Origin of the sequence: Aureimonas sp. ME7 (assembly GCF_903970965.1) — a bacterium.
GTDB lineage: Bacteria > Pseudomonadota > Alphaproteobacteria > Rhizobiales > Rhizobiaceae > Aureimonas.
In genome coordinates, this window is sequence record NZ_CAJCKW010000003.1 from 162,478 (window position 1) to 273,895 (window position 111,418).

A 111,418-nucleotide genomic window follows, 5' to 3' on the forward strand; every position below is an offset into this window, starting at 1 on the left:
TTCTGTCGGCGGTGAAACGCGGAACGCTCTTCGACCAGATCGTCGTCGGCGTCACGATGATCGCGGCCAGCGTGCCGAGCTTCTGGCTGGGGCTTCTGCTCATCCAGACCTTCGCCGTTTCGCTCGGCTGGTTTCCCGCCTCGGGCTATGGCGGACCCGGAACGCCCTTTCTCGAAAGGCTCCATCATCTCGTCCTGCCGGCGGTGGCGCTCGGCATCGTGAACTCCGCCCTGATCACGCGCTTCACGCGCGCGGCGATGCTGGACGTCCTGAGCGAGGACTACGTTCGCACCGCCCGCGCCAAGGGCGCCGGAGCCGGACGCGTGATCCTGAAACATGCACTGAAGAACGCGCTCATCCCGATCATCACGGTGATCGGGCTTTCGATCGCGCTTCTTGTCGCCGGAGCGGTGGTCACGGAAACCGTGTTCGGTCTGCCGGGTGTCGGCAATCTCGTCGTGCAGGCGGTTCTGCGCCGCGACTATCCGGTGATCCAGGGAGCGCTTCTGGTGGTCGCCGGCATCTACGTCCTCATCAACTTCGCGGTGGACATGCTGTATCTCGCCGTCGACCCGCGGGTGCGCGCATGATGCTGCTGTCCCTTTCGTCGCCGGTCGCCAAGGGCTTCCGGCGCCTCGTCGGCAACCGCGCCATTCTTCTCGGCATCGTCATCCTGGCGGTGGTCGTGCTGGCGGCACTCCTGGCACCCCTCATCACGCCCTACTCCCCGGCCAAGCTCTCCATCGTCAACCGCCTCAAGCCGCCGTCGGGCGCGCATTTCTTCGGCACCGACGAGTTCGGGCGCGACATCTTCACGCGTGCGATCTTCGCCGGGCGCGTCTCGCTTCTGGTGAGCCTCGGCGTCGTTGTCATCGCAACGGTGCTCGGCGTCTTCCTCGGCCTTCTCGCCGGCTACTTCCGCCGGTTGGACGCGCCGATCTCCCGTCTCCTCGACGCCATGATGTCGTTTCCCGACATTCTCCTGGCCATCGCGCTCGTCGCCGCCCTCGGGCCCTCGCTCGTCAATGTGATCCTGGCACTTGGCATCACCTATGCGCCGCGCCTGGCACGCATCGTGCGCGGCTCGACGCTCGTTTTGCGGGAACTCCCCTATATCGAGGCCGCCGTCGCGCTCGGGCTGCCGACCTGGCAGATCCTTCTGCGCCACGTCCTTCTCAATCTGGCTTCGCCCATCCTCGTCCAGGCGACGTTCATCTTCGCCAGCGCGATGCTGGCGGAAGCCAGCCTGTCGTTCCTCGGCGTCGGCGTCTCGTCCGACATGCCGACCTGGGGAACGATGCTCGCCTCGGGACGCGAGTTCATGAACAACGCGCCCTGGCTGATGCTGTTTCCCGGCCTTGCCATCGTGTTCGCGGTTCTCTCGCTGCAACTGGTGGGCGATGGTCTGCGCGATCTCGTCGATCCGCGGCTTGCCAAGGAGGTTTGAGTCCATGAGCGAGACGCAGCCCGTTCTGTCGATCGAGAACCTCACGACTTCGTTTCGATCCGGCGGAGAATGGCGCCCGGTGATCCGGGACATCTCCTTCACCGTGGATGCCGGCGAGACGGTCGCGATCGTCGGGGAGTCGGGATCGGGCAAGAGCGTGACCGCGCTGTCGGCCATGCGCCTGCTGCCGCCCAAGACATCGCGCACGCAAGGGCGCATCCTCCTGGAAGGGCGCGATCTCCTGACGCTGTCCGACAAGGAGATGCGGGGTGTGCGCGGCGGGCGCATCGGCATGATCTTCCAGGAGCCGATGACCTCGCTGAACCCGGTCTTCACGATCGGCAACCAGTTGGCCGAGGCGCTGGTGCTCCATCGCGACATGTCCTGGAAGGAGGCCGAGGCCGAGGCGCTGCGGATGATGGAGCGGGTGCGCATTCCCGCCGCCCGCTCACGCCTGTCGGAATACCCTCACAAATTCTCGGGCGGCATGCGCCAGCGCGTGATGATCGCGATGGCGCTGGCGTGCCGGCCGAAACTCCTGATCGCCGACGAGCCGACCACCGCGCTCGACGTGACGATCCAGGCGGAAATCCTCCACATCGTGCGCGAACTGCAGCGCGAGGAGAACATGGCCGTTCTGTTCATCACGCACGACATGGGCGTGGTGGCCGAGGTCGCCGATCGCACGGTGGTGATGCTACGCGGCGATCTCGTGGAGACGGGCGCCACCGAGGCGATCTTCGCCCGGCCGCAGGAACCCTACACTAAGGCGCTCCTGGCCGCGATCCCGAAGCTCGGCACGATGGGGGACACGTCGGTACCCCGGCGCTTCCCCAAGGTCGATCCCCAGACGGGGGTCACGCAGGACGGCCCGGCGACGAGCGAGCCGAAGACCGACGTTGCGCCGATTCTCGAGGTTTCCGGTCTGTCCACTCGCTTCGAGGTGCCCGGTGGGCGCGTCCACGCGGTGGAAAACGTGTCGTTCGAGGTCAGGCCCGGCGAGACGCTGGCGCTGGTCGGAGAGTCCGGTTGCGGCAAGTCCACCACCGGGCGCACGATCCTCGGACTGGTGCAGCCCAGCGAAGGCGAGGTGCGCATCGGCGGGCAGAACGTCCTGTCGATGGGCCGGACCGGCCTCAAGACGATGCGCCGCACGGCGCAGATGATCTTCCAGGATCCCTTCGCGTCCCTCAATCCACGCATCACCGTTGGAAAGGCCATCGCCGAACCGATCCTGGCACACGGGTTGATGAACCGTCGCGCCGCGCAGGAGCGAGTCGCCGAGCTTCTGGATCAGGTCGGCCTGTTCCCCTCGGTCGCCTCGCGCTATCCACACGAGTTTTCCGGCGGCCAGCGCCAACGCATCTCGATTGCTCGGGCCCTTGCCTTGTCGCCCGAGCTCATCGTCGCCGACGAGGCCGTCTCCGCGCTCGACGTTTCGGTCAAGGCGCAGGTCGCCAACCTCCTGCTCGACCTGCAGGAGCGCATGGGCCTCGCCTATCTCTTCATCAGCCACGACATGGCCGTGGTGGAGCGCATCAGCCATCGTGTGGCGGTCATGTATCTCGGCGAGATCGTCGAGATCGGGCCGCGCCGTTCGGTGTTCGAAAATCCCCGTCACCCCTATACCCGGCGCCTCATCGAGGCAGTTCCGCTGCCCGATCCGTCGCGGCGCGGTTCGCTGCCCCCCAAGCTCGCCGAAGAGCTGCGCAGCCCGCTCCGCCCCTTCGACTACGTCGCGCCTAAGCGCGCCTACGAGGAGGTGAGCCCCGGCCATTTCGTGCAGATGGCAGCGTAGACGGCACGGGCTTTCGAGATCACCGTGTTGCCCGATCGATGACCGGTCGGAGTTTCCCGCCTGTCATCGCCCAAGCGGTTCGAGAACTGCCCTGAGGCGAGGGATGCCAACGACGCTTGCGGCTGTCTTCTCGTAGCGGGTGGCCAAGGTCCCCCAGTCCTTTCGGTCTTGCCCACAGGCGCTCGGCGCAGTTGCGGTTTGTTGTAGATCCGATCGGACGGGCAAGCTGTGCCCTGCGGCGCAGCCGTGGCCTGGCAGGCGGCGAGCCCACGCCTTGGGGCACCTCGAAGGGCAGGGCGAGTTTTAGGCGCGCTTTTGCGGCGGGTCTAGCCGGGGTGGCGCAGGGCGTCGATCACGAAGGATAGCGCGGACGAGTTCTCGCGCCTCGTGGGATAGTAGAGATGGTAGCCGGGGAAGAACGGCGACCATTCGTCGAGCACCTGAACGAGACGTCCGTCGCGCAGTTCGTCCGTTACCGTGCTTTCCGGAAGATAGGCAGTCCCATACCCTTTCGCGGCCGCGTCGATCTGAGCGTAGGCCGTGTTGAAGATCAGATTGCCGTGGACGCGAATACGCAGTTCCTCTTCGCCGCGTTCGAACTCCCACGCGTACAGATTGCCGGACCGAATCTGGCGCTGGTTGATGCAGTTGTGTTCCTGAAGGTCGCGAGGATGTCGCGGTGTCCCGCATCGCGCGAGGTAGGAGGGCGAGGCGACTGCCACCAGCCTCCAGTCCGGTCCGATCCTGACGGCGATCATATCGCGGTCGAGGCTCTCTCCGAGGCGCACGCCGGCATCGAACCGCTCCTTCACGATATCGCGAAACCCGTTGTCGCCGTTCAACTCCAGTTTGATGTCGGGATGGTTGGGCAGGACATCGCGCAGTTTGGGCCACACTACGGTTTCCAGAGCATGATCCGAAAGGCTGATGCGAACGCTTCCCGACGGCGTGCCCCGCATGGCCCGGATGGCGTCCAAGTCCTCTTCGAGCCCCCGCAGTCGTGGTGCGAGAGCCTGTAGGAGACGCTCTCCCGCCTGGGTGGGCGAAACGCTGCGCGTCGTGCGGGTGAATAGCCGCAGGTGGGGGCCGGATTGGTCGTGAAGCACTCCGGCGTGGCAGGGTCAGCCGTCCCTCAGAAGGCTCCGGCCGTCGCGGATGAGAAGGAGCGCGGCCACCCCAAGCGCAATACTGCCGATAAAGGTCGCCTGGATCGAAAAGCCGTCGAGCAGGAGGCCACCGAGCACCGCACCCAGAATGATCGCGGTCTGGATGGCGGCCACCATCAGGCTGCCCCAGGCCTCCGGCGCGTCGTCGACGTTCTGGGCCATCCAGGTCAAGAAGATCACCGACATCGCCGTGTTCATGACACCCCAAAGGGCAAGCATGATTCCCGTCGCGACCACCGACCGCCCGAAGGCGAGGAGAAGGAGGGTCACGCCACCCATCAGCAAGGTCGGAAGCTTCAGCAGCGGAACGACGCGGCCGTCGACGAAACGTCCCGCCGCCTAGGTGCCGACGAAGCCCCCGCAGCCGAGAACGAGAAGAAGGATCGACAAGGTCGTCACATCGGCCCGCGTCACCTGCTCGAGGAATGGGCGCAGATACGTGAACATCGTGAAGGCCGAGCCCCAGGAAAGCATCGAGGCGACGAGGCCGCGCAAGAAGTAGGGGCGTTGCAGGAGGGAGAGCAGTGAACGGACATCCTGGCGGTCCCGCGCCGGCAGGGACGGGAGCGCGATGAGGTGCCAGATCAGGTTCAAGGCGACGAGCGGCACGAGCACCGAGAACACTTCGCGCCAGCCGAACAGGCCGCCGAGATAGCTTCCGATCGGGGCTGCGAAGGCCGCGGCGATCGCTTGGCCGCCATACATGAGGGCCAGTGCGCGGGGGACGTCGGACTTCGGCACGAGGCGCATGATGACGGCCGTCGCCAGCGCCCAGAAACCGCCGATGCACAGGCCGAGAAGAGCTCGGCCGACCATCAGGGTCGCGAAGTTCGGGGCTGCGGCGACGAGGACGAGCGAAATCAGCATCATCGCCGTGATCGCGACCAGCACCCACTTGCGGTTCACCGTCCCCGCCGCCGTGGTGACGAGAAGGCTCGCGGCGACGGCGAAGAGACCGCTGATCGAGATCGCCTGTCCCGTTTGCCCCTCGGTGGCGCCGAGACCGACGGCCATCGGCGTCAGAAGGCTGACGGGCATGAATTCGGAGGCGATGAGAAGCGCCACGCAAAGCGCCATCGAAAACACGGCGCTCCACGCAGCGCCGGTCTGCACCTGCGGGCGGTCGATGGTCGTCATCAATGTATCCATTCTTTCCAGAGCCAATCGACTCCGAGCCGAGCAGACGGCCGCGAGGATCAGCTTCGAAGCCGAAGCTAGGAACTGATCGTCGATGGGATTAGACGCTGGGTCGCGCTAGCCATGATCGATCAGGTTTATCAATCGTGCCGAGGAACCCTCGATGATTGGGTCGCTTCCCACGGCTGTCGTCCGGGCCAGCGAGCCGCTTTGCGTATCGCAGCCGGCGTTGATCCGCATCACGAAGGATCGGGAGGTCCCGTTCGAGCCGAGGCTGCCGGCCGACATGAAAAGAAGGCGGCGGGAAGCGTCGGCGAAAGGAGAGCCGACGCCGGTCTTCTCCCGATGGTGCCGAAGCTCGCGTCGAACGATCGGGATTTCGATATCGCCCCCGAGGGCGTCGATGCCGGTGCCCGGCTCGGCCAGACGCTGACGGCACAGATCGAGCCGAGTATGCGCATGGCCATCGCCGCCTCGCCAACCAGCGGCCGGCCTAGTCGCCTCCGCCCTCCGTGCGGGTGCCACGCCGGTGGCGCGCCGCGTGGTCGACGAAGGCACGCAGCCTCGACGGCATGTTGCGGCGGCTGGGATAGTAGAGGAAGAAGCCTGGAAAGGGCGGGCAGAAGCGCTCGAGCAACGGCACGAGGGCTCCGGTGGCGAGGTCGTCTCGGAACGTTTCCTCCATGCCGAAGGAGACCCCGGCGCCGGCCCGCGCCAGCTTCACCATCAGTTCCATGTCGTTGGTGGTGATCTCCGGTTCGACGTCGACTGCGAAATCGCGTCCATCCTCGGTGAACTCCCAACGGTAGGGAGCCGTGCGGGGGCCCGGTCGCCACCCGATGCATCGATGCTTGACCAGTTCGCGCGGGTGCGAGGGCGCACCGATCCGCGCGAGATAGGCGGGCGCGCAGACGGCGACCTGGCGCTGATCTCCGGAAACCGGCACCGCGATCATGTCGTCCTCGATCACCTCGCCAAGGCGCACGCCCGCATCGAAGCCGGCGGCCACGATATCGAACTCCTCGTCCGTCACGAGCACGTCGAGCTGCACCGCCGGATGCGCCGCGCAGAAGTCGGCGAGAAGCGCGCCCGACAGAACGCTTTCCGCGATCGAGGATACGGCAAGCCGAAGCTGGCCTCGCACGATGCCTTGATGGGTTCGCACATCTTCCATCGCCGCACGCATCTCGGCGATCGAGGGGGCGATCTCGTCGCGCAGGCGCATACCTTCCTCGGTCAGGCTCATGCTGCGCGTCGTGCGCCGAACCAGCGCGACGCCGAGTTCGGCCTCGAGACGCCGGAGCGACTGGCTGACGGCCGAGCGCGTGATGCCAAGGCGGTCGGCCGCGGCCCGCAAGCTCGCTTCCTCGGCGATCACCGTAAACAAGGCAAGGGCGTTCAGATCGTTGCGCATTGGTTAGCCATTCTTGCCAAAGCGTAAAGGAAAAGGCGGCTTCTGGCGACAATGGAGGAGGTCTAAATCCCCGGCAACCGTCACCGCTCTTTGATGATCGCGGTTTGGACGGGATCGAACCAATCGGGAAAGGAGGGCATCATGGCTCTCGACAAAATCGTTCTCGTCACCGGCGCCTCGTCTGGAATCGGCGAAGGCATCGCACGCGAACTGGCCTCGGCGGGAGCGACGCTCGTTCTCGGCGCCCGCCGGACCGACCGCCTCGACACGCTCGCGAGCGAGCTCCGCGATCAAGGTGCCGACGTCGCCACCCGCCGGCTCGACGTGACGGACTGCGTCGATGTGGCCGCATTCGTGGAAGCCGCGCGTGCCGAGTTCGGTCGGGTCGATGCGATCGTCAACAATGCCGGCGTCATGCCCTTGTCCCCCTTGGCCGCGGGGAAGGTCGAGGAGTGGGACCGCATGATCGACGTCAATGTGAAGGGCGTTCTCTACGGCATCGCGGCCGTCCTGCCGGAGATGACGGCTCGCGGCTCCGGCCACGTCGTCAACATCGCCTCCATCGGTGCGCTTGCCGTCTCGCCCACGGCCACCGTCTATTGCGCAACGAAGTTCGCGGTGCGCGCGATCTCGGACGGGCTGCGACAGGAAAGGCAGGATATCCGCGTCACGTGCATTCATCCCGGCGTCGTCGAGAGCGAGCTGGCCTCGACCATCACCGACGGGGATGCCGCCGCTTTGATGGAGACTTATCGCTCCATCGCACTGACGCCCGACGCGATCGGCCGGGCCGTGCGCTTCGCGCTGGAGCAGCCGGAGGATGTCGATGTCAGCGAGATCGTGGTGCGTCCCCTGCGGTCCGCCCATTGATGCACCGCACCGCGCTCGCCGTCGCGGCCCTTGTGGCCGCGTCGATTCTTTCCGCCAACGCCGAGGAGACCACTATGCCCGACCATCCTTATGTCGGTCTTTGGGTAACGGACGACAGCCAGGTGCGTCATGAGCTTCTGCCGAACGGGCGCTACGACGAGGCGCGCGGCACCGTGGAAAGTGCCTACCGAGGGCGTTACGAGGTGGCCGGCACCCACATCGAGTACTGGGACGACACCGGGTTCACCGCCGACGGCGACTTCGTCGATGTCGACACGCTCCATCACGGCGGCATGATCCTGCGGCGGCGTCCGCCCGTCCATCCATAGGCTTGAACTCGCACTCATCGGCGCGGCCGTCCTGCTCGGCGTCGTGCCCGGGCTCATCGCAGCCGAGCGGGGCCTGCACCGAACCGTCGCCGCTTCGGGTCGGCGGTCCGGGAAGGGCGCCGACGAAACGGGACATGTGACCCGGCGGCTCTTGCGCTGCGAGGGGCGGGATGGTTTGAGGCGGCTCCCCGTTTCGTATCCCCCTGGAATGTCCCGCATGATCCGCTTTGAGAACATCGGCAAGCAGAACGGCAAGCAGATCGTCTTCATCGAGGCGTCGGCGGCGCTTCAGCGCGGCGAGAAGATCGGCCTCGTCGGGCCCAACGGCGCGGGCAAGACCACGCTGTTTCGCATGATCACCGGCGAGGAACTGCCGGACGAGGGCCAGGTCTCGGTGGATCGCGGTGTCAGGGTCGGCTATTTCAGCCAGGATGTCGGCGACATGGCGGGCCGCAGCGCGGTGGCCGAGGTGATGGACGGCGTCGGCCCGGTCAGCGCGTTGGCGGCCGAGATGGCGGAGCTGGAAGCGGCCATGGCCGATCCGGATCGCACTGACGAGATGGACGAGATCATCGCGCGCTACGGCGAGGTGCAGGGCCGCTTCGACGAGCTCGACGGCTATGCTCTGGACGGGCGCGCCCGCGAGGTTCTGGACGGCCTCGGCTTCAGCCAGTCGATGATGGACGGCGACGTCGCCAAGCTGTCGGGCGGCTGGAAGATGCGCGTGGCGCTGGCCAAGATCCTCCTGATGCGCCCCGACATCATGCTTCTCGACGAGCCCTCGAACCATCTCGATCTCGAAAGCCTGATCTGGCTGGAAGGCTTTCTCAAGGGCTTCGACGGGGCCGTCCTGATGACCTCGCACGACCGCGAGTTCATGAACCGGATCGTGGCCAAGATCATCGAGATCGACGGCGGCGCGCTGACCTCGTATTCGGGCGACTACGAGTTCTACCGGCAGCAGCGGGCGATCGCGGAAGTGCAGCAGCAGGCGCAGTTCGAGCGCCAGCAGGCGATGCTGGCCAAGGAAGTCGCCTTCATCGAGCGCTTCAAGGCGCGCGCCAGCCATGCTGCGCAGGTGCAGAGCCGCGTCAAGAAGCTCGACAAGATCGAGCGCGTCGAGCCCCCGAAGCGCCAGCAGACGGTACGCTTCGAGTTCCAGCCGGCGCCCCGCTCGGGCGAGGACGTCGCCACCGTCAAGGGCGTCCACAAGCGCTACGGGACCCGCACCATCTACGACGCGCTCGACTTCCAGGTGCGCCGGCGCGAGCGCTGGTGCGTCATGGGCGTGAACGGGGCGGGCAAGTCGACGCTTCTGAAGCTGATCGCCGGCGCCTCGGAGCCCGATGCCGGGACGGTGACGCGGGGGCCGAGCGTCAAGATGGGCTACTTCGCGCAGCACGCGATGGAACTGCTCGACGGCGAGCGCACGGTGCTGCAGGCGCTGGAGGACAGTTTTCCGCAGGCGGGCCAAGCGCCGCTTCGCGCGCTTGCCGGCTGCTTCGGCTTTCATGGCGACGACATCGAAAAGAAGTGCCGCGTCCTGTCGGGCGGCGAGAAGGCGCGCCTCGTCATGGCCCGGATGCTGTTCGACCCACCGAACTTCCTCGTCCTCGACGAACCGACCAACCATCTCGACATCGCCACCAAGCAGATGCTGGTGGAGGCGCTGTCGCGCTTCGAGGGCGCCATGCTCTTCGTCAGCCACGACCGCCACTTCCTGGCGGCGCTGTCCAATCGCGTCCTGGAGCTGACGCCGGAGGGCCCTCATCTCTATGGCGGCGGCTATAGCGAATATGTCGAGCGCACCGGACAGGAGGCGCCGGGGCTTCGGAGCTAGGCCGCCTTCGCGCGGCGCGTTTCGAAGCGGGGATGTCGCGCCGCGCCCGAGCTAGTCGCCGCGCTCCCTCGACCCCAGCCTCGACAGGACAGCGACGGGCAGGATGCCGATCGCGACGATCAGAAGGGCCGCGATCGAGGCTTCCTCGTAGGTTCCGCGCGCGGCCTCGCCGTAGAGATGCGTCGCCAGGGTTTCGAAGTTGAGGGGCCGCAGGAGCAGTGTCGCCGGCAGTTCCTTCATGCAGTCCACGAAGACCAGAAGCCCCGCCGATGCGATCGCGCTTCGCGTCAGGGGCAGGTGGACATGTCGGAAGACCCCCCAGGAGCCTTGTCCGAGCGTGCGCGCCGCCCCGTCGAGCGAGGGCGAGACGCGCCCGAGCCCGGCCTCGATGCCGCCGAGCGCGATCGCGGCGAAGCGCGCGGTATAGGCCAGCACCAGCGCGGCGCCCGAGCCGATGAGGATCAGGCCGGGCGACACTCCCGTCAGTCCTTCGACGAGATCGGCGGCGAACCGGTCGAAGGCGCCCGCCGGAACGAGGAGGCCGATCGCCAGAACCGTCCCGGGGACGGCATAGCCGAGCGTGGCGGCGCGGCCGGCGAGCGCCACCATGCGCCCGGGATGGGCGCGGCCGACATGGGCGAGGAGGAGGCCGCAACCCAGCGTCGCGAGCGTCGCCGCGATCGACACCGAGACGGTGTTGACGATTTCGCCGAGGAGACGCGGAGAAAGGCCGGCGAACTGGACTCTCTTGGTGGCCTCCAAGGCGAGGTAGATCGCGGGAGCGGCGAAGCCGAGAAGGATCGGCAGCGCGCAGGCCGCCGTGGCACCGAGCGCGGCGAGGCCGCCGAGCCGGGTCGGCGCGAGGCTGCGCGGCTTCTGGGCGGCCACCGCGTAGCGCTGGCGGCGTCGTGCCCAGCGCTCGGCCAGCACCAGGAGGGTGACGATCCCCAGCATGGCAAGCGAGAGCTGCGCCGCGCCCGCCAGATCGTTTCCGTTGACCCATGTCGCATAGACCGAAACGGTCAGGGTGCGCACGCCGAGGAATTGCGAGGCGCCGATGTCGTTCAGCGTTTCCATCAGCGCCAGGCTGACGCCGACCGCGATCGCCGGCCGCGCGAGCGGCACGGCCACCCGGGCGAAGACCTCTCGCCGCCGCAATCCCAGCGTGCGCGACGCCTCGACGAGGCTGGCGGCCTGGGTCAGGAACATCGCCCGCGTCGTGAGATAGACATAGGGGTAGAGCACGAGGCCCAGAAGCAGCGTCGCGCCCCAGAGGGACCGAATATCGGGCAGGCGGAACTCGCGCGGGCTGGAAAAGCCGAGAGCCTCGCGCAGGAGGCGCTGCACTCCGCCCACGGGGTGGAGGATGTCGAGATAGGCGTAGGCGACCACATAGGTCGGAACCGCGAGCGGCAGAAGCAGGGCCCAGGCGAAGACGCCCCGCCCGGGGAAGCGGTAGGCCGTCACCAGCCAGGCCGTTCCGGTGCCGATCACCGTCGTCAGGAGGCCGACCCCGGCCAGAAGCAGAAGCGTGTCAACCGCCACGCCCGGCAACACGGCCCCCAGGAGATGCTCCCATAGCGCCGTGCCGCCGCCGAGCGCGATCAGCCCCAGCGAAACGACGGGAAGGCAGACGAGCGCGGCGACCCCGAACGCGGCCAGGCGCCATCCCAGCCCTTTCGGGAACGGCGACGGCATGGGGAAACGGGATCGCATGGAAGCCGAGCCAAATCCGGCGAGGAGCGTGGCGCGCCCCGCCGGCCGGTCCTGTTCGTCAGCCGTCGAAGCCGACCTTCTCGGTCAATTCGCTGGCCTCCTTGCGGAACTTCACCCCTTCCACGATGTCGATCGTGTCGGGCTTCAGCGTGCCGAACTCGGCGATCAGGGGATCGACCGTGGCCTTCGTGCTGACCGGGTACTCGAAGTTGGCCTTGGCATAGATGCCCTGCGCCTCGTCGGAGACGAGATATTCGAGGAAGCGAACGGCCTCCGCGCGGTTGGGCGCGTGGCGGGCCACCGCGCCGCCCGTGATGTTGACCTGCGTGCCCCCGCCCTCGAAGGTCGGCAGGATCATCTTGATGCCCTCCGCCCATTGCTGCTGCTCGGGGCCGCCCTTGCCGCTGCGCATGAGGCCGACATAGTAGGAGTTGGCGACGCCGATGTCGCACAGGCCCCCGGTGATGTCGCGCGCGACGTCGCGGTCGCCGCCGCCTGCCGGCCGGGCGAGATTGGCCTTGAGGCCCGTGAGCCAGGTTTCGGCCTCGGCTGCGCCGTGATGGGCGATGAAGGAGCCGGTCAGCGCCACGTTGTAGGGGTGGAGGCCGGAGCGGATGCAGATGCGCTCCTTCCACTTCGGGTCGGCGAGATTCTCGTAGGTGATGGCCGTCAGATCGAGGTCCTTGGCGGCGTAGAGGGCGCGGGCGCGCATCGACAGGGCGAACCAGTGCCCCTCGTCGTCGCGCAGGGTGGCCGGGATCGCGGCATCGAGCGTCGGCGACGTGACGCTCTGCGTCAGCCCGCGGTCGACGAGGTCCACCAGGACGCCGGCATCCACCGTCATCAGGACGTCGGCAGGCGAGCGCTCGCCCTCGGCGGTAACGCGCTCGGCAAGGCCGTCCTTCAGGAAGATCGTGTTGACCTTGGTGCCGGTGCTGGCGGTGAAGGCGTCGATCAGCGGCTGCACGAGGCCGGGTTCGCGCGTCGTGTAGAGGTTGAGTTCGGCCGCCGCCGCGTTCGCCGTCGCGCCGGTCGCCCAAGCCAGCGCGAAGAGCCCCGCTCCGTATCCCTGCATGTTCATCGCCATCCGCCTTTCCCACTCACCGATCGCTTGTCCGATCGATGAGCGCCATGCGCATAGGTGATCGCTTTGGTCAACTTACAGCCTTTGAGGATGAAAAGACGTATCGATGGATGCGCAAAGCTCTGGAGGCGCTTGCGCCCACGTCGTCACTTCCTTCGACTGCGGATGATATTCGATTTTCAAGGATTTAGCAGACGATCGCTGAAAGGGAGACACTCTCGTCTGGAATGCTTCTAAGAGCGGTCCGAGGTTTCGAACACGAAGACTTGTTCCTGGGAAGCTTCCACTGTGACGACGGTCCCCACTTCGGGCCGCATCCTTTGCGTGGAGCGGGCGCGCAGTTCGGTCGCGAGACCGGGCACCGCGACCTGAACCTCCTCGATCTCGCCCAGAAGCGTGCAGCGCGTCACGCGCCCTTCGACGCCGCCGCCCGGCCCGCTGAGGCGAAGGGCATGCGGTCGCACATAGGCGGTCGCCGCGGTGCCGTCCGGCAGGCCGGGGGCCTCGAAGCGGCCGAGCGGGGTCGGAAGATAGCCGTCGCGGCAGGTCCCCTCGATCCGGTTGCAGCTTGCGAAGAACTCCGCCGCATGCGCATCGACCGGGCGGTCGAAGAGGTCGCTCGGCGTCCCCTCCTGGACGATGCGGCCGGCGCGCAGGAGAACCACCCGGTCGCCCGAGGACATCGCTTCCTCCGGGTCGTGCGTCACCATCACCACCGTCGTGCCGAGGTCGCCGAGAATGGCGAGCGTCTCGGTGCGCAGGCGCTCGCGAAGGCCCCGATCAAGATTGGAGAAGGGCTCGTCGAGCAGCATGATGCCCGGTCGCGGGGCGAGCGCGCGCGCCAGCGCCACGCGCTGCTGTTCGCCGCCCGACAGCATATGGGGGAAACGCTCCGCCAGATGCCCGATCCCGAGGCGCGAGATCACCTCCGCGCCGAGCCGCCGCGCCGCCTCGGGCGGCTTGCGCCGCAGGCCGAAGCCGACATTGTCGGCAACGCTGAGATGGGGAAACAGGGCGTAGTCCTGAAACAGGTAGCCGATGCCGCGCTCTTCCGGCTCGACGAAGGTGCCCGGGCCGGTGAGAAGGCGCCCGCCCGCCTCGACCCGCCCGCCCTTGGGCCGCTCGATGCCCGCCAGGATGCGCAGGAGCGTAGTCTTTCCGCAGCCCGAGGATCCGACGAGGCACGCGGTGCCCCCGGCCGGAACCTGGAACGACACCTCGTCGAGGACCCGCACCCCGCCGAATGCGTGGCTGATGGCGGCGACGTCGAGCGGCAGGCTGGGGCGATCCATGGGGCGTCTCGTCGAGTTCGGGAACGCCGGGCCTAACCGGAGAGGCGGACCATGCGCAACCCCGCCCAACTCCCCCGGTCCCGCCCGCGGGCCCGTTCGTCATCCATGCCGACCGATGCCGACCTCTCGTCAGATCGCGGGGAGGGATCGCGGGCGATAGCGTCCGTCGCCGGGCCTGCCGCGCAACTGGCCGTCTTCGATCATCGTCCGGCCGCCGAGCACCACCGTGGTCGGCCAGCCCTGGATCTCGAGTCCCTCGTAGGGGCTGTAGTCGGCGCCGTCGTGGAGATCGGCGTGGCGGATGGTTCGACGCTCCTCCGGATCCCAGACCGCGATGTCGGCATCCATGCCGACCGCGATGCGGCCCTTTCTCTCCAGGCCATAGGTCTTGGCATGGTTGGTGGCGGTCAGCGCCACGAAACGCGGCAGGTCGATGCGCCCCTTCATCACCCCTTCCGAGAAGAGGATCGGCAGGCGCGTCTCGACGCCGGGAATGCCGTTCGGGATGTGGCGGAAGCTCGCTTTGCCCTTCGGGTTCAGCTTGCCCTTCGGATCGTCGTATCGGAACGGGCAGTGGTCGGAGGAGAAGAGGTCGAAGACGCCGGTCTCGAGGCCCATCCAGCACGCGTCCTGGGCGGTGCGGTCGCGCGGGGGCGGCGAGCACACGAACTTGGCGCCTTCCCAGTCCATGCCGTCGAGATCGTCGGCCGTCAGCACGAGGTATTGCGGGCAGGTTTCCCCGATCACCTTGCGCCCGCGGGCCCGCGCCGACCGGATCTCCTCCATCGCCGCCCCGTTGGACACGTGGACGATGACGACCGGCACATCCACCACCTCGGCCAGCGACAGGGCGCGATGCGTCGCCTCGCGCTCCACCGCGACGGGCCGCGTCGTGGCATGGGCGCGCGGCGCGACATCGCCCGATGCCTCGTGCCGGCCGATCAGATAGCGGATCGCGTCCTCGTTCTCGCAATGGACCATGACCAGCGCCCCGGTCCGACGGGCGACATCCATCGTGTCCAGAATTTCCGCGTCGTTCAGCCGAAGGCCCTCGTAGGTCATGAAGACCTTGAACGAGGTGTAGCCGTCCGCCACCAGCGCCGGCAGTTCCTGGCCGAGGACCGAGGCCGTCGGATCGGACACGATGAGATGGAAGGAATGGTCGGTGTAGCAGCGCCCTTCGGCCAGCGCGTGATAGTTCGTGAGAGCGTCGCGCAGCGTCTGGCCCTTCTCCTGCAGGCAGAAGGGAAGAACGGTCGTGTTGCCGCCGAAGAGCGCCGAGCGCGTGCCGCTTTCGAAATCGTCGGCCATCACGATCCCGTCGCCGGACGGTTGCGAGATGTGGACATGGCTGTCGATGCCGCCCGGCAGGACGTAGCGGCCGGTGGCGTCGATCTCCTGCGCCCCCGCCTCCAGCGCCTCGCCGATCTGGACGATGCGCCCGTCGCGGATGCCGATGTCGGCGGCGAAGACGTCCGACGCGGTGGCGAGCGTGCCGCCGCGGATCACGAGGTCGAAGCGCGCCGTCACAGAACGGGCTCCAGCGCCGCGATCAGCCGGTCCACCTCGGCTGGCGTGTTGTAGTGGACCATGGACACGCGCACGACGCCGTCGGTCTGCGTCAGCCCGTGCTCCTCGACGATGCGCTTGGCGTAGAAGTCGCCGTGACGGATGCCGACCTTGGCGCCGTCCACTGCTTCGACGACGGCGCGGGAGGAATCCTGCCGCACGGTGAAGGAGACGGTGGAGACCCGGTCGGCGATCGCGCACGACTTTCGCCCGATTACGCGCACCGAGTTGCGGCTCGCGAGGAAGTCCATCAGGCGCTCGGTCAGCGCCTGCTCCTGGTCCGCGATCCCGGCAAAGCCCGCCTCGATTGCCGCCCGGCCGGGCGCGGCGCCTACGCGCTGCCCCAGTTCCTCGACATAGTCCACCGCGCCGATCGACCCCCACGCGCATTCGTAGTTGATGTTACCCGGCTCCAGCTTGTGGGGCACCCGGCTCTTGTCGAAGAAGTAGTGGTAGATGTTGTCGAGCTCCAGGAGCTTGTCGCGCTTGCCGAACATGACCGCATGGTGCGGCCCGAACACCTTGTAGATGCTGAAGATGTAGTAGTCGGCACCCAGCGCCCTGACGTCGATCGCGCGGTGCGGCGCGTAGGCGACGGCGTCGACGCACAGTTCCGCCCCACCGGCATGCGCGATGTCGGCGATCTCGCGGATCGGGTTGATCGTGCCGAGGATGTTGGAGGCGTGGGTGACGCAGACGAGCTTCGTGCGCTCGTTCATCAGGCCCTTGAGGTCCTCGAGGTCGAGCTCGAAGGTTTCCGGGTCGCATCGCCACCAGCGGATCTTGACGCCGCGCGCCTCGTGTTTCAGCCAAGGGCCGATATTGGCTTCGTGGTCCACGTTGGTGAGGATGATCTCGTCGCCGGGCTGGAGCCGGCCCACCATCGCCTCCGACAGGAAACGGATCAGGATCGTGGTGGAGGCACCCTCGACGATCTCGCCGGGATCGCAGTTCATGAAGCGCGCGAAGGCCTCGCGCGACTGCGCGACGCGGGCGGTGGAGATGCGGCTCGGCTCGTAGCTCGCCCCGGTCTGGACGTTGCTGGTCAGGAGATAGTCGGACACGCGGGCCGCGACGCGCGCCAGCACCTGGGAGCCGCCGGCATTGTCCATGTAGGCCCACTCGCTTCGGAGCGCGGGGAACTGCGAACGGACGAAATCGAGATCGAGGGTCATGGGTTTCAGCCTTGCCGGCGCGTCTTGCCCCGCGCCTGTCTAGTGGAATCAGTGGTTGAGAACGGCGTCGAGAAAGGCGCGCGCGCGCTCGTTGCGGGTCGAGCTGAAGAAGGCGTCGGGCGTCGAGATCTCGCGGATCTCGCCTTCTTCCATGAAGACGATGCGATCGGCGACCTGCCGGGCGAAGCCCATCTCGTGGGTGACGAGAACGAGGGTGACGCCGGAATGAGCGAGGCCCTTGATGACGTCGAGCACCTCGCCGACCATTTCGGGATCGAGCGCCGAGGTCGGCTCGTCGAACAGAAGGATGCGCGGCTCCATCGCCAGCGCCCGGGCGATGCCGACGCGCTGCTGCTGCCCCCCGGACAGCTGCGTCGGAAACTTCTGCGCCTGCGCGCCGATGCCGACGCGCTCCAGGAGCAGCTTGGCCTTGGCCCGGCTGTCCTCCCAGGAGAGCTTCCTCACCCGCACGGGACCCAGCGCCACGTTGTCGATGACGGACAGGTTGGGAAACAGGTTGAAGGCCTGGAACACCATGCCGGTCTGCTGGCGGACGGCCAGAAGGTTGCGACCGCGCTCGACGCGCACGCCGCCGACGAACACGTCCCCTTCGTCGTATTCCTCGAGATGGTTGATGCAGCGGATGAGGGTGGACTTGCCCGAGCCCGACGGCCCGAGCAGCACCACGACCTCGCCGGCCGCGACATCGAGATCGACGCCCCGCAGCGCCTGGAACGTGCCGTAGCGCTTGGAAACGCCGCGCATGCGGATGATGGGTTCGGCGCTCATCTCAGCGGGCCTCCCGCGCCGAATAGCGCTTCTCGAAGCGCGCCACGAGGCGCACCAAGGGTAGGAGCAGCGCGAGATAAAGGAGCGCGGCGCCGATCAGCGGCGTCGGGTTGGCGGCGAGCGCCTGCGCCTGCGTCGCCTGCTTCAGAAGGTCGGGCAGCGCCACGACGGATGCGAGCGCGGTGTCCTTCATCACGTTGATCGAGTTGTTGGTGAGCGGGGGGATGACGATGCGAACGGCCTGCGGCAGAACCACGTCGCGCATCACGTCGATCGCGTTGAGGCCGATCGACTGGGCCGCCTCGAACTGGCCGCGCGGGATCGCCTCGATGCCGGCCCGGTAGATCTCGGCCGTGTAGGCCGAGGACACGGTGGTCAAGGCGAGGCAGGCCGAGGCGAAGGGCGACAGGCGGATACCGACGAAGGGAAAGGCGTAGTAGACGATCACCAGCCAGACCAGGACGGGCAACGCGCGGAACACGTCGATATAGGCGATCGCGAGCCAGCGGAGGGGGCCGGGCGCGTAGAGGCGCACCAGCGCCAAAGCGAGGCCCCCCACGAGCCCCAAGACGATCGACAGGCCACCCAGAAGGATGGTCCGCCACAGCCCCTGGAGAAGCTGGGGCATCGAGCGCCACAGGACGTCGACGTTGAAGAAGGTGGTGACGATGTCCATGCCGGGCCTTGCGAAGGGATCGGGAACCGGACGCGAGCGGCGCCCGCGTCCGGCCAAGCGTCGGGGTGGATCAGAGCTTGGGCGCGTCGGCGACCTTCACGGTCGAGGTCGAGGCGTCGGGCTTGGTGCCGAACCACTTCTCGTGGAGCTGCGCCAGGAACCCGTCCGTCTTCAGTTCGGTGATCGCCTTGGTAGCCTCGGCGACCAGCGGCGAATCCTTGGCGAACATGATCGAATACTGCTCGCCCGTCGGGATGCGCTCCACCACGGCATAGTCCGGCTTGTCCTTGATGTAGTAGGCGACGGCCGGAATGTCGGAGATGTAGCCGTCGATGCGTCCGGCCGCCAGATCCAGCATGGCGGGCGACAGGCCCTCGAAGCGGCGGATCTCGGACAGGCCGAGTTCCGTCTCGTGGGCCGTGGCGTAGATGTCGCCGGTGGAGCCGGTGTCGACGCCGACCACCTTGCCCTTCAGCCCGGACAGGCCCTGGATGCCGGACGCCTTCAGGACGGACAACGACTGGTCGCTGTCGTAGTAGGGCTGGGCGAAGGAGACCGATTCCAGCCGCTTTTTGGTGATGGTGATGGACGAGATCGCCGCGTCGATCCGCCCCGACTGGACGGCCGAGAACAGGCCGTTGAAGGGGATGTTCTCGACCTGGACGTCGTCATAGCCCATGCGCTTGGCGACTTCCCGGACGAGTTCGACCTCGAAGCCGACGATCTCGGACGAGGCGTCCTGGAACTCCCAGGGGACGTTGCCGACATTGGCGCCGACTGTCAGCGACTTGGCGAGAGCAGGGCTGGCGAAGGCGATCGCGGCGGCCGCCAGGGCGGCCAGTTTGATGCGGGTCATGTCGGCTCCTTCGTGAAAGCGGGGGAGGGTCGTTACGTCAGGGATGCACGATTGGTCAAAAATCAGGCATAAACGTCGTATGCACTCGGCCGGTCAATTTGTATGGGCCCTATCCGCCTTTGTGAAGAGGAAAAACAGAATGGATGTCAAATCGCATACAGTATCGCTTGCGAACGGTGCCGACGACGTGGAGATCGTGCGTGCCTATCTCGACGCATCCATGGTTCCCGACCCCGAGCGCGCCGCAACCTTCATGGCGCCGGGTTGCACCATCACCTTCACCGGCGGTCGCGTGTTCGACCATCCGCGCGGTCCCGCATCGGTCAACGCGGCGCGCTACAGGTGGGTGAAGAAGCGGATGGAGCGGTTCGACGTCGCGCCCTCGGATGACCGGACCGTGGTCTACTCGATCGGCTTCCTCTACGGGGAATGGCCCGATGGAACGCCTTTCGACGGCAATCGCTACGTCGATCGTTTCGAAGTGTCGGGCGGGCGCATCACGAAGATGGACGTCTGGAACGACAGTGCGGAGTGGATCCTGGATCCCGCCCTGCGCCGCTGAGGCGCATCAGTTCTCGACGGCCTGCCGGCGTCGGCGCGGGGTCACGGCTTCGGCTTCGGCGTAGGGCGCCAGAATGTCCATCAGGTCGCCCCGGGCCTCCGGCGCCTTCAGGAGCGCGCGCTGGGCCACCTGATCGAGGTGGTGGGCCATGAGTTCGCCCGCCCGCGCCTCGTCTCCCGCCTCCAGGGCGGCCAAGACGTCGCGATGCTCGGAAATGGCGCATTCGGGAGAATGGGGCCGCCCGAAGGTCGCCAGCGACAGGCAGGAACGATACGCCGTCTCGCGCACGTAGCGCGACAGCGTCGGGCGCCCCGTCATCTCGGCGAGGCGGACATGGAACTCGGTCGCCAGGCGCAGCGAGGTGGTTTCGGACCCGCCCCGTGCCGCTTCCTCGGCATCCACATGGGCGGCGAGCTCGGCGAGCTGGCGCGGCGACAGCCGCCCCGCCAGGCGCCGCACCACGAGGCGCTCGAGCTCGATGCGGATGTCGAATTCGTCCCGCGCGTCCTCGAAGGAAGGCGTGGCGACCACCGCGATCCGGTTGCGGCGCAGCTCCACCAATCCCTCGGATGCCAACTGTCCCAAGGCATGGCGCGCCAGGGTGCGGCTGACACCGAAGCGCTCGCCGAGCTGGTCCTCCGGCAGCTTGTCGCCCGGCGCCAGAGCGCGCTCCAGAATGGCGCGCCGGATGGCGCGGCAGATCACGGAAGCTCGGTCCATCGCATCCCCATGCCCGTTCGCAAGCAGTTCCTTCGTCACGCCCCGTCGTCCTTCAGCGTCCATCGCACCGGGCACCTAGCATCCGCGGCGGGTAGGAGCCAAACGCTTCCTGAAAGCTGGCTAAAATCCACAGACGCTGATTGCATGCACTTCGGTCGGAAGTTCGCATTTAGTCTTCATCGGTGGATTGGGCTTTCGCCACTTCGATACCGAGGGCGACCGAGAGGTTTGAAGGCGCGCGCGGCGGCGACAGGTCGAGCTGATCGAAGAGCGCTTCGACATGCTCGCGCATCAAGCGGGCGGACAGGGCGGGCTGGCCGCCGGAAATGGCCTCGATCAGCTGGAGATGGGCCGCGTTCGCGCATGGTTCCTGCGGCTGGCGCCAGTAGAGCGAGATCACCAGAGAGGACCGGGACAGCAGCTCGCCCACGATGTCCGACAGGACACCATGGCCGGCAATCCCGGCGATGCGTCGATGGAAGTCGGCGGAGTGGAAGACGGCCTCGCGCGGATTGTCGAGGTGCAGGGCGTGGTGCTCGGCGTCGATCGACGCGCGCAGCGCCTGCGTGTCGGCCGGCCGCATTCGGCGGGCGGCCCTTGCCGCGAGTTCGGGCTCGATCAACGCCCGTGCCTCGAAGATTTCGCGCGCTTCCTCGGGGCCGGGACACGCCACGCAGGCACCCTTGTTGCGCCGAAGGAGGACGACGCCCTGACGGGCGAGATCCTGGAGCGCGACACGCACCAGGGTCCGGCTGACCCCGTAGAGCGCCGCGATCTCCTCCTCCACCAGCTTGGCGCCCGGCGCGAGGCGATGCCGGATGATGGCGTCGAGGATGCCGTCGTGGATCGGACGCCACGATGCGTCGCTTCGCTTCCGTTCTGGCGAACCGTCCCGCAAATCCGTCGTTTCTCCGTCGCAAGCGGACTGGCCGCCCTTGAGTGATCGGCCACGGGCCAGCATGCCACCGGTTCACGGGGCAGCCAATCGCCGATCGCGCACAATCGTTGTGTACAATTTACGCAAGGCGCTGAATTCCTGAGCGCCGTTTCCCGTGCGCTGCGTGGTGCGAACTGCGCCCTTCGAGCGTGAAATCCCAAATCGTCCCGCCGCGGGAGCGGTTCTCTGGGGTTGGCATGGTTCCTGCTTGTCATCGTTCGAAGGAAACGATGAGGCGGGCATGGCGGCAGGCAATCTCGAACTGGTCAAGCTGACCAAGCGCTACGGCCAGACGGTCGCGGTGGACGCGATCGACCTGCGCATTCCCGCCGGGACCTATTGCTGTTTCCTCGGCCCGTCCGGTTGCGGCAAGTCCTCGACGCTCCGGATGATCGCCGGCCACGAAAGCGCCAGCGGGGGCGATATCATTCTGGGTGCCTCGAACGTCACCGACCTTCCGCCCGCCCGGCGCGGTACGGCGATGATGTTCCAGTCATATGCGCTGTTTCCCCATCTGACGGTGCGCGACAACATCGCCTTTTCCTTGAAGATGAAGGGTGTCGCCAAGGCGGAGCGATACGCCAAGGCGCGCGCCGTCATGGATCTCGTCGATCTCCACCGGTTCGAGGCGCGCATGCCCGCGCAGCTGTCCGGCGGCCAGCAGCAGCGCGTGGCGCTCGCCCGCGCGCTCGTCACCGATCCCAGCATCCTCCTCCTCGACGAGCCGCTTTCGGCGCTCGACCCGTTCCTGCGCCTCAAGGTGCGCACCGAGCTGAAGCGCCTCCAGCGCGAACTCGGCATCTCCTTCCTCCACGTCACCCACGGGCAGGACGAGGCGATGGCGCTCGCCGACCTCGTGGTCATCATGAAGGACGGGCGCATCGAGCAGTCCGGCACGCCGCAGGACGTCTTCCACCGGCCCGCCACCGCCTTCGTCGCCCGCTTCATGGGCGGGCACAACGTCCTGACCCTCGACGGACGCGCCGTCACCGTGCGCGCCGACCGGGTGCGCCTCGGGCAGGGCGGGGAGGCGGCTCGAACGCTCACCGGCGAGGTGCGCGGCGTCGAATACGGCGGCGCCACTGTCACCGTGGTGCTGGCGGCCGGCGAGGCCGGTGAGATCACCGCCGTGATCGCCGAGGAGGACTATGCCCGCACGCCCGCCGAGCTCGGCCAGACCCGGCCGATGCATTGGGCGCGCGCCGACGAATACGCCCTGGCGGCCTGAACAATCCATCCGTTCCTTGATCTTTCCCAGGAGATGCAGCCCATGACCGATACAAAGAAGCCCGCGATCCCCTCCGTCGGCATCGATCGCCGCACCTTCCTCAAGGGCGGCACGGCTGCGGCGGGCGCCGCCTTCGTGTCCGGCGCGGCCGTGACCGGCTTTCCCTTCGTGCGCTCGGCCCGCGCGCAGGAGGCCAAGACCCTGCGCTATCTCGGCACCGCCGTGAACCAGTCCACCGAGATCGCCGCCAAGGTGAAGGAGGATCTCGGCATCACGCTCGAATACATCCCCGTCACCACCGACGAGGTGACCAAGCGCATCATCACCCAGCCGAACACGTTCGACATCGTCGACACCGAATACTTCGCGCTCAAGAAGTTCGTGCCGACCGGCAACCTGATGGGCATGGACGCCAAGCGCATCACCGAATTCGACAACATCACCACCGTCTTCACCAAGGGCGAGATCGACGGAAAGAAGATCGGCGACCAGGGTACCGCCCCTTGGAAGGTGCTTTATCTTGAGGGCAACAAGTCCAAGAGCTTCGCCGCCTCGCCGACCGAGTGGATCTCGCTCATCCCCACAACCTACAACGCCGACACGCTCGGCATCCGGCCCGACCTCATCGGGCGCCCGATCGAAAGCTGGGCCGAGCTCCTGAACCCGGAGTTCAAGGGCAAGGCGTCGATCCTGAACATTCCCTCGATCGGCATCATGGACGCGGCCATGGTGATCGAGGCGACCGGCGCCTACAAGTATCCCGACAAGGGCAACATGACCCGCGACGAGATCGACATGACGATCGACAAGCTGATCGAGGCCAAGCAGGCCGGTCAGTTCCGCGCGCTCTGGTCCGACTTCAATGAAAGCGTCAACCTGATGTCGTCCGGCGAGACGGTGATCCAGTCCATGTGGTCGCCCGCCGTCACCGCCGTGCGGGCCAAGGGCATCGACTGCGTGTTCCAGCCGCTGAAGGAGGGCTACCGCGCCTGGGCCTCCGGCTTCGCCCTGCCGTCCACCCTGGAAGGCCCCAAGCTCGACGCCGCCTACGAGTTCGTCAATTGGTTCCTGTCCGGCTGGGCCGGCGCCTTCCTGAACCGTCAGGGCTATTATTCCGGCGTCCTGACGACGGCCCAGAAGTCCATGGAGCCCTACGAGTGGGCCTACTGGATGGAAGGCAAGCCGGCGGAGCAGGACATCAAGTCCCCGCAGGGGCAGACGATCGCCCTGAAGGGGGCGACCCGCGACGGCGGCTCCTTTGACCAGCGCATGGGCGCCGTCGCCTGCTGGAACGCGGTGATGGACGAGGACGCCTATATGATCCGCAAATGGAACGAGTTCGTCGCGGCTTGAGGCGCGAGGAAGGCAGGGGCGCTGCCCCTGCGACCCCGGCAGGGGAAATGATTTCCCCTGCACCCCTCTTCATTTGAGGAGGTTTCCCCGACCGGGGCGGGCCGCGGGCCCGCCCCGGTCGGGGACAGGTCATCCAACGAAAAGAAGGGTCCGGGAAGCCTTCCCGGGCGGGGACCGGGGTGGCAGCCCCGCACCTTGCGCGCCCGCCACGGAGCCTCATGACCGCATCCAATCGCACGGGGCTTGCGCCCTATCTGCAGGCCATGCCGCTCGGGCTGGTGTTTCTCGTGTTTCTCGTGGTGCCGCTCGTCTTCATCGTGATGGTGAGCTTCTGGACCTACGAGAACTACCAGATCCAGCCCGCCTTCACCCTGCAGAACTACGCGGACGTCTTCGACCGCTGCATCACGCGGCTGCCGACCCTGTGCACGACGTTCCGCACGTATGTCTCGACCTTGAGCTTCGCGCTGACGGTTTGGGCGCTGACGCTCGGCATCGGCTTCACCATCGCCTACTTCCTGGCCTTCGAGGTGCGCTCCAAGGCGATCCAGTCGGTTCTGTTCCTGGTCTGCACGATCCCGTTCTGGACCTCCAACGTCATCCGTATGATCTCGTGGATCCCCCTTCTGGGTCGCGAGGGGCTGGTGAACCGGACCCTCCTCGGCCTCGGGATGATCGACCGGCCGCTGGAATGGCTGCTCTACTCGTCCTTTTCGGTGACGCTGACGCTGGTCCACCTGTTCACCTTCTTCATGGTGGTGCCGATCTACAATTCGATGCTGCGCATCGACCGCTCGCTGATCGAGGCGGCGCGGGATGCGGGTGCCGGCGGCTGGCAGATCCTGTGGAACGTGATCGTGCCGCTGTCCAAGACCGGCATCGCCATCGGCTCGATCTTCGTTCTCACCATCGTCATGGGCGACTTCATCACGGTCGGCCTGATGGGCGGCCAGCAGATCGCCTCGGTCGGCAAGACGATCCAGACCGAGATCAGCTATCTCCAGTTCCCGGTCGCCGCGGCCAATGCCGTGGTGCTGCTGGCCACCGTGCTCCTGATCGTGTTCGCGCTTCTGCGCGTCGTCGACATCCGCAAGGAGCTGTAGAACCATGCACGAGAAACGCTCGCGCGCCTTCTGGCCCCTGTCAATCTTCTTCGCCCTGTTCGTCCTCTTCCTCTACGGGCCGACGCTCACCGTTCTGATCCTGTCCTTCCAGGGGCCGGCGGGCGGCCTGACCTTCCCGATGAACGGGGTGTCGACGCATTGGTTCGGCGTCCTGTGGGCGGGGCTCGGCGTCGTCGATGTCTGGGCGGCGTTTGCGCGGTCCCTTCGGCTCGGCCTCGTCGTCACCGCTTTGACGGTGGTGATCTCGGTGCTGGCGGGGCTCGCGTTCCGCCGGCGGTTCCGGGGGTCGACGCTCCTGTTCTACACGGCGATCGCCTCGCTGATCCTGCCCTCGATCGCCGTTTCGCTCGGCATCGCGCTGGAGTTCCGTCTCTTCGATGATTTCGTGAAGGCCTACGGGCTCGGCGGTTCCGGCTTCCAGTCGGCGATGGGCCTCTTCACCTCGGCGCTCGGCGCGCACCTAACCTGGACGTTGCCCTTCGGCATGCTGGTAATGTTCGCCGTGTTCAACCGCTTCGATCCGGCCTACGAGGAGGCCGCGCGCGACCTCGGCGCGACGCCCTGGCAGACGTTCCGCCACGTCGTCCTGCCGATCATCGCGCCTTACGTCGTCGGCGTCGCGCTCTTCGGCTTCACCCTGTCCTGGGACGAGATCGCGAGAACCTCCCAGGCGATCGGCGGACCCAACACGCTGCCGCTCGAACTCCAGGGCCTGACCACCACCGTCACGACGCCGGCGATCTACGCGCTGGGAACGCTGACGACGGCCGTGTCCTTCCTGGTCATCGGCCTGACGCTCGCCACCGCGCTCGTCCTGCGCGCTCGGCGCATGCGCGGCGCCTCCGACGCCGGCAAAGGGACGCTATGACATATCGACACCCAAACGCCGGATAGGCCGCTGCGCATAAAATAAGCAGGCCTCCAATCTCGGCAATTCCTGTTGACGCGCTGGAAAACCTGACGCAGGATCGCTCCCACATACCGGCCTTGATCGCCGGGCGGCAATCGAGCCCCGTGAGTCCGATACGACGCTTCGAAGCGTCGTGGCGCGACCTCGGGGCTTTTTCGTTTCAGGGCAGGACACTTGCGGCATCGCATCGACATCGGCGTGCTCTTCTCTCGGACCGGCAGCTACGACCGGCTCGGCGAGGCCTGCCGCAAGGGCGCCTTTGGGGCGATCGCAGCGATCAATGCCGATCCGGCGCGCCGCATCCGCTTCGAGGTCGCCGAGCGCGATCCCGAGGGGCGGATCGAGCGCTATGCCCCGCTCTGCGCCGATCTTCTGACGGGAAGCAGGGTTCGCCACGTCGTCGGCTGCATCACCTCCTGGAGCCGGAAGGACGTCATTCCTGTCCTCGAAAAGCACGGCGGCCTTCTTTGGTATCCCGCGCCCTACGAGGGCTTCGAGGCCAGCGATCACGTCGTCTACATGAACGCGGCCCCGAACCAGCATCTCGTGCCGCTCGTCGCCCATGTGGCGGCGCGCTACGGAAGCGATGCGTTTCTCCTCGGATCCAACTACATCTGGGACTGGGAGATGAACCGCATCGCCCGCGACCTCGTGGCCGATGCCGGCGGCGAGGTGCGGGGCGAGCGCTACCTGCCGCTCGGCGACACGGATGTCGCCCGGCTGATCGCCGAGATCCGCGCCACGGCGCCGGATTTCGTCCTCAACAACCTGATCGGCCCCTCGTCCTACGCCTTCTACGAAGCCTATGCGGCTCTCGGGCGCGAGGACGAGCGCTTCCATCCCGAGCGGCGGCCGATCCTGTCCTGCAACCTGACGGAGGCCGAACTTCCCTCGATCGCCCCCTATGGCGAAGGACACCTTTCGTCGCTGCCCTTCGTCCATGACGGTGCGCCGGGACCTACGTCTTCCTTCGAGGCGGCGGCCCACGCGGCGGTAACCGTCCTTGCCGACGCCATCGAGGCGGCGGGGAGCGACGAGCCGGATGCGGTGCGACACGCGATGGCCGCAAGCACGCATGTGACCGCGCTCGGGCCCATCCGCATCGATCCGCTCACCCAGCATGCGCAACTCCCCGTCCGGATCGCGAGCATTCGCGGCACGCGCTTCGAGGTGCTGGAGGAAAGCCCGAGGCTCGTCGCGGCGGACCCGTATCTTTCGCGCTACGACCCCGCTGCCACGTTCCGTCCGAAGCTGAGGCTGGTGCGATGACGAGGGCCGTGCGCATTCCCAATCTCGGCGGGGCAAGGGCGGTCGTCCTGCATCGCGAGCACGCCTCCGTCGACGTGCTGATCCGCCAGCTCGGCGCGATCGGGCTGGAAGTGGCACAGGCGTGGCCCGATCTGCCGGCCTCGGCCGCCGGAGCGGATTTCCTGTTCTTCGACGTCGACCACGGCTTCGACGAGCAGTTCCCTTGGGCTCCCGGCGAGGCGCCGATGCCGCTCGTGGCGCTGATCGGGTCGGAAGCGCCCGGCCGCATCGAATGGGCGCTGTCGCACCGGGCCGACGCGCAGGTCCTGAAACCCGTCGGCAGCGCCGGCGTCTACTCCGCGCTTTTGATCGCCCGGCGCGCCTTCGACGAGCGGCGGCGGCTCGGAGCGGAGATCGCCGCCCTGCGCGAGCGCATCGCCGAGCGCCAGACGGTCGTGCGCGCGGTGGTCGCCCTGTCGGGCGGTGGCATCGGCGAGGAGCAGGCCTATGCCCAGCTCCGGGCGCTCGCCATGGGCTGGCAGATGACGATGGAAGAAGCCGCGCGCCGCGTCGTCGATCTCAAGAACAAGGAGGCCTCGGATGAGCGTCCTCGTCGGGCCTGAGGCCTCCGCCGTTCCCCCGTCCGCGCCGGTGGGCGGCGAGGGCGTCCTGCGCCGGCTCCTCGGGCGCCGGCTCGCCGTGTTCGGGCTCGCGATCATCGCCTTGGTCGTTCTGTCGGCGGTCTTCGCACCGCTCGTCGCCCCGTTCGATCCCAACGAGCAGTTCTTCGACGGCCTGTCGCTGGAGGGCTCGCCGCTGCCGCCCTCCGCCACCTACTGGCTCGGCACCGATCTTCTCGGCCGCGATCTCCTGTCGCGCCTTCTCTACGGCGCGCGCAATTCGCTCGTCATCGGCATCGTCGCCAACGGTGCGGCGCTCGTCATCGGCACGTTGGTCGGCGTCGTCGCCGGCTATTACCGCGGCCTCGTCGGCACCGTGCTGATGCGCTTCACCGACCTGATGATGGCGTTTCCGGCGCTGCTCCTGGCGATCTGCCTTGCCGCCGTCCTGCGCCCGAGCCTGTGGATCGTCGCACTCGTGATCGCGCTGGTGAACTGGGTGCAGGTGGCTCGCGTCGTCTACTCCGAGACGCGCTCGCTCGCGACACGCGAGTTCATCCAGGCTGAGGTGACGCTGGGGGCAAGCTCGTCCCGCATCCTGTTCCACCATGTTCTGCCGCACCTCACCTCCACCGTGATCGTCTACGGCACGCTCGGCATTTCGACGACCGTGCTTCTGGAAGCGACGCTGTCCTTCCTTGGCGTCGGCGTGCAGCCGCCGGACGCCTCGTGGGGCAACATCATTTTCGAGAACCAGACCTACTTCCAGGCGGCGCCCTGGCTGGTTTTCTTCCCCGGCGCGGCGATCCTGGCTCTCGCGCTCGCCTTCAATCTCGTCGGCGACGCGCTGCGCGATGCCCTCGACCCGACCGAGGAGGGGCGCGGCTGATGGCGATCTATCTGGCACGCCGCCTGTTTCAGGCCGTTCTCATTCTCCTCGGCGTCAGCCTCGTCACCTTCGCGCTGCTCTACCTTCTGCCGGCGGACCCGGCCCGGCAGATCGCCGGACGCACGGCGACCGCGGCGCAGGTGGCGGGCATTCGCACCCAGCTCGGGCTCGACCAGCCCTTCCTCGTCCAGTACGCGCGCTATCTCGGCAACCTCCTGCAAGGCGATCTCGGCCGATCCTACCTCCAGCGCTCGGCGGTCGCCGACCTGATCTCAGCGCGCCTTCCCGCCAGCCTCCTCCTGATGCTGGCCGCGATCCTCTGCGAACTCGCGCTCGGCCTTTCCATGGGCATGTTGGCCGCCGTCCGGCGCGGGCGTGCCAGCGACCACGCGCTGATGGTGACCTCCTTCGTCACCGTCTCGGCGCCGCAGTTCGTGGTGGGCCTTCTTCTCCTCTACGTCTTCGCCGTGCGCCTCGGCTGGTTCCCGATCGGCGGCTACGGCACCTTTTCCCATCTCGTCCTGCCGGCGCTGACGCTCGGCATCCTCGGGGCCGGCTGGTACGCGCGCATGATGCGCTCCTCCATGGTGGACGTTCTGCGCCAGGACTATGTTCGCACGGCCCGCGCCAAGGGCCTCAGGCGCTGGACGATCCTCGCCCGCCACGCGCTGCCCAACGCGATCCTGCCCGTCATCGCGATGATCGGCATCGACATCGGCCTCTTCATGAGCGGCATCGTCGTGGTGGAGAGCGTCTTCGGCTGGCCGGGCATCGGCCAGCTCGCCTGGCAGGCGATCCAGCGCGTCGATCTGCCGATCATCATGGGTGTCACCCTGGTTTCGGCGGTCGCCATCGTCCTCGGCAACCTTCTGGCCGACCTCGTCACCCCGCTCATCGATCCCCGCATCAAGCTTCAATAGGAAGGAACCTCCCATGACGTCCCTCTTCAAGCGGAGCGCCGCGGCGCTCGCCATCACCGCGTCGCTCCTTTCCGCTCCGGCCGCGGCCCTGGCGCAGGACGCCAAGACGATCACCGTCACCTACAAGGACGATATCGCGACGCTCGACCCGGCGATCGGCTACGACTGGCAAAACTTCTCGATGATCAAGTCGATCTTCGACGGGCTGATGGACTACGAGCCGGGCACCGCCACGCTGCGGCCGGGGCTGGCCGAGAGCTACGAGATCTCGCCTGACGGCAAGGTTTTCACCTTCAAGCTGCGCGACGGCGTCAAATTCCACAACGGCCGCGCGATGACGGCCGAGGACGTCAAGTATTCCTTCGAGCGCACGGTCAACCCGGCCACCCAGTCGCCGGGCGCGGGCTTCCTTGGCTCGATCGAAGGCTTCGACGCCATGCAGGGCGGCACCGCGACCGAGCTGTCCGGCGTCAAGGTCCTCGACCCGAAGACGGTCGAAGTGACGCTGTCGCGCCCGGACGCGACGTTCCTTTCGGTGATGGCGCTGAACTTCTCCTTCATCGTGCCGAAGGAAGAGGTCGAGAAGTCCGGCGCCGACTTCGGCCGTAACCCGGTCGGCACCGGCGCCTTCAAGCTCACGGAATGGACGCTCGGCCAACGGCTCGTTCTCGAAAAGAACGCCGACTACTACCGCGAGGGCGCGCCCAAGCTCGACGGCATCACCTTCGAGATCGGGCAGGAACCGGTGGTCTCGCTCCTGCGCGTCCAGAACGGCGAGGTGGACGTGCCGGGCGATGGCATCCCCCCGGCCAAGTTCCGCGAGGTGATGGGCAATCCCGCCGAGGCCGCGCAGGTGGTGGAGGGCGTGCAGCTCCACACCGGCTACATCACTATGAACACCAAGGCCGCGCCCTTCGACGACCTGAAGGTGCGTCAGGCCGTCAACATGGCGATCAACAAGGAGCGCATCGTCCAGATCATCAACGGCCGCGCGACACCCGCCAACCAGCCGCTGCCGCCCACGATGCCGGGCTACGTCCAGAACTTCGAGGGCTACAAGTACGACGTGGACGCGGCCAAGAAGCTCCTCGCCGAAGCCGGCCATGAGAACGGCTTCGAGACCGAGCTGTTCGTCGCCAACGTCGATCCGCAGCCGCGCATCGCGCAGGCGATCCAGCAGGATCTGGCGGCGATCGGCATCAAGGCCTCGATCCAGAGTCTGGCTCAGGCCAACGTCATCGCCGCCGGCGGCTCGGCGGAAGGGGCGCCGATGATCTGGTCGGGCGGCATGGCCTGGATCGCCGACTTTCCCGACCCGTCGAACTTCTACGGCCCGATTCTGGGCTGCGCGGGCGCGGCGGACGGCGGCTGGAACTGGGCGAAATACTGCAACGAGGCGCTGGACGGACAAGCCGCCGCCGCCGATGCCATGGTCGATCCGGCCAAGGCCGCCGAGCGCGCGAGCGCCTGGGGCGAGGTCTACAAGCAGGTGATGGCCGACGCACCTTGGGTCCCGGTCTTCAACGAGAAGCGCTACACGATGCGCTCGGCCCGCATGGGCGGCGACGACGCACTCTATGTCGATCCGGTCAACACGCCGATGAACTATCGCTACGTCGAGACCAAGTGAGATGTGCAAGGCCTGCGATTATACGATCCACGGTCGCCAGCACCATTTCGGCTGGGACAATTCGCTCGAACCGGCGCTGAGGGTGGCGCCGGGCTCGACGATCGAGTTCGAATGCCGGGATTCCTCGGCCGGCCAGCTGACGCCGGCGTCCACGGTCGAAAGCGTCACGGCGCTCGACTTCGGCAAGATCAACCCCGTCTCCGGGCCGATCTTCGTCGAGGGCGCGGAGCCCGGCGACGCGCTGAAGGTGACGATCGACGGCTTCAAGCCGTCCGGCTTCGGCTGGACGGCCAACATCCCGGGCTTCGGGCTCCTGGCGGACCAGTTCACCGAGCCCGCCCTGACGCTCTGGAACTACGATCCGAGCGGAACCGTGCCGGCGGCCTTCGGCGCGCACGGGCGCGTGCCCCTGAAGCCCTTCGCTGGGACGATCGGCAATGCGCCGGCCGAGCCGGGGCACCACTCGGTGGTGCCGCCGCGCCGGGTCGGCGGCAATCTCGACATCCGGGACCTGTCGGCGGGCACGGTCCTGTATCTCCCGGTGGAGGTGGCCGGCGCGCTCTTCTCGGTCGGCGACACCCACGCCGCGCAAGGCGACGGCGAGGTCTGCGGCACGGCGATCGAAAGTCCGATGAACGCCGTCCTGACGCTCGATCTCGTGAAGGGCGCCCATCTCGCCATGCCCCGCTTCACGACGCCGGGGCCGGTCACGCGCCATCTCGACGCCAAGGGCTACGAGGTGACGACCGGTGTCGGGCCCGACCTGATGACGGGCGCGGGCCGAGCCGTCGCCGACATGGTCGAGCTTCTGGCGGCCCGCTACAACCTGGCTCCGGTGGACGCCTACATGCTCGTCTCGGCCTGCGGCGATCTTCGGATCTCCGAGATCGTCGACATGCCGAACTGGGTCGTTTCGTTCTACTTCCCGCGCGTCGTGTTCGAATGACGATGATGCCCGCGATGGACAGGGAGGTCGGCACCCTGGCGCCGGCTCCCGAGCCCGTGCTGTCGGTTCGAGATCTGACGATCTCGGTCGGGCAGGGCGCGCAGAGGCGCGCGCTTGTCGAAGCCTTGTCCTTCGACCTGGCACCCGGCGAGACGCTATGCATCGCGGGCGAATCGGGCTCGGGCAAGTCGCTCACCTCGCTCGCCGTGATGGGGCTCCTGCCCAAGCCCGGCCCCGTCGTATCCGGCGGCTCCATCCGTCTGGCGGGCGAGGAACTGATGACGCTTCCCGAACGCGGGATGCGCCGGGTGCGCGGCGATCGCATCGCGATGATCTTCCAGGAGCCGATGACCTCCTTGAACCCGGTGCTCACCGTCGGGCGCCAGATCACGGAGGCGATCGAGGCGCATCGCGACGTGTCCGCGCGAGAAGCGCGGCAACTCGCGCTGGAAGCGCTCGAGGCCGTTCGCATTCCCGAAGCCGAGCGGCGGATGGGGCAGCACCCGCACGAACTCTCCGGTGGCATGCGCCAGCGCGTGATGATCGCGATGGCGCTGGCGCTCGAACCCGACGTCCTGATCGCCGACGAGCCGACGACCGCGCTCGATGTGACGATCCAGGCGCAGGTTCTCGGTCTCCTCAAGGAAATCCAGGCGACGCGCGGCACCTCGCTGATCCTCATCACCCACGACATGGGCGTCGTGGCCGAGATGGCCGACCGGGTCATCGTGATGAGAGGGGGGCGGGCGGTCGAGGACGGCGCGGTGGCCCCGATCTTCGCCGCGCCGAGGGAAGACTACACGAAGGCGCTTTTGGCCGCCGTCCCGCGCATGGGCGACGGGCGGGGGCGCGCTGCTTCGGCGCCGACGCGGCCCGTCGCCGAGATCCGCGATCTTGCGGTCCGCTTTCCCCTGAAGGGCGGGTTCTTCGGGCGCCCGGTCGCCGAGGTTCACGCGGTCGCCGGCATTTCCTTCGAGGTGCCCGCCGGGGCGACGCTCAGTCTCGTCGGCGAAAGCGGCTGCGGCAAGTCGACGACCGCCAAGGCGATCGCGGGCCTCGTCCCCTACGAGGGACGGCTCTCGGTCGCCGGCCGTTCGGGAGAAGGCCTTTCAGTGCCCGAGCGCAAGGCGCTGCGGCGCGACGTGCAGATGATCTTCCAGGATCCGTTCGCTTCGCTCGATCCGCGCTACCGGGCCGGCGACCTCGTGGCCGAACCGATGGCGATCCATGGCATCGGCTCGGCCCGCGAGCGCGAGGAGCGCGTCGCGGCCCTGTTCGAGCGCGTCGGCCTTCAGGCGGACGCGATGCGGCGCTACCCCCATCAGTTCTCCGGCGGCCAGCGCCAGCGCATCTGCATCGCGCGCGCGCTTGCGCTGAGGCCGAAGCTCATCATCGCGGACGAAAGCGTTTCGGCGCTCGACGTGTCGGTCCAGAAGCGCGTTCTGGAACTCCTCAGGGAACTGCAGGACGAGTTCGGGATCGCCTATCTCTTCATCAGCCACGACATGGCCGTGGTGGAGAACATCTCCGACCGGGTGGCGGTGATGTATCTCGGCCAGATCGTGGAAACCGGCACGGCCGCCCAAGTCTTCGGCGATCCGCGCCATCCCTATACGCGCCGCTTGATCGACGCGGTGCCGGTGCCCGATCCCGCCCGCCGCCGAGCCGGCTTTTCGCGCCTTACGGGCGAAATCCCGAGCGCGGTGAGACCGTTGGGCGATCCCCCCACGCGGCTCACCCTGCAGGACGTGGGCGACGGGCATCTCGTCGCGTCCTCTTAAGCGCGATCGTCTGCCCAAATTCGTCGCTCGGCATCGGGTGCGATGGCACGGTGGTGCGTCGCCGAGAAGATTGCGCGGCTATGAACCGATCGCGGGGTGCGCTTCGATGTTCTCCGTCGCCCTGTGGCTCTGCGGCGTCGAGGCAGACGGTCGGCCGGGCTCGCCCAGCCCCTCGGCGATCGCCTGCGCGACGGCCTGCGCATGCGCCGTCACCTGCGGCAATCCCATGAGCTCGCCGAACGTGCCCCTGGCGAGCGGACCGGCGACGAAAAGGTTGGGAACCGCGTGGCCGTCGCGATCGACGGCGAGATGATCGGGGCCGACCTGCAGACCCAGGCCGACGCGATCGAGGGTCGCCAGTCCCTCTTCATGGAGGGAGCGGACGGGCTGACGCTCGACGATGCTGCGATGGGCAGGGCCTGTCGTGTTGAGAACGCTGTCGAACGCCTGCGTCCGGGTTTCGCGCGTGCCCCGGGGGCGGAATTCGACGAGAAGCTGTTCGGGGGCGGTGCGAGACGTGACGAGCCCGGCGGCGATCGAGCGCAGCCGTCCCTCGCCCTCGAGCCTTTCCAGAACGCCCGCCACCTGGGGCGCGATCCGGAAGCGGTGAACGTCCCAGAAGCTGCGCAGGCGGCGGACGATCTTTCGCCGCTCGGGCTCGGGCAAGGCTTGCCAGATCTCCGTTCCCTGGCCTCGCAGCGCATCGAGAACACCGTGCCAGGTCTGCCCGAGCGCTTGCGCCTGCGCGATCGTGCGGCGGACCCGGCGGATCAGGTCGAGGGCCGTTCCGGCTGGCTTCGACACGAAATCGCCGAAGGGCTCGACGGGGGCGGGCGCATGGGCGCGCGAGCGCAGGCCGTTGCGCGAGAGCATCAGGATCGAGCCGCGATGCCCCAGGCGGTCGAGCGTGGCGACGGTATCCGCCGCGGTGAGGCCGTTGCCGACGATCAGGACGCGCGCGTGCGCGGATACGCTCGCCAGCGCCCCGGCTTCGGTCGGATCGGCGATGAAGCGCGGATTTCCCGCCAGCGCCTGCAAAGCGCCTGGAATGGCCGGGGGCGGGTGCGTCGTCGCCAGAACGAGACGATCGGCATGCAAGGCGCCGTCGGAGAGCGCGATCTCGAACGAACCGTCCCCCCGGCGCCGCACGCTTTGGGCGAACGCGCGCCGATGAACGATCCGGCCTGTCGCGAGCGGGGGAGCGAGGCAGTCGGCGACGTAGCGCCCGAACAGGCCGCGCTGCGGATAGCTCTGGCCCGAGCCGTCGAACGCGTCCTCGTCGCCCTCCAGCGCATCGGTTGCGGCGAGCCAGCGCTCGAACGCCTGCGGATCCTGCGTGTCGAGGCTCATGCGCGCGGCCGGAACGTTGATCCGGTGGGCGGGGTCGCTTGTCGAATAGGCCAGCCCCGCGCCGAGCGAGGCGCGCGGTTCGACGACGACGATGGAGGTCCGGCGATCGGTGTCGATCAGCGAGAGATGGTAGGCGACGGCCGCGCCCGTGTAGCCGCCACCGAGAATCGCGACCGTCGTCACGACTGGCTGGCGAGCGGCGCGGGGCGCGTGTCGCCGGCGATCGACTCGCCGAAGGGGCCGGTGTTCACGCCGGCCGCCTTGGCGCGCAGCGGATGGGCGAGCGGCAGGCGCGGCAGCACGAGTTCGCCGAAGCGATAGGCTTCCTCCAGATGCGGGTAGCCCGACAGGATGAAGCTGTCGATGCCGAGGCGCCGGTATTCGTCGATCCGTTCGGCGACCGTATCCGGATCCCCGACGAGAGCGGTGCCGGCCCCGCCGCGCACGAGGCCGACGCCCGCCCACAGGTTGGGGCTCACCTCCAACTGGTCGCGCTGGCCGCCGTGCAGGCGGCTCATGCGCGCCTGGCCGACCGAGTCCATGCGCGAGAAGACCTCCTGCGCCTTGGCGATCGTCGCGTCGTCGAGGCGGCTGATGAGGTCTTCGGCCGCTTCCCAGGCCTTCGCCGTGGTTTCGCGCACGATCACGTGGAGGCGGATGCCGAAGGACACCGAGCGCCCTTTCGTCTCGGCAAGGGCGCGAACGGTCTCGATCTTCTCGGCGACGAGTGCCGGCGGCTCGCCCCAGGTGAGATACTTGTCCACCTGCTCGGCCGCGACCTCGTTGGCCGCCTCGGACGACCCGCCGAAGTAGAGCGGCGGGTGCGGCGTCTGGACGGGCGGGAACAGGAGACGCCCGTCGGAGATGCGGAAATGCTTGCCCTCGTGCTCGACCGTCTCGCCGGCGAGCACGCGCTTGTAGATGTCCAGGAACTCGCGCGTCACCTCGTAGCGCTCGGCATGGGACAGGAAAATGCCGTCGCCGCCGTTTTCCTTCGGATCGCCACCGGTCACCACGTTGATCAGGAGCCGGCCGTTCGAGATCCGGTCGAGCGTCGCGGTCATGCGCGCGGCGAGCGTCGGCGACTGGAGTCCGGGGCGCACGGCGACGAGGAAGCGCAGCCGCTCGGTCAGCGGGGCGAGCGCCGAGGCGACGACCCAGGAATCCTCGCACGAGCGCCCGGTCGGTAGAAGCGCGCCGTAATAGCCGAGCTGGTCGGCGGCTTGGGCGATCTGCCGGAGATAGGGAAGATCGACGGCGCGACCGCCCTCGCTGGTGCCGAGATAGCGGCTGTCGCCATGGGTGGGGAGAAACCACAGGACGTTGATGGCGTCGGGAATGGAGCGGCTCATGCTGAATGTCCTTCGTGGTGTCCGGTGCGACCTGCGCCGACCGGGCGGCGAGGGGCGAGGCGGGGTGCGACGGATGTCATGCGACCTCGATCGGCGAATGGCTGGGTTTCGCGTCGCGGCGTTCGGCCCGCGCCGCCAGATGCGCGGCGGCGCCGGCATGGCGGGTCGGCAAACTGTCCTCCGCCCCGAAAAGACGGCGGCGCAGCGTGCCCTCGCCATAGGCGGTCTTGTATCGCCCGCGCGACTGGAGCGCGGGCACCACGTGGCGCGTGAAGTCGTGCCAGCATTCGGGCACGACGGTGCGCGTCAGGTTGAAGCCGTCGATCTCGCCCTCGTCGATCCAGCGGATCATCTCCTCGGCCACCCGGTCGCCCGAGCCGACGATCAGCGGATAGCGACCGCCGAGCTTCAGCCCGTCCAGAAGCTGGCGCTTGGTCAGCCCCTTCCGCCGGGCCGCCGCGGTGGTGGACTGGATCGCGTTGGTCGGGCCGTAGGCGATCTCGTCGTCGAGGCCGTAAGCCGAGAAATCGATGCCGCTGCCGGCGGCGAAATGGGCGAGGCCCGCTTCGGGGTTGGCATGGGCGAGGTAGTCGGCGAGGCGCTCCTGCGCCTCCGCGTCGCTTCCCCCCGTCACGACGCTGAGGCCGACGAAGATCCGGATGTCGTCCGGCCGCCTGCCTGCCGCCACCACCGCCTCGCGCAGTTGCCGCGAGGTCCGGCGCGCCGCTTCTGGGTCGGACGCGGAGATGAAGACGCATTCGGCATGGCGCGCGGCGAAGCGCTGCCCCCGGCCCGAGGTGCCGGCCTGGAAAAGGACGGGCGTTCGCTGGGGCGAGGGCTCGCTGAGGTGGTAGCCTCGGCCCTGATAGTAGGGGCCCTCGTGCCGTATCTCGTGGAGGCCCCTGGGGTCGGTGTAGAGGCGCGCCGCCTTGTCGCGCCGCACTGCGCCCTCGTCCCAGCTCGCCTCCCAAAGCCCGTAGAGAAAGTCGAGATAGTCGTCGGCCCGGTCGTAGCGCTCGTCGTGCTCGGCCATGGCGTCGCGCCCGACCGCGCGCGCGGCGCTGTCGAGATAGCCGGTGACGATGTTCCAGCCGATGCGCCCGCCCGTCAGGTGGTCCAGCGTCGAGAAGCGCCGGGCGAACGTATAGGGATGCTCGACCGCCGTGTTGACGGTGACCCCGAAGCCGAGATGCGTCGTCACGGCGGCCATGGCGGGCACGAGCAGCGTCGGGTCGTTGACCGGCAGCTGGATCGACTCGCGCGCGGTCAGGTCGATCGAGGCCCCGTAGACGTCGTAGACGCCGACGATGTCGGCGATGAACACGGCGTCGAAAAGGCCGGCCTCGAGCGTCCGGGCAAGATCGATCCAGTGGGACAGGCGCGTGTAGTCCTGCGAGCTGTCGCGCGAATGGGTCCACAGGCCATGGTTGATGTGGCCGACGCAGTTCATCGTGAACGCGTTGAGGAGGATTTCCTTTTGGGCGGTCATCGAACCCTCTCAGATCGCGCCGTGGCGCGGCGGGCGCTCGCCGGTCAGGGCATATCGTCCGACGATCTGGTATTTCCAGCGCAGGGGATCGTGCGTCGTGTGCGTGCGCACGTTGCGCCAATGGCGGTCGAAACCGTCGGCGGCGAAAGTCGAGGAGGCGCCGCCGAGCTCGAACAGCTTGGTGGCGGCCCTGAGACCCGCGCGGTCGCACAGGATGCGGGCCTGCGCCACCGCGATGGACGCCGCTGCGACGCTGGCCTCGTCCGGCGCGTCGCGCGCGGCGTCGACCGTCCTGCCGGCTCGGGCCAAGAGCGCTTCGGCGGCCCGGAGGCGGACCGCCGTTTCGCCGATTTCCCGAAGGGTCAGAGGGTCGTCCGACGCACGCTCGATCGCGACGTCGATCCAGGGGCGGGCGCGTGTGCGAACGAAGCGGAGCGTGTCGGCATAGGCCGCGCGGCCGATGCCGAGATCGATCGCCGCATGCATGATCTGCGCGAGCGGGCCGACGGTGGTCGGCGCATTGAAGACGGCGCTGAACGGCACGATCCATTCCGGCTCGATCGCGACATCGTCGAAGCGCACCGAGCCCGAGCCGGTGATGCGCTGGCCGAACCCGTCCCAGTCGTCGCTCACGCTGACGCCGGGTGCATGTCTCGGCACGAAGACGAGGCGCGTGTCGCGTTGGTCGCCCTCGCGAACCAGGGCATGGGTCGGGATCCAGTCGGCGTAAAGGGCGCCGGTACAATAGAACTTCGCGCCGTGAAGCCGAAGCCGTCCATCCTTCTCCACGAGCCGCGTGCGCCGGGAGAAGTCGCGCGTGCCGGTTTCGGCCAAGGCGTTGCCGAAGCGGCGCCCTTCGAGCGCGAGACGGAAGAAGAACGCCTTCTGCGCCTCGCTTCCCGAGAAGCGCAGCACTTCCAGCGCGTAGAAGTGGTTTTGCGGGATCTGGCCGAGCGATCCGTCGGCGGCTGAGATCGTGGCGATCACCTCGGCCAGTGTTCCGGCCGAAACGTCGGCCCCGCCGAACGCCCGCGGCACGGTGATGCCCCAAAGGCCGCTGGCGACGAAGCGCTCGAGCTCGTCCCAGGGCAGGTGGCGCTCGGCGTCGCGTCGGGCCGCCTCGCCTGCGAAGTCCTGCGCCAGGGCATGCGCGGCGCGAAGCGCGTCCGCGTCGGTTTCGATCACCGGCACCGCCGGTCTGGTTGCCGTGTCCATATTCCGTCTCGTCGCCGCCATCAGTTCCACGAGTGCCGGCGGGGGAAGGTGCCGTTCACGGCGTAGTTGCCGAGGAGATGATACTTCCAGCGCACGGGGTCGTGCAGCGTGTGGACGCGGGCGTTGCGCCAATGGCGGTCGAGGGCGTGGGTGCCCCGCGTCGCCCCGGCGCCTGCCAGATCGAAGAGGGTTTCGGCCGCCTCCAGCGCGATCTCGGTGGTCAGGATCTTGGCTTCGGCGACCGCGACGGAGGCACGGGCCGAGCTTTCCGGCGTCACCGGTTCGGCGGCGATCGCGTCGAGCGTTTCGGCGCTTTCGCGCGTCACGGCTTCGGCCGCCGCGAGCGCGGTGGACAGATGGCCGATGCCATGGCGGATCGTCGGGTCGTCGCTCGCCCGATCGACGCCCGAATCGATCCACGGCCGGCCCTGGTCGCGGACATAGGCCACCGCGTCGGCAACGGCCGCTCGCGCAATGCCGAGGTCGATCGCCGCCTGAACCAGCTGCGAGACGGGGCCCGCCAAGGTCGGCCGGTCGGCCATCGCATGAAGCGGCAGCATGTCGTCCGGCGTCACCGCGACGTTGTCGAAGGTGACCGTTCCGCTCGCGGTGGTGCGCTGGCCGAAGGCCGACCAGTCGTCGACGACGTTCACGCCCGGCGCATCGCGGCGGGCGAAGACGAAGACGGGGCGATCGTCGGTTCCAAGGGCGCGGGTCGGGATCCAGTGCGCGAAGAGCGCACCGGTGGAATAGAAGCGCTGCCCGTTCAGGCGGAGGCCGTCCGCCCCTGCCACGACGCGCGTCGTCATGTCGGTCATCCGCTGGCCTGTCCGCTCCGGCCCGGCATTGCCGAAGCGCAGGCCCGCCAGGGCGTCGGCGAAGAAGCGTCGCTTCTGCTCGGCTGTGCCGATCTCGCTGATGACGGCGAGGACGCCGACCTGGTTCTGCGGAATTTGGCCAAGCGAGGGATCGGCCGCCGAGACCGTGGCGAAGACTTCCGCGAGCGTCGCAAAGGAAACGTCGGCACCGCGGAACTCGCGCGGGACCGTGATCCCGCCGAGGCCGCTGGAACTCCAGCGATCGAGTTCGACACGTGGGAACACGCGGTTTCGATCGCGCTCGGCGGCACCGATGACGGCTCCCTCAGCGAGGCGCGAGGCGGCAGCGAGCGCATCGGCGTCGTCGCGGATGACATGGGCGGGGGCCGGGCTCATGCGCGAGGCTCCTCAGCGGGCGCGAAGGCGGCGCACGGCGGTATCGCCGAAGAACTGGACGATCGAGACGAGCGCGACGAGGATGGCGATGACGACCATCATCAGCGTCGTGTCGAAGCGCTGGTAGCCGTAGCGGATCGCGAGATCTCCGAGCCCGCCGGCCCCGACCGCGCCGGCCATGGCCGAAGCGCCGATCATCGTCACCAGCGTGACGGTGAAGCCGCCGACGAGGCCGGGCAGGGCTTCCGGCAGGAGAACGTGCCGGATAATATGCCGGCGACGGCAGCCCATCGCCTGGGCGGCCTCGATCAGGCCGGCGTCGACCTCGCGCAGCGAGACCTCCGCGATGCGAGCGAAGAAGGGGGTCGCCGAGATCGACAGGGGGACGATCGCCGCCCAGACGCCGATCGTCGTACCGGTCAGAAGGCGCGTCAGCGGCAGGAGCGCCACCAGAAGCACGATGAAGGGCGTGGCGCGGAACCCGTTGACCACGGCCGACAGGATTCGGTGGGCGAGGGGCGCGGCGACGATGCCGCCGGGCGCCGAGAGAACCAGGAACAGCGCTAGCGGAATGCCGGCAAGGAGCGCGATCCCGGCCGAGATGCCGACCATCGAGAGCGTATCGATCAAGGCTGCCTGGATGCGGGCGATCATCGCGTCAGACATAGCCGAGAACCTTCGCATCCAAATCCGTGGGAACCGGCAGTCCGGACGCGCCGCCGAGGCGCGCGGCGACCAGCAGGCGACCCTGCGTATGCCCGCCGATACGGTCGAGCGCGGCATCGAGCAGGCGCAGGCCATGGGGAAAGGAAGCGCCGAGCGCCGTCAGGTCGGGCTCTTCGGTCCCGGAATAGCGCAGCTCGACGATGGCTTCGGTGCGCCCCGAGGCGTCGGGCGAAAGCCGCGTGGCGAGGTCGTCCGGCAATCCCCGCGCCAAGGGTTCGAGGAGGGCCTTGGTCGCCGCATGTTGCGGCGCTCCGAAGACCTGCCAGACGGCGCCGCTTTCCGCCACCTCGCCTCGATCCAGAACGAGGACGCGGTCGCAGATCTCCCGGATCACGCTCATCTCGTGGGTGATGAGGACGATCGTCAGGCCGAGACGGTGGTTGATGTCCTTCAGGAGCGCCAGGATCTGGAGCGTCGTTTCGGGATCGAGCGCCGATGTCGCCTCGTCGCAGAGGAGGATGTCGGGCTTCGACACCAGCGCGCGCGCGATGCCGACGCGCTGCTTCTGGCCGCCCGACAGCCGGGAGGGGTAGGCGCTTTCCTTGCCGACCAGCCCGACCAGAGCGAGCACGTCGTCGACGCGCCGGCCGATCTCGACGCGGGGCACGCCGGCGACGAGAAGCGGGAGCGCGACGTTCTCGCGCACGGTCTTGGCCGACAGGAGGTTGAAGTGCTGGAACACCATGCCGACCCGGCGCCGGAAGGCGACGAGCGCGTCGGTATCCAGCGCCGCGATGTCCTCGCCGTCGATGAGGACGCAGCCTTCGGACGGCTCCTCCAGGCGGTTGACGAGGCGCAGGAGGGTGGACTTGCCGGCGCCGGAGCGGCCGATGATGCCGAAGATCGAGCCTCCGGGCACGTCGGCGTCGATGTGCCCAAGTGCCCTGACCTCGCCCGAACCCGCCCGGTACGTCTTGCCGATCCGTTCGAAGCGGACCGATCCGGCGCGCCTCGGCGTATCCGCGCGCTCGTCGCCCACACGAAGCTTCGCCGCCCGACCAACCCGCGCTGGCGAAGGTGTGGCGGAGCCTGCGCGCAGGAGGGGCAAAAACATTTCGGACATGGTCGGGCTCCGATCGAGGCTTCGGCGTCGCGGGGCGGGATCGGCCGCTCAGTTCTCCCAGGCGATCGTGTAGAGCTTGGGATCGTTGGCGAAGGCGGTACCGATCGCCGCGCGCACCTTCGGAGAGCTCTGGTAGATGTTCACGAACTTGGCGATGTCGGCATCGTCCGCGCGGTCCTTGCGCGCCACGAAGCGGATCGCGAACTGGCGGTCGTCGATGCCGGAATAGATCAGCCCACTCGCCGGATCGAAGGCCTTGGCCGCCACGATGAAATGCGGGTAGCCGAGCGCAAGGTCGACATCACCGGTGACGCGCACGAGCTGCGGCCCTTCGACCTCGGTGAAGGACAGGTTCTTGGCGTTCTCGACGATGTCGTCGAGCGTCCCGCGGAAGCCGACGCCGTCCTTCAGCTTGATGAGGCCCGCCTTTTCCAGGAGCAGGAGGCCACGGCCCTGGTTGACCGGATCGTTGGCGATCGCCACCGTCCCGTCCTGCGGGATCTCGTCGAAGCCCTTATGCTTCAGCGAATAAAGGCCGATATTGGCGAGCGTACCCGTGCCGACGTCGGTGAACTCGTAGCCGCGCTCGGCCACCGCGTTGTCGAGAAACGGCTTGTGCTGGAAGTAGTTGAGGTCGATGTCGCCGGCTGCCAGCGCGACGTTGGGCGTCGTCCAGTCGGAGAACTCGACCACCTCGACGTCGAGCCCTTGCGCCTTCGCCTCCTCGGCGGCGGCGGCCACGGAATCGGCATAGGCGCCCGGCGTCACGCCGACCTTGAGACCGGCCGCATGGCCGAGCGAGGTGAAACCGAGGAAGGCGGTGGCGACGGTGGCGAGAAGCAGCGACTTCATGGGAACGGTTCCAGCTCGAACGACGGATCTGACACCATCGGGGAGAGCACTTCATTGCCCGCCGCCGAAGCGTTCCCACACCTTAAATCCGAATTATCTATCTACAAAATATAGTTTTCTGTTTGGTCGCTGAGGCGGAGATTCGTTTTCTCGAACCGGCCGCCCCCATCGCGGGGGGACGGATCGCTCCGGCCGGCCGCGATGGGCGTCGTCGGCGTGCGAGCCGAACGATCTATAAGGCCGAGCGAATGCGGGTCATGTGCCCGCCAGCCCGATACGCCACTGATAGGGTGGGGGCGTTCCGTTGACGGCGAAGTCGCCGACGATGCGGTCCTTGTAGATGCGCGGGTTGTGAGAGGAGAGTGTGCGCGCGTTGCGCCAATGGCGGTCGAGCGCGTTCGGCTTCTTCGTCGCCGAGGCGCCGAGGGCGTCGAAGAGGATCGTCGACGATTCGAGCACGAGGCTGGTCAGGACGGTGACGGCCTGCGAGGTCTCGATCTCGGCGATCGCGTTGGCGCGTTCCTCGGCCGCCTCGTCGCCGGCGAAATGCGCCTGGAAGGCGCGCTCCACCGCGCGCGCCACTTGGAGGACGATGGCGCTCGCGACATAGGCGTTGCCGCGCAGGCGGCCGACGACCTGAAGCACCTGCGGATCCTGGGCCGAGGTCGGGCCGGCGGCGTTGGTATAGTTGCGCTTGCGCGCAGCGACCGCCGCCGCCGTCTCGTCGGCGATGGCGCGCGCCAGACCCGCGAGCGTCGCCAGATGCACCGTCTGGTAGAAGGCCGCGCCGTAGCGGAACTTGTCTTCGTCCACCACGAGGTCGGCGGGGTCCACGGGTGCGTCCCGGAACGTCGTCGTGCCGCTCGCCGTCAGGATCTGGCCGAAGCCGTCCCAGTCGTCCACCACCTCGACGCCGGGCGCGTTCCGTCGCACCTGCACCGTGCCGCCATCGCCGGACGGCGTCGCGACGCCGACATCGATCCAGTCGGCATAGAGCGAGCCGGTCGTGTAGTATTTCGCGCCGTTGAGGACGAGGCCGCCGTTCGCCTCGGAGACCTTGGTGGAAAAGCCGTCCTGCGAAGCCTGCCCGATCTCCGTCCAGGCGTTGCCGATGAGATCGCCCGCGGCGAGGCGCTCGGTCCAGCGCTTGCGATCCTCGCCCGGCGCCTTGGAGACGACGTCCTCGACGAAGCCGAAATGGCCGCGCAGCGCCTGCGTGATGTTGGAATCGGCAGCCGACAGCTCGATCAGGATGGCGAAGAGTTCGGGCAGCGTCGCGCCCGCGCCGCCCTCGGCCTCGGGCACGCGAAGCGCGCCGAGCCCGGCCTTGCGCAGGGCGTCGATCTCGGCGACCGGCAGGCCGCGCGTCAGCTCGCGCGTCACCGCGCCCGCCGCGATCTCGGCGAAGATCGGCCGGAAGCGCCCGGCCAGGGTTTCATAGCGTTCGCTCGGGCCTTCGCCCCAGCCGCGATCGATGGGCGACATCAGGATACACCGTTGAATGGGAGAGGGGAGGCGGCGGGCGCATCGTCCGCTGCGCCGCCGAGATAAAGGCGATGGAGGTCGCCGCGCTGCAGGAGCTCGGCCGACGTGCCGGACGCCACGACGCGCCCGCTTTCGAGGACGACGGCGCTGGACGCATGCCGGAGCGACAGGGCGGCGTTCTGTTCGGCGAGGAGGAAGGACACGCCCTTTTCCCGGTTGAGCCGGGTGATGATGCGGAAGATTTCCTGCACGATCAGCGGAGCGAGGCCCATGGACGGCTCGTCCAGGAGAACGAGGCGCGGCCGGGTGAGAAGCGCTCGCCCGATCGCCAGCATCTGCTGCTCGCCGCCCGAGGTCAGGCCCGCCTGCACCCGGCGCTTCTCCTTCAGGCGCGGGAACCAGCCGTAGATCTCGTCGAGATCCTCTGCCAGGCGCCGCCGACCGGGCCGGTGGAGAAAGGCGCCGGACAGGAGGTTCTCCTCCACCGAGAGGTGTGGGAATACGTGCCGGCCTTCGAGGACATGGACGATGCCGCGACCCGTCAGCTTGTTGGCGGGAAGCCCCAGAATGTCCTCTCCCCGCAAGCGGATATGGCCACGGCGAACGCTGGCGCGGTCGGCGGCGGCCAGCCCCGAGATGGCCTTCAGCACCGTGCTCTTGCCGGCCCCATTGGCGCCGAGCAGGGCGACGATCTCGCCGTCGCCGATGCGCAAGGACACGTCGGCGACGGCGAGGATCGCGCTGGCATAGACCGCCTCGATGCCCGACACGTCGAGAAGCGTCGCGGCTTGCGTTCGCGGGGCGAGGGGAGCGTTGGCCATGGGCGAAATCCTCGGCGGTTGGGAGGGCGCCGGAAGGGGGAACTCCCGGCGCGTGCGGTTCACTGGCTGGCGACGTCGCGCGGGGTGATGTTGTTCTCCTTGGCGTAGGCGGCGGACTTGGCATCGATCAGCGGGCGCAGCGTCTGCCGGTCCGCCTGCACCCAGTCGCTGATGAGGTTCCACTTCGCCCCGTCCCATTGCTGGACGCGCACCGCGCCGCCGCCTTCATGATCGGCAGGGCTGAGCGCCAGGTTCTGCGTCAGGCCGAGGAAGCCGGCCTTTGCCAAGGCCACGTCGTCGAGCTTCAGGTGCTCCAGCGCCCATTGGCCTTCCTCGCCGGTGATCGGCCGGTTGCCGAACTTCGCCTGCGCCTGGCGCACGATCTCGACGTTGAGAAGCGCGTTGGTGAGGCCGGAATTGTAGTAGACGCTGCCGAAGAGCTTGGGATCGCGGAGGTCCGACTTGCCCTTGTCGAGGATGTTCTCCTTCAGGCGCTTGTGGATCTCGAAGTCGGTGCCGGCCGGATAGGGCGTCAGCGCCAGATAGCCCTTGGCCGCCTCGCCGGCCGGGATCACGTCGTCCTCCGAAGAGGCCCAGACGTCGCCGACGATATGGTCGGCGGGGAAGCCGAAGCGCTGCGCGGTCTTGATGGCGACCGGCGTCGACACGCCCCAGGTGCGCAGGAAGATCCAGTCGGGCTTTTCTTCGCGAACCTGTCGCCACTGCGAGTTCTGCTCGCTGCCGGGATCGGGCACCGGAATCTGGATGTTCTCGAAGCCGTACTTCTCGGCGAGCAGCGCCAGCGGGTCGAGCGTTTCGCGGCCATAGGCGGAGTCGTGATAGACGGTCGCGATCTTCTTGCCCTTGAGCTTGTCGAAGCCGCCTTCCCGCTCGGCGATGTAGTTCACCAGCGCCGAGGCCTCGCTATAGAAGGTCACGACGACGGGGAAGTTGAAGGGGAAGACGCGCCCGTCCGTGGCTTCCGTCCGGCCGTAGGCCAGGGTCACGAGTGGGATCTTGTCGGCGGCCGCGCGGTCCGACAGGGCGTAGGCGGCCGGCGCGCCGTTCGGGAAGTAGGCGGCGACGGGCGCGCCGTTCAGGCCGTTCTTCGCGCGCTCGTAGCACTCGATGCCCTTTTCGGCGGTCCATTCCGTCTCGCATTCCTGCCAGACGATCGGCACGCCGTTGATACCGCCCTCCACCTCGTTGATGTAGCGGTAGTAGTCGATCATTCCCGCCCAGATGGAAACGCCGGAAGCGGCATAGGCGCCGACGCGGTAGCTGGCGATGGGAAAGAACTGCTTGTCAGAATCCGGCCCCGGTGCCGTGTCGGCGGCAAAGGCCGCCGTGGCCAGCAACGCAGCGGCCATCGCGCCGAGCGTGGTCTTCAGAAGGGTGCGTGTCATGAAAGGATCCCCCATGGGTGATACGGCGCGGTTCGCTTGTATCGACGTCGTCAGTTGGTTTCGGGCGTGCGCGGCGTGATGTTGTTCTGCGCGGCGTAGGCGGCGGCGCCCTCCTGGATCAGCGGGCGAATGAGGTCATGGTCGGCCTTGATCCAGTCGGTCTGCAGAACCCACTTCTGCCCGTCCCAGCTTTGGATGCGGGCAGCGCCCCCGCCCTCGTGGTCGGCGGGCGTGATGGCGATCGGCTGGAGAAGGCCGTCGAAGCCGATCTCCTTCAGCCGCGCTTCGTCGATCGCCAGATGCTCGAAGGCCCAGCGGCCTTCCTCGCCGTCGAGCGGCCGGGCGCCGAAATGCTTGTAGCCGGTGCGCAGCGCTTCCACGGCGAGCGCCGCGTTGACGAGGCCGATATTGTAGTTCACCGCGCCGAAGAGCTTGGGGTCGCGAAGGTCGGATTTGCCCTTGTCGAGAATTTCGGCCTTCAGACGCTTGTGGATCTCGAAGTCCGTGCCGCCGGGATAGGGGGCGAGGGCGGAGTATCCGACCGCCGCCGTTCCCGCCGGCATGACGTCGGATTCGGAGCCCGCCCACACGTCGCCGATGATATGGTCGGCGGGAAAGCCGAAACGTTGCGCGGTCTTCAGCGCCACGACGGTGGAGACGCCCCAGGTGCGCAGGAAGATCCAGTCGGGCTTGGCCTCGCGAATCTGGCGCCACTGCGGCGACTGCTCGTTGCCGGGGTCGGCGACCGGAATCTGGATGTTCTCGAAGCCGTATTTCTCGGCGAGAAGCTCCACCGCCGGCTGGCTGGCGCGGCCATAGGCGGAGTCGTGGTAAAGGGTGACGATCTTCTTGCCCTTGAGCTTGTCGAAGCCGCCTTCCCGCTCGGCGATGTAGTTGATGCCGGTGGAGGCCTGGCTGTAATAGGAGAAGAGGAGCGGAAAGGCGTAGGGAAACACCGAGCCGTCGACGCTCTCGGTCTTGCCGCCCGCCGGGTCGATCAGCGGGATCCTGTCGGCCGCCGCCTTTTCCAGAAGCGCATAGGTCGCGGGCGTGCCGTGGGTGAAGAAGAAGGCGAGGGGCGAGCCGTTCTTGCCCGCCTTGACCCGCTCGTAGACCTCCACGGTCCGGTCCGGGCTCCACTCGGTCTCGAACTCCTCGTAGTCGAGCTTGACCCCCTCGATGCCGCCTTCCACCTCGTTGATGTAGCGGAAATAGTCGCGCTCGCCGGCCCACCAGAGCTCGCCCGACGAGGCATAGGCCCCGACGCGGTAGGTCGGCAGCGGCACGTATTGCGTTACGCCATCGGCGAAGGACGGGGCGGCGGACCCGAGGACGGTCCCGGCCAGGAGCAGGACGGAAAGAAGGCGCTTCACGGGACTTACCTTTGAACGGAGGGAAAGAGAGTGCGGCGGGCAACGCCCGATGGGCGCAGGCCGAGAAGACGGGCAAGGCCTTCGGGCTCCCGGATCAGGAACCAGATGATGAGGGCCCCGAAGATCGCCTTCTGGACGTTCTGAAGGACGCCGGCGTCGACCTGGCCGGCGAAGACATGCTGGACCAGCCAGTCGAGGCCGAGCGGGAGGAGGCTGACGAAGGCGGCGCCGAGATAGGCGCCCCGGATGGTGCCGAGACCCCCGATGATGATGATGAACAGGATCTGGTAGGAGCGCGACAGGCCGAAGCTCTGGACGCTGGCCGAGCCGAGATAGGCGAAGGCCCAAAGCGCGCCGGCGATCCCGAGGAGGAAGGAAGAGACGGCGAAGGCCTGGAGCTTGGCGCGCCGCACCGGCACGCCGATCACGGCCGCCGCCGTGTCCATGTCGCGCACCGCCATCCAGTTGCGCCCGGTCTGGGAGCGAACGAGATTGAGGGCGAGAAGGGTCGAGAGCGCGACGACCCCAAGCGTCAGCCAGTAGCGTCCATGTGGGCCGTTGAGGTCGAGGCCGAAGAGATGGAGACCGCCGGGCAGCGCGATCGTCGCCGACGAGTTGGCGTTGTAGAACCAGGGGAACTTCAGGAACAGCCACTCGAAGAAGAACTGTGCGCAGAGCGTCGAGACGATGAGGTAGAAGCCCTTGATGCGCGTCGAGGGCAGGCCGAACAGGAAGCCGACCGCGCCGGCGATGACACCGGAAGCGACGAGGGCCAGCGGCAGCGGCAATTCGGGAAGGCGCAGCTGGAAGGCGAAGGTCGCATAGGCCCCGACCATCATGAAGGCGCCCGAACCCAGCGACAGCTGGCCGGCATAGCCGGTCAGAAGGTTGAGCCCGAGCCCGGCGAGCGACAGGATCAGGAAGGGCACGACGATCGCGTTGACCCAATATTCCGTGGCGAAGAAGGGCACCGCGACAAGGACGAGACCGGCAGCCATCAGAAGCGCGATGCGAGGTGCGTCCGAGCGGACAGGGGACGGGGTGACGACGGGAAGCGCGGCTTGCGACATCGGGTCAGACCCTTTCGATCCGGCGTTCGCCGAAAAGGCCCGCCGGGCGCACGAACAGAAAGAGAAGCGCGAGCGCGTAGGCGAACCAGGGCGTGATGCCGCCGCCGATGAACGGCCCAACATAGGTTTCGGCAAGGCTCTCCCCGGCTCCGACGATCAGGCCGCCGACGATGGCGCCGGCGATCGAGGTGAAGCCGCCGATGATGAGAACGGGGAGCGCCTTCAGTACCACCAGCGACAGCGAGAACTGGACACCCTGGCGGGCGCCCCACAGGAGACCGGCGACGAGACCGGCAATGCCCGCGACCGCCCAGACGATCTGCCAGATGCGGTTGATATCGATGCCGAGCGACAGGGCGGCGCGCGTATCGTCGGCGACGGCGCGCAGCTGGATGCCGATGCGCGTCCGGTTGAACAGGAGCGACAGGGCGAGGACGAGCGCGAGTGCGACGCCGGCGGCGACGAGGTCGAACTGGCTGACGAGGATGTCCCCGAAAAAGACGGGGAGGTCCTCGATGCCGAGATCGAGCGCGCGCACCTGCGAGCCCATGACCCCCTGCGCCACGCCTTCCACCACGTAGGACAGGCCGAGCGTCGCCATGAAGAGCGTCAGGGGGCTGCGGTTGGTCAGCGGGCGCAGAAGCAGGCGCTCGATCGCGATCGCGGTGAGGACGAGGAGCGCGATCGTGATCGCCGCGGCTCCGACCGCCGGCACGCCGGCATCGGTCAGCGAGACGAAGGTGAGCGCGCCGAAGAGGAGGAGCGACCCTTGCGCATAGTTGAAGACGCCGGACGCCTTGTAGATGAGGACGAAGCCGATCGCGACGAGCGAATACATGGTGCCGGCGAGAAGTCCGCCGATCAGCGTTTCCAGAAACAGGCTCATGCGGCGAGCTCGCCATGCTCGGCGCCGAGATAGGCAGCGATGACGTCCGGGTTGTCGCGGATCGTGCCCGGCGCCCCGTCGGCGAGCTTGCGGCCGTAGTCGAGAACGACGACGTGGGTGGCGAGCTTGAGAACGATGCCGATGTCGTGCTCGATGAGGACGATCGTCAGCTTCAGATCGCGGTTGAGCCGGGCGATCAGCGCGGCGATCTCAGCCTTTTCGGCGGCGTTCATGCCGGCCAGCGGCTCGTCCAAAAGAAGAAGCGTCGGCTCGGCGACGATGGCGCGCGCCAGCTCCACCTTCTTCTGGATGCCGTAGGCGAGTGTGCCGACCACCGTCTCGGCATGCGGCTCGAGGTCGAGAAGCGCAAGGACTTCGCGCGCCCGGGCTTCGAAACGGCGCTCCTGGTTCCGAGCGCGCGGCAGCCGCAGCGCTTCCTCGATCAGCGTCACGGCTGAGCGCCGCGACAGTCCGGCGATGACGTTGTCGAGAACGCTCATGCCGGAAAACAGAGCGTTGTTCTGGAAGCCGCGTCCGATGCCGCGACGGGCGGCATCCCCGGGGCGCATCCGGGCGAAGCGCTCGCCCTCGAAGACGATCTCGCCGCTATCGGGTACGTAGACGCCGTTGAGGATGTTGAGGAGCGAGCTCTTGCCCGCCCCGTTCGGGCCGATCAGGGCGCAGATCTCGCCGCGCCGGACGCGAAACGACAGATCGGAGATCGCCTTCACGCCCCGAAACGACAGGGACACGCTGCGGACCTCCAGGGCGGGATCGTGGCTCATGGTTGAAAGGGTTCCGGTTTCGGGAGATCAAGCGGACATGCGCCCGCCATCGCCGGCGCGCGAAGCGCCGGCGTTCGTCGATCGAAAGGGGCGGGACGCTCCTTCGGTGTCAGGCGGCTTGGGTGCGCCTTGCCGCTTCCTCCTCCCGCTTCACCCGCTCGATGTCGCGGAAGCGGTGGGCGGGGTGCGTCTCGGGGAGATAGGCGCCCTCGCCGAACAGTTTTTCGCGCAAGGTTCCCGGCCGGTAGGCCTTCGTGTAGACGCCGCGCTTCTGGAGTTCGGGCACGACGTAGCCGATGACGTCTGTGAAGGAATCGTGTGCCAGCGCATAAGCGAGGTTGAAGCCGTCGATATCGGTCTCCTCCACCCACTCCTGCAGGAGGTCGGCGATCGTTTCCGGCGAGCCGACGAAGAGCGGCCCCATGCCGCCGATGCCGCCCCATTGGGCGAGCTCCTCGATGGTCCAGACCTTGTCGCCCTCGGCCAGCTGCTCCACCGCCGAGACGATGGCGTTGGTCTTCACCTTCTTGACCGTGTCGCTCGGGCGGTAATGGCCGAAATCGATGCCCGTCCATCCCGACATCAGGACGAGGGCGCCGTCATAGGAGGCGTATTTTGCGTAGTCCTCGTACTTCGCCCTGGCCTTCTCATCGGTCTCGTCGACGATGATCGTCGCCATCGCGTAGATCAGGACCTTCTTCGGGTCCCGTCCTTGCGCAGCGGCGCGGGCGCGGATGTCGGCGACATAGGCCTTGGTCGCGCTTTTCAGCGGCGTCGAGATGAAGACGCATTCGGCGTGCCCGGCGGCGAACGCCTTGCCTGCGCCGGACGCGCCGGCCTGGAAAAGGACGGGAGTTCGCTGGGGCGATGGCTCGGCGAGATGGTAGCCGGGAACGTCGAAATAGGTGCCCTTGTGGCCGATCTCATGGATTTTGGCGGGGTCGGCGAAGATCCCGCGCTCCCGGTCGCGCACCACCGCGCCCTCTTCCCAGCTTCCCTCGAACAGCTTGTAGAGGACCTCGACATATTCGGTGGCAATCTCGTAGCGGTTGTCATGCGTCTGAAGACCGCCCTGGCCGACGTTCTTCGCCCCGCTTTCGAGATAGGAGGTGACGATGTTCCAGCCGACGCGCCCCTTGGTATGGTGGTCGGCCGTGGAAAGGCGCCGGGCGAACGTATAGGGGTGCTCGAAGCTGGTGGAGGCGGTGATGCCGATGCCCAGATGCTCGGTCGCGAGCGCGATCGGATTGGCGAGCTGCAGCGGGTCGTTGACCGGGATCTGGACGCCTTGCGTCAAGGCATGGTCGAGATTGCCCTTGTAGACGTCGTAGTAGCCGACGACGTCGGCGATGAAGACCGAATCGAACAGCCCCCCTTCGAGAATCTTCGCCAGGTCCGTCCAGTACTCCAGATCCTTGTACTGCCAGGAACGGTCGCGCGGATGACGCCAAAGGCCCGGGGACTGGTGGCCGACGCAGTTCATTTCGAAGGCGTTGAAACGGATCGTCTTGCTCATTTCGGTCCCCAACCTGGTGAGACCAGCCTATGGGGAAACGGGCGGGAACGCCGGTAAATATATGTCCTTTGTAGTTTTATAATGGGAAAATCGCTCTCTCAAACCCGTGATGCGCTGCGAAATTATCCGCTGTCGGGGAGTTTTGCGGATGGTCCGTTTCGCAGCGGTCGGCTGCCGACCGTCCGTTTCCCGTTTCAACCGCCCCAGAGCGCCCAGACGGCGTCAATCACCGTTGTTCCGGCGATGGGGCCGAGGAGGAGCATGAGGAGGTTGAGGCCGACGATCCAGGCGAGAGCGCTTTCCTGGCGTTTGGTGAGCCTCGGTTTGGGCCGTTCGGGCTTCCACGGCTCGGGCAGACTTCGGTCGTGAACGTCGAGGAACATGGTCGTCCTCCGATCTTCGGCGTCGGAACGCATGATGGCGGTCCCAACGATGACAGGTTTCGCAGAGCCTGTCGCCCGCCGAACCGACTCTCGATGCGGACCAGTTTGGAACTTTCGACGCGACGTCTGTTTCTCGTCGCCTTCCCCCATATCTACGCATCCGCGCCGCCAGCGTTCCGCACCGGGAACGGGCGCTCAAAGGAATGGCTTTCGATGACCACGTCCCGATTCCTGAGCGGCACCGGCGAGATGGCGGCGCGTCTGCGCAGCTTCGACTGGGCCGCGACCGAGCTCGGGCCCCCGTCCGAATGGCCGCGCTCGCTTCGCACACTGGTCGGGCTGATGCTGGCCTCGCGCCAGCCCATGTACGTCGCCTGGGGGCGGCGCGGCACAATGATCTACAACGACGCCTATTCGCAGCTTCTCCAGAGCAAGCACCCGGCGGCGCTCGGCAGCGCGTTCGAAACGGTTTGGAGCGAGATCTGGGGCGAGATCGCGCCGCTCGTCGCGGAGGTCTTCGAAGGGCGCTCCGTCCACTTCGACGACATCACCCTCTTCATCGACCGGAACGAAACGACGGCGGAGGCTCACTTCGCCTTCTCCTATACGCCCGTCTTCGACAACGAAGGTACGGTGACGGGCCTGTTCTGCGCCTGCAACGAGACTACGGACCAAATCCTGGCCGAGCGCGCCGCCGCCGATGCGCTGCAGGCCGCCGAAGAGGCCAACGTCGCCAAGAGTCAGTTCCTGGCCAACATGAGCCACGAGCTGCGCACGCCGCTGTCGGCGATCATCGGCTATGCCGAGATGCTGATTGAGGAGGCGGCGGACGGCGCCTCGGCGGCGGATCTTTCCGGCGACATCGCCAAGATCGAAAGCAACGCTCGCCATCTCCTCAGCCTCATCAACGACGTTCTCGACCTGTCCAAGGTGGAAAGCGGCAAGATGGACATCTTCGCCGAAACCTTCGACGTCGCCGAGCTCGTGCGCGACGTCGCCACGACGGCCCAGAAGCTGGTGGAGAAGAAGAACAACCAGCTGAGCGTCGAGATCGAGGGCGAGGTCGGCACGCTGCATTCGGACGTGACCAAGCTCCGGCAGATCCTTCTGAACCTCCTCAGCAACGCCGCGAAGTTCACCCAAGGGGGCGACATCACCTTGCGCGTTCGCCGAAAGGGCGACGAGGTTTCCTTCGCCGTTCACGACACGGGCATTGGCATGACGCCGGAGCAGCTCGATCGCCTGTTCCAGCGCTTTTCGCAGGCCGACGCCTCGACCACCCGCAAGTACGGCGGCACGGGCCTCGGGCTGTCGCTGACCAAGGCCTTCAGCGCCATGCTCGGCGGCGATGTCTCGGTGGAAAGCCAGAAGGGCCAGGGGAGTACCTTCACGCTGCGGCTCCCGGTCGCCATTCCGGGTCCCGCCGTGGTCGAGGAGGCTGCGCCGGGCGCCCAGCTTCCGGTGGTCTCGGAGATCGACCCCGCCAAGATCGTTCTCGTGATCGACGACGACACGGCGCAGCGCGAACTGATGACGCGGTTTCTGGCGCGCGAGGGCTTCTCCACCGTGACCGCTGCCGACGGGGCGACGGGGCTGGCGCTCGCCAAGGAAATGCGCCCGCGCGCCATCCTGCTCGACGTGATGATGCCGGGCATGGACGGGTGGACCGTTCTCGGCCGCCTCAAGGCCGATCCCGATCTCGCCGGCATTCCGGTGGTCATGGTCACCTTCGTCAGCGAGCGGGGGCTCGCCTCGTCGCTCGGCGCGGCGGACTATGTCGACAAGCCGGTGAAATGGGAGCGCTTCCGCTCCGTGATGGACCGCTTCCGCGAGGCGGTCGGCGACGTTCTGGTGGTGGACGACGATCCGGATGCCCGCGCGCGCCTTCGCCAGACGCTGGAGCGCGACGGGTGGAGCGTGGCGGAGGCGGAAAACGGGCAGCGGGCGCTGGATTATGTGGCCAACAGCCGGCCGCGCATGATCCTTCTCGACCTGACCATGCCGATCATGGATGGGTTCGCTTTTCTCCATGCGCTGCGCAGCCGCGCGGCGGACGCCGACATTCCGGTGATCGTCCTGTCGGCGCGCGACCTGACGACGGAGGAGCGCACGAAGCTTCACTCCGCCGCGCAGGTCTTCACCAAGGGCGAGGTGAGCCTGCGCGAGGTCGCGGCGAACGTGCGCGCGCTGACGGGGGAGGCGGGCGATCCCTGATCGCGGACCCGTCCTCAGCGCCGGATGCGGTTTCCCAGGATGTAGCCGAAGAGACCCATGAGGATGATGCCGACGGCACCCTGAAGGCCGACCAGGATGTTGGCGGTGCGCCCGACGACCTCCATGCCGATCTCGGGCGGGTTGGCGGTCATCATGTTGAGCGCGCTATAGCTCACGAGGTCGATGACGTTGCGCGTCGCATCCTCCTGGCCCTCGGGGATCAGCCCGCCGCTGAGGCCGTAGAAGCCGGCGAAGGCGAAGATCAGGATCACGAAGGCACGAACGATCCGCGACATGCTCTCGCCGTAGTCGCAGAGCCATTCCACGAACCGATCCGCGCTCCAGGCGTAGCCATGGACGACCGCGCCCTTCCAGTTCCCCGCCTTCCAGGCGGCGATCGCCTTGGCCCGCGAGCCGAGGCATCCCATCTTGCGGCCCTTCTTGTAGGCCCAGCCGGCCTCGGCCTTGGCGCCGATACTGGTGAAGTTCGCCTCGAGCGCCCCGTAGCTGCCGCGCGCGGCGTCGAAGTCTCCGGCCAGTTCCTCGCCGACCGTTCCGCCGATCTGCTCGATGCGGATGCGGCAGCCTTCGATCCAGGCGCCGTTGAAGCGCACGCGGGCGAGGTCGCAGGTGGACAGGTCGAGCCGCACCAGCGCGGTGTCGGACAGGTCGGCTCCGCTAAGATCGGTGCCGATCAGCGTCGCGCCCGCGAAGTTGGCGCCGCGAAGGCGCGAACCTTTGAGCTTGGCGCGCTTGAGGCTGGCACCGGAAAAGTCGGCGAAGGTCAGGTTGACGTCGGACAGGTCGGCTTCGTCGAGTCGCGCCTTGCGGAACACGGTGCGGTCGGCGTCCGCGCCGGTGAAGTCGGCGCCCCAGCCGTCCACAGCTTCGAAATCGACGCCGTCGAGAAACGCGGCCTGGAACTGGGCGAAGCGCAGGTTGGCGCCCTTGAACCATGCATCTTCCAGCATCGCGCCCCGGAACGAGGCCTGGCCGCCGATCGCGGAGAGGAAGAACGCGCCGCTGAGATCGCTGCCCGATAGGTCGGCCTCCTCGATCTGGGCATCGTCGAAACGCGCGCCGCGCGCCACCACGTCCTTCAAGGTGGCACGCTGGAGGTTGGCATGCGTGAGGTCGGCGTCCGCGAGGCCGAAGCCGCGAAGGTCGGCATCCGCCAGATGGAGCCCCTGCCACTCGGCGTCCCACCACGACGGCGGCTCGTCCATGGCGTTCACTGCGAGCGCGAGGCGAGGCGCATCGGCAAGGACGCCGCGCAATTGCTGCGTCCGGGCAGCCCGTCGCTCTCCCACGGCGCGAACGCTTTCCAGCCATTCGAAGAACACGTCCAAGCGCCGCGCGGCGGCTTCCGCGGGACCGAGCGGCGGCTCCGCGCCGACCCCCGCCAGCGTCTCCGCGCTGTTTTCGTCCTTCATGACGGAACTCAAGCGGCGCTCCATCGGCGCGTTCGGCGGTGTGCTTCAGTCACCGCTGCCGCTTCCGTCGGAAATTCGACCGCTGGCGATGGCTTCGACGAGCGCCTGATGATCGCGTGCATTCTGCTCGCCGTAGCCCTCGGCCCAATCGGCCAGGGCCTCGTCGAAGCCGCGATTGTCCATGCCCCCGCAATAGCCGGCGATCGCGGCGGCATCGCCCGTGCGCGCATGGGCACGGGCGAGGAGCGCGCCGTAGCCGAAGGCGAAGAAGGTCAGCGAACGGCCGGACAGGAGCGAGTGCGGGATCTCGCCCTTCATGTTCTTCATCTGCCGGACGTAGAAGGGCCGGTCGCCGATCGTGGTCCAGCCGAGAAGCGGGTCGCCTACGGCCTGGAGCAGGCGCTGGCCGTAGACTACGCGCCGCCCGTCGTGCGAGCCGTAGGGCTCGGGAAGCGGCGGAACGAAGGGGGCATGGGCGGGGCGCACCGCTTCCTTCACCTGAAGGAAGAGGGCATCCTGGTCGGAATTGCCGAAGAGAAGCGCCAGATACGCGCGGGTGCCGACGCTCCCGACGCCCACCACGCGGTGAACCACATCCACCACATGGTATCGCGAGAGCATGAAGCGACGCTCGCGCGGCAGCGACTCGGCATAATGCTCGAGCCCCGAAATCACCGCCTCACGCGTCGCGTCGTCGACCGCGGCGAGGATGGGCGGGTCGAGGCGGAAGCGCCAGCCGCCGTCCACCTGACGCTCGCCGACCTTTTCGAGCAGCATCGCGTTGCCGCGCCGGCGCGCCTTGTCCACCGCCTTGCGCAGGATGCCCTGGCTGTCGGCGTCGATCTGGATGCCGTCGAAGTCGAGCCGGTCGGCGCGCGCCGCACGGTGCCAGACGTCGATCGGCCCGCACGGGGCGAGATCCAGCATCGAGCGGCGATAGCCCTCGACGCAGCTCGCCACGATGCGGCGCCGCTCGGCGCGGCCGAGGCCCTGCTGGCGGGCGACGACGTTGAGACTGGCGACGAGGCGCTTCAGGTCCCATTCCCAAGGGCCGATCGTGACCTCGTCGAAATCGTTGAGGTCGAGGACGACGTCGCGCTGGGGCGTGCCGAAGAGGCCGAAATTGCTGATATGCGCATCGCCGTTGATGACGACCTCGATGCCCGATCGGGCCCCGCGCGACAGGTCGTTTGCCATGACGCTGACGGCGCCGCGCAGGAACGCGAACGGGGACTCGGCCATGCGCGCGATGCGCAGCGGCACGAGGCGCTTCTGGCGTCCCTCGTTGGTCCGGGCGATGAGTTCGACCGGATCGGGGCGGTCGGTCTGCGACACGGGCTCGGCATGGAGCGCGTAGGGCACCTCGGCGCGAAGCCGCTTGCCGGCGGCCCGCCGGCGCTCCCAGGGCTCCCCCTTGGAGCGAAGGTCGATCCGGGGAAAGGCTTCGGCGGGAGCCAGAACCACGTCGGACGCATCCGACGAGCCGAGGCCGCCTTCCGGCTCGAAGGCGTCGATCATCTCATGGGGCGGCACGGGGATATCCAAACTCTCAAAACTCCTGGCCGCAGGCGAACCTATCAAGGGAACAAAGAGCCGTTCACGGAACTGTCAAGCGAGGGGCGGGGGCGACAAAGCACCTCAAGCGTCCGAGGTTGCCCATGCGCAACGCATGATGGCGCACCCGGAAGGTCTATCCCCCGGATCCGATCAGGACGGCGCCGGCGGCGACCACGACGCAGGCGAGAAGCCGGGCGGCGCTCAGCCGCTCGCCGAGGAAGAAGCGTCCGATCAGCGCGGCGAAGACGACGCTCGTTTCGCGCAGCGCCGAGACCGGCCCCATGGCGCCGCGCGACATGGCAAAGACCACGATGCCGTAGGCGAGGAGCGAGACGAGGCCGCCGGCCGCGGCCGTGCCGATCTCGCACCCGCTGCGAACGAACCCCCGCCGCCCACGAAGCGCGAGATAGACCGCAGGAGCCATGAGGCCCCAAAGGAGGCACATCCAGACGGTATAGCCGACAGGGGTTCCGGACAGCCGAGCGCCGATCCCGTCGGTGACGCTGTAGGCACCGATGAAGCATCCCGTTCCCAACGCATAAAGAAGCGTGTCCCGCCCGATGCGCCGTCCGTGGAAGGCCAGAGACAGGATGCCGGCGGACACGAGAAGGATGCCCGCCAGCGCCATTGCGCCCGGCCATTCCTGCGCGAAGGCGGCCGCGCCGAGCGAGACGAGAAGCGGCGAGGAGCCTCGCGAGATCGGATAGGCCTGTCCGAGTTCGCCGTGCCGGTAGGTCCGCACGAGGAACAGGTTGTATCCGACATGCAGAAGGGCGGAGAGAAGCGCATAGATCCAGCTCGCCGCCGCCGGCACGGGCACGAAGGGGGCCAGCGCAGCGCAGGCCAGCGCCACGGCGAGACACATCACGCTCATCGACCAGAGCCTGTCGTCGCCCGCGCGCAGAAGCGCGTTCCAGCCGGCATGCAGCACCGCCGCGAGAAGAACGATCGAGGTGATTCCAGCCGACATGACGTCTCGCCTTCGAGAAGTGCGGAAAGGGTGGCTTTCGGTGATCCTCAGCCTTGGGTCAAACCCCCGTGTCCTCCTCCGGCCGGGCCGAGCGCCATCGACTGGCCGTGCCTGGCCTCAGGATCTTCGTATCAGGCCACGGCGGAGCCGGCCGTTATGGGCGACCGGAACGGTCGGGCGATGGCGAGAAAGGAGCATATCGGCTCCTATGCCACGGGCCTTTTGACGTTGCCTTCCAAGAAAGAATGCGCGTGATTTTTCTGGGAAATCTGTCTTTTACTGTTGCGAAGCGTTTGCAGATCAATTTCTGAAGCTGGAAAGCATTTGCAGGAGAAATATTCAGGTCTCATCTCCCGCCATTCATCGCAGTTATGTTTTCGAGAAGCGTTCCAATATTGTGCAGCGGTGTTGACCGATTCCGCTCGGGCGGATAGACGATGCCGCATCGGGGAGTAGTCGCTGCGTCCAGCAGGAGCCGGTCAACATTCTCGCGCGCTCGCGCGTGGCCGGTTCAGCCGAAATTTCGGCCTGACAAGACCGTGGTGGATCGCGTTCCGGGCAGGGCGTCGATCGGCCCGGCCCAACGCATGTCCACGAGCTTTGTCATCATGTCACCGATTTCCATCGTCCTTCTGGCGCTCGGCATGTCAGTCGATGCGCTGATCGCCTCCACCAGTCGCGGCGCGGCGCTCCGGCGGCCGAGCGTCGGGGAGGCCGTGCGCACGGGGCTCGTGTTCGGCGTCATCGAGGCGATCACACCGCTGATCGGCTGGGCGGCGGGCGTCGCCGCATCGGCCTATATCGCCGAAGTGGACCATTGGATCGCCTTCGGCCTCCTCGGCGCGGTCGGCGGGCGCATGGTGCTGCATGCCTGGAGGCGCGAGGCCGACGAACCGGCACCCGCCGTCAACCGCTCGGTCTGGATCCTGCTGGCGACCGCCGTCGGCACCAGCCTCGACGCGATGGCCGTGGGCGTCTCGCTCGCCTTTCTCGACGTCAACATCGTCGTCATCGCGGCGGCGATCGGTCTGGCGACGATGCTGATGTCCACCGGCGGCGTCCTGGCCGGGCGGGTGATCGGTGCCCGGTTCGGGCGCTACGCCGAGATCGTCGGCGGCCTTGCGCTGATGGGAATCGGCACGTCCATCCTGATCGAGCACCTTTCGGCATGAAGCTGCCGCGAATCATCGTCAGGTAGCGACTGTCCCTTGGCGGACGAACGAGAGCGTTTGCCGTTCAGGAGTGGATCATGGAAACCGTCGATCTTCACAAGGTTCAGCAAAACCGGAAGCATGCCCTGCGCCTCAGCGGCCTCGGGCTTCTCGCCCTGACGCTCCTGTCCGCGCCCGTCCTGCCCGACCACGCGCCGGTGGAGAACGCGCTGGAACTGGTGGGGCTGGGGATGATCGCGCTCGGAATTCTCGGCCGGGCCTGGTGTTCGCTCTATATCGGAGGGCGCAAGAAGACGGAGATCGTCTCGGCCGGGCCTTATTCGATCAGTCGGAACCCGCTCTACATGTTCAGTTTCGTGGCGGTGGCGGGTGTCGGTGCCCAATCGGGAAGCCTGGTGCTGACGGGCCTGTTCCTGGCGGTCGCGGCGGCGGTGTTCCGTGTCGTCATCGCACGCGAGGAGCGCTTCCTGAGCGATCGCTTCGGCGCCCGATACGAGGCCTACAAGGCACGCACGCCGCGTTTCGGGCCGCGCTTTTCGGCCTGGCGGGATCAGGCGACCGTCGAGATTCGGCCAAGGCTCGTCGTGCGGACGCTTCTGGACGGCTCGGCCTTTCTTCTGGCGTGGCCCTTCTTCGAACTGCTGGAGGACGTGCGGGCGGCAGGTATTCTCGACCCGCTCGTGATCCTGCCCTGACCACCAGAACCAACGGCGGCCCTCGTCACCGTTCCTTGGTCTTGAGGACGTTGGCGAGTTGAAAGCCGGCCTCCACCAGAACGGCACTGATCAGCTTTCCCAGCATCGGCTCCCGAACGTGTTCGGACAGGGTTCGCGCTTCCATCAGGAGTTCGATGACCTTGGCATAGGTTTGGTCCTCCGAGGGAGGAAGGGCGCTCGGTTCCCCGATCTTGGTGAGATAGCCGGAGATATGCGTGGGGTTGCCGTCCTCGTCGCGAAAGCAATGGCCCTGGGAGCGAACCCAGCATGTTCCGTGCCGCGTGCTGGTCAGCCTGTATTCGGCGACGAACGGCTGGTGATGGAAGAGAGCGTCTTCCACGCAGCGGTTCAGGCGCGTGCGATCCTGTGGGTGGATCGCGGCGATGAACCGGTCCATCGTGACGCCGTGGAGGCCGATATCGGCGGGAATGTCGATGTACTCGCAAACGTCCTGGCAGGCGACGACCATTCCCGTCCGGACGTTCCAAGTCCACACGCCCAGAAGATCGTTCAAAGGTTCAAGATCGCGCAGGAGGCTGTCGGCCACGATGTTCTCCGTGTTGCGGTTTTTTAACTTGGCGCATCTGTCGCGCGAAGGCTAGAACTATGTCCATGGGACGCAGGTGAGCGATCTTGCGTGGCGGGGTCGGACCTGCCCGCTGTCGTCGCGTTCGTTCGAAGATGGGTCGCGTCATTGTCCGAGAACCTCGTCAACCTCCATATCGGCGAACGGATCGCGCAGGCACGCCGGCTGCGCGGCTGGAGCCTTCAGGCCGTGGCCCGGGAAGTTGGCGTCACCTACCAGCAGATCCGCAAGTATGAGCTGGGTCAGAACCGTATCGCGGCCAGTACCCTGTATCAGCTGGCCAAGGTCCTGCAGCTCGATCCGGGATACTTCTTCCACGGACTGTCCGCTTCGGGCGGCGAGTCCGCCGACGGGTTCGATGCCGCCTTGCAGCGGATCAACGATCCCCTGGTGCGCCAGCGCATGGCCGATCTAGCGGAAGTCCTTCAACTGCGGAGCGACGCTTCGCTAAAGGGCTAGGGCGCGGCCCTGGCGGCATGTGATGGCCAACTGCGGCAATTGGCCGGTTCGTCTCCCCTGCTTCCCGTCCGGTCATTTCGTCACGGCACCTTTCCCGGCTCTTGCGCGTTGATGGGCGAAGACAAGTGAGGCAACCATGACGCAAGCCAAGATCACCACCGGGGCCAACGATCGCCCTCGCGACGTTTCGATCGGCCAGACGGCGGATGGACTCCCCGACGATTCCGGTCGGCCGGTACAGGTCAGCGACGAGGAGATCGCAAAGGTGAGGGACAAACTCCTCAACGACGATGCGCAAGGCGTCGACGACGAAGAAAGCGAAGCGCATCCATCGTGATGCGGCGGTGCTCCCGTACCCATTCAACGAGAAAGTCCCGACATGACCTCTTCGACCATTCGCTGGATCCCCGTGGCGTTCTTGGTTCTCGCCCTTGGTGCCTGCAACGGTTCGGCGGGCAACAAGTCGGGCAGCGGTGACGGGCCGACCCAAGGGGCCGGTTCGTCGAACCAGCCGGCGACCGCCACCAACGGGCAGCCCGCTGCCGAGTGAGGGGGGGCGGTCACCACCTCTTGGGTGGACTGAGCACGGCCCGGTCGGCCGGCTCGAGGCCTGCCTGGAGGGCATTCGCCTCTGGCTCCGGATGCGGATCGTACGGCTTCGGTGCGAGATCCGAAGGCGCCTCGCCATGTTGCTTGGCCTTCATCGCGGCAACCCAGCCTTCGCTCCATTCCTCGCAAGCGGGCGAGCCATAGCGGTAAGGGCAGGCCGAGCGAAGAGCGCCCCGCGCAAACGCATCCGCACCTTCCCTGTAATGGACCTCGGTCATCGGAGCTTCCTTTCCCGAGAGGAAGATCACCGATCCGTTATCGTTCCGAAAATCGATCCCAACACTTAGTCGCGACGGCAGTGGATTCGACCTTATCCGCGCTGTCTTATGCCCCGATGGTGTCGAGCATCCTTTTGCCTCGGTTTTAAAAGCATGGTCCTTCGGCGGAATGGGATCCGTCTTGTGGCTTTGCGACGGTTTGGCCTTCAGTCTGCCGCCGTTCGAAGGATGACGAGGGTGCCTTCATCGTCCCGTCCACCGAAATAGGCGGCCAGCGCCTGGGCAAAGACGGGGTCGCCGTTCGAGGCAAGGCGGAACAGCGTCATGCTGGAATGGAACTTCATGTCGTCGGGCGAGCCGAAGATGTCGTGAACGGATCGACCCGCCACCGCGTTGACCGCCGCGGTGCAGCGCCGCAGACGCTCGCCGAGAAGCGCGTGATCGAGATAGGCCTTCGCTTCGGCGAGCGAGGATAGCGCGAAGTGCTGCGCTGTCGCACTGCGGCCGAGCCCGGCGATCTGCGGAAACACGAACCACATCCAATGGCTCCTTTTGTGCCCGGCACGAAGCTCCGCCATCACGGTGTCGATGACGGGGTCCTGCGCGTCGAGGAAGCGTTGAAGGCGATAGGGGTCGCTCATGTCGCCGCCTTTCCCGATTGCTGCCAAGGCAGGCATTTCGGGCGCAAGGAAGCGATGGGAAGGATCGGGCCCTTCAGGCTCCGTCGCTTGCCGGCCAGCGCACCAGCGCCTCCCGCCCGATCGCGGTCAATTCGTAGACGCCGTGCCCGGTTCGCATGAACCAGCCGTAGACGTTGCGACGCAGGATGGCGGGCGCGGTGGGAACGTCGAGCGTCAGATCCCGCGGCCGCCGGGGGCCATCTGCCATGGCACGCGCGCAGATCAGCGCCTGCTGGCGATAGGCCGTCATCACGGGCCGCCGCGAGCCGCCGCCCACCACCGGGTCGCCTTGTCGGCGGCGGTGCTCGTCGAGAAGCCGGGAGCGCCGGCGCGGGTCGCGGCGTGGCGCCAGGGCTGTCGGGCTGAGGAGAACATGGACCCGATCGTCCGCTCCAATGCCGAGCAACCCGAAGCCGAGGCGCCGGCACAGATTGCGAAACCTGGCATCGCCCTCCCGGCCCTTGCCACGGCTGGACAGACGGGCTGCCAGCCATACCTCGTCGCAGGCCGCCGCCCGGTCGACGCCCTGAAGAACGAGTTCCAGGTTGAAGGCGAGCTTCAACTCGCACACCACCAGCACCGGCGGCTCGCCCTCGCGAACGCCGAAGAGATCGCACCCACCGACCTCGCCCTTCACGGCAAAGCCCAGCTCTTCCAGAAAGCGCTTCACGGGAGCGTAGAGTTCGGTTTCGGGCGATCGAACGATGGGCATTCGCCCTCTCTACAACGCGCTCGCGCTCGCAGGACAGTGTTTCCCGGCGTCGTTCCTTCCCGAGAGCGAAGGGATGCCACTGGGCGACGGCACCGGCCGAGACGGCGTGGCGACAATCGGAGATGGCCTTCCCATATGAAGGGAGTGGGACCTGCAAGGTCCATCGAGACGCGAAAGGAGCAGGCCATGAGCGTGGCGTTCGTGAAGGAGCCCAACGAGGATCAGGTCGAGGCGCTGCCCGAGCGAGATCTCGGCACCGATCCGAACTTCGTCACCGCTCGCGGCCTCCGCCTTCTGGACGAGGAGATCCATTCCAACGAGGACGCGGTGGAGCGGGCGCGCGCGGCGGGCGACAAGATCGCCGTCGCGATGCTCCACCGCGATCTTCGCTACTGGCGTGCCCGTCGCTCCACGGCCCAAGTCGTCGCGCCGCAGGCGGACAGCGAACTCGTTCAGTTCGGCCATTCCGTTTCGATCGAGGGCACGGCCGGCGGGAAGCGGACCTATCGGATCGTCGGCGTCGACGAGGCGGACCCGGCCCAAGGGCTGATATCCTACCTGTCCCCTTTGGCGCGCCAACTCGTGGGGAAGGAGGAGGGCGACACGATCCGGATCGGTGCCGTGGAGGGGGCGATCGCCGCGATCGAGATCGAGGATGCGACCTGAACGAGGCTCGGCACCGCCTTTTTCTCGAGTTCGGATGGGGTCGTCGCCCGCCTGGGGGAGGCGTCAGTCCAGCGAGATCGTGTTCGGGGTGAAGGTCTGCATCTTCTTGCCGCCGGTTACCGCGCCGGCCATGGTCCGCGCCGTCCCGACGCTGCCCTTCAGCCAGCATTGCTTCTTCGGCTTGAGATAGGTGAAGGCGACGCATCGATCGTCGCCGATGCAGGCGCGCCGGCAGTCGAACTGCGTGGAAGCCGGGTGCGGCCGGCGCGACAGGTCGAGACCGGGAAGATCGACGTCCTGGAAAAGGTCGGTCTGAGGATCGATGACGCCGATCGTCAGGGGGGAGGGATCGCGCTCCGAACGGGCCAGGAGCTCGCCGGAAAAGGCCGCCGAGTTTCCGTCGATCTCGCCGCGACCCGATTTGAGGAAGCAGTTCGGCCCGCGGCCCGGCCGCGTCTTGGTGTTGAAGGTGAAGGCCTTGCAGGCGGCGCCGAGCTCGAAGCACTTCACGGCGCAGGCTGGTGCGTCGGCGACGCTCGCGGTTCCCACATCCCTTCCGAAGAAGTCGAGCCCGGCATAGATCGCCATGCGGGTCGGCTGGCGCGTATAGGTTTCCAGCGTCGAAAGGGCGGCGGAGTTGCGTTCCGACAAGGTGGGCGGCGATGCGACCGCCAAATTCGCCGATGGCTTCGCTCGATCGGCGACGCCCGGTTCCGGGGCGGACAAAGCGGTTGAGGGCGTCGAGGATGGTATCTCGGCAACCGCCGGCGCGGTGGGCGGCTGGTCGCCGAGTTTGCGATTGATGCCGTAGCGCACCGCTTCTTCGGGGGAAAAGAAGTACATGTCGTCCGGCGGGGTGCGGAACATGATCGTCACCACGCCGATGGGCGTTCCGAAGCGGTTCAACGTGTCGATCACGTCGGCGATCGACATCTGCGCAGCCTGCAGGTCGGGCTGCTCCGACCACATCTGATGAACGCCGAGCCGGCCGTCGGCTTGCCGCTCGTTTCCGGCCAGGAAGATGTAGGCGCAGGCCGAAGCACAGGTCGAGCCGGCGGGAATCACCGTCGCGAGCTTGCGCGTGTGCACGTCGTCGGCGATCAGGAGACCCGCCGTCACGCTTCCGCCCGGACTGTTGAGAACGACGATCCGGGCGTCGGGCGCGGCCAGAAGGGTTCGGCGAAAGGCGAGCGCCGCGCCGGGTGAGATGTCTCCGTTCAACTCGATGACGTCCGGATGCGCCGGATCGTAGCGGAACGGAACGAGGGACAAGGGCTCGGCCGCCCATACCGACGGCACGTGCCATCCGATGGCCGTCAGAAACGCGAAGAGGACGATGGCGAAGCGAGGCATGCTGTCGGGCTCCGAGCGGCAGGGCGGTCGCCAGCTTGTTGCATTCCCGGTTGTGGATGCAAGCCGAAGCAATCGTCAGGCGCGAGTTGCCCTCAGGTTTCGTTCGCCCGTCGTGTGCTCGTTTTCGTAGGGCCGCGACTGCGCTCTGGCCTATCGAACGGGCTCGCCCGGTCCCTTGTGATCGAGGACGTCATGACCGTGTCGCCTCGCGGCGGGGAACTGGTCCCTGAAGGCCGGGCGGCGGGGTTGCGTCGTCCGCATCGGGATCGCGGCCCTGCATACGGTCGAGCTGGCGCATGATGGGCGTGACGGTCAGCCCATGCATCAGGATCGAGACGAGGATCACCAGCCCGACGATCGCCCACAACCTGTCGACATCCCCGACGCCCTCCATGTGATTCAGGCCGTAGGCGAGGTAGTAGATGGAGCCGACCCCTCGGATGCCGAAGAAGGCGAGTGTCAGGCGTTCGCTCCAATCGGCCGGGTGACCTAGCAGGCCGATGAGGCCCGTCGCGGGTCGGATCACCAGCAGGATGGCGAGGACGGCCGCTACGTCGCGCCAGCCGAGCGGCGCCAGCAGTCCGTTCACGATCGCCCCACCGAATAGGAGCAGCAGAACCATCATGGCAATGCGCTCGATCTGCTCGGTCAGTTCGTGCATGTGAACCTGGAAATCGTGGTCCCGGTTGGCATGGCGGAACGTCAGGGCCGTGACGAACACGGCCAGGAACCCGTAGCAGTGAATGATCTCGCTGAAGCCGTAGGACACGAAGGTCGCGGACAATGCGATCAACCCGTCGCCGGTCTTGGCAAGCTTGGTCTTGGCAGGCACGTGGAAGGTCAGCCAGCCGAACAGGCGGCCGACCCCGTAGCCCGCCGCCGTTCCGGCCGCGATCTCCCAGACGACGTTGGTGGTCAGCCATTCGCCCAGCCATGGCTCGCCCGTGCGCGAGGCCGCCCATAGAACGATCGCCAGATGCACGAAGGGAAAGGCGAAGCCGTCGTTGAGCCCGGCTTCGGAGGTCAGGCCGAAGCGAACCTCGTCTTCTTCGCCCGTCTTCGGCGGCCCGACCTGCACGTCTGCCGCCAGCACGGGGTCGGTGGGCGCAAGGGCGGCGCCCAGCAGCAGCGCGACCGTCCAGGGCAGACCGATCCCCAACCCTGCGGTCGCGGTGATCGCCGCAATGCCCAGCGGCATGGTGGTCGCGATCAGGCGCCAACTGACGGACCAGGACCGGAAGCCGAAGACGCGGTCGATCTTCAGCCCAGCGCCCATCAGCGCGATGATCACGACGAACTCCGAGAAGCGCTCGGCGATCTCGGGGTGATGAACGGGCAGAGGGCGAAGCGTGACGCCCGGAAGGGCGAAGATGGCCGCGCCCAACCCGATGCAGACGATCGGCAAGGACAGGGGCAGCCGCTTCAAAGCAAGCGGGAGCCAGGCGACCAGCGCGATCAGGATCCCGGCCCCGGTGAGCACGAGAATGTAGGGGGCGGGTGTCCAGTCGGCGGATAGGTTCATGGTCCCCAGCGACCCCGCGCACCAAGCGAAAGGCGAGGCCGCAGCACAGAGGCGGCCTCGCTAATCGGCTCGTTCAGATGCTACCGGGCATGCCCGGCACGGCCGGGGCCGGCCGCGTCGGATCTGGCTCGCCTGCGGGGTTGGGTTCGACCGGCTTTGTCGGAAGATCGTTTCCAATACCGGGGCCGCCGTCGGGGCGACCGATCGCATCGTTACCGCCCTGACCGGGGAGAATGGGTTCGGGCAGATCCTGGCCGGGTTGATGGATGGTGTTCGACATCGGAGCCTCCTTCTCTGCGAAGATGACGCCGGCCGATGCAGTTGGTTCCTGCCTCGCGGGTTTGATCAGCCCGGCGCACGCTCGCATGGAGCGCGTCCTGCGCATGACGGCATGCTTCCGATGGGTGGCCCATCCGCCATGGGATCATTTGACTAACCGCCTCTTGCCGACCTCCTATCGACCCCTTCTTGCGAAGGGCAAGGCGTACCGCGCCTGCTGTTCAGCTATTCGTTCTCATCGTTTCGCCGACGCCCGTTCGGCCCCTCCAGCGAGCATGTCAGCGCGCGTCGCGGTCGAACAGGTTTCACGTCCGGCCAGCCACCGGGAAGGCCTAGCGCGACGTCCGCAATGTCGAAATGCAAGCGAGTCCTAAGGGACCCAACCGCCTCGATGGCTTCGACGGGAAGGGATGGTGCTGCGAGAGAGGATTGAACTCTCGACCTCTCCATTACCAATGGAGTGCTCTACCACTGAGCTACCGCAGCCTGTCGATGGCGGCTATCTGCCATAGGTTGGTTCCGGGCGCAAGGCGTGATCTGAAAGGCTTTTTCCGGGACGCTGGGAAAGGGGGTGGACAGACGAAAGAGGCGTGACTATAAGGCCTCCACCGAACGGAGATACACGGTCAGCGTGCCACTCGCCGTCGGCGCCCAAGTAGCTCAGTTGGTAGAGCATGCGACTGAAAATCGCAGTGTCGGTGGTTCGATTCCGCCCTTGGGCACCATTCGTTTTCTGAAGTGACGATGATCGAGTTCCCACTCGCTTCGGGCGATCCTTGATCGTCGAACGCGCGGGGTTCCGCCGCCGACACGAGTGGTGAGAGGGGGGTGAATGCCTGATGGCATTCCGAAGCTCGCCGGTCGGCGGACTTTTTCTAGCTACCGCGTGTCCAGCCCATCTGCCAGAAGTCGGCCTCCAGGCGGCACGCTTTGGCAAAGATGGCCGTAAGCTCGCGCTGGCGGTGAGGCGTCGCGTAACGTTGACCTAAGCGGTCGAGTTGAAGGCGGGCGTTGGTGGCCACGCTCTGATAAGCCTCCCCGGCATATTCGGTGATCCATGCGCCGTAGGGATGCCGGTCCAAACTACGCTCGTCCGGTGGCATCAGCGAGCGGGCGATTTCGGCGTAGCCGATCATGCAGGGACTCAAGGCGACCTGCAGATCCAGAAGGTCCCCCGATTGCCCGCAGTCGAGAACGAACCGCGTGTAGGCGAGCGTTGCGGCGTGTTCGCGCGCCGACTCCAGATCCTTTCGCGTCATGCCCCACCGAGAACAGATCTGAATGTGGAGTTCCATCTCCACGTCGAGAATGGCGTGAAGGAAACCGAGTCCGGCATGCATGTCTTCCAGGGTTCTGCTCTTGTAGACAGCCAGCGCGCTGGCCCGTGCGAACTGGATCAGAAACAGATAGTCCTGCTCGAGATAGGAGCGGAACGCTGTTGCCGGCAACGCTCCGTCACCGAGCGCGCGGACGAAGGGATGATCCACATAGGCTGTCCATTCCTCCGCTGCGCCGAGGCGTAGGCGATCGAAAAAGTCCATCGGTTCCATTCTCTCAGAGTTTTGGCGACCACCAATGATGGAAATGATGAACCGGACCTCGACCGCTGCCGACGTGAAGCGCCTTGGCGGCGCGCAGGGCTTCCGTCAGATAGGTCTTGGAACGAGCGATAGCTTCGCTCAGCGGGCGACCGAGCGCGAGTTCGGCGGTGATCGCGGCGGCAAGCGTACAGCCGGTGCCGTGGTCGTTCGTGGTCGCGATGCGCGGGGCGGTGAAACGCCGTGTCGCGTTGTCCACGACAAGAAGATCGACGCTTTCGCCGGTGTTCGCATGGCCTCCTTTCACGAGCACGGCGCCCGCCCCGTCCGCCAGGACGGCGCGTCCTTGATCTGCCATGTCCTCCTCGGTTTCGGCCGCCGGTTGCCGGGAGAGGAGCGCCGCCTCGTGGAGGTTGGGGGTCGCGAGAAGAGCGAGGGGGAGAAGCTCGCTGCGCAAGGCGTCCTCGGCCTCTTCGCGCAGGAGGCGATCGCCCGAGGTCGCGACCATCACCGGGTCCAGAACGACCGACCGCCCGTGCGCGCGCAGGCGCTCGGCGATGGCACGGATCGTTTCGCTGCGCGACACCATGCCGACCTTGATGGCGCCGACCTCGAGATCATCGAGAACGGCGTCGATCTGATCGGCGACGATGCGGGGCGAAAGATCCTCGATCGAGCGGACGCCGTGCGTGTTCTGCGCGGTGATGGCGGTGAGGGCGCTCGCGCCGTAGACGCCGAGCGCCGAGAAGGTCTTTAGGTCGGCCTGAATGCCGGCGCCGCCGCCCGAATCCGAGCCCGCGATGGTGAGCGCGATGGCGGTCACGGCTTGAGTTCCACCGCGTAGTCGGCAAGGGAAGGCATCGTGTCGAGAAGACCCTGTTTCTTCATGAAGGCGGACAGGCGCTCGTAGCGCGCACCGTCGAGCGCGGCCGGTCGTTTGGCGAAACGCGGGAGCGTGTCGTCGAACGCTCGGCGGTTCAGTTCGTCGTCGAGGTCGGGATAGGCCTTGAAGAACAGATCGCGCGCTTCATCGGGATGATTGGTCGCGAAGATCGCCGCTTCCTCGACCGCCGACAGGAAACGCGGCAGGCGCGGATCGGCGATCTTGTCCTTGGCCGTGACGAAGATCAGCTCGTCATAGGCGGGCACGCCATGTTCCTCGGGAAAGAAGGTTCGGCCCGCCGAGCCTTCCAGGCGCATTTGCGTCAGTTCGAAATTGCGGAAGGCGCCGACCGTCGCATCGACGTTGCCGGACAGGAGCGAGGGCGTCAGGGCGAAGTTCACGTTGACGAGCTCGACGTCGCTCAAACGAAGGCCGGCGGAGCCGAGCATGGCGGACAGGAGCGCCTCCTCGATACCGGCGACGGAGTACCCGATCTTTGCGCCCTTGAGGTCGGCGAGGGAGCGTATCGGACCGTCGGCCTTCACCATGACGGTGTTGAGCGGTGTTTCCACGAGGGTGCCGAAGCGGATCAGCGGCAGGCCGGCCTTCGTGTCCAGCATCAGGTTCGGCTGGTAGTGGATGGCGACATCAGCTTGGCCGGCCGCCACGAGGCGAGGCGGCGCGGACGGATCGGTCGGGGCTACGAGATCGACGTCGAGATCGCGGGCGGCGAAGAAGCCTTTCTCGCGAGCCACCACGAGCGGGACGTGGTCCGGGTTCACGAACCACTCCAGGAGAACCGTGAGCTTGTCGGCGGCCAGCGCCGGACTCGAAAGGGTTGCGGCGGCAAGGCCGATGGCGGCAGCGAGCGAGCGAAGAATCATTGGGAGAAGAACCTCTTGCGGAAGCGGAAGGAAGCGGGCGGGTCGTCCTCGGCAGCCCAGGGCGCGAGCCGGAGCGCGAGGCGATCGACGAGAGCGCGTAGCGAAAGCGTCAGAACGGCCAGAATGGCGAGTGCCGCGAAAAGGAGGTCCGTCTGCATGCGCGCGTTCGCCTGGATCATCAGGAAGCCGAGCCCACGCGAGGCGCCGACCCATTCGCCGATCACCGCGCCGAGCGGGGCGAGCGGGGCGGCCACGCGCAGGCCACTGACGAGCGAGGGCATCGCCAGGGGCACGCGCACGTGCCAGAGCGCCTTCCAGTGGCCGGCATCGGTCATCGCCGTCGCGTCGAGAAGTTCGGGATCGGTGCGCCGGAGCCCGTCGGCAAAGGCCGAGGCGATGGGGAAGAAGATGATGAGCGTCGCCATCGCCACCTTGGAAGCGAGGCCGAAGCCGAACCAGAGAACCAGAAGCGGGGCCAGTGCGAAGACAGGCATGGCTTGGAGCACCAGCACCTGCGGCCAGAGGAACGCGGCAAGGCGCGGCGTCGCCACCGTGGCGAGACCGATCAGAAAACCGGCGATCGTCCCGATCGCCAGCCCGAGCGCGACTTCAGCGAAGGTCGCCATGCTTTCGCGCGCCAGCCGCTCGCCCTGAGAAACAAGGACGGCGGCGACATCCAGCGGCGCGGGAAGCATGTAACGAGGGGGGTGGAGAAGGAAGACCAGGGCCTGCCATCCCAAAAGGGCGAGGCCGCATCCCGACCCGATGCTGTGGAGCGTGCGCAACGCAGGTGCTCAACGCGGCAGGGCAGGGCGCCGTGACGGCTGCCACGGGGGCAGGATGGGTTCGAAAGTGGGGATAGCGGAAGGCTGATGCCCTGCCGCCGAGCGCCGCGTCATCCCGCGCCGGGCGCCTGCAAGCCGAGCAGGGCCGCCTTCGCGGCGGGTGACAGAGTTGACGAGGCGCGCCCACGCGCCCGCGGACGCGCGAAGGTAAAGTAGCGACATACGATCTCCCTTGGCCTCGACAGCCACAAGAGATCCGGAATTCGAGCGGAGACAACGAAGGTCGTGCGACCCATTCCCGTTCCTACGCCGGCATGACCCGGATCAGGTTCAAGGGTTCGGCCATGGCCATCTCAGCACCTTTCGGTGCACCCCTCGGAATGGAGAAAACGTGACGCAGGTTGGCCGGGAAGTCAACCGGCTTGGGAGCGGGCGCAATCTGCCTCGCCCTTGGCAGAGGCGCGGAAGAAATCCCTCCGCGCCTTCGAATGCGTGTCAGACGGGCTGGCCGCCTTCTTCCTCTTCCAGCGTCACGGCGACGTCGCCGTTGGCGGACAGGCGCACCTTGTCGCCCTCGACGCCGGCCACCAGCCCGATGGAAACGTAGTGATGGTGACCCTCATGGGATCCTTCGCCGCTGTCGCGGCGCGTCAGCTTGATCCGGTGCTCCTCGACGCGGTCCACGGTGCCGACATGGACGCCGTCCGCGCCGATCACTTCCATATGCTCTTTGATGTCGTTTCTCATGGGTCAGCTTTCCGCGCGCCGGGCGCTCGACTGTTGGCGGTTCGGTTGCAAGTGTTCGAAGCGCTTTCCAGTTCCGCAGGCGACCCGACGCCGATCGATCAGCGCGCGATGAAGCGGTTCTCCTGGCCCACGTCGTCCTTCTTGACGTCTGAATCGCCTTCGACCTGCTTGGCAGCCTCCGCCCAGAAGTCGTGCTCCTGCCCGGCCGGCCGGCCCGCCTTCTCCCAAAGGAAATACGCAAGGTTCCGGATTTCCTGATCCTTGTCTGACGTCATCGCGGTCTCCTCGCACGCATTCCGGTCCGTCCTTCCCCATCCGGCATAGGGAACGATGGTTCGAACCCTTCGGAAGACGGCAGCCTTCTCCGGCCCATTACATATGGTTCGGCGCACGGGCGGGAAGTCGTCCAAAGGATAGACGTGACGACTTTTCGCAACGGCGCTCAAAGGCTCGACAACGTGCGGGCGCCGGCGCGCTGACCTGCGGCGCGCGGGCGCTTTGCGTCCGCCTCGCGATTCGTGTTAAGGGCGCGATCCATTGGATCCGCGACCCTTCGCGGCCGGAGTCGGAGCATCGACGTCAAGGCCCCTTGCCGGGGCGACAAAGCGCCTGTCGGCGACCCCGAACTCTCCCCATATCTCTTCTATCAAATCCGATTCAGCCCGGAGGCCTCGTCAGAGGAATGAGCAGCGGTCCAGCGGCCTCCGTGGTCGATACGCAGATCCAGACGCGCGAGAACCCCCATGCCAAGGGGTTGGCCCCGCTCGTGCTCGGCAGCATCGGTGTCGTCTATGGCGATATCGGGACGAGCCCGCTCTACGCCATGAAGGAATCGCTGCTGCATGTCGGCGGCGTTCCCTCGGCCACCGAGATCATCGGCATCGTGTCGCTGCTCGTCTGGTCGCTGATCTTCGTCGTCACCGTGAAATACGTGATGCTGGTGCTGCGGGCCGACAACCAGGGCGAGGGCGGGGCCCTGTCCCTGATGGCGCTGGCGCAGAAGGCGCTCGCCAAGCCCAACAAGGGCATCCTCGCGCTCGGCATCATCGGTGCCGCCCTGTTCTACGGCGACGCCATCCTGACCCCGGCCGTCTCGGTGCTGTCGGCGGTGGAGGGGCTCAAGGTGACGGCGCCCGGCCTCGATCCCTACATCGTCCCGATCGCGCTCGTGGTCATCATCGGCCTCTACGCCGTGCAGTCCTTCGGCACGGCCCATGTGGCGCGCTTCTTCGGGCCGATCATGGGCGTCTGGTTCGTGACGCTCGCCGCGATCGGCGTGTCGCATATCGGCGACGCGCCACAGATCCTGCAGGCGCTCAATCCATTGAACGGCCTCGGCTTCATGACGAGCCACGGGATCGTCGGCTTCACCGTGCTCGGCTCGGTGTTCCTCGCCGTGACCGGGGCCGAGGCGCTTTATGCGGACATGGGGCATTTCGGCAAGCGGCCGATCCAGGTCGCCTGGCTTGCCTTCGTCGGGCCGGCGCTTCTCCTGAACTATCTCGGCCAAGGCGCCTATGCCTTGAGCGACCCCACCGTCCTGCCCAACCTGTTCTTCCTGTCGGCGCCCGAATGGGCGCGCTTGCCCCTGGTGATCCTGGCGACGCTTGCCACCATCATCGCGGGCCAGGCGGTGATCACCGGGGCGTTCTCGCTCACCCAGCAGGCCATCCAACTCGGTCTCCTGCCGCGCCTCCAGATCGAGCATACGTCGGAGTCCGAGCAGGGCCAGATCTACCTGCCGACCGTGAACTGGCTGATGCTGATCGGCGTCGTGCTCCTGGTCCTGTTCTTTCAGGACTCGTCCTCGCTGGCCGCCGCCTACGGCATCGCCGTGACCGGGACGATGGTGATCACCAGCCTGATGGCGATCGTCGTCTTCGCCTATGGCTGGAAGTGGGGCCTCGGGCTGGCGATCGGCGTGGTGACGCCGTTCCTGATCATCGATTCTGCGTTCCTGGCGGCCAACCTCCTGAAGCTCGCGGACGGCGGCTACCTGCCGCTGATCATCGGTGGCTGCATCGTCTGCCTCATGGCGGTCTGGATCCGGGGCGTGCGCCTTCTCAACACCAAGGCCCAGCAGCAGAACCTGTCGCTCGAAACCTTCATCAAGGCGATGGAAACCTCCTCCGTCGCCCATGTGCCGGGTACGGCGATGTACCTGACCTCGACGCCCGAGACCGTTCCGTCCGCGCTTCTGCACAACCTCAAGCACAACCGCGTCCTGCACGAGCGCAACGTCATCGTGACGATCCGCACCGCCAACACGCCCTATGTGCCGATGGCGCGGCGGATCGACTACCGCGAGCTTTCCCCCGCCTTCGCCAGGATCGAGCTGCACTACGGATTCCTGGAAGAGCCCAATCTCGTCCAGGCCCTGATTCATCTGCGCGAGCAGGGGGTGAAGTTCGACGTGATGTCGACGACCTTCTTCGTCGGGCGGCGTCGCATCAAGTCGGCGGCGCGCTCGGAGATGCCGCGCTGGCAGAGCCAGCTCTTCATCAAGATGGCCCGGCACTCCTACGACATGATCGACTACTATCGCATCCCCGCCAATCGCGTCGTGGAACTCGGCACCTACGTGACTTTGTGAGCCTTCGCGGCTCGCAGGATCGCTCGGGCGCCCTATGTCTGAAGACGAGGTGGCCATGAAGGCTGCCCAGCCGGACGTCGGATGCGGGGCTCCCCGTCCCATGCGTCGCGACCACAAAGGTCCGGCCGGAAAGGACATGCGATCTCATGGACATGCCAGCAAGCAGCGAGCCGCGCCGGGCCAACGAGCTCGGTGATATCGCCAACCGCGCCGAGAAGGGATCGGCCATGCGCCTGATCCGCGCGGAAAACCAGGCCACCAGCGACAAGACCGCTCGACTTCGCGCCCTGCGCCTTGCGCGCGAAGAACAGGAGGCGGTCGCCCGCGCCGCCGAGATCAAGGCCAAGCCCGCCAAGCGGACGCGCAAGACGGCAGCTGCCGCGGCCCTCGCCAAGTCCGCCTGAACCGACATTCCGTCCGGCGGGGAGCCTTGTCGCTTCCCGCCGGACTTGTCTCCGTCAGGCGCTGTGGGTCTTCAACGCCGACCGTTCGACAGGAGTTTGCGACATCGCGATCCGCGTGAGGTTGGCCTCGAACTCGCGCGAACATTGCTCCCAGGAAAACCCTTCCGCGAATTTCCGGCACTCGGCGCGGTCGATCCGCAGCGCTTCCAGCGCCGCCGCTCGCAGATCCTCCGACAGGACGGCATGCGGCGTTCCTCCGACGATGTCGCGCGGCCCGGGAACGGGCAGCGCCGCCACGGGCGTGCCGCAGGCCAGCGCTTCCAGGACAACGAGGCCGAACGTCTCGAAGCGCGAGGGAAACACGAAGACGTCGGCGGCCGACAGGTGCCGGGCGAGATCGCCTCCGTGCCGATAGCCGAGGAAGTGCGCGTCCGGATAGGCCGCCTTGAGCTTGGGCGCCGCCGGCCCGTCGCCGACCACCACCTTGGAGCCGGGAAGGTTGAGTCCGAGAAAGGCCGGCAGGTTCTTCTCGTCCGAAACGCGGCCGAGATACAGGAAGATCGGTCGCGGCAGGCCGAGGAAGTCCGGATCGAAGCCGGCCTCCTCCCGGCAGGGGTGAAAGAGGTCCGTATCCACCGCCCGGCCCCAGCGGCGGATGTTGCGAAATCCGCGCGCACCCAGTTCCTCCTCCAGCGTCTGCGTCTGCACCATGAGCGCCGCGCCGCCGTTGTGGAACCAGCGTTGCACGCCGTAGGCCAGGCTGGAACCCATCCCGATCCGTCGCTCGAAATAGTCGCCGAAGCGCGTGTGGTAGGAGGTCGTGAAGGGGAGGGCGTGCCGGCGGCAGTAGCGCCGCGCGGCCAAGCCGATGGGCCCCTCCACGGGGATATGGATGGCGTCGGGCGCGAACGCCTCGATCCGCGCGGCCACCGTCCGGCCGGGGGCAAGCGCGAGGCGTACTTCCGGGTATCCCGGCGCGGGCAAGGTGATCGGGCAGTCGCCCGGCCCGAGGATCTCGACCTCGTGCCCAAATCGGCGTAGCCAGCCGGCCGTGGTCTCGAGGACGCGCACCACCCCGTTCACTTGTGGCGCGGCCGCGTCGGACGCGATCAGGATACGCATGTTCTGCTGTTCCCGGTATTGGAGGAATGCAAGGTCCGTTTCCCAACGCAAATTGCAATGCTAGAGCTTGCGGCAAGATCGGCGCCGACGGCGCGGTGAAACGAAAGTGGTATCCGCATGAAGGTCATTGTTCTGGGCGGCGACGGCTTTTGCGGTTGGGCGACGTCCCTGCATCTGGCGGCCCAGGGGCACGAGGTGACGATCGTCGACAATCTGGTCCGCCGGCGCACCGACGAGGAACTCGGCGTCACCAGCCTGACGCCGATCCGTTCGATCGAGGAGCGGCTCCAGGCGTGGCGCGAAACGCGCAACACGCCGATCGACTTCGTCCTTCTCGACGTCGCCAAGGACTACGATCGGTTGGAGGCCCTCTTCCGGGAGGTCTCGCCGGATGCCATCATCCACTTCGCCGAGCAGCGCGCCGCGCCCTATTCGATGAAGTCGCCCTGGCACAAGCGCTATACGGTCGACAACAACGTCAACGCGACGTCTGCGGTTCTGTGCGCGATGGTGGAGGCCTGCCCGAATGCCCATCTCGTGCATCTCGGCACGATGGGCGTCTACGGCTACGGCAAGACCAAGGGGATGACGATCCCGGAAGGCTACATCGACGCCACGCTGCGCTCGGGCGGGGCGGAGGCGAATGTCGAGATCCTGTATCCGGTGGATCCCGGCTCGATCTACCATATGACGAAGACCCTCGATCAGCTCCTCTTTCTGTACTACGCCAAGAATGACGGTTTGAAGATCACCGACCTCCACCAGGGCATCGTCTGGGGCACCTCGACGCCGGAGACCGATCTCGACGAGCGCCTCGTCAACCGCTTCGACTACGACGGTGACTACGGGACCGTGCTCAACCGCTTCCTGGCTCAGGCCGCGATCGGCCATCCGCTGACGGTGCACGGCTCGGGCGGACAGACGCGCGCCTTCATCCACATCCGCGACACGGTGCGCTGCATCGCGCTGGCTGTCGAAACACCCCCTCAGCGCTTCGAGCGGGTGCGCATCATGAACCAGATGACCGAAACCCACCGGGTGCGCGATCTCGCCGAGATGGTGTCGGGCATGACCGGCGTTCCAGTGGAACTGCGCGACAACCCGCGCAAGGAAATGGCCGAGAACGATCTCGTCGTCGCCAACGATCTGCTCCTCCACCTCGGGCTCGAGCCGACGCGCCTGTCGGGCGGGCTGATGGAGGAAGTGGTGGAAGTGGCCGCCCGCTACCGCGACCGATGCGACACCAGCCGCATCGTGTGCTCGTCGCTCTGGGTCAAGCCGCTGGCGGCGGAGTAGGCGTCAGCCGGGATTTCCGTCGGCGTCCAGCGTCTGGATCACCTCGAAACCTTCGAACTCGGGATGGCCGAGATAAAGCGGCTTGGTGCCGCCCGCGCCCCGGTGCGAGGCGCGGAACGCTTCGGAGCGCGTCCAGTCCTCGAAGGCCGACTTGGTGGCCCAGACCGTGTGCGAGGCGTAGAGCCGGTGATCCTCGCGCTCGGGGCCTTTCAGCATGTGGAACTCGACGAAACCGGGCACCGTATGGAGGTGCGATTGCCGGTTCGCCCAAAGCTCCTCGAAATCGGGGGCGGCGTCGGGGATGACCTTGAACCGGTTCATGGCGATGAACATCAAGCGAACTCCTTGGGGGTTGGGCGAGGACGAATCGTCGGCCAGCATAGAGGGGGCTGGCAGGCGCGGCGAGAGCGCTCGCTCCCGCGTTCGATCGCGAAAGGTTGAGCCGGATCGGCGCGTCACGGGCGAGGAAGGCGACCTATGCGGCTCTTCGCAAACGCTTTCTTGTTGTTTAAGGGCAATAACCAATCGACGCTGGGCGCCCGCGCGCCCGCATTCGCCTCCAACCGACGGGATCATCGGCCGCCTCCTGTCTCCCCGGCCGCCGCCCGCTTCAGATCAAGGGATATTCGCATGCGCAAGCTCCCAGGCCTTCGTGCCGCCCTCGTGGGTGCCGCTCTCGTCGTCAGTGCGGCCCCCGCCTTCGCGCAAGCCTGCGGCAACAACGCGTCCGGGTTCGCGCCCTGGCTCGCCAGCTTCAAGAGCCAGGCCGCGGCCAGCGGCATCTCGCAGCGCACGCTCGACACCGCGCTCGGAAATGTGACCTACGACGCCAAGGTCATCAGCCTCGACCGCAACCAGAAGAGCTTCAAGCTCTCGCTCGACGCGTTCATGGAGCGCCGCGCGCCCGCCTCCTTCGTCAAGAAGGGCAAGGGCATCATCGCCCAGAACCGCGACCTCCTGAACCGGATCGAGCAGCGCTACGGCGTCCAGAAGGAAATCCTCGTCGCGATCTGGGGCATGGAAACGGGTTTCGGCGCCAATTCCGGCAACATGAACATCTTCCGCTCCCTGGCGACCTTGTCCTACGACTGCCGCCGCTCGGACTTCTTCACCGAAGAACTCCTGGCCGCGCTGCAGATCGTCGATCGCGGCGACAAGCAGGCCGCCGACATGAAGGGCGCCTGGGCCGGCGAAATCGGACAGACGCAGTTTCTCGCCAAGAACTACTTGCGCTATGCCGTGGACTTCGACGGCGACGGCCGCCGCGACCTCATTCGCTCCAAGGCGGACGTGCTGGCCTCCACCGCCAACTTCCTGAAGCAGCACGGCTGGATCGCGGGCGCGGGCTACAATCCGGGCGAGCCGAACTTCGCGCGCCTCGTCGACTGGAACCGGGCGACCGTCTACCAGCAGGGCCTCGCCCTGTTCGCGACGAAGCTCGCCAACTGACGCCGGTTCAAGGTCGATGATCGATCCACGATCGGTCGTCATTCGAAGGGCGACGGCGGATGACGCCGGCGCCCTTTTCCATGTGCGCCTCGGCGTCACCGAGAACGCGACGACGCGCGAGGAACTGGCGCAAATCGGCCTGACACTTGAAAGCGTCGCCGCCGCGATCATGGCCTCGCCCTGCTGCTGGGTGGCAGAGCGGGAGGGGGAGATCGTCGGCTTCTCGATGATCGACGACGCCGAAGCCTGCCTCTTTGCCGCCTTCGTGCTTCCCGAGATGGAGGGCCGGGGCATCGGCCGCGCTCTGGTCGCCCGCGCCGAAGCCGCACTCTTTCGTCGTCACGACGCGATCTGGCTGGAAACCGAGCGTGCCAGCCGGGCGGCCGGGTTCTACCGACGCCTCGGATGGCGCGAGGCGGAAGCCGTCGACGAGCGCGACGTGGTGATGCGCAAGAGCCGGCGTTGAGTTCTAATCGCCGTCGAGTTCCGGATAACGGCGGAAGATCCCGTCCTCGTTGAAGCGCAGCCGTCGAGGGCTTGCGAGATAGCGCGCGATCGGGGGATGGTCCGCGACGCGATCGTGCAGCGCGACGACGCGCGGATATCGCGTCTCCAGCACCGCCATGCGGCGGGGAAAGGCGTAGCGCAGGCCCTCCACGATCTGGAACAGGCCGAAATCCGCATAGCTGAGGCTGCGCCCGACGAGATGATCGCTGCCGCCTCGCGCCAGAATGGCTTCGTACCAGCCGAGAAACTTCGGCATCCGCTCGCGGCGAAACTCGCCGGCGCGGCGTAGGGCTTCCGGCTTCTGGTCCTCGTAGTAGAGGCCGGTGCCGACCGGATGATGCGTATCGTGCGCCTCGGCGACGAGATCGGCTGCGGTCAACGCGATCGTTCGCGCCCACGCCCGGTCGGCCTCGTTGGAGGGCATAAGGCCGAGGCGCTCGGCGAGATAGGCCGAAATTTCCGCCGCCTGTGCGACGACGACATCCCCATGGACAAGGAAGGGCGGCGCGAACGGTGCGGGGCGATCGCTCTCGCCTCCCAGGATGCGCATCATCGCGGCAACTCCGCCGCCTTCGCTCTCCGAAAGCCGCGCCACGTCCCGGTAGTCCGCTTCCGCAGCTTCCAGGACGAGCCGCGGAAACTCGCCGCGGCCCTGGATGGTCGGCCAATAATAAAGATCGAAGCGCTCGGGCATGGGGAAGACCCTCCTCTTTCCCTCGCAAGTTCGGCCGCCGGTCCGTAAAGTCAAACGAACGGCGCGAATGCAAAAAGCCGGCACCTCGCGGCGCCGGCCTTGCGAAGGGGGAAAGTCGGGATCAGGCCGCCAGGATCGCGGGCTCCGGCGCCTTGGCACCCGTCATCAGGGCCACCGCATCCGACATGGAGATCGATTTGGGATCCACCACGCAAAGCCGCTTCGACAGGCGGTGGATGTGGATGCGGTCGGCGATCTCGAAGACATGGGGCATGTTGTGCGAGATCAGGACGATGGGCAGGCCGCGCGAGCGCACCTCGAGGATCAGGTCCAGAACCTTGCGGCTTTCCTTGACGCCGAGCGCGGCCGTCGGCTCGTCGAGGATCAGCACCTTGGAGCCGAAGGCCGCCGCGCGCGCCACCGCAACGCCCTGGCGCTGGCCGCCCGACAGGGTTTCCACCGCCTGGTCGATGTTCTGGATCGTCATCAGACCGAGTTCGGACAGCTTTTCGCGCGCGATCTTGCGCATGCGCGGCTTGTCCAGCATGCGAAGATACGAACCGAGAGGGCCGGGGCGGCGCAGCTCGCGCCCCAGGAACATGTTGTCGGCGATCGACAGGGCGGGGGACAGGGCGAGCTGCTGATACACGGTCTCGATGCCGGCGTCGCGCGCGGCCTGCGGGTTGGCGAAGTTCACCGGCTTGCCGTCGAGGCGGACCTCGCCGGCATCGGGCGTCACCGCGCCCGACAGCGCCTTGATCAAGGTCGACTTGCCGGCGCCGTTGTCGCCGATCACGGCGAGGATCTCGCCGGGATAGAGATCGAAGTCGGCGTTGTCGATCGCCACCACGCGGCCGTAGCGCTTGTTGAGGCCGCGCGCCTGGAGAACGGGTTGGGTGCCGAGCTGAACCATCACGCCGAAACCTTTCTGATCCACTGGTCGGCCGCGACGGCCAGGATGATGAGAGCACCGACGGTCAGTCGTGTCCACTGCGGATCGGTGCCGTAGATGCGCAGCCCCATGGCGAAGACGCCGACAATCAGAGCCCCGACAAGCGTTCCGAGCACCGAGCCGCGCCCGCCGAAGAGCGAGGTGCCGCCGATCACGACCGCCGTGATCGCCTGGATGTTGGCCTCGTAGCCCGAGGTCGGCGAGACCGAGCCGATGCGCCCGATCAGCGCCCAGCCGGCGAAGGCGCAGATGAGGCCCGATACCGCGTAGACCGAGATCAGAACCTTGTTGGAGCGGATACCGGACAGGCGCGCCGCGTCCTCGTCGTCGCCGATCGCATAGACGTGCCGGCCCCAGGCCGTGTAGTTCAGGATGTAGTAGAACAGGGCGACGAGGATCAGGACGCTGACCACCGCATAGGTGAAGACCGCGCCGCCGAGCTGGAACGTGTTGCCGAGGAACTGAAGGGACGGGGCGGAGGCCGCGACGTCCTGCGCCCGGATCGTGGCGTTCTGCGTATAGATGAAGTTGATCGCCTCGTAGACGAACCACATGCCGAGCGTCACGATGAAGGGGGGCAGCCGCACCTTGGCGACGAGGATGCCGTTGACCGCGCCGCACAGCGTTCCCACGGCAAAGCCGATCAGGATGGCGATCGGCGCGGGAACGCCGTTCATCACGGCGAGATTGCCCATGATCACCGAACTCAGGACCATGATCGCGCCGACCGACAGGTCGATGCCGGCCGTCAAGATGATCAATGTCTGGGCGACGCCGACGATCCCCACGATCGCGACCTGCTGGAGGATCAGCGTCATCGTGAAGGCGTTGAAGAAGCGCTGGCCGATCAGGAGGCCGAACACCATGATGCCGAACAGGAGCACGATGATCGGCACCATGGTCGGGTTGGCATGGAGGAAGTGCTGAAGATGCTGGAGCGGGGTGCGGCCGTGGGCGGAAAAGTCCGCCACGCTGGCGTCGCTCTGGGCGAGCCCGGCTTCGAAGTCGCTGCCCTTGCGGGTGGTGGTGTCGCTCATGGAACGGATCTCCCGAGGGCGAGCTGCGGTAGGACGGCGGATGCCGCGTTAGCGAGCCGGCGCGACGGAGCGTTTCCGCCCCGCCCGCACGGCTTCATAAGGGACGCAGCGCCCGGACCTCGCCCGGGCGCTGCGATCTCCGGTCAGCCCCAGCAGGCCTTGGCGGCGGCGGCGGTATCCATCGACTTGACGCCGTCGACCGGCTGGTCGGTCACGAGGTCGACGCCCGTATTGGTGATCTGAAGGCCGGCCGACGCTTCGGGCTTGGCGCCGGTTTCCGCAAAGGCCTTGACCGCCTCGACACCCATCGCCGCCATCTTCAGCGGATACTGCATGGAGGTCGCGCCGATCACGCCGTCCTTGACGTTGGCGATGCCCGGGCAGCCGCCGTCGATCGAGACGATGGTGACCTTGTCGGCGAGGCCGAGGCCCTTCAGCGCCTCGTAGGCGCCGGCCGCTGCCGGCTCGTTGATCGTGTAGACGAGGTTGATCGTCGGGTCCTTCTGGAGAAGGTTCTCCATGGCCTGACGACCGCCTTCCTCGTTGCCGTTGGTGATGTCGTGGCCGACGATGCGCGCGTCGTCCTCGTCACCCACCACGTCCTTGTTCTTCACGTCGATGCCGAAGCCCTGCATGAAGCCCTGGTCGCGAAGCACGGCGACGGAAGGCTGCTGCGGGGTCAGGTCGAGAAAGGCGATCTTGGCGTTCTCGGCCTCTGCGCCCATCTTGGCCTTGGCCCACTGGCCGATCAGGACGCCAGCTTCGAAATTGTCGGTGGCGAACGTCGCGTCGGCCGCATCGAGGGGCTCGAGCGGGGTGTCGAGCGCGATGACGATGAGGCCCGCGTCCCGCGCCTTCTTGGTGGAGGAGGCGATCGCCTTGGTGTCGGAAGCGGCGATCAGGATGCCCTTGGCACCCGCCGCGATGCAGCTTTCGATCGCTTGGACTTGGCTGTCATGGTCGCCGTCCACCCGGCCGGCATAGGACTGGAGGTTGATCCCGAGTTCCTTCGCCTTCGCCTCGGCGCCTTCCTTCATCTTGACAAAGAACGGATTGGTGTCGGTCTTGGTGATCAGGCACACCGTGGTCGGCGACTGGGCCGAGGCGCCCGCCGTCATGGCGGCAAGACCCAGGGCACCAAGAGCGGCGGAGCAGAGAAAACGACGAAGCGGCAAGGAAAACCTCCCTCGGGATGAAAGCTCGGCACTCGTTCGTGCCCGACCGGGCGGACCTCCTCGTCCGCGACCGAATGCCAACATCGAGCATGGTCCAGCGGAAACTGTCAATCGATAACTCATCGAGATTTATTAATTGACAGTTTTTTGAGAGTGGGAAAGGGTAATCTATCGTTGCCTCGTCGGGTGACCAGAGATGCAGGGCAGAGGGTGGCCGACACGATCCATACGGTCTCCACGACGGCGAAGGGGGCAGCGGGCGATTCTACCGAAGGGCGCCTGCGTGGCTCCAACCAGGCGGGTCTGCGCGCCCATAACGAGCGGGCGGTCCTGTCCCTGATCCGGCGGCACGGCGAGCTTGCCAAATCCCAGATCGCGCGGCTTTCCGGCCTGTCGCCGCAGACGGCCTCGGTGATCATGCGCTCGCTGGAAGCGGACGGGCTGGTGCTGGCGGGCGAGCCGCGGCGCGGGCGCGTCGGCCAGCCGTCCGTGCCGATGCGGCTCGACCCGGACGGCGCCTTCGCCTTCGGGCTGAAGCTCGGGCGGCGCACCAGCGAGATCGTCTTGATGGATTTCGTTGGCCACGTTCGTGACAGCCGCGCGATCCTTTACCGATTCCCGCGCCTTGCCGAGATTTTCGAGTTCGTGACCGGGGCGATGGAGGAGCTGCGGGCCGGGCTGCCCGCGCCCTTGCGTCGGCGCATCTCCGGTTTGGGCGTCGGCATGCCCTTCGAGCTCTGGTCCTGGGGCGAGGCCAACGGCGCGCCGCCGGGCGAGATGGAGGAATGGCGCCATCTCGACATGGCCGCCGAGCTGGAAACGCGAACGGGCGAAGCGGTGTTCATCGCCAACGACGTGACGGCCGCCTGCGGCGCCGAACAGGCCTTCGGGCGCGTCGGCTCGGCGGATTACGTGTATTTCTTCGTTGGGGCGTTCGTCGGCGGTGGCATCGTGATCGACGGGACGCTGGTGCCGGGGCGCACTGGCAATGCTGGGGCGCTCGGCTCCATGCCCGTGCCGGGGCCCGGAGGGGCCACCCATCAGCTCATCCATTCCGCCTCGATCCGCGTTCTGGAGCGCATGGTGGAAGTGGCGGGCCGGTCGGCCGTCGAGCTTTGGCGCAAGGATGCGGACTGGAGCCACCTCGGCCCGCTTCTCGACGACTGGATCGGGCTGGCCGCCGATGGCCTCGCCTACGCCATCGCTTCGGCGAGCTCGGTCTACGACTTCGAGAAGGCGGTGATCGACGGCAGTTTCCCCGAGCACGTGCGCGCCCGGCTGACGGAGGCGACGCGCCGCGCGCTCGCCGGCTTCGATCTCCAGGGCATGCCGGCGATCGCGGTCTCGGAAGGAACGATAGGGCGCTCGGCGCGCGAGGTCGGCTCGGCGAGCCTGCCCTTCTTCGCCAAGTTCCTGCTGGATCACCGGGTGCTTTTGACCGAAGGCTGAGGCGGCTCGTCATCCACGGCGCGCACCCGCAGGACCGAGCCGTCCGCACCTTCGATCACGACGCTGGCGCCGACCGGCAAGTCGGGCCCTTCGACGCTCCACCAGCCGTCGTCGACCGCGATGCGCCCACGCCCGTTGCGGATCGCCTCGCTCACGCTCGCCGTGCGCCCGACGAGGCGGCGCGTACGCTCGTTGAGCGGCGCGCCGTCGCCGAGCCGCGCGCGCTGCCCGTACCAGCGATGGCCGAGAAGCGTCGCTACGCCCGACACGACCGCGAAGCCGAGGAACTGGCTCTGCCAGGACAGGTCCGGCAGGAAGAAGGCGTTGGCGCCCACCACCAGGGCGCCGATGCCGAAGAACAGGAGGTAGACGCCCGGCAGCAGCGCCTCGCACAGGAGAAGGGTGACGCCGAGGATCCACCAGCCATAGGTCGAGACCAGTTCCCCCATCGCGCTCAAGCGTCCGGGCGCGGAAACACGACGCCGGCCTGCGGCACGGAGGCGCCGCCCTTGCGCGGCGGGGCCGCCGGCCGGCCGGCCGGGGCGGCGGGCGCATCCGCGAAGCTCGCCCTCGCCAGCTCGGCGATACCGCCGATCGAGCCGATCAGCGACGAAGCTTCGAGCGGCATGAGGACGACGCGCTGGTTGGGCGCGGAGGCGAGCTTGGCGAGGGCCTCGGTGTATTTCTGGGCGACGAAGTAGTTGATCGCCTGGACGTCGCCGGCCGCGATCGCGTCCGACACGAGCTGCGTCGCCTTGGCCTCGGCCTCCGCCAGACGCTCGCGCGCTTCCGCCTCGCGGAACGCGGCTTCCCGCTTGCCCTCGGCTTCCAGGATCTGGCTCTGCTTCTCGCCTTCGGCGCGCAGGATCTTGGCGTTTCGCGCTCCCTCCGCCTCGAGGATCTCGGCGCGCTTCTCGCGCTCGGCCATCATCTGGCGGGCCATCGAATCCACGAGGTTCTTCGGCGGATTGATGTCCTTGATCTCGATGCGGGTGATCTTGATGCCCCAGCCGTGCGCCGCCTGATCGACGACGCGCAGGATGCGCTCCGAGATCGTGTCGCGGTTGGACAGGAGGTCGTCGAGATCCATCGACCCCATGACCGAGCGCAGGTTGGTCATCACGAGGTTGAGGACGGCGTATTGGAGGTTCGACACCTCGTAGGCGGCCGAGGAGGCGTCGAGGATCTGGTAGAAGGCGACGCCGTCGGCGGCGACGGACGCGTTGTCGCGAGTGATGACCTCCTGTGTCGGAACGTCGAGCACCTGCTCCATCATGTTCATCTTGTGCCCGATCCGCTCCACGAAGGGCATGATCAGGTTGAGGCCCGGCGTCAGGGTGCGCACGTAGCGGCCGAAGTTCTCGACCGTGTAGTTGTAGCCCTGTGGTACGATCTTGATCGTCGAGGCCAGCACCACGAGGATCGCGAACACCACCACCACGACGAGGATGCTGCCGAGCCCGAGGTCGAAGCCGAATGGATAATCGTTCATCGCGCGCCTAGTCTCCCGAATGTCATGTCAGTCGATTTCCCGGATCCGCCCGTCCGTCGCGGGTTTATACGAGGTGTTGCCGTCCTGGAGATAGGCGATCACCGCGTCCTCCATGTTAGGCCCGTAGTCGTAGGCGTTGACGGCCTTCGTCGCGAACACCTCGTAGCCGTCGCCGCCCTGGCGCAGGAAGTTGTTGGACACCACCGTGTAGGTGCCCTCCGGGTCGATCGGCTCCCATTCGCCCGCCGCGTTACGCACGCGCACCGCCTTCACGCGATCGACGCCCGCCGTGCCCTTGCGCGACCAGTCGAACTGGATGCCGGCGATCTGGGGAAAGCGGCCGGCGCCGTCCTCGACCTGGGACACCCCGTTTTCCAGCGCTGCCTTGATGTCGGCGCCCGTCAGCTGGAAGGTCGCCAGCGTGTTCTGGAAGGGCAGGACGGTGAGCACCTCGCCCATGGTGATCGGCCCTGCGTCGATCGAGGCGCGCACGTTGCCGCCGTTGCCGAAGGCGATGGTGACGCCCTGGTCCTTCGTCCGGTCGAGGATCGCGTCGGCCACGAGATTGCCCATCTGGCATTCCGCCACGCGGCAGGTGTCGCGCTGCCCATCGATCGGCTCGGCCGCCTCCGCCACGACCTTTTGTCGGATTTCCTCCAGCGGCTTGGCGAGTTCGGCGACGCGTGCCTTGATGGCTTCGTCTTCCGGCACGGAAGCGTCGAGCAGGATCGGCGCGCCTTCCGCCTTGGTGACCCGGCCTTCGTCGTCGAAGTTCACCGTCAGCTTGCCGAGATATTTCGAATAGGCATAGGCCTGGACGATCGGCACGTCCCGCCCGTCCGGCCCCTTCACCAGCGTCGGATAGGGACCCGCCGCCTTCGGGTCGGTGGAGGACAGAAGCGTGTGCGAATGGCCGCCGACGATCACGTCGATCGCCGGCACTTCGGCCGCCAGCCGCTTGTCGAGCTCGTAGCCGGAATGGCTGAGGAGCACGATCTTGGTGACGCCTTCGCTTGTCAGCTTGGCGGCCTCGCGTTTGGCCGCTTCGACCGGGTCGGTGAAGGTGATCGACTTGCCGGCGGCCGTCAGTTCCTGGTTGTCGCGCGGCGTCAGGCCGATGATCCCGATCCGCTCGCCGCCCTTCTCGATCACGACGGACGGCCTCACGATGCCGGCGAGCTTGGGCTCGCGCACGAGGTCGGCATTGGCCATCAGCATCGGGAAATGGACGGCGCCCGCGAACTTCTCGATCACCGGCACGCCGTCGTCGAACTCGTGGTTGCCGATCGCCATCGCCTCGAAGCCGATCGTGTTCATGAACTCGGCGGCGTCGTCGTTGCGGTAGCGGGTGTAGAACAGCGACCCCTGGCTCTGGTCACCCGCGTCGAGAACGAGAACGGGCGTGTCGCCGGCCGCCGCGCGTTCGGAGGCGATCGCCGAGGCGATGCGCGCCACGCCGCCGAAACAGGTCTTCTCCCCCGCTTCCTTGTCGGAGCAGGGGCCGTCGTACTTGTTGATCGGCTCGACGCGGCTGTGGAAGTCGTTGATGTGGAGAATGGTCAGATCGAAGGCCGTGGCCGGTGCGGCGGTGCCGCCGGCCAGCATCGCAGCCAGTCCCCAAAGGGCGATTCGCATGAAGGGCTCCCTCGCTTCGCGCCATGCGGGTAGTGTTTCGTTCCGGTGTTGGTTTGGCAACCCGTTCCGCCGCCTTCTCGGCCGGCGCGGTTTGACATGCCTCCCGCCATGCCCGACATCAGCCGGAACTTTCGCGGATTTTCCTGCAAGGATGGAGAGCGTCGCATGTCCGATGTCGTCGAGATCAACGGTTTGAAGGTGGCGTCCGAGCTGCGCGACTTCATCGAGCGCGAAGCCCTGCCTGGAACGGGGATCGAGGCGTCGGCCTTCTGGCGCGGCCTGGCGTCGATCCTCGAAGATCTCGCGCCCCGCAACCGCGAGCTGCTTGCCATCCGCGACGAGTTCCAGGCGCGGATCGACGTCTGGTCGGCGGAGCGGCGCGGCCGGGCGGTGGACGGGGCGGAAACGGAGGCCTTCCTGCGCGAGATCGGCTATGTGGTCCCGGCGGGCGAGCCCTTCGCCGTGGAAACCGAGAACGTCGATCCCGAGATCGCCGGCGTCGCCGGGCCGCAGCTCGTGGTGCCGGTCCTCAACGCGCGCTTCGCGCTGAACGCGGCGAACGCGCGCTGGGGCTCTCTCTACGACGCGCTCTACGGCACGGACGCGATCGGCGAGGAGGATGGCGTCGAGCGCACCAAGGGCTACAACCCGGCGCGCGGCGAGCGGGTCGTCGCCTGGGCGCGGGCGTTCCTGGACCGTTCGGCACCGCTCGAGGGGGCTTCCTGGCGCGATGTCGCGAGCCTCTGCGTGGCGGGCGCCGCGCTGCGCGTGAACCTATCGGATGGCGGCGAAAAGGGGCTTACCGACCCCGCCCGGTTCGCTGGCTATCGTGGTGCCCCGGACAAGCCGGACGCCGTGCTCCTTCGCACCAACGACCTGCACGCCGAGGTGGTGATCGACCCGTTGTCGCCGATCGGGAAGACCGATCCGGCCGGCATTGCCGACGTGGTGCTGGAATCGGCAATCACCACGATCCAGGACTGCGAGGATTCGGTCGCGGCGGTGGATGCCGAGGACAAGGTCGCCGTCTACCGCAACTGGCTCGGCCTGATGCGCGGCGATCTGGCCGAGACGTTCGAGAAGAACGGGCATGCGATGACGCGCCGTCTGAACCCGGATCGGACCTACCATGCGCCGGACGGCTCGGAACTGACCCTGCCGGGCCGCTCGCTCATGCTGGTGCGCAACGTCGGCCACCTGATGACCAATCCCGCCGTTCTCCTGCCCGACGGATCGGAGGCTCCCGAGGGCATCCTGGACGCCGCCATCACCTCGCTGATCGCGCTGCACGATCTGCGCAAGACCGAGGGCCCGCGCAACTCCAGAGCCGGCTCTGTCTATATCGTCAAGCCGAAGATGCATGGGCCGGACGAGGTAGCCTTTGCCGACACGATCTTCGCGCGTGTCGAGGCGATGCTCGGCCTTGCACCCCACACGCTGAAGATGGGCATCATGGACGAGGAACGTCGCACCACGGTGAACCTGTCCGAATGCATCCGGCAGGCCCGGCACCGCGTCGTCTTCATCAACACCGGTTTCCTCGACCGCACCGGCGACGAGATCCACACCTCGATCGAACTCGGCCCCATGATCCGCAAGGGGGATATGAAGGCTTCCACCTGGATCCGCGCGTACGAGGAGCGCAACGTCGACACAGGCTTGGCCGCAGGCCTCAAGGGACACGCCCAGATCGGCAAGGGCATGTGGGCGATGCCCGACATGATGGCGGCGATGTTGGAACAGAAGATCGCCCATCCGAAGTCCGGCGCCAACACGGCCTGGGTGCCGAGCCCGACGGCGGCGACGCTCCACGCCACGCACTACCACACGGTGGACGTGGCCAAGGTCCAGGCCGGGCTCGAGGGGCAGACGCGCACCAAGCTCGCCGACATCCTGACCATTCCCGTCGCCACGCGGCCGAACTGGACACCCGAGGACATCCAGGCCGAGCTCGACAACAACGCGCAGGGCATCCTCGGCTATGTCGTGCGCTGGGTGGATGCGGGGGTCGGCTGTTCCAAGGTGCCCGACATCCACGACGTCGCGCTGATGGAGGACCGGGCGACCTGCCGCATCTCCTCGCAGCACATCGCCAACTGGCTGCTGCACGGCGTCGTCTCGGAGCGCCAGGTGCGCGAAACGATGGAGCGCATGGCGGCCGTGGTCGACCGGCAGAACGCCGCGGACCCGGCCTACGAGCCGATGGCGCCGGACTTCGAGCGCTCGATCGCCTTCCAGGCGGCGCTGGAGCTCGTTCTCGACGGACGCCGGCAGCCCAACGGCTACACCGAGCCGGTGCTCCACCGCCGGCGGCTGGAGAAGAAGGCCCAGCGAGGCGCCTGACGCTTCCAGGCAGCGTAGTCGATGGATCTCACCGACGCAGGGGCGCCGGGCGTGTACGGCGCCCTGTTGCTGTCCGCCTTTCTGTCGGCGACGCTTCTTCCCGGATCGTCCGAGCTCCTGCTCGCAAGCCTGCTCGTTGCCGGACGGGGCGATCCCGTCCTCCTCACGCTGATCGCCGCCCTCGGCAACACGCTCGGCAGCGTCTTCAACTGGTGGTGCGGTCGCTTCCTGATGCACCGGCAGGATGCGCGCTGGTTTCCCGTGTCCCGAGCGCAGCTCGATCGCGGCGCCCGCGTCTTCGCACGCTGGGGCCGGCCGGCGCTGCTGCTTTCATGGATGCCGGTGGTCGGCGACGCGTTGACGCTGGTCGCGGGGCTTCTGGGGGTGCGGCTCCTGCCCTTCGTATTCCTGGTGGGCGCGGGAAAGGCGCTGCGCTACGCCTTCGTCACCGCCTTGACCCTCGGCGTCGTTCAGTTCTGAGGCGGGGCGGGCAGGTTGCGCGCGGCTTCGTCGGCCTTGGCGGCGGAGGCGTCCGGCGAGGCGGGCGCGCCGGTGCCGCGACGCAATTCGTCGAGCGTCGTCGAGCCGCGAAACACGATGGCGTTGTCCTGCGTCGTCGGCGACACGGCGCCGCTGCGCCCGGTCCAGTTGAAGTGGTCGGCGCGCCCTTCCGTCGGGTCGAGCGGCGCCCCGGCCACGACGAGGCGCGAGCGCGCGCTGCCGTCGGCCGCAAGGGGGGCTCCGGGTGCACCGCCGAGCAGGCTTTCGCCGCCGTCGAGGCTCGGGTCTGAGAAGGAAACGGGCGGCGTGGTCGTGGTGGCGGCGAGGTCGTTGATCGCCGGAAGGTCGGTCGCGGAAAGCTGCTGCGAGCCGAGGTTGGCCACCATGTCGTCGATGCTGAGGCCGAGGATCTTGGTCACCGGCTTTTCGACGAAATAGGCGAGCTTGTCCTGGCCGGCACCCGTCAGGGTGATGCCGTCGGAGTTGCGAAGGCGGGCCGTCTGCCCCGCCATGTCGGGGCCTGACGCGGTGAACGCGCCGCTCGCGTCCGTGAAGCCGCCCCAGACGTCGACGAACTCGCCGCCGACCTTGAGGGCGGCCGTGCGATACAGGTCGTTGAAATAGACCATGTCCTCGCTGGCGCGATCGGTGCCGAAGGGCAGCGCGCCAACCCAGACGAGCGAGGCGCCGCCGGCCTTCACGGCCGCGGCGAGACGGTCGATCCGCTCGGTGTAGCGCGCGGCCCATTCCGGAGTGCGCAGGGTCAGCGACGTTCCGTCCTCGCGGATGGCCTGCCGGTCGTTGGCGCCCAGCATCACCACCACTACGGCGGGCTTCACATCCGCGATGACCTGGCCGATCTCGCCCGGCCAGTCGTAGTGGTCGTCGCGCACCAGCCCGGACGAACCGTTCGCCTTGCCCTCGACCTTGATCTCGCGGCTTTGGGAGACGGCCTCCTCCAGCCCCTTGGCCAGCGAAGCGGCCATGAAGTCGCCGACCACGAGAACGGTGCGCGCCGTTTCGCTCTTCTCCACCGGCGCAAGGGCCACGGTCGCGGCACCGGCCGCGGCACCTGAGGCTGCCGCTGCCGCCTTGCTGCTGCGACCCGTGCTCGAACGCGACGCGGACGGATCCGCCTTGCGCGGCTTTCGCACCTTCTTGATCTGGCGCTGCTCGGGAGGCGCGACCGCGCGCGGCGGTTGACGCTGCGGCTGGCGATTGCCGAACAGCATGTCGAGAAGCCCGCGGCGCTCCTGCGCGCTCGCGGGCGAGGAAGCGCCGGCGTCCATACCGAGGACGCCAAGCGCCAGAACGGCGGACAGAACGGCGCGAAGCCCCCGTGCGGATCCGCCCGCCATCCGTTTCAGTGCCTGCGCAGGAGGTCGAGCAGCGCCTTGGACGCGTTGCCGTCCTCCTCGACGCCAGCCTGTTTTTGATAGGCGGAGATCGAGGCCTTGGAGCCGGAGCCGATCTTGCCGTCGATCTTGCCGTCGTAGAACCCATGATGGGTCAGGCGCTGCTGCACCTCGTAGCGCTCTTCCATCGACAGCGGCGTGTAGCCGCGCGGCCAGCCTTGCGCGAAATCGCCGTAGCCGGCGATCCGATCGGCGAGATGGCCGACGGCGAGAGCGTACTTGTCGGCGTTGTTGTAGCGCTTGATGACGAAGAAGTTCTTGGTCATCAGGAAGGCCGGGCCGTTCATGCCCGCCGGCAGAAGCAGGTTGGCGTTGTCGCCGGGCGCCGGGAACGGGCGGTTGCTGACGCGCTTGAAGCCGTTCGCCGACCACTGCGACAGCTTGCGGTTGGAGCGCTCGAGCCCGGCCGAACCCGAGGGCGCGACCACCTCGTAGCCCCAGCTCTTGCCGGTCTGCCAGCCGTTCTTCTTCAGAAGATTGGCGGCGGTGGCGAGCGCGTCGGGCACCGAGTTCCAGATATCGGGGTGACCGTTACCGTCCATGTCCACGGCATAGGCCTGGTAGCTCGTCGGGATGAACTGCGTGTGGCCCATGGCACCGGCCCATGAGCCGGTCAGGCCCTTGGGGCTGACATGGCCGTCCTGCACGATCTTGAGAGCGGCCAGAAGCTGGGTCCGCGCGAACTTGGCGCGCTTGGGGTCTTGGTAGGCAAGGGTGGCGAGTGCCTGCGGGACGCTCTTCATCACGTCCTGGCGCTCCAGGATGCGGCCGTAGTTCGACTCCATCGACCAGATGGCGAGAAGGATGTGGCGGTCGACGCCGAAGCGTTGTTCGATCCGGTCGAGCCAGGGCTTGTACTGGACCAGCATCCGCCGACCCTCGGCCACCGACTCGTCGTTGACGCGGTTGTCGAGATAGTCCCAGATCTTGTCCTGGAACTCGGGCTGGAAGCGCGCCTTCTGGATGACGTCGGGATCCGGCTCGGTGACGCCCGAAAACACCGCGCGATAGGTGCGCGCGCTGATGCCGTTGGCGACCGCCGTCTTCTCGAAGCCGTCGATCCAGTTGCGAAAGCCCGCATCGGCGAGCGCCGGCGTGGCGGCAGCCAGAACCGCCAGCGTCAGGCAGGCGGCGCCGAGCCGGCGAAGGCGGGAGAGGGTGGGTCCAGACATGGGTCTACTCCTCCGAAGAACAGAACGTGAGCGTGAGCCTCGAGTCTAGAGGGCGGATGTGAACGCTTCCTTTACCACAACCCGACGCGAAAAGCTTTCCGTCGACACCGTGTCATTTATTCAGCATGTTCTTGGGCGAAATGACGGCGGATGCGTCGAATCGCTCGACGTGGGCGAAGCCGCGCCTAACTAGTCACGATCTCGTCAACGGCAGGAAGGACATCGAATGCGCAAGGTCAGGAAGGCTGTATTTCCGGTCGCAGGTCTGGGAACGAGGTTTCTTCCCGCCACCAAGGCGATCCCCAAGGAAATGCTGACGGTGGTCGACCGGCCGGTGATCCAGTACGTGGTGGACGAGGCGCGCCAGGCCGGGATCGAGCACCTGATCTTCGTGACGGGTCGCAACAAGGGCGTGATCGAGGACTATTTCGACATCCAGGTCGAACTGGTCTCGACCCTCACCGAGCGCGGCAAGAAGGCCGAGCTCGGCCTCTTGGAAGAGCTGCAGCCGACGCCCGGCACCGCGAGCTTCACACGCCAGCAGGCGCCGCTCGGCCTCGGCCACGCCGTCTGGTGCGCGCGCGATCTCGTCGGCCCCGAGCCCTTCGCGCTTCTCCTGCCCGACATGATCATGCAGGACGGCGAGGGCTGCCTGAAGCGGATGGTCGAGCTCTACGAACAAACGGGCGGCAACGTCATCTCGGTCGAGCAGTGCGACCCGGCGCAGACCAACAAGTACGGTATCGTCGGGCGCGGCGAGGACGTCGGCAACGGCTTCCGCATCGATGGCATGGTGGAAAAGCCCAAGCCCGAGGAAGCTCCGTCGAACTTCTTCATCTCCGGCCGCTACATCCTTCAGCCCGAGATCTTCGACATTCTGTCCACCCAGGAAAAGGGCGCGGGCAACGAGATCCAGCTGACCGACGGCATGCTGAAGCTCGCCAAGAACCAAGACTTCTACGGCTATCACTTCACCGGCCGCACCTTCGACTGCGGCTCCAAGGAAGGCTTCATCCAGGCCAACGTCGCCTTCGCGCTGTGGCGCCACGACATCCGGCACAAGGTGTTCGACGACATCGGCGAACTGATGCGCACGGTGGAGCCGCAGGAGCGGCGCACCGCCCCCCGCACGGCGGCGGAATGAACGGTTAGAAAGGGGGGCGCCTTCGGGCGCCCCTTTTCGCATCAGCGCTGGAGGCGAACGCCGACGCGAACCGTGTTGGCGTCGTAGTCCTGGCCGGCGAGAGGGGAATCGAACCGGTCGTAGCGGTAGCGCGCGGTCAGCGCCAGCGTCCGGTTCAGCCAGTAGGTCAGGCCGGTTTCAGCGGCATAGAGATGCTCGTCGCCGGCCACCGGTCCGTCGCGCAGGGCGGCGATCAGGCGACCGTCCCAGTCGATCCGAGCCGTCGCACGGTGGCGCAGGCCGATCGAGCCCTGATAAAGCGTCGAGGTGGCAAGGCCCGTCGTGTCCGGCTCGAAAAAGGTCTCGGCCCGCAGGAGAACGTCCGTGCCGCGCCGGGGCGACCAGTTGACCGTCGCGTCCAGCGTCGGGCTCGCGGTCGTCTCCAGCGCATCTTCGTCAGGCAGGTTCCAGGCATAGCCGAGCGCGACCTCGCCCGACAGCTTCTCGCCCCAGTCGAAGCCGAGCCCCGCACGCAGGGCCGGGATCACGCTGTCGCGATCGAGGAGTGCGGCCGTGTCCTCGTCGAACAAGCGGCGCCCGACGCTGGCGCCGACGAACGGGCGGAGCGGGGGCGCGATGTCGTATCCCGCGCGAAGGCCGGCGCTCCAGGTCGTGTAGCTGTCGTCCGTGCGAAGGGCGAGACCATCGAACAGGCCGTCGTCGCGGTCCTCGCGGACGGCCGAAAGGTCGAGGTCGGTATGGAGCGGCCCCGCCGCGCGCCCGAGCGTCGCCCCGGCGGAATAAGCCAGAATGTCGCGCTCGCGCGAGGCCGTGGTGGCCGCGCCGGTGTCCAGCGTGTCGTCTCGGTCGAAGCGCAGGGCGCCGCGCAGCGTCGCCGTCCAGTCCCGGTCGATGTCGAGGCGAAGGCGTCCGTCGAGGTCGATCCGGGGTTCTTCCTTCAAGGGACCGGAGAAATTGCGGCGATAGGTGGCGAGCGCATTGATCTCGGCTTCGTTGCGCGACCAGTCCGACAGGAGGCGGGCGCCGAGCGTGGTCTCGGAAAAGGCGCCGCGTGCGCCGTCGATCGTGTTGGTCAGGTTGTCGGACACGCCGACGCCCTGTTCGAGCGTGGGATACAGGACGAAACTTCCGAGGCGAAGGCCGACGGGGGCGAACGGATCGTCCGGGCTGCGGGGCAGGATACGGCGCAACTGGTCGAGCCCGGCGTCCGTACCCCGTCCCAGCCGCGTGTCGAGCGTCGGGCTGCGCACCGGACCGACGGCTCGGAAGAGATTGAGGGGCTGGGACGTGGGATCCGTGTTCGGCTCCTCCGCGCCCTCCAGCCGCTCCCCGGCTTGGGTTCCGCGCCGGTCTGCAGCTTGTCGGTTCAAGGGCTGGGCGGGGGCGGCAGGCGTCGACGTGTCGGGAAGGTTCTCGCGCCGCGACGGGGTCGGGCCGGCGAAAAGATCCAGTTCCTCCGTCGCGGTTCTCGGCCGCGCGCCCGGCTCCTGCGGCTCGGCCGGCTGTTCGTCGCCGGGCGCGCGCAGGTCGCGCTCGAAGGTGGCGGAGCGCTCGCGCGCTTCCGCGCCCAGCGGCTGTTCGCTCCCGCGGCGCGATTCCTCCAGGGGCGAGGTGTCGGTGCGCAGGCGGTAGGAATCGGAAAACCGGATCTCGTCTCCGCTTTGCGTGCGGTCGGGCGTGGGAGCGTCCTCTTGGGCACGCACGGGGCCGAGCGCGCCGGCAATGCCGGTGGCCAGCGCCACGGATGCGAGAACGGGACGGAACATGGGCCTTCGATCCAACGGGTTGCCTTGGACGGGGCGCTGCGCGCACCCGGTGCTTTCCCATCCCTAGAACTTCTGCATGGAGCCGGGCTTGACCGGCCGGCTTTCTCTGGCGCGCGGGGCTTCGGCGGAGTAGAAATCGGCGATGACATCGCTTGCCCGTCCCCTTGCCGCCCCGCCCCTTCCCGGAACCGCCTCGGCCATCCGCACCGTGCGCACCGAAGCCGAAGGGCTCGGCCTGCTGGCCGAGGCTTTGGAAGGGGAGCTTGGGTCTGCCTTCGAGCGCGTCCTCGATATCATCGCCTCCATCAAGGGGCGCCTCGTCGTCACCGGCATCGGCAAGAGCGGCCATGTCGGCTCGAAGATCGCGGCGACCTTCGCCTCGACCGGGACGCCAGCCTTCTTCGTCCACCCTGTGGAGGCCAATCACGGCGACCTCGGCATGATCGGGCGCGACGACGCGGTTCTGGCCATGTCCTGGTCGGGCGAGTCGGCCGAGCTGAAGGGCATCGTCGCCTATACCCGTCGGTTCCGCATCCCGCTGATCGCGATCACCTCGCGCGAGGCCTCCGCACTCGGGCGCGAGGCGGACGAGCGCCTTGTTCTGCCGCGCATCACCGAGGCCTGCCCGCACGGGCTGGCGCCGACCACCTCGACGACGCTGCAACTTGCGCTCGGCGACGCGCTGGCCGTGGCGCTTCTGGAACGCAAGGGCTTCATGCCGAGCGATTTCCGGGTGTTCCACCCGGGCGGCCAGCTCGGCGCCAGCCTTCGCCATGTCGGCGACGTGATGCATCGCGGCGAAGCGCTGCCGCTGGTGGCCAGCGGCACGCCGATGAGCGAGGCGATCCTCGCCATCTCGCGAAAGGGTTTCGGCTGCGTCGCGGTGGTGGACGGCGAGGGCCGGCTGCTCGGCATCGTCACCGACGGCGACCTGCGCCGGCATCTGGCGCCCGATCTCCTCGCCCGCACGGTGGACGAGGTAATGACAACAGCGCCCAAGACCATTCGGCCCGACACATTGGCTGTGAAGGCGCTCGACATCATCAACGGCGCCAACATCACCGCCCTGATGGTGGTGGAGGCGGAGCGCCCGGTCGGGATCATCCACCTCCACGATCTCCTGCGCCTCGGCGTCGCCTGAGGCGGGGGTGGGGCATTTCCAGCGAAAGCCGATCCGACTTCCGCGCCCGGATCATGCGGCAAACCAGGGATCTAAACCTTTTCCGGTGAATGCCTATTCGCCGGAAGAGGTCTAGTCGAGCCAGCCCCGAAGCTCGCGGCGCACCATGTGCTCGATCACATCCATGCCGTTGTCGGAATCGTTGAGGCAGGGGATGTGGGCAAACTTCTCGCCGCCGTGCTCGTGGAAGATCTCGCCGACCTCGCCCGCGATCTCCTCCAAGGTTTCCAGGCAGTCTGACACGAAGCCGGGATTGAGTACGGCGATGCGCTTGACCCCCTTCTTCGCCAGCGCCTCCACCGTCTTGTCGGTATAGGGCTGGAGCCATTCCTCCGGCCCGAAGCGGGACTGGAACGTCGTCATCAGGCGGCCCTTCGGCCAGCCGAGGCGCTCGTCCAGGAGGCGCGAGGTCTTCTGGCAGTGGCAATGGTAGGGGTCGCCGTTGCGGAAGTAGCTCTGCGGGATGCCGTGATAGGAGGCGATCACGTGCTCCGGCTCGAAGTCGAGCGAGGCGAGATGCGTCTCGATCGAGCGGGCGAGCGCCTCGATATAGACCGGCTCGTCGTGATAGGCCGGCACGGTGCGCGCGGCCGGCATCCAGCGCAGGCTCTGAAGGTGCTCAAAGAACTTGTCGTTCACCGTCGCCGTGGTGGAGGCGGAATATTGCGGATAGAGCGGGAAGCACAGGATGCGCTCGCAACCCTCCGCCCGCAGCGCCTCCATGCGCTCGGCGATCGACGGCTTGCCGTAGCGCATCGCCCAGTCGACCACGACGGCAGCGTCTCCGGCCATCCGCTCGGCCAGCTTCTTGCCTTGCGCGCGGGTGAAGGTGCGAAGCGGGCTCTCGTTGCGCTCCTTGTTCCAGATCTGCTCGTAGGCGTGTCCCGACTTCTTCGGACGCGTGTTGAGGACGATGCCGTAGAGGATCGGATACCAGGCGATGCGCGGCCACTCGATCACGCGGCGATCCGACAGGAACTCCCGGAGGTATCGGCGCATCGGCCAATAGTCGGTTCCATCCGGGGTGCCGAGATTGACGAGGAGCACGCCGATCTTCTTCGCCTTCACGGGCGGGTGGCCGGCGGGGAGGGGGCCGACGGCGGTGGAGGCGGCGGGATCGAGCGGTGTCTTGGTCAGCATGGGGCACAAGGATCGCAGGAGGGCCGGGCTCGGCCGGAAACGACGAACGGCGGCGCTCCGTGGTGGAAAGGCCGCCGTTCGAGGGGATATGGCCCGCTGCTCCTTTGTGGGCAAGCGGACAAAAGGTCCGGCGTCAGGCCCGGCGCGAGAACTCGAAGCGGTTGCCGTTGGCATCGACGCAGGCGAGCCGGTCGGCCGACATCTGGTTGCAGTTCACCGACATCTGCTGGTTGCGCGAGCGCGAGGTGTAGATGATGCTGGCCGCGCTCGCGCCCGTCTTGGTGTAGTTGCCGTCCGCCAGGATCGCGCCCGTCGCCGCCTCGCGCGAGGTGAAGCGGCCACCCGCGAAGGTCGCGGTATAGGCGACCGGCCCGCCGACCGAAGCCCACTGGCCTTCCAGCCCTGTCGCGCGCGGCGCGATCGACGCCTGCTGCTGGGGTGCCGCCGTCTGGCAGGCGGAAACGGCCACGCCTGCGGCCACGAGGAGAAGGGCGCGGAAGGGCGAACGCATGGAGCACTCCGGGGGCAAAGGTCGGACTTTACGATTCTTGGAAGGATTTTAGGGCATTCGCGCCCGTTCGTCACCGCAGCGCGGTAGTCACGAAAGCGGATCGGCCATCGTGTCGGCGCGGCGCGCGGCGATCACGGAGTGGATCACGCCGATCGTCTCGATGGAGCGGATGCGCCCGTCCGAGGTGAAGGAAAACCAGTACATGGTGCTGCCGGTGACGAGCGAGCCGTTGCTTTCGTCCTGGCGCGTCCAGTCGCAGCGGCTGGCGCCCTCGTCGTCCTCGACGACGGTTCCGCGCGGCTTGTAGGAAATGTAGGTGGCGCGGCGCAGGAGCTCGTTGAGAAAGGACTTCGCTTCCTCCTCACCGCTCAGGCGATACTCGCCCTCCATGCGGTTGAACCAGGGCGCGTCGATGATCCCCGCATTGTTGCGGTTGGAGAAGACGGCGCCGGGCGCGAAGTGGCGCGCGATCGATCCGGCGGCGCCGGACATGGCCGCGTCCATGATCTCGCGGATCACCCCGCGCCGACGCTGCGCCTCCGTGGCGAACTCGCCCATTCCCAACTCCTTCAAGCGCATCAAGCACTTGGGAACGGATGGTAGGGCAGGACGTCCACTTCGCCAGACCGATACGAAAAAGCCGCAGTGCATCCTGCGGCTTTTCCACTGTTTCGTGTGTAGGTTCGACTTTATCGAACCAGAATGTTCCGGAACTGCCAGGGATCCTTCTCGTCCAGATCTTCCGGGAACAGGCCCGGGCGATCGGTGAGCGGGGTCCAGTCGGTGTAGTATCCTTTCACCGGGCCGAGATAGGGGCGCTGCACTTCGAGGCACCGCCGGTAGTCGATCTCGTCAGCCTCGACGATGCCCGATTCCGGATTTTCCAACGCCCAGACCATGCCGGCGAGAACCGCCGAGGTGACCTGGAGGCCGGTGGCGTTCTGGTAGGGCGCGATGCGGCGCGTTTCCTCGAGGCTGAGCTGCGAGCCGTACCAGTAGGCGTTCTTTTCATGGCCGAAGAGAAGGACGCCGAGCTCGTCGATGCCCTCCACAAGCTCGTTCTCGTCGAGAACGTGATGCTCGGGCTGGATCTTTCCGGCCGCGCCGAACAGCTCGTGAAGCGAGAGAACCGCATCGTTCGCCGGATGATAGGCGTAGTGGACGGTGGGCCGGAAGGTGACCTCGTCCTCCTTGTTGCGATGGGTGAAGTAGTCGGCGATCGAGATGCTCTCGTTGTGCGTCACCAGAAAGCCGTACTGGGCGCCGGGCGTCGGGCACCAGGAGCGCACGCGCGTGTTGGCGCCCGGCTGCTCCAGGTAGATCGCGGCCTGGCAGCCGTGCTTGTGCTCCTTGGCGTTTTTCGGCATCCACTTCTCGTGCGTGCCCCAGCCGAGCTCGGCCGGCTGCATGCCCTCCGACAGGAAGCCTTCCACAGACCACGTGTTCCAGAACACGTCGCGGGGCTTCGGCTTGGCGGCGACCTGCGTGTCGCGCTCGGCGATGTGGATACCCTTGACGCCGACCCGCTTCATCAGCTTCGCCCAGCCCTTGCGGTCGTCCGGGCCGGGTTCCTCGAAGTCGAGATTGGTGTCGCGCGCGATGTCGACGAGCGCCTGCTTGACGAACCAGGACACCATGCCGGGATTGGCCCCGCAGGTGGACACGGCCGTGGTGCCGCCGGGGTTCTTGCGCTTTTCCTTGCGGAGCGTTTCGCGCAGCGCATAGTTCGTGCGGTCGGCGTTCGACAGGTTCTCGTCGAAATAGAAGCCGAGCCAGGGCTCGATCACGGTGTCGATGTAAAGGACGCCGAGTTCGCGGCACAGGCGCATCAGATCCACCGAGCCGGTGTCCACCGACAGGTTGACGCAGAAGCCCTGGCCGCCGCCTTCCGTCAGGAGCGGGGTCAGGAGTTCGCGGTAGTTCTGGCGCGTCACGCCTTCCTGCAGATAGCGGATGCCGCGCTCGTCCAGGAGGTGGCGGCTCGTGTCGCGCGGGTCGATCACGGTGAAGCGCGACTTGTCGAACTTGAAATGCCGCTCGATCAGGGGCAGCGTGCCGCGCCCGATGGAGCCGAAGCCGATCATGACGATCGGGCCGGTGATCTCGGCATGGACCGGGTAGTTCTCGTCCGCCATGGAGTCCCTTTCCGTCTGGACGTGTCTGGAAGCGCCGGGCTAGAGCAGATCGCTGTCAAATAAAAGGGCCTCGCGGCGGTTAATGCCCGCCGCCTCGGCTCGCGGCACACCCGGTGTGGTGCGCCCGATGGACCCGACCCGACCCATGGACCTGCCCAACCTCCTGCGTTCCCGGATCGAGGAAAGCCTCCTCGGCACCTCGTCCACCGAACTCCAGCGCGCCGGCGAGATCCTGTCGGGGCGCTACCGGGCCGAGACGCGCGACGGGCGCCTCCATTTGTCCGACGACCTCTTCGCCAAGGCCTATACGGCCGCGCGCCTGCCCGCGACCTATGCCGCGGTGCGCGCTGCGATGGAGGCGGTGGCCGAGGCACTACCGGAGTTCGGGCCCGATCGGCTCCTCGATGTCGGCTCGGGGCCGGGAACCGTTCTCTGGGCGGCAGCGGACGCATTCGAGACGCTGTCGGGCGCGACGCTTCTGGAAGCCTCCGCACCCATTCGCCGGCTCGGCGAGCGGCTGGGGGAGGGGGCGTTCGCCTTCCCGCCTGAATGGCGCTCCGGCGACCTGCGCTCGGGCCTCGTCGGCTTGGGGCCGGCCGATCTCGTGACCCTGTCCTATGTGCTCGACGAGATCGAGCCGGCGGATGCCGACCGCCTCGTCGACGCCCTTTGGGAGCGGACGGAGGGGGTTCTTCTGATCGTCGAGCCGGGAACGCCCGCCGGCTGGCGGCGCATCCTTCGCGTGCGCGATCGGCTTCTGGCGCGGGGCGCCCATGTCGTCGCGCCGTGCCCGCACGCCGAGGCGTGCCCGATCGAGGCGCCCGACTGGTGCCATTTCTCCCAGCGTCTGCCGCGCTCGCGGCTCCACCTGCGCGTCAAGGACGCGGAGGTGCCGTTCGAGGACGAGAAGTTCGCCTATGTCGCACTGGCTCGCGAGACGGGCGCGGAGAAGGCCGCGCGCGTCCTCGCACCACCGCGCACCGGCAGCGGCAAGGTCCGCCTCAAGCTCTGCCGGCCGGACGGCACGGCGGGGGAAGAGCTTCTCACCAAACGCGACGGCGAAGCGTTCCGTCGGGCTCGGCGCGCCGACTGGGGCGACCGGCTGCCCGCTTAAGCCTTCAGTCCATCGCTTCCAGCTCGTCGATGAAGCCGGAGATCATCGACAGCCCTCTCGCCCAGAAGTCAGGGTCCGTCGCATCGAGGCCGAAGGGCGCAAGAAGCTCCGAATGGTGCTTCGTACCGCCAGCTCGCAGCATGGCGAAATAGCGGTCCTGGAAGCCCTCGTCGGCGTCCTGGTAGACCGCATAGAGCGAGTTCACGAGGCAGTCGCCGAACGCATAGGCGTAGACGTAGAACGGCGAATGGATGAAGTGCGGGATATAGGTCCAGAAGGTCTCGTAGCCTTCGCCGAGCCGGACGGCGGGGCCAAGGCTCTGCTTCTGGACGTCCAGCCAGATCTCGCCGATCCGCTCGGCCGTCAGCTCACCCGAACGGCGCTCGGTGTGGATCTCGCGCTCGAACTGGTAGAAGGCGATCTGGCGGATCACCGTGTTGATCATGTCCTCGACCTTGGAGGCGAGGAGCGTCTTGCGCTCGGCCGGGCTCGCGGTCTTTTCGAGAAGCGAGCGGAAGGTCAGCATCTCGCCGAACACCGAGGCCGTTTCGGCGAGCGTCAGCGGGGTCGAGGCCATCAGAGCGCCCTGGTCGCCGGCCAGTACCTGATGGACGCCGTGCCCGAGTTCGTGAGCGAGCGTCATCACGTCGCGCGGCTTGCCGAGATAGTTGACGAGCACATAGGGGTGGACGGACGGCACGGTCGGATGCGCGAAGGCGCCCGGCGCCTTGCCGGGGCGCACGCCCGCATCGATCCAGTTCTGGTCGAAGAAGCGCGCGGCGATCTCCGCCATGTCGGGCGCAAAGCCGCGATAGGCGGAGAGAACCGTCTCCTTGGCCTCGCCCCAGGGGATGTCGCGGCGCGAGGCGCCGGGCAGCGGTGCGTTGCGATCGTAGAATTCGAGAGCGTCGAGGCCGAGCCACTTCGCCTTCAAAGCGTAGTAGCGATGGGCGATCGAGGGATAGGCGTCGGACACGGCCTTGGCGAGCGCGTCCACCACCTCGCGCTCCACGCGGTTGGCGAGGTGGCGCGAATCCGCGACGTCCTCGAAGCCGCGCCAGCGGTCGGAAATCTCCTTGTCCTTGGCCAGCGTGTTGGTGAGGAGCGCGAAGGTGCGAAGGTTCTGGCGGAACACGGCAGCCAGCGCCTCGGCGCCCGCTCGGCGCCGCTCGCGGTCCGGATCCTGCAGGAGGTTCAGCACCTCTTCCAGCGCCAGCTCCTCGCCATCGACATGGAAGCGCAGCGCCGTCATCGTTTCGTCGAAGAGGCGGTTCCAGGCGCCGTGGCCGGTGACCGACTTTTCCAGAAACAACTCCTCGATCCGATCCTCGAGCTGGAACGGCTTGTCGCGGCGAAGATCGACGATCCAGGGCCGGTAGTGAGCGAAGGCCGGATCGCGCTCCATCGCTGCGTCGATCACGGCTTCGTCGACGCGGTTGAGCTCCAGCCCGAAGAACAGGAGCTGCGCCGCGATATCGGTGATGCGGGACTGGATGTCGCCGTAGAACTTGGCGTTGGCCGGCGAGGCGGTGTCCCCAGCATACAGGAGGCCGGCATAGGACACGAGGCGGCCGAGAAGCTCCTCGATCGCCTCGAATTCGGCGACGGCCGCGCCGAGGCCCTCCGCTCCGGTGCCCGCTGCCGCTTCCTCCAGCCGTCCCTTCCAGCGCGCCTGGAAGGCGGCGGCCCTCCCGCGTCCCTGTTCGAGATCGGCGGCCACTTCCGGTGCGTCGATGCCGGCATAGAGATCGCAGAGGTTCCATTCGGGAAGCGCGCCGGCGTCGACGGCGGCAGGAGTGGAAGAGGAAACTGCGCTCATGGACGGGAACTCCGGGAATTCGAGCTTCAGGACGGGCGGGGACCCGAAACCCCGAGGCCGTCATGGCCGCGTGGTGGCGAATCGGTCGCCCTACACATAGGCTCGGACGCGCGGTTTGGCATCCGCTACGGCCCGCGCGGCTTCCCGAACGAGCCCGGGTTCGAAGGCAGCCAACCATCGGCCCCCCGATTTTCACTCGCCGTTAACCTCAATCCTGTGTATTGGCGAAGAAATCGGCCAAGTGTCATTTTCGTGCCGCACTCCCCATCGAATAGACTGGTCCCTGGATCGGGTTCATTCGTTCACTGATGCGGGGACGCCGTCAGCGGCACGACACACCGGGGGAATTGCCGCATGTTCGGATGGACCGAATGCGTCGCGCGACGCGTGGCGAAGCACGCCGCGCTCGTGCTGGTCGGCCTCGTGGCGGTGTCCGCCTCCGCCGCGCAGGCCGAAACGCGGACCTTGAAGCTGTATCACGTGCATCTCAAGGAAAAGAGCGAGATCGTCTACAAGCGGAACGGCAAGTTCCTGCCCGACGGCCTGAAGAAGGCGAACTGGGCGCTGCGCGACTGGCGCGAGAACAAGCCGACCACGATGGACCCGAAGCTCCTCGACCTTCTCTACGAGGCGCACAAGCAGTCCGGCTCGCGCGGCTATATCCACGTCATCGGCGGCTACCGCTCGCCCGGCACCAACAAGATGCTGCGCTCGCGCTCATCGGGTGTCGCCGGCTCCAGCCTCCACATGTCGGGCAAGGCGGTGGACTTCTTCCTGCCCGACGTGCCGCTAAAGAAGGTCCGCGACATCGGCCTGCGCATGCAGCTCGGGGGCGTCGGCTATTATCCGCGTTCCGGCTCGCCCTTCGTGCATTTCGACACGGGGAAGGGCCGTTACTGGCCGCGCATAAGCCGCACGGAGCTGGCCAGCGTCTTCCCGAAGGGCAACACGATCCATCTGCCGGCCGACGGCAAGCCGCTGCCCGGCTACGAGACGGCGCTCGCCTCCTACAACAAGCGCAAGGGCGCCAACGACGTCCAGATCGCGTCCTCGTCCGGTTCGGGCGGTGGCCGCTCGCTTCTGGCCGTTCTGTTCGGCGGCGGTGCCGACGAGGCCGAGGACGAGGCGGAAGCGGTGGCCGCTCCGGTCGGCAAGCCGGCCGCCCGGCCCGCCGCCGCGCCCGAGCCGCAGGTTCAGGTCGCCGCCGTTTGGCCGACGCGCGCCGCCCCGCCGCTGCCGCCCGCCGCAATGCCCGTCGGCATCGCCATGGCCGATCGCGACGCGTTCGACGGAACCAGCCGCGCAAGCCCGCCGGCCGGCATTCCCGCTGAGACGCAGGTCGCCGCGCTCGTGCCGGCCCGCGTGCCGCTGCCGACGCATGCTCCCGAGCGGCCGGCGGTTGCCGATGCCGTGGCGGCGACGCTCGTCGCCTCGCTCGAGGCGGAAGCTGCCGAGGCCTCTCCCGTGGCGCCCGCGCAGCTCGCCTACGCGGTTCCCACGCCCCGTGCTCGGCCGCCGTTCGAGGCGGTACTGCGCGGCGAACAGGCCGCCCTGCCGACCCCGCGCATGGTCGGCTCGGAGCCCGACCTGACGCCCGAATCCATCATCGCCGCCGCACTGGCCGACGAAGCGCCCGCGCTGTCGACGCCCGCCGCCGCACGGCCCACGCACCGCCCGGCCACACCCTTGGCGCTGGCCGCCGCGATGCCCGGCGAAGCGCCGGCGTCGGCCGAGCGAAAGCCGATCGTCGTGGCCGCCTTGGGCGGCACGGGGTCCTCGACCTTGCCCAAGCCGGCTCGAAAGACCGTTTCGTCGAAGGGCGGGCGCGTGGTCGGCGACGAGGCAGCACTCGCCGCCGCCAAGCGCGCGGCCCAGCCTTCGTCCCGCATCATCGCGGAGCGCGTCGAGATCGCCTCGCTGATCACCAATCCGGAGCGGCGCGCGGTCGAACAGGATCTGGAGCGACCGGTCGCCCACAGCCTGATCGGCAGCATTCCCGACACCGTGTTCGTGCGCGGCTTCTCCTCCAAGAGCGCCAGCCCGTCCGGCTCGTCGCGCTTCGAAGGGACGGCGGTGAACTTCATGCCGGTGCACAAGCTCAACTAGCCGTCTCGAAAAGACTGCGTGAACAAGGCTCGTGCCCCGGTACGGGCCTTTTTCGTTGGCAAGGACGCCCGCAACCCCTGGGCTCTTCGATCGGAGGTTGCGAATACCGTCGATGCATGATCCTATGGAGATCGACGCATGTTCTTCGCTGAATAGACTTTCGGTCGTCAAGATGTGTTTTCGTGCTTCGGTGTCCAGCTGCAGCAGTTGATCGTTTCGGCAACTGTCCGTTGAAAAGACGCGGCTTGACAATAAGTATCCTTTGAAAGGATACGGTCTCAGCCGATATCGGAACACTCGTGCCGATCGCGTCGCAAGTCGATTCGATCATCGCGCCTTACCTTGTTCCAGTTTTCAGCCTTGGGATGCGAAGTCGCATCCACCGACCAGATTGGACGAACCATGGATCAACTCGACATTCCCGCGACGAATGACGAAGGGCTGATGGAACTGACCGCCGAAGTGGTGGCCGCCTATGTCAGCAATCACTCCCTTCCCGTCGCTGATCTTCCGGCCCTGATCGCGGATGTTCACGGCGCGCTGGGGCGCGCAGGCGCCGCGCCCGAGCCGGCGCCGGTGGAAAAGCCGAAGCCGGCGGTTTCGGTGAAGAAGTCCGTGACCGACGACTACATCGTCTGCCTGGAAGACGGAAAGAAGTTCAAGTCGCTCAAGCGCCACCTGATGACGCATTACAACCTCTCGCCGGAAGAATACCGCGAGAAGTGGGACCTACCGACGGATTACCCGATGGTGGCGCCGAACTACGCGGCCGCCCGCTCGCGCCTCGCCAAGCAGATGGGTCTTGGCCACAAGCGCCGCCGCGGTCGCTGAGCCGGTATCCCGCTTGCGTTTCAGGCATCGAAAATGAGGAAAGGGCCGAGGCGGTGAACGCCTCGGCCCTTCTTTGCTTACAGCCGTTGCGCGCGACGCTCAGCCCTGCTGCATGCCCAGCGCCTGGAGATACAGGTCCAGGATCGCGTCCTGCTCGGCGCGCTCGTTGGCATCCTGCTTGCGCAGCGAGATCACCTTGCGCAACACCTTGGTGTCGAAGCCGTTGCCCTTGGCCTCGGCATAGACGTCCTTGATGTCGTCGGAGATCGTCTTCTTCTCCTCCTCCAGGCGCTCGATGCGCTCAACGAAGGAGCGGAGCTGATCCTGGGCGACTTCCTCGGTGGCGTTGGACATGGCGAAAACCTCGTTCAGGCGGAAACACGCGAAGGCCGCCGGGCGCACCGGCGACGTCCCCTCTTCGATGAAGCAAGATGGTTAAGAGGTCGTTGAGGCCTCACTCGTGGCCGGGCTTCGCGGCGAAGGCGGCGGCCGCCTGCGGGCTTGCTTCGCGCTGGTAGCGCTCGCGCCATTCCGCATAGGGCATGCCGTAGACGATGTGCCGTGCCTCGTCTTTGCCAATCGGCCGGCCCGCCGCCTCCGCCGCCTCCTGGTACCAGTTCGACAGGCAGTTGCGGCAAAAGCCGGCCAAATTCATCAGGTCGATGTTCTGCACGTCGGTTCGCGCCTGCAGATGGTCGCGCAGGCGACGGAAGGCGGCGGCTTCCAAAGCGATGGTGTCGGCATCCTGCGTCATGATCGCGCTTTTCCTCTGCGATGGGTTCGTTTCGATATCAGTCGCCATGCCCGGCGGTGCAAGCGCCCGGTCGATCCTGCCCGGCAATGGCTCGCGAAAAAGAGTGGCCGGATCGCGCCGCCGCGACTTTGACAGCGTTCGCGACTATGCGAGAAGGAGCCGCAGCTCGCCTTTCGAAGGGTCGCCCATGCCGTTCCGCCCGATCCCGGGGGGTCGTTCCCCGATCGCCGCCATCTGTCTCGCCGCCGGTGCCTTTCTGTTCGGCTCGCCGATCCTCAGCACCGATGCGCGCGCCGATTTCCGCGTCTGCAACGGCACCCAGACGCTGGTCGGCGTCGCGGTCGGCCAGCGCACCGCCGAGGGCTGGATCAGCGAAGGCTGGTGGCGTATTCCGGCGACGACATGCCGCTCCGTCATCGAGGGCGAGCTTCATTCGCGCTACTACTACATCTATGCCGAAGATGCCGAGGGCGTCGGCCGATGGGCCGGCAATGTCGACATGTGCATCGCCGAGAACGAGTTCAAAATCGTCGGGGTCAAGGATTGCTTCGCACGAGGGTTCCAGAAGATGGGATTCCGGGAGTATGACACCGGCGGACAAGGCAGCTGGATGGTTCAGCTGACCGAAGCGCCACGCGGGGGAACCGAGCAACCATGAAACGCAACCGCCGGGTCAAGATCCTCGCCACCCTCGGGCCCGCTTCCTCCGACGAGGCGATGATCCGCAAGCTTCACGAAGCGGGCGCCGACGTCTTTCGCATCAACATGAGCCACACCGACCACGATTCGATGCGCGAGCTCGTCGCCCGCATCCGCCGTGTGGAAGAGGCCGTCGGGCGCCCTATCGGCATTCTCGCCGACCTTCAGGGGCCCAAGCTGCGCGTCGGTAAGTTCACTGATACCAAGGTCGATCTGAAGCCCGGCGACATCATCACGCTGGACGACAACCCAGAGCCGGGCGATGCGACGCGCGTCTACCTGCCCCATCCCGAGATCCTGGAAGCGGTGAAGCCGGGCGACCGGCTCCTGATCGACGACGGCAAGCTGCAGCTTCGCGCGCTGGAATCCACTGGCACCGCGATCCGCTGCCAAGTGGTGGCCGGCACGCGCATTTCCGACAAGAAGGGCGTCAGCCTGCCCGACACGCTGTTGACGAGCGGTGCGCTGACCGACAAGGACCGGCGCGATCTCGACGCGGTCCTGGAGGCCAATGTCGATTGGATCGCGCTGTCCTTCATTCAGCGGCCGGAGGATCTGGCCGAGGCGCGCAAGGTCTCGCGTGGTCGCGCCGGGCTGATGTCGAAGATCGAGAAGCCGCAGGCTGTCGAGCGGCTGGAGGAGATCATCGAGCTGTCGGACGCCATCATGGTGGCGCGCGGCGATCTCGGCGTCGAGATGCCGCTGGAGCAGGTGCCGGGCATCCAGAAGCGGATGACCCGCCTTGCCCGGCGCGCCGGCAAGCCCGTCGTCGTCGCCACGCAGATGCTGGAATCCATGATCACCGCCCCCGTGCCGACGCGCGCCGAAGTGTCGGACGTGTCGATCGCCGTGTTCGAAGGCGCCGACGCGGTCATGCTGTCGGCGGAGTCTGCGGCCGGCGCCTATCCGGTGGAAGCCGTCCAGACCATGGACAAGATCGCGGTCGAGGTGGAGAAGGATCCGCTTTATCCCGGCATCATCTTCGCCCAGCGCCCCGACCCGGAATCCACAGGCGCCGACGCCGTGTCGCTGGCCGCGCGGCAGATGGCCGAGACGCTGAAGGTCGCGACCATCGTCACCTACACCTCGACGGGCACCACAGGGCTTCGCACCGCGCGCGAGCGTCCGCAGATCCCGATCCTCGCCCTGTCGCCGATCGAGGCGACGGCGCGCCGGCTCAGCCTCGTCTGGGGGCTTCACTGCGTGGTGACCGAGGACGCCTACGACATGGAGGACATGGTGGACCGCGCCTGTCGTCTCGCCGTACAGCAGGGCTATGCGCGGGTCGGCGAGCGGGTGATCGTGACGGCCGGCGTGCCGCTGCGCACGCCCGGCGCCACCAACATGATCCGCATCGCCTATATCGGCTCGGACGGCCTGTCGGCCATCTGAGGCCGAGGGCAACCCATCAAGCGGGCTGGCCGGACAGTTCCTCGGCCAGCCTCGCCACCGCGTCCTGCGCGGGCTTCAGCGACGGATAGACCGCCAGCGCGCGGCCATAGGCGTCGAGCGCCTCGCGGCGTCGCCCGAGCTCCTCCAGCATCGCGCCGAGCCCCATCAGCGCGCCGAAGTGGCGCGGCTCGCGCTTCAGCACTTCCCCGACATCGGCGATCGAGAGCCCGTAGCGGTTCTGCGTGTAGTTCAGGGTGGCGCGGCGGTTCCAGCCTTCGGCGAAATCCGGCTGAAGGACGATGGCCTGATCCAGGAGATCCATCGCCGCGCCCGCATCCTTCTTGGCGATCGCCTGCGCCGAGCGCAGCATCAGAAGGTCGATCGTCGCGCTGCCGCTCTCGTTCCAGGTGGTCTGGATCTGTTCGGCGAGGGCACCGGCCTTCTGGGCGTCGCCTTCGCGCCGCAACTCGCCGAAGAGCCGGTCCAGCCTTTCGCTGCGCGATTCGGCGGCGGCGGGCGGCTTCTCCGCGGCATCGCCGGACACGTCCGGCGACACGGCCTCTTCGGCCCGCAGGGAAGGGGCGCCGCCGAGAAAG

General features: G+C 67.2%; 107 protein-coding genes, 2 tRNA genes and 1 riboswitch (2 of these 110 running past the window's edge). Of the genes, 41 read left to right on the forward strand and 68 right to left on the reverse strand.

Annotated features, from left to right (window positions below; genetic code table 11):
- The 3 genes in view from H7A85_RS07290 to H7A85_RS07300 are tightly spaced (at most 4 nt apart) and all read left to right on the forward strand, a layout consistent with a single transcriptional unit that may run on beyond the window.
- Nucleotides 1-590, forward strand: partial view of an ABC transporter permease gene (locus H7A85_RS07290; protein ID WP_182085259.1) — the 3' portion only. The gene continues 361 nt to the left of window position 1, outside the view; 590 of the gene's 951 nt are visible here — the last part of the coding sequence; the start codon falls outside the window, past its left edge; its stop codon occupies nt 588-590.
- Nucleotides 587-1,447 carry an ABC transporter permease gene (locus H7A85_RS07295; RefSeq protein WP_182085260.1) on the forward strand — a complete coding sequence of 287 codons (861 nt, stop codon included), beginning with the start codon at nt 587-589 and terminating at the stop codon, nt 1,445-1,447. Before H7A85_RS07290 ends, H7A85_RS07295 begins: the two co-directional genes overlap by 4 nt.
- Before the next feature lie 4 nt (nt 1,448-1,451).
- On the forward strand, nt 1,452-3,245 hold the full coding sequence (locus tag H7A85_RS07300) for an ABC transporter ATP-binding protein (protein ID WP_182085261.1): 1,794 nt from the start codon (nt 1,452-1,454) through the stop codon (nt 3,243-3,245).
- A gap of 326 nt (nt 3,246-3,571) precedes the next feature.
- On the opposite strand, the gene H7A85_RS07305 is transcribed toward H7A85_RS07300, so the two are convergent.
- From H7A85_RS07305 to H7A85_RS07315, 4 genes are all read right to left on the reverse strand, one after another.
- Nucleotides 3,572-4,351, reverse strand: a complete 780-nt coding sequence (locus H7A85_RS07305; RefSeq protein ID WP_182085262.1) for a LysR substrate-binding domain-containing protein — start codon at nt 4,349-4,351, stop codon at nt 3,572-3,574.
- A 15-nt stretch (nt 4,352-4,366) separates the two neighbouring features.
- Nucleotides 4,367-4,690 carry an MFS transporter gene (locus tag H7A85_RS20715; protein ID WP_210270226.1) on the reverse strand — a complete coding sequence of 108 codons (324 nt, stop codon included), beginning with the start codon at nt 4,688-4,690 and terminating at the stop codon, nt 4,367-4,369.
- A 60-nt stretch (nt 4,691-4,750) separates the two neighbouring features.
- Nucleotides 4,751-5,548: an MFS transporter gene (locus H7A85_RS07310; protein WP_210270227.1), complete on the reverse strand. Its 798-nt coding sequence runs from the start codon at nt 5,546-5,548 to the stop codon at nt 4,751-4,753.
- Between the two features lie 493 nt (nt 5,549-6,041).
- On the reverse strand, nt 6,042-6,962 hold the full coding sequence (locus tag H7A85_RS07315; protein ID WP_182085263.1) for a LysR family transcriptional regulator: 921 nt from the start codon (nt 6,960-6,962) through the stop codon (nt 6,042-6,044).
- 141 nt (nt 6,963-7,103) lie between these two features.
- On the opposite strand from H7A85_RS07315, the gene H7A85_RS07320 reads away from it, so the two are divergent.
- The 3 genes from H7A85_RS07320 to H7A85_RS07330 all read left to right on the forward strand — a co-directional run bounded on the left by H7A85_RS07320 (nt 7,104) and on the right by H7A85_RS07330 (nt 10,001).
- Entirely contained in the window at nt 7,104-7,832 is a 729-nt protein-coding gene (locus H7A85_RS07320) for an SDR family oxidoreductase (protein ID WP_182085264.1), read from the forward strand.
- Nucleotides 7,832-8,161, forward strand: a complete 330-nt coding sequence (locus H7A85_RS07325) for an Atu4866 domain-containing protein (RefSeq protein WP_182085265.1) — start codon at nt 7,832-7,834, stop codon at nt 8,159-8,161. The genes H7A85_RS07320 and H7A85_RS07325 overlap by 1 nt, the downstream gene beginning before the upstream one ends.
- Before the next feature lie 217 nt (nt 8,162-8,378).
- The gene (locus tag H7A85_RS07330) at nt 8,379-10,001 is read left to right on the forward strand and encodes an ABC-F family ATP-binding cassette domain-containing protein (protein WP_182085266.1); all 1,623 of its coding nucleotides are present in this window, start codon (nt 8,379-8,381) and stop codon (nt 9,999-10,001) included.
- Nucleotides 10,002-10,052: 51 nt separating this feature from the next.
- On the opposite strand, the gene H7A85_RS07335 is transcribed toward H7A85_RS07330, so the two are convergent.
- The 8 genes from H7A85_RS07335 to H7A85_RS07370 form a co-directional block, all read right to left on the reverse strand.
- Nucleotides 10,053-11,699, reverse strand: a complete 1,647-nt coding sequence (locus H7A85_RS07335) for an iron ABC transporter permease (RefSeq protein ID WP_210270228.1) — start codon at nt 11,697-11,699, stop codon at nt 10,053-10,055.
- A gap of 76 nt (nt 11,700-11,775) precedes the next feature.
- Nucleotides 11,776-12,792 (reverse strand): extracellular solute-binding protein, encoded by a 1,017-nt coding sequence (locus H7A85_RS07340; protein WP_182085540.1) that lies wholly within the window; start codon nt 12,790-12,792, stop codon nt 11,776-11,778.
- A gap of 242 nt (nt 12,793-13,034) precedes the next feature.
- The gene (locus tag H7A85_RS07345; protein WP_182085268.1) at nt 13,035-14,093 is read right to left on the reverse strand and encodes an ABC transporter ATP-binding protein; all 1,059 of its coding nucleotides are present in this window, start codon (nt 14,091-14,093) and stop codon (nt 13,035-13,037) included.
- 129 nt (nt 14,094-14,222) lie between these two features.
- Nucleotides 14,223-15,623, reverse strand: a complete 1,401-nt coding sequence (gene hydA / locus H7A85_RS07350) for a dihydropyrimidinase (RefSeq protein ID WP_182085269.1) — start codon at nt 15,621-15,623, stop codon at nt 14,223-14,225.
- Nucleotides 15,620-16,837, reverse strand: a complete 1,218-nt coding sequence (locus H7A85_RS07355; protein ID WP_182085270.1) for a cysteine desulfurase-like protein — start codon at nt 16,835-16,837, stop codon at nt 15,620-15,622. The genes hydA and H7A85_RS07355 overlap by 4 nt, the downstream gene beginning before the upstream one ends.
- A 48-nt stretch (nt 16,838-16,885) precedes the next feature.
- Nucleotides 16,886-17,626 (reverse strand): amino acid ABC transporter ATP-binding protein, encoded by a 741-nt coding sequence (locus H7A85_RS07360; RefSeq protein WP_182085271.1) that lies wholly within the window; start codon nt 17,624-17,626, stop codon nt 16,886-16,888.
- Nucleotide 17,627: 1 nt separating this feature from the next.
- Nucleotides 17,628-18,302, reverse strand: a complete 675-nt coding sequence (locus tag H7A85_RS07365; RefSeq protein WP_182085272.1) for an amino acid ABC transporter permease — start codon at nt 18,300-18,302, stop codon at nt 17,628-17,630.
- A 70-nt stretch (nt 18,303-18,372) separates the two neighbouring features.
- Nucleotides 18,373-19,158 (reverse strand): transporter substrate-binding domain-containing protein, encoded by a 786-nt coding sequence (locus H7A85_RS07370; RefSeq protein WP_182085273.1) that lies wholly within the window; start codon nt 19,156-19,158, stop codon nt 18,373-18,375.
- Between the two features lie 139 nt (nt 19,159-19,297).
- On the opposite strand from H7A85_RS07370, the gene H7A85_RS07375 reads away from it, so the two are divergent.
- Nucleotides 19,298-19,720, forward strand: coding sequence for a nuclear transport factor 2 family protein (locus H7A85_RS07375; RefSeq protein ID WP_182085274.1), 423 nt, complete (start codon nt 19,298-19,300; stop codon nt 19,718-19,720).
- A 6-nt stretch (nt 19,721-19,726) separates the two neighbouring features.
- Here H7A85_RS07375 and H7A85_RS07380 read toward each other — a convergent pair whose 3' ends face one another.
- The gene (locus tag H7A85_RS07380) at nt 19,727-20,440 is read right to left on the reverse strand and encodes a GntR family transcriptional regulator (RefSeq protein ID WP_244631044.1); all 714 of its coding nucleotides are present in this window, start codon (nt 20,438-20,440) and stop codon (nt 19,727-19,729) included.
- A gap of 169 nt (nt 20,441-20,609) precedes the next feature.
- Nucleotides 20,610-21,338 carry a GntR family transcriptional regulator gene (locus tag H7A85_RS07385; RefSeq protein ID WP_182085276.1) on the reverse strand — a complete coding sequence of 243 codons (729 nt, stop codon included), beginning with the start codon at nt 21,336-21,338 and terminating at the stop codon, nt 20,610-20,612.
- A gap of 280 nt (nt 21,339-21,618) precedes the next feature.
- Here H7A85_RS07385 and H7A85_RS07390 point away from each other — a divergent pair, with 280 nt between their 5' ends.
- The 11 genes from H7A85_RS07390 to H7A85_RS07440 all read left to right on the forward strand — a co-directional run bounded on the left by H7A85_RS07390 (nt 21,619) and on the right by H7A85_RS07440 (nt 34,026).
- Nucleotides 21,619-22,605 carry an ABC transporter ATP-binding protein gene (locus H7A85_RS07390; protein WP_182085277.1) on the forward strand — a complete coding sequence of 329 codons (987 nt, stop codon included), beginning with the start codon at nt 21,619-21,621 and terminating at the stop codon, nt 22,603-22,605.
- A 42-nt stretch (nt 22,606-22,647) separates the two neighbouring features.
- Nucleotides 22,648-23,958 carry a PotD/PotF family extracellular solute-binding protein gene (locus H7A85_RS07395; protein ID WP_182085278.1) on the forward strand — a complete coding sequence of 437 codons (1,311 nt, stop codon included), beginning with the start codon at nt 22,648-22,650 and terminating at the stop codon, nt 23,956-23,958.
- A 218-nt stretch (nt 23,959-24,176) separates the two neighbouring features.
- Nucleotides 24,177-25,061 carry an ABC transporter permease gene (locus H7A85_RS07400; RefSeq protein WP_182085279.1) on the forward strand — a complete coding sequence of 295 codons (885 nt, stop codon included), beginning with the start codon at nt 24,177-24,179 and terminating at the stop codon, nt 25,059-25,061.
- A 4-nt stretch (nt 25,062-25,065) separates the two neighbouring features.
- Nucleotides 25,066-25,950, forward strand: coding sequence for an ABC transporter permease (locus H7A85_RS07405; RefSeq protein WP_182085280.1), 885 nt, complete (start codon nt 25,066-25,068; stop codon nt 25,948-25,950).
- A gap of 216 nt (nt 25,951-26,166) precedes the next feature.
- On the forward strand, nt 26,167-27,261 hold the full coding sequence (locus H7A85_RS07410) for a transporter substrate-binding protein (protein ID WP_182085281.1): 1,095 nt from the start codon (nt 26,167-26,169) through the stop codon (nt 27,259-27,261).
- A complete protein-coding gene (locus H7A85_RS07415) occupies nt 27,258-27,863 on the forward strand; it encodes an ANTAR domain-containing protein (RefSeq protein WP_182085282.1) in 606 nt (201 codons plus the stop codon). The genes H7A85_RS07410 and H7A85_RS07415 overlap by 4 nt, the downstream gene beginning before the upstream one ends.
- Complete coding sequence (locus H7A85_RS07420; RefSeq protein ID WP_182085283.1) at nt 27,841-28,749, forward strand: ABC transporter permease; 909 nt, start codon at nt 27,841-27,843, stop codon at nt 28,747-28,749. The genes H7A85_RS07415 and H7A85_RS07420 overlap by 23 nt, the downstream gene beginning before the upstream one ends.
- Nucleotides 28,749-29,669 carry an ABC transporter permease gene (locus tag H7A85_RS07425; protein ID WP_182085284.1) on the forward strand — a complete coding sequence of 307 codons (921 nt, stop codon included), beginning with the start codon at nt 28,749-28,751 and terminating at the stop codon, nt 29,667-29,669. The genes H7A85_RS07420 and H7A85_RS07425 overlap by 1 nt, the downstream gene beginning before the upstream one ends.
- Nucleotides 29,670-29,682: 13 nt before the next feature.
- Complete coding sequence (locus H7A85_RS07430; RefSeq protein ID WP_182085285.1) at nt 29,683-31,299, forward strand: ABC transporter substrate-binding protein; 1,617 nt, start codon at nt 29,683-29,685, stop codon at nt 31,297-31,299.
- Between the two features lies 1 nt (nt 31,300).
- Entirely contained in the window at nt 31,301-32,245 is a 945-nt protein-coding gene (locus H7A85_RS07435; RefSeq protein ID WP_182085286.1) for an acetamidase/formamidase family protein, read from the forward strand.
- A gap of 14 nt (nt 32,246-32,259) precedes the next feature.
- The gene (locus tag H7A85_RS07440) at nt 32,260-34,026 is read left to right on the forward strand and encodes an ABC transporter ATP-binding protein (protein ID WP_182085287.1); all 1,767 of its coding nucleotides are present in this window, start codon (nt 32,260-32,262) and stop codon (nt 34,024-34,026) included.
- Between the two features lie 78 nt (nt 34,027-34,104).
- Here H7A85_RS07440 and H7A85_RS07445 read toward each other — a convergent pair whose 3' ends face one another.
- The 17 genes from H7A85_RS07445 to H7A85_RS07525 all read right to left on the reverse strand — a co-directional run bounded on the left by H7A85_RS07445 (nt 34,105) and on the right by H7A85_RS07525 (nt 53,012).
- Nucleotides 34,105-35,559 carry an FAD/NAD(P)-binding protein gene (locus H7A85_RS07445; RefSeq protein WP_182085288.1) on the reverse strand — a complete coding sequence of 485 codons (1,455 nt, stop codon included), beginning with the start codon at nt 35,557-35,559 and terminating at the stop codon, nt 34,105-34,107.
- Nucleotides 35,556-36,728 (reverse strand): FMNH2-dependent alkanesulfonate monooxygenase, encoded by a 1,173-nt coding sequence (gene ssuD / locus H7A85_RS07450; protein ID WP_182085289.1) that lies wholly within the window; start codon nt 36,726-36,728, stop codon nt 35,556-35,558. The genes H7A85_RS07445 and ssuD overlap by 4 nt, the downstream gene beginning before the upstream one ends.
- A 76-nt stretch (nt 36,729-36,804) precedes the next feature.
- On the reverse strand, nt 36,805-38,217 hold the full coding sequence (locus H7A85_RS07455; protein ID WP_182085290.1) for an LLM class flavin-dependent oxidoreductase: 1,413 nt from the start codon (nt 38,215-38,217) through the stop codon (nt 36,805-36,807).
- 9 nt (nt 38,218-38,226) lie between these two features.
- Nucleotides 38,227-39,432, reverse strand: coding sequence for an SfnB family sulfur acquisition oxidoreductase (locus H7A85_RS07460; protein ID WP_210270229.1), 1,206 nt, complete (start codon nt 39,430-39,432; stop codon nt 38,227-38,229).
- A 20-nt stretch (nt 39,433-39,452) separates the two neighbouring features.
- A complete protein-coding gene (locus tag H7A85_RS07465) occupies nt 39,453-40,646 on the reverse strand; it encodes an SfnB family sulfur acquisition oxidoreductase (protein ID WP_182085292.1) in 1,194 nt (397 codons plus the stop codon).
- 12 nt (nt 40,647-40,658) lie between these two features.
- Nucleotides 40,659-41,312 carry a methionine ABC transporter permease gene (locus tag H7A85_RS07470; RefSeq protein WP_182085293.1) on the reverse strand — a complete coding sequence of 218 codons (654 nt, stop codon included), beginning with the start codon at nt 41,310-41,312 and terminating at the stop codon, nt 40,659-40,661.
- Nucleotides 41,305-42,351, reverse strand: a complete 1,047-nt coding sequence (locus H7A85_RS07475; protein ID WP_244631026.1) for an ATP-binding cassette domain-containing protein — start codon at nt 42,349-42,351, stop codon at nt 41,305-41,307. Before H7A85_RS07475 ends, H7A85_RS07470 begins: the two co-directional genes overlap by 8 nt.
- A gap of 132 nt (nt 42,352-42,483) precedes the next feature.
- Nucleotides 42,484-43,287, reverse strand: coding sequence for a MetQ/NlpA family ABC transporter substrate-binding protein (locus H7A85_RS07480; protein WP_182085294.1), 804 nt, complete (start codon nt 43,285-43,287; stop codon nt 42,484-42,486).
- A gap of 255 nt (nt 43,288-43,542) precedes the next feature.
- Entirely contained in the window at nt 43,543-44,772 is a 1,230-nt protein-coding gene (locus tag H7A85_RS07485; RefSeq protein WP_182085295.1) for an acyl-CoA dehydrogenase family protein, read from the reverse strand.
- Nucleotides 44,772-45,593 carry an ABC transporter ATP-binding protein gene (locus H7A85_RS07490; RefSeq protein ID WP_182085296.1) on the reverse strand — a complete coding sequence of 274 codons (822 nt, stop codon included), beginning with the start codon at nt 45,591-45,593 and terminating at the stop codon, nt 44,772-44,774. Before H7A85_RS07490 ends, H7A85_RS07485 begins: the two co-directional genes overlap by 1 nt.
- A gap of 59 nt (nt 45,594-45,652) precedes the next feature.
- The gene (locus H7A85_RS07495; protein WP_244631046.1) at nt 45,653-46,963 is read right to left on the reverse strand and encodes an ABC transporter substrate-binding protein; all 1,311 of its coding nucleotides are present in this window, start codon (nt 46,961-46,963) and stop codon (nt 45,653-45,655) included.
- An 86-nt stretch (nt 46,964-47,049) separates the two neighbouring features.
- Nucleotides 47,050-48,372 (reverse strand): ABC transporter substrate-binding protein, encoded by a 1,323-nt coding sequence (locus H7A85_RS07500; RefSeq protein ID WP_182085298.1) that lies wholly within the window; start codon nt 48,370-48,372, stop codon nt 47,050-47,052.
- A 5-nt stretch (nt 48,373-48,377) separates the two neighbouring features.
- Complete coding sequence (locus H7A85_RS07505; RefSeq protein WP_182085299.1) at nt 48,378-49,442, reverse strand: branched-chain amino acid ABC transporter permease; 1,065 nt, start codon at nt 49,440-49,442, stop codon at nt 48,378-48,380.
- A 4-nt stretch (nt 49,443-49,446) separates the two neighbouring features.
- Nucleotides 49,447-50,328 carry a branched-chain amino acid ABC transporter permease gene (locus tag H7A85_RS07510; RefSeq protein ID WP_182085300.1) on the reverse strand — a complete coding sequence of 294 codons (882 nt, stop codon included), beginning with the start codon at nt 50,326-50,328 and terminating at the stop codon, nt 49,447-49,449.
- Nucleotides 50,325-51,113: an ABC transporter ATP-binding protein gene (locus H7A85_RS07515; protein WP_182085301.1), complete on the reverse strand. Its 789-nt coding sequence runs from the start codon at nt 51,111-51,113 to the stop codon at nt 50,325-50,327. Before H7A85_RS07515 ends, H7A85_RS07510 begins: the two co-directional genes overlap by 4 nt.
- 109 nt (nt 51,114-51,222) lie before the next feature.
- Nucleotides 51,223-52,629 carry an LLM class flavin-dependent oxidoreductase gene (locus H7A85_RS07520; RefSeq protein WP_182085302.1) on the reverse strand — a complete coding sequence of 469 codons (1,407 nt, stop codon included), beginning with the start codon at nt 52,627-52,629 and terminating at the stop codon, nt 51,223-51,225.
- Nucleotides 52,630-52,823: 194 nt separating this feature from the next.
- Nucleotides 52,824-53,012: a hypothetical protein gene (locus tag H7A85_RS07525; RefSeq protein WP_182085303.1), complete on the reverse strand. Its 189-nt coding sequence runs from the start codon at nt 53,010-53,012 to the stop codon at nt 52,824-52,826.
- Nucleotides 53,013-53,225: 213 nt separating this feature from the next.
- On the opposite strand from H7A85_RS07525, the gene H7A85_RS07530 reads away from it, so the two are divergent.
- Nucleotides 53,226-55,226, forward strand: a complete 2,001-nt coding sequence (locus H7A85_RS07530) for a response regulator (protein ID WP_182085304.1) — start codon at nt 53,226-53,228, stop codon at nt 55,224-55,226.
- A 14-nt stretch (nt 55,227-55,240) separates the two neighbouring features.
- Here the strand turns inward: H7A85_RS07530 and H7A85_RS07535 are convergent, their stop codons facing one another.
- From H7A85_RS07535 to H7A85_RS07545, 3 genes are all read right to left on the reverse strand, one after another.
- Nucleotides 55,241-56,671 carry a pentapeptide repeat-containing protein gene (locus H7A85_RS07535; protein WP_244631027.1) on the reverse strand — a complete coding sequence of 477 codons (1,431 nt, stop codon included), beginning with the start codon at nt 56,669-56,671 and terminating at the stop codon, nt 55,241-55,243.
- A gap of 33 nt (nt 56,672-56,704) precedes the next feature.
- Nucleotides 56,705-58,204 (reverse strand): DUF2252 domain-containing protein, encoded by a 1,500-nt coding sequence (locus H7A85_RS07540; RefSeq protein WP_244631028.1) that lies wholly within the window; start codon nt 58,202-58,204, stop codon nt 56,705-56,707.
- Between the two features lie 145 nt (nt 58,205-58,349).
- On the reverse strand, nt 58,350-59,186 hold the full coding sequence (locus H7A85_RS07545) for an EamA family transporter (RefSeq protein ID WP_182085305.1): 837 nt from the start codon (nt 59,184-59,186) through the stop codon (nt 58,350-58,352).
- A gap of 608 nt (nt 59,187-59,794) precedes the next feature.
- On the opposite strand from H7A85_RS07545, the gene H7A85_RS07550 reads away from it, so the two are divergent.
- Entirely contained in the window at nt 59,795-60,358 is a 564-nt protein-coding gene (locus H7A85_RS07550; RefSeq protein ID WP_182085306.1) for a manganese efflux pump MntP family protein, read from the forward strand.
- 77 nt (nt 60,359-60,435) lie between these two features.
- Complete coding sequence (locus H7A85_RS07555) at nt 60,436-61,053, forward strand: isoprenylcysteine carboxylmethyltransferase family protein (protein ID WP_182085307.1); 618 nt, start codon at nt 60,436-60,438, stop codon at nt 61,051-61,053.
- Nucleotides 61,054-61,078: 25 nt separating this feature from the next.
- Here the strand turns inward: H7A85_RS07555 and H7A85_RS07560 are convergent, their stop codons facing one another.
- Nucleotides 61,079-61,621, reverse strand: coding sequence for a PAS domain-containing protein (locus tag H7A85_RS07560; RefSeq protein ID WP_182085308.1), 543 nt, complete (start codon nt 61,619-61,621; stop codon nt 61,079-61,081).
- A 147-nt stretch (nt 61,622-61,768) separates the two neighbouring features.
- Between H7A85_RS07560 and H7A85_RS07565 the strand changes: the two genes are divergently transcribed.
- The 3 genes from H7A85_RS07565 to H7A85_RS07575 all read left to right on the forward strand — a co-directional run bounded on the left by H7A85_RS07565 (nt 61,769) and on the right by H7A85_RS07575 (nt 62,669).
- On the forward strand, nt 61,769-62,119 hold the full coding sequence (locus H7A85_RS07565; RefSeq protein ID WP_182085309.1) for a helix-turn-helix transcriptional regulator: 351 nt from the start codon (nt 61,769-61,771) through the stop codon (nt 62,117-62,119).
- Nucleotides 62,120-62,255: 136 nt separating this feature from the next.
- Nucleotides 62,256-62,456 carry a hypothetical protein gene (locus H7A85_RS07570; RefSeq protein WP_182085310.1) on the forward strand — a complete coding sequence of 67 codons (201 nt, stop codon included), beginning with the start codon at nt 62,256-62,258 and terminating at the stop codon, nt 62,454-62,456.
- Nucleotides 62,457-62,498: 42 nt separating this feature from the next.
- Nucleotides 62,499-62,669, forward strand: a complete 171-nt coding sequence (locus tag H7A85_RS07575; RefSeq protein WP_182085311.1) for a hypothetical protein — start codon at nt 62,499-62,501, stop codon at nt 62,667-62,669.
- A 10-nt stretch (nt 62,670-62,679) separates the two neighbouring features.
- Here the strand turns inward: H7A85_RS07575 and H7A85_RS07580 are convergent, their stop codons facing one another.
- The 3 genes from H7A85_RS07580 to H7A85_RS07590 all read right to left on the reverse strand — a co-directional run bounded on the left by H7A85_RS07580 (nt 62,680) and on the right by H7A85_RS07590 (nt 64,338).
- Nucleotides 62,680-62,946, reverse strand: coding sequence for a hypothetical protein (locus tag H7A85_RS07580; RefSeq protein WP_182085312.1), 267 nt, complete (start codon nt 62,944-62,946; stop codon nt 62,680-62,682).
- A gap of 206 nt (nt 62,947-63,152) precedes the next feature.
- The gene (locus H7A85_RS07585; protein WP_182085313.1) at nt 63,153-63,587 is read right to left on the reverse strand and encodes a DUF1810 domain-containing protein; all 435 of its coding nucleotides are present in this window, start codon (nt 63,585-63,587) and stop codon (nt 63,153-63,155) included.
- 73 nt (nt 63,588-63,660) lie between these two features.
- A complete protein-coding gene (locus H7A85_RS07590) occupies nt 63,661-64,338 on the reverse strand; it encodes a DUF2161 family putative PD-(D/E)XK-type phosphodiesterase (protein ID WP_182085314.1) in 678 nt (225 codons plus the stop codon).
- Between the two features lie 186 nt (nt 64,339-64,524).
- Between H7A85_RS07590 and H7A85_RS07595 the strand changes: the two genes are divergently transcribed.
- Entirely contained in the window at nt 64,525-65,004 is a 480-nt protein-coding gene (locus tag H7A85_RS07595; protein ID WP_182085315.1) for a GreA/GreB family elongation factor, read from the forward strand.
- A 63-nt stretch (nt 65,005-65,067) separates the two neighbouring features.
- Here H7A85_RS07595 and H7A85_RS07600 read toward each other — a convergent pair whose 3' ends face one another.
- The 4 genes from H7A85_RS07600 to H7A85_RS07615 form a co-directional block, all read right to left on the reverse strand.
- Entirely contained in the window at nt 65,068-66,357 is a 1,290-nt protein-coding gene (locus H7A85_RS07600) for a PAN domain-containing protein (protein WP_182085316.1), read from the reverse strand.
- A 190-nt stretch (nt 66,358-66,547) separates the two neighbouring features.
- Nucleotides 66,548-67,879 (reverse strand): cation:proton antiporter, encoded by a 1,332-nt coding sequence (locus tag H7A85_RS07605; RefSeq protein ID WP_182085317.1) that lies wholly within the window; start codon nt 67,877-67,879, stop codon nt 66,548-66,550.
- A gap of 73 nt (nt 67,880-67,952) precedes the next feature.
- The gene (locus H7A85_RS07610) at nt 67,953-68,159 is read right to left on the reverse strand and encodes a hypothetical protein (RefSeq protein ID WP_182085318.1); all 207 of its coding nucleotides are present in this window, start codon (nt 68,157-68,159) and stop codon (nt 67,953-67,955) included.
- A 410-nt stretch (nt 68,160-68,569) separates the two neighbouring features.
- Nucleotides 68,570-68,644: transfer RNA gene (locus H7A85_RS07615), tRNA-Thr, on the reverse strand.
- A gap of 163 nt (nt 68,645-68,807) precedes the next feature.
- Between H7A85_RS07615 and H7A85_RS07620 the strand changes: the two genes are divergently transcribed.
- Nucleotides 68,808-68,883 (forward strand) — tRNA-Phe (locus H7A85_RS07620).
- 150 nt (nt 68,884-69,033) lie between these two features.
- Here H7A85_RS07620 and H7A85_RS07625 read toward each other — a convergent pair.
- The 6 genes from H7A85_RS07625 to H7A85_RS07650 form a co-directional block, all read right to left on the reverse strand.
- Complete coding sequence (locus H7A85_RS07625) at nt 69,034-69,699, reverse strand: TenA family protein (protein ID WP_182085319.1); 666 nt, start codon at nt 69,697-69,699, stop codon at nt 69,034-69,036.
- 13 nt (nt 69,700-69,712) lie between these two features.
- Nucleotides 69,713-70,519: a bifunctional hydroxymethylpyrimidine kinase/phosphomethylpyrimidine kinase gene (gene thiD, locus H7A85_RS07630; RefSeq protein WP_182085320.1), complete on the reverse strand. Its 807-nt coding sequence runs from the start codon at nt 70,517-70,519 to the stop codon at nt 69,713-69,715.
- Nucleotides 70,516-71,463 (reverse strand): ABC transporter substrate-binding protein, encoded by a 948-nt coding sequence (locus H7A85_RS07635; RefSeq protein WP_182085321.1) that lies wholly within the window; start codon nt 71,461-71,463, stop codon nt 70,516-70,518. Before H7A85_RS07635 ends, thiD begins: the two co-directional genes overlap by 4 nt.
- On the reverse strand, nt 71,460-72,248 hold the full coding sequence (locus tag H7A85_RS07640; protein WP_244631029.1) for an ABC transporter permease: 789 nt from the start codon (nt 72,246-72,248) through the stop codon (nt 71,460-71,462). Before H7A85_RS07640 ends, H7A85_RS07635 begins: the two co-directional genes overlap by 4 nt.
- A gap of 284 nt (nt 72,249-72,532) precedes the next feature.
- Nucleotides 72,533-72,634: riboswitch (TPP riboswitch) on the reverse strand.
- 109 nt (nt 72,635-72,743) lie between these two features.
- On the reverse strand, nt 72,744-72,995 hold the full coding sequence (locus H7A85_RS07645; protein ID WP_182085322.1) for a DUF2171 domain-containing protein: 252 nt from the start codon (nt 72,993-72,995) through the stop codon (nt 72,744-72,746).
- Between the two features lie 98 nt (nt 72,996-73,093).
- On the reverse strand, nt 73,094-73,270 hold the full coding sequence (locus tag H7A85_RS07650; RefSeq protein ID WP_182085323.1) for a DUF2934 domain-containing protein: 177 nt from the start codon (nt 73,268-73,270) through the stop codon (nt 73,094-73,096).
- A 407-nt stretch (nt 73,271-73,677) separates the two neighbouring features.
- Between H7A85_RS07650 and H7A85_RS07655 the strand changes: the two genes are divergently transcribed.
- Nucleotides 73,678-75,588 (forward strand): potassium transporter Kup, encoded by a 1,911-nt coding sequence (locus tag H7A85_RS07655; RefSeq protein ID WP_182085324.1) that lies wholly within the window; start codon nt 73,678-73,680, stop codon nt 75,586-75,588.
- 146 nt (nt 75,589-75,734) lie between these two features.
- On the forward strand, nt 75,735-75,992 hold the full coding sequence (locus H7A85_RS07660; protein ID WP_182085325.1) for a hypothetical protein: 258 nt from the start codon (nt 75,735-75,737) through the stop codon (nt 75,990-75,992).
- A 54-nt stretch (nt 75,993-76,046) separates the two neighbouring features.
- Here the strand turns inward: H7A85_RS07660 and H7A85_RS07665 are convergent, their stop codons facing one another.
- Nucleotides 76,047-77,114 (reverse strand): glycosyltransferase family 1 protein, encoded by a 1,068-nt coding sequence (locus tag H7A85_RS07665; protein WP_182085326.1) that lies wholly within the window; start codon nt 77,112-77,114, stop codon nt 76,047-76,049.
- A gap of 117 nt (nt 77,115-77,231) precedes the next feature.
- On the opposite strand from H7A85_RS07665, the gene H7A85_RS07670 reads away from it, so the two are divergent.
- Nucleotides 77,232-78,410, forward strand: a complete 1,179-nt coding sequence (locus H7A85_RS07670) for an NAD-dependent epimerase/dehydratase family protein (protein ID WP_182085327.1) — start codon at nt 77,232-77,234, stop codon at nt 78,408-78,410.
- Nucleotides 78,411-78,413: 3 nt separating this feature from the next.
- Here the strand turns inward: H7A85_RS07670 and H7A85_RS07675 are convergent, their stop codons facing one another.
- A complete protein-coding gene (locus H7A85_RS07675; RefSeq protein WP_182085328.1) occupies nt 78,414-78,743 on the reverse strand; it encodes an antibiotic biosynthesis monooxygenase in 330 nt (109 codons plus the stop codon).
- 297 nt (nt 78,744-79,040) lie between these two features.
- Between H7A85_RS07675 and H7A85_RS07680 the strand changes: the two genes are divergently transcribed.
- Both H7A85_RS07680 and H7A85_RS07685 read left to right on the forward strand, forming a co-directional pair.
- Entirely contained in the window at nt 79,041-79,859 is an 819-nt protein-coding gene (locus H7A85_RS07680) for a lytic murein transglycosylase (RefSeq protein WP_182085329.1), read from the forward strand.
- A 16-nt stretch (nt 79,860-79,875) separates the two neighbouring features.
- Nucleotides 79,876-80,325 (forward strand): GNAT family N-acetyltransferase, encoded by a 450-nt coding sequence (locus tag H7A85_RS07685; RefSeq protein ID WP_182085330.1) that lies wholly within the window; start codon nt 79,876-79,878, stop codon nt 80,323-80,325.
- Nucleotides 80,326-80,328: 3 nt separating this feature from the next.
- Here the strand turns inward: H7A85_RS07685 and H7A85_RS07690 are convergent, their stop codons facing one another.
- From H7A85_RS07690 to H7A85_RS07705, 4 genes are all read right to left on the reverse strand, one after another.
- Nucleotides 80,329-81,060, reverse strand: coding sequence for a glutathione S-transferase (locus H7A85_RS07690; protein ID WP_182085331.1), 732 nt, complete (start codon nt 81,058-81,060; stop codon nt 80,329-80,331).
- A gap of 121 nt (nt 81,061-81,181) precedes the next feature.
- Complete coding sequence (locus H7A85_RS07695; RefSeq protein ID WP_244631047.1) at nt 81,182-81,973, reverse strand: ATP-binding cassette domain-containing protein; 792 nt, start codon at nt 81,971-81,973, stop codon at nt 81,182-81,184.
- Nucleotides 81,973-83,049: an ABC transporter permease gene (locus tag H7A85_RS07700; RefSeq protein ID WP_182085333.1), complete on the reverse strand. Its 1,077-nt coding sequence runs from the start codon at nt 83,047-83,049 to the stop codon at nt 81,973-81,975. The genes H7A85_RS07695 and H7A85_RS07700 overlap by 1 nt, the downstream gene beginning before the upstream one ends.
- A 143-nt stretch (nt 83,050-83,192) precedes the next feature.
- Nucleotides 83,193-84,167 carry a sugar ABC transporter substrate-binding protein gene (locus H7A85_RS07705; protein WP_244631048.1) on the reverse strand — a complete coding sequence of 325 codons (975 nt, stop codon included), beginning with the start codon at nt 84,165-84,167 and terminating at the stop codon, nt 83,193-83,195.
- Between the two features lie 267 nt (nt 84,168-84,434).
- Here H7A85_RS07705 and H7A85_RS07710 point away from each other — a divergent pair, with 267 nt between their 5' ends.
- Nucleotides 84,435-85,673 (forward strand): ROK family transcriptional regulator, encoded by a 1,239-nt coding sequence (locus H7A85_RS07710; RefSeq protein ID WP_244631031.1) that lies wholly within the window; start codon nt 84,435-84,437, stop codon nt 85,671-85,673.
- Here the strand turns inward: H7A85_RS07710 and H7A85_RS07715 are convergent.
- Genes H7A85_RS07715 through H7A85_RS07725 form a run of 3 tightly spaced genes read right to left on the reverse strand, consistent with a single transcriptional unit; the run spans nt 85,646 to nt 88,800 of the window.
- Nucleotides 85,646-86,122, reverse strand: a complete 477-nt coding sequence (locus H7A85_RS07715) for an NfeD family protein (protein ID WP_182085335.1) — start codon at nt 86,120-86,122, stop codon at nt 85,646-85,648. The genes H7A85_RS07710 and H7A85_RS07715 overlap by 28 nt on opposite strands.
- A 5-nt stretch (nt 86,123-86,127) precedes the next feature.
- Complete coding sequence (locus H7A85_RS07720) at nt 86,128-87,165, reverse strand: SPFH domain-containing protein (RefSeq protein WP_182085336.1); 1,038 nt, start codon at nt 87,163-87,165, stop codon at nt 86,128-86,130.
- A gap of 27 nt (nt 87,166-87,192) precedes the next feature.
- Nucleotides 87,193-88,800: a bifunctional metallophosphatase/5'-nucleotidase gene (locus tag H7A85_RS07725; protein ID WP_182085337.1), complete on the reverse strand. Its 1,608-nt coding sequence runs from the start codon at nt 88,798-88,800 to the stop codon at nt 87,193-87,195.
- A gap of 165 nt (nt 88,801-88,965) precedes the next feature.
- On the opposite strand from H7A85_RS07725, the gene H7A85_RS07730 reads away from it, so the two are divergent.
- Together H7A85_RS07730 and H7A85_RS07735 are read left to right on the forward strand one after the other, a co-directional pair.
- A complete protein-coding gene (locus tag H7A85_RS07730) occupies nt 88,966-91,143 on the forward strand; it encodes a malate synthase G (RefSeq protein WP_182085338.1) in 2,178 nt (725 codons plus the stop codon).
- Nucleotides 91,144-91,164: 21 nt separating this feature from the next.
- Entirely contained in the window at nt 91,165-91,623 is a 459-nt protein-coding gene (locus tag H7A85_RS07735) for a YqaA family protein (RefSeq protein ID WP_182085339.1), read from the forward strand.
- Here H7A85_RS07735 and H7A85_RS07740 read toward each other — a convergent pair.
- Together H7A85_RS07740 and H7A85_RS07745 are read right to left on the reverse strand one after the other, a co-directional pair.
- The gene (locus tag H7A85_RS07740; RefSeq protein ID WP_182085340.1) at nt 91,614-93,002 is read right to left on the reverse strand and encodes a DUF459 domain-containing protein; all 1,389 of its coding nucleotides are present in this window, start codon (nt 93,000-93,002) and stop codon (nt 91,614-91,616) included. The two genes, H7A85_RS07735 and H7A85_RS07740, sit on opposite strands and share 10 nt — an antisense overlap.
- Nucleotides 93,003-93,007: 5 nt before the next feature.
- Complete coding sequence (locus tag H7A85_RS07745) at nt 93,008-94,231, reverse strand: lytic murein transglycosylase (RefSeq protein WP_182085341.1); 1,224 nt, start codon at nt 94,229-94,231, stop codon at nt 93,008-93,010.
- A 226-nt stretch (nt 94,232-94,457) separates the two neighbouring features.
- Between H7A85_RS07745 and galU the strand changes: the two genes are divergently transcribed.
- On the forward strand, nt 94,458-95,375 hold the full coding sequence (gene galU / locus H7A85_RS07750) for a UTP--glucose-1-phosphate uridylyltransferase GalU (protein ID WP_182085342.1): 918 nt from the start codon (nt 94,458-94,460) through the stop codon (nt 95,373-95,375).
- A 41-nt stretch (nt 95,376-95,416) separates the two neighbouring features.
- Here galU and H7A85_RS07755 read toward each other — a convergent pair whose 3' ends face one another.
- Nucleotides 95,417-97,141: an outer membrane beta-barrel protein gene (locus tag H7A85_RS07755; protein WP_182085343.1), complete on the reverse strand. Its 1,725-nt coding sequence runs from the start codon at nt 97,139-97,141 to the stop codon at nt 95,417-95,419.
- A gap of 142 nt (nt 97,142-97,283) precedes the next feature.
- Here H7A85_RS07755 and H7A85_RS07760 point away from each other — a divergent pair, with 142 nt between their 5' ends.
- Entirely contained in the window at nt 97,284-98,282 is a 999-nt protein-coding gene (locus H7A85_RS07760; protein ID WP_182085344.1) for a KpsF/GutQ family sugar-phosphate isomerase, read from the forward strand.
- Between the two features lie 111 nt (nt 98,283-98,393).
- On the opposite strand, the gene hemH is transcribed toward H7A85_RS07760, so the two are convergent.
- From hemH to H7A85_RS07780, 4 genes are all read right to left on the reverse strand, one after another.
- Nucleotides 98,394-99,461, reverse strand: a complete 1,068-nt coding sequence (gene hemH, locus H7A85_RS07765) for a ferrochelatase (RefSeq protein ID WP_182085345.1) — start codon at nt 99,459-99,461, stop codon at nt 98,394-98,396.
- A 133-nt stretch (nt 99,462-99,594) separates the two neighbouring features.
- Nucleotides 99,595-99,972, reverse strand: a complete 378-nt coding sequence (locus H7A85_RS07770) for a hypothetical protein (RefSeq protein WP_182085346.1) — start codon at nt 99,970-99,972, stop codon at nt 99,595-99,597.
- A gap of 87 nt (nt 99,973-100,059) precedes the next feature.
- Nucleotides 100,060-100,530 carry a nuclear transport factor 2 family protein gene (locus H7A85_RS07775; protein ID WP_182085347.1) on the reverse strand — a complete coding sequence of 157 codons (471 nt, stop codon included), beginning with the start codon at nt 100,528-100,530 and terminating at the stop codon, nt 100,060-100,062.
- A gap of 131 nt (nt 100,531-100,661) precedes the next feature.
- Nucleotides 100,662-102,107, reverse strand: a complete 1,446-nt coding sequence (locus H7A85_RS07780; RefSeq protein WP_182085348.1) for a homospermidine synthase — start codon at nt 102,105-102,107, stop codon at nt 100,662-100,664.
- 145 nt (nt 102,108-102,252) lie between these two features.
- Here H7A85_RS07780 and H7A85_RS07785 point away from each other — a divergent pair, with 145 nt between their 5' ends.
- Nucleotides 102,253-103,221 (forward strand): small ribosomal subunit Rsm22 family protein, encoded by a 969-nt coding sequence (locus H7A85_RS07785; RefSeq protein ID WP_182085349.1) that lies wholly within the window; start codon nt 102,253-102,255, stop codon nt 103,219-103,221.
- A gap of 4 nt (nt 103,222-103,225) precedes the next feature.
- Here H7A85_RS07785 and H7A85_RS07790 read toward each other — a convergent pair whose 3' ends face one another.
- The gene (locus H7A85_RS07790; protein WP_182085350.1) at nt 103,226-105,040 is read right to left on the reverse strand and encodes a M3 family oligoendopeptidase; all 1,815 of its coding nucleotides are present in this window, start codon (nt 105,038-105,040) and stop codon (nt 103,226-103,228) included.
- A gap of 354 nt (nt 105,041-105,394) precedes the next feature.
- Here H7A85_RS07790 and H7A85_RS07795 point away from each other — a divergent pair, with 354 nt between their 5' ends.
- Nucleotides 105,395-107,146 carry a DUF882 domain-containing protein gene (locus tag H7A85_RS07795; protein ID WP_182085351.1) on the forward strand — a complete coding sequence of 584 codons (1,752 nt, stop codon included), beginning with the start codon at nt 105,395-105,397 and terminating at the stop codon, nt 107,144-107,146.
- A gap of 402 nt (nt 107,147-107,548) precedes the next feature.
- Entirely contained in the window at nt 107,549-107,977 is a 429-nt protein-coding gene (locus H7A85_RS07800) for a MucR family transcriptional regulator (RefSeq protein ID WP_182085352.1), read from the forward strand.
- Between the two features lie 99 nt (nt 107,978-108,076).
- On the opposite strand, the gene H7A85_RS07805 is transcribed toward H7A85_RS07800, so the two are convergent.
- Together H7A85_RS07805 and H7A85_RS07810 are read right to left on the reverse strand one after the other, a co-directional pair.
- The gene (locus H7A85_RS07805) at nt 108,077-108,331 is read right to left on the reverse strand and encodes a DUF2312 domain-containing protein (RefSeq protein WP_182085353.1); all 255 of its coding nucleotides are present in this window, start codon (nt 108,329-108,331) and stop codon (nt 108,077-108,079) included.
- Between the two features lie 100 nt (nt 108,332-108,431).
- Nucleotides 108,432-108,731 (reverse strand): DUF1244 domain-containing protein, encoded by a 300-nt coding sequence (locus tag H7A85_RS07810; RefSeq protein WP_182085354.1) that lies wholly within the window; start codon nt 108,729-108,731, stop codon nt 108,432-108,434.
- A gap of 187 nt (nt 108,732-108,918) precedes the next feature.
- On the opposite strand from H7A85_RS07810, the gene H7A85_RS07815 reads away from it, so the two are divergent.
- Nucleotides 108,919-109,389, forward strand: coding sequence for a DUF1036 domain-containing protein (locus H7A85_RS07815; RefSeq protein ID WP_182085546.1), 471 nt, complete (start codon nt 108,919-108,921; stop codon nt 109,387-109,389).
- On the forward strand, nt 109,386-110,822 hold the full coding sequence (pyk, locus tag H7A85_RS07820) for a pyruvate kinase (protein ID WP_182085355.1): 1,437 nt from the start codon (nt 109,386-109,388) through the stop codon (nt 110,820-110,822). Before H7A85_RS07815 ends, pyk begins: the two co-directional genes overlap by 4 nt.
- Nucleotides 110,823-110,838: 16 nt before the next feature.
- On the opposite strand, the gene H7A85_RS07825 is transcribed toward pyk, so the two are convergent.
- Nucleotides 110,839-111,418 carry the 3' portion of a hypothetical protein gene (locus tag H7A85_RS07825; RefSeq protein ID WP_182085356.1) on the reverse strand. The gene runs 47 nt beyond the window's last position, so only the last 580 of its 627 coding nucleotides appear in the window; its start codon lies beyond the right edge, outside the window; the stop codon is at nt 110,839-110,841.

Coding starts and splice junctions, on each gene's coding strand:
- H7A85_RS07400 (WP_182085279.1), top strand. CDS start 24,177: ATGACCGCATCCAATCGCACGGGGCTTGCGCCCTATCTGCAGGCCATG.
- H7A85_RS07480 (WP_182085294.1), bottom strand. CDS start 43,287: ATGAAGTCGCTGCTTCTCGCCACCGTCGCCACCGCCTTCCTCGGTTTC.
- H7A85_RS07360 (WP_182085271.1), bottom strand. CDS start 17,626: ATGAGCGCCGAACCCATCATCCGCATGCGCGGCGTTTCCAAGCGCTAC.
- H7A85_RS07485 (WP_182085295.1), bottom strand. CDS start 44,772: ATGTCGCCCATCGATCGCGGCTGGGGCGAAGGCCCGAGCGAACGCTAT.
- H7A85_RS07780 (WP_182085348.1), bottom strand. CDS start 102,107: ATGGCGGACGAGAACTACCCGGTCCATGCCGAGATCACCGGCCCGATC.
- H7A85_RS07645 (WP_182085322.1), bottom strand. CDS start 72,995: ATGAGAAACGACATCAAAGAGCATATGGAAGTGATCGGCGCGGACGGC.
- pyk (WP_182085355.1), top strand. CDS start 109,386: ATGAAACGCAACCGCCGGGTCAAGATCCTCGCCACCCTCGGGCCCGCT.
- H7A85_RS07320 (WP_182085264.1), top strand. CDS start 7,104: ATGGCTCTCGACAAAATCGTTCTCGTCACCGGCGCCTCGTCTGGAATC.
- H7A85_RS20715 (WP_210270226.1), bottom strand. CDS start 4,690: ATGGGTGGCGTGACCCTCCTTCTCCTCGCCTTCGGGCGGTCGGTGGTC.
- H7A85_RS07395 (WP_182085278.1), top strand. CDS start 22,648: ATGACCGATACAAAGAAGCCCGCGATCCCCTCCGTCGGCATCGATCGC.
- H7A85_RS07595 (WP_182085315.1), top strand. CDS start 64,525: ATGAGCGTGGCGTTCGTGAAGGAGCCCAACGAGGATCAGGTCGAGGCG.
- H7A85_RS07495 (WP_244631046.1), bottom strand. CDS start 46,963: ATGGCCGCTGCGTTGCTGGCCACGGCGGCCTTTGCCGCCGACACGGCA.
- H7A85_RS07585 (WP_182085313.1), bottom strand. CDS start 63,587: ATGAGCGACCCCTATCGCCTTCAACGCTTCCTCGACGCGCAGGACCCC.
- H7A85_RS07425 (WP_182085284.1), top strand. CDS start 28,749: ATGGCGATCTATCTGGCACGCCGCCTGTTTCAGGCCGTTCTCATTCTC.
- H7A85_RS07775 (WP_182085347.1), bottom strand. CDS start 100,530: ATGGGCGAGTTCGCCACGGAGGCGCAGCGTCGGCGCGGGGTGATCCGC.
- H7A85_RS07605 (WP_182085317.1), bottom strand. CDS start 67,879: ATGAACCTATCCGCCGACTGGACACCCGCCCCCTACATTCTCGTGCTC.
- H7A85_RS07420 (WP_182085283.1), top strand. CDS start 27,841: ATGAGCGTCCTCGTCGGGCCTGAGGCCTCCGCCGTTCCCCCGTCCGCG.
- H7A85_RS07375 (WP_182085274.1), top strand. CDS start 19,298: ATGGATGTCAAATCGCATACAGTATCGCTTGCGAACGGTGCCGACGAC.
- H7A85_RS07700 (WP_182085333.1), bottom strand. CDS start 83,049: ATGAGCGACACCACCACCCGCAAGGGCAGCGACTTCGAAGCCGGGCTC.
- H7A85_RS07790 (WP_182085350.1), bottom strand. CDS start 105,040: ATGAGCGCAGTTTCCTCTTCCACTCCTGCCGCCGTCGACGCCGGCGCG.
- H7A85_RS07340 (WP_182085540.1), bottom strand. CDS start 12,792: ATGCAGGGATACGGAGCGGGGCTCTTCGCGCTGGCTTGGGCGACCGGC.
- H7A85_RS07650 (WP_182085323.1), bottom strand. CDS start 73,270: ATGACGTCAGACAAGGATCAGGAAATCCGGAACCTTGCGTATTTCCTT.
- H7A85_RS07810 (WP_182085354.1), bottom strand. CDS start 108,731: ATGACGCAGGATGCCGACACCATCGCTTTGGAAGCCGCCGCCTTCCGT.
- H7A85_RS07705 (WP_244631048.1), bottom strand. CDS start 84,167: ATGACGGCGGGCGCCTCGGCCCAGTCGCCGACCACGGTGTGCCTGATC.
- H7A85_RS07600 (WP_182085316.1), bottom strand. CDS start 66,357: ATGCCTCGCTTCGCCATCGTCCTCTTCGCGTTTCTGACGGCCATCGGA.
- H7A85_RS07335 (WP_210270228.1), bottom strand. CDS start 11,699: ATGCCGTCGCCGTTCCCGAAAGGGCTGGGATGGCGCCTGGCCGCGTTC.
- H7A85_RS07625 (WP_182085319.1), bottom strand. CDS start 69,699: ATGGACTTTTTCGATCGCCTACGCCTCGGCGCAGCGGAGGAATGGACA.
- H7A85_RS07300 (WP_182085261.1), top strand. CDS start 1,452: ATGAGCGAGACGCAGCCCGTTCTGTCGATCGAGAACCTCACGACTTCG.
- H7A85_RS07685 (WP_182085330.1), top strand. CDS start 79,876: ATGATCGATCCACGATCGGTCGTCATTCGAAGGGCGACGGCGGATGAC.
- H7A85_RS07655 (WP_182085324.1), top strand. CDS start 73,678: ATGAGCAGCGGTCCAGCGGCCTCCGTGGTCGATACGCAGATCCAGACG.
- H7A85_RS07365 (WP_182085272.1), bottom strand. CDS start 18,302: ATGGACATCGTCACCACCTTCTTCAACGTCGACGTCCTGTGGCGCTCG.
- H7A85_RS07755 (WP_182085343.1), bottom strand. CDS start 97,141: ATGTTCCGTCCCGTTCTCGCATCCGTGGCGCTGGCCACCGGCATTGCC.
- H7A85_RS07435 (WP_182085286.1), top strand. CDS start 31,301: ATGTGCAAGGCCTGCGATTATACGATCCACGGTCGCCAGCACCATTTC.
- H7A85_RS07760 (WP_182085344.1), top strand. CDS start 97,284: ATGACATCGCTTGCCCGTCCCCTTGCCGCCCCGCCCCTTCCCGGAACC.
- H7A85_RS07530 (WP_182085304.1), top strand. CDS start 53,226: ATGACCACGTCCCGATTCCTGAGCGGCACCGGCGAGATGGCGGCGCGT.
- H7A85_RS07315 (WP_182085263.1), bottom strand. CDS start 6,962: ATGCGCAACGATCTGAACGCCCTTGCCTTGTTTACGGTGATCGCCGAG.
- H7A85_RS07460 (WP_210270229.1), bottom strand. CDS start 39,432: ATGGACACGGCAACCAGACCGGCGGTGCCGGTGATCGAAACCGACGCG.
- H7A85_RS07800 (WP_182085352.1), top strand. CDS start 107,549: ATGGATCAACTCGACATTCCCGCGACGAATGACGAAGGGCTGATGGAA.
- H7A85_RS07545 (WP_182085305.1), bottom strand. CDS start 59,186: ATGTCGGCTGGAATCACCTCGATCGTTCTTCTCGCGGCGGTGCTGCAT.
- H7A85_RS07675 (WP_182085328.1), bottom strand. CDS start 78,743: ATGTTCATCGCCATGAACCGGTTCAAGGTCATCCCCGACGCCGCCCCC.
- H7A85_RS07415 (WP_182085282.1), top strand. CDS start 27,258: ATGACGAGGGCCGTGCGCATTCCCAATCTCGGCGGGGCAAGGGCGGTC.
- H7A85_RS07295 (WP_182085260.1), top strand. CDS start 587: ATGATGCTGCTGTCCCTTTCGTCGCCGGTCGCCAAGGGCTTCCGGCGC.
- H7A85_RS07690 (WP_182085331.1), bottom strand. CDS start 81,060: ATGCCCGAGCGCTTCGATCTTTATTATTGGCCGACCATCCAGGGCCGC.
- H7A85_RS07370 (WP_182085273.1), bottom strand. CDS start 19,158: ATGACCCGCATCAAACTGGCCGCCCTGGCGGCCGCCGCGATCGCCTTC.
- H7A85_RS07610 (WP_182085318.1), bottom strand. CDS start 68,159: ATGTCGAACACCATCCATCAACCCGGCCAGGATCTGCCCGAACCCATT.
- H7A85_RS07405 (WP_182085280.1), top strand. CDS start 25,066: ATGCACGAGAAACGCTCGCGCGCCTTCTGGCCCCTGTCAATCTTCTTC.
- H7A85_RS07695 (WP_244631047.1), bottom strand. CDS start 81,973: ATGGTTCAGCTCGGCACCCAACCCGTTCTCCAGGCGCGCGGCCTCAAC.
- H7A85_RS07505 (WP_182085299.1), bottom strand. CDS start 49,442: ATGTCGCAAGCCGCGCTTCCCGTCGTCACCCCGTCCCCTGTCCGCTCG.
- galU (WP_182085342.1), top strand. CDS start 94,458: ATGCGCAAGGTCAGGAAGGCTGTATTTCCGGTCGCAGGTCTGGGAACG.
- H7A85_RS07520 (WP_182085302.1), bottom strand. CDS start 52,629: ATGAGCAAGACGATCCGTTTCAACGCCTTCGAAATGAACTGCGTCGGC.
- H7A85_RS07795 (WP_182085351.1), top strand. CDS start 105,395: ATGTTCGGATGGACCGAATGCGTCGCGCGACGCGTGGCGAAGCACGCC.
- H7A85_RS07805 (WP_182085353.1), bottom strand. CDS start 108,331: ATGTCCAACGCCACCGAGGAAGTCGCCCAGGATCAGCTCCGCTCCTTC.
- H7A85_RS07725 (WP_182085337.1), bottom strand. CDS start 88,800: ATGCGAATCGCCCTTTGGGGACTGGCTGCGATGCTGGCCGGCGGCACC.
- H7A85_RS07355 (WP_182085270.1), bottom strand. CDS start 16,837: ATGACCCTCGATCTCGATTTCGTCCGTTCGCAGTTCCCCGCGCTCCGA.
- H7A85_RS07550 (WP_182085306.1), top strand. CDS start 59,795: ATGTCACCGATTTCCATCGTCCTTCTGGCGCTCGGCATGTCAGTCGAT.
- hemH (WP_182085345.1), bottom strand. CDS start 99,461: ATGCTGACCAAGACACCGCTCGATCCCGCCGCCTCCACCGCCGTCGGC.
- H7A85_RS07745 (WP_182085341.1), bottom strand. CDS start 94,231: ATGTCTGGACCCACCCTCTCCCGCCTTCGCCGGCTCGGCGCCGCCTGC.
- H7A85_RS07635 (WP_182085321.1), bottom strand. CDS start 71,463: ATGATTCTTCGCTCGCTCGCTGCCGCCATCGGCCTTGCCGCCGCAACC.
- H7A85_RS07575 (WP_182085311.1), top strand. CDS start 62,499: ATGACCTCTTCGACCATTCGCTGGATCCCCGTGGCGTTCTTGGTTCTC.
- H7A85_RS07715 (WP_182085335.1), bottom strand. CDS start 86,122: ATGGGGGAACTGGTCTCGACCTATGGCTGGTGGATCCTCGGCGTCACC.
- H7A85_RS07440 (WP_182085287.1), top strand. CDS start 32,260: ATGGACAGGGAGGTCGGCACCCTGGCGCCGGCTCCCGAGCCCGTGCTG.
- H7A85_RS07330 (WP_182085266.1), top strand. CDS start 8,379: ATGATCCGCTTTGAGAACATCGGCAAGCAGAACGGCAAGCAGATCGTC.
- H7A85_RS07345 (WP_182085268.1), bottom strand. CDS start 14,093: ATGGATCGCCCCAGCCTGCCGCTCGACGTCGCCGCCATCAGCCACGCA.
- H7A85_RS07555 (WP_182085307.1), top strand. CDS start 60,436: ATGGAAACCGTCGATCTTCACAAGGTTCAGCAAAACCGGAAGCATGCC.
- H7A85_RS07670 (WP_182085327.1), top strand. CDS start 77,232: ATGAAGGTCATTGTTCTGGGCGGCGACGGCTTTTGCGGTTGGGCGACG.
- H7A85_RS07720 (WP_182085336.1), bottom strand. CDS start 87,165: ATGAACGATTATCCATTCGGCTTCGACCTCGGGCTCGGCAGCATCCTC.
- H7A85_RS07580 (WP_182085312.1), bottom strand. CDS start 62,946: ATGACCGAGGTCCATTACAGGGAAGGTGCGGATGCGTTTGCGCGGGGC.
- H7A85_RS07770 (WP_182085346.1), bottom strand. CDS start 99,972: ATGCGTTCGCCCTTCCGCGCCCTTCTCCTCGTGGCCGCAGGCGTGGCC.
- H7A85_RS07325 (WP_182085265.1), top strand. CDS start 7,832: ATGCACCGCACCGCGCTCGCCGTCGCGGCCCTTGTGGCCGCGTCGATT.
- H7A85_RS07465 (WP_182085292.1), bottom strand. CDS start 40,646: ATGAGCCCGGCCCCCGCCCATGTCATCCGCGACGACGCCGATGCGCTC.
- H7A85_RS07730 (WP_182085338.1), top strand. CDS start 88,966: ATGTCCGATGTCGTCGAGATCAACGGTTTGAAGGTGGCGTCCGAGCTG.
- H7A85_RS07665 (WP_182085326.1), bottom strand. CDS start 77,114: ATGCGTATCCTGATCGCGTCCGACGCGGCCGCGCCACAAGTGAACGGG.
- H7A85_RS07470 (WP_182085293.1), bottom strand. CDS start 41,312: ATGTCTGACGCGATGATCGCCCGCATCCAGGCAGCCTTGATCGATACG.
- H7A85_RS07510 (WP_182085300.1), bottom strand. CDS start 50,328: ATGAGCCTGTTTCTGGAAACGCTGATCGGCGGACTTCTCGCCGGCACC.
- ssuD (WP_182085289.1), bottom strand. CDS start 36,728: ATGAGCCGCTCCATTCCCGACGCCATCAACGTCCTGTGGTTTCTCCCC.
- H7A85_RS07455 (WP_182085290.1), bottom strand. CDS start 38,217: ATGACCGCCCAAAAGGAAATCCTCCTCAACGCGTTCACGATGAACTGC.
- H7A85_RS07815 (WP_182085546.1), top strand. CDS start 108,919: ATGCCGTTCCGCCCGATCCCGGGGGGTCGTTCCCCGATCGCCGCCATC.
- H7A85_RS07490 (WP_182085296.1), bottom strand. CDS start 45,593: ATGGCCAACGCTCCCCTCGCCCCGCGAACGCAAGCCGCGACGCTTCTC.
- H7A85_RS07735 (WP_182085339.1), top strand. CDS start 91,165: ATGGATCTCACCGACGCAGGGGCGCCGGGCGTGTACGGCGCCCTGTTG.
- H7A85_RS07785 (WP_182085349.1), top strand. CDS start 102,253: ATGGACCTGCCCAACCTCCTGCGTTCCCGGATCGAGGAAAGCCTCCTC.
- H7A85_RS07570 (WP_182085310.1), top strand. CDS start 62,256: ATGACGCAAGCCAAGATCACCACCGGGGCCAACGATCGCCCTCGCGAC.
- H7A85_RS07660 (WP_182085325.1), top strand. CDS start 75,735: ATGGACATGCCAGCAAGCAGCGAGCCGCGCCGGGCCAACGAGCTCGGT.
- H7A85_RS07430 (WP_182085285.1), top strand. CDS start 29,683: ATGACGTCCCTCTTCAAGCGGAGCGCCGCGGCGCTCGCCATCACCGCG.
- H7A85_RS07525 (WP_182085303.1), bottom strand. CDS start 53,012: ATGTTCCTCGACGTTCACGACCGAAGTCTGCCCGAGCCGTGGAAGCCC.
- H7A85_RS07740 (WP_182085340.1), bottom strand. CDS start 93,002: ATGGCGGGCGGATCCGCACGGGGGCTTCGCGCCGTTCTGTCCGCCGTT.
- H7A85_RS07515 (WP_182085301.1), bottom strand. CDS start 51,113: ATGAGCCACGATCCCGCCCTGGAGGTCCGCAGCGTGTCCCTGTCGTTT.
- H7A85_RS07390 (WP_182085277.1), top strand. CDS start 21,619: ATGGCGGCAGGCAATCTCGAACTGGTCAAGCTGACCAAGCGCTACGGC.
- H7A85_RS07380 (WP_244631044.1), bottom strand. CDS start 20,440: ATGGACCGAGCTTCCGTGATCTGCCGCGCCATCCGGCGCGCCATTCTG.
- H7A85_RS07590 (WP_182085314.1), bottom strand. CDS start 64,338: ATGCCCATCGTTCGATCGCCCGAAACCGAACTCTACGCTCCCGTGAAG.
- H7A85_RS07310 (WP_210270227.1), bottom strand. CDS start 5,548: ATGACGACCATCGACCGCCCGCAGGTGCAGACCGGCGCTGCGTGGAGC.
- H7A85_RS07680 (WP_182085329.1), top strand. CDS start 79,041: ATGCGCAAGCTCCCAGGCCTTCGTGCCGCCCTCGTGGGTGCCGCTCTC.